Raw genomic sequence first — 113,723 nt, 5'->3', positions numbered from 1 at the left:
GCCGTGGTCAAACGTCAGCCAGTTAAACGGGACGTCGGGGAACTGCTCGATCAGATGCACCATGCTGTTGCCCACTTCGCAGATCAGCACGCCGTCGTCATTCAGGTACTGCGGCGCGCAGGCCAAGATGCGGCGCACCAGCTTCAGGCCGTCGCGGCCCGCCGCCAGCCCCAGCACCGGCTCGGCGTGGAACTCCTGCGGCAGGTCGTTCATATCCTCTTCATCCACATAGGGAGGATTGGTGACAATCAGATCGTAGCGCAGGGCCGGCAGTTCGCGAAACAGATCGGAACGCAGCGGAGTGACCCGTTCGTCGAGTCCATACGCCTGGATATTGTGCTCGGCCACCGCCAGAACGTCGGCGGAAATATCCACCGCATCCACTTCCGCCTCCGGAAAGGCAAAGGCGCTGGCAATGGCGATACAGCCGCTGCCGGTGCACATATCCAGGATATGGCCGGGCGGATGCGGCAGCAGGTCGCGGTAGCGATCGTCGATAAGCTCGCCGATGGGCGAACGGGGGATCAGCACCCGTTCATCCACATAGAATTCCAGGCCGCAAAACCAGGCTTTGTTGGTAAGGTAAGGCACCGGGATACGTTCATTTATCCGGCGCACCACCCGCTCCACGATGCGGTAGCGCTCGCTGGACGTCAGCCGCGACCCATACATGTCCTTCGGCAGGTCCAGCGGCAGGAACAGGCTGGGCAATACCAGCTGCAACGCCTCGTCCCAGGGATTGTCGGTGCCGTGACCGTAGAAAATCTGCGCGGCGTTAAAACGGCTGACCGTCCAGCGCAGCAGATCCTGAATACTGTGCAGTTCGGCGACGGCCTCATCCACAAAAATTTTGTCCAATTATTTCACCCCAGGGCATGATGCGGTTCTAAGGACATAGTTTGCCATGAAGCGCACGACAAAGCAGCAGGCATCGCCCCGTCATGTCGCGTGATGGCCGACATTTTTTACCGCTGGGGGAAAATGGCGCCGGAAATGGAAAATTTCGCCGGAAAATGACAAGACGGGGTAAACTTGCATAAAAGCAGCAAACGCAGAGCAGGGAATGAAAAAAAGATACCAACTGGCCGATGAAGAACGCCATCTGTTCCGGGAATCCATCGCCGGTACGCGCCCGTTGCGCCAAGATACCGTCAAGCCCCCCAAGCCGCGCCGCAGCAGGGCCGTCCTGCCCGCCCGGCGCTTGATGCAGGAACAGGTGGACGCCAGTTTTTATTTTTCCGATGAGTTCCAGCCGTTGCTGGACAGTGAAGGGCCGGCGCGTTATGTACGCCCGGACGCCAGTCCCTATGAGGTGAAAAAACTGCGGCGCGGGGATTATACCCCCGAGCTGTTCCTCGACCTGCACGGGCTGACCCAGGCGCAGGCTAAAGAGGAACTGGGGGCGTTGATTGCCGCCTGCCGGCGGGAACATGTGCACTGCGCCTGCGTCATGCACGGCCACGGTAAACATATCCTGAAACAGCAAACGCCGTTATGGCTGGCCCAGCACCCCGATGTGCTGGGCTTCCACCAGGCGCCGAAAAACTTCGGCGGCGACGCGGCGCTGCTGGTCCTGATTGAACTTAGCGCATAACGCGCCTTAGACTTTCACCAGCAATTGCGCCGGGCTGACCTGCCACTCCAGTTTGCCCTGGCCGCTTTCGCCCTCCAGGGTGACGCAGGCCACCGCCGAGGTGGCGAACATCGGCGCCTGCTCGTCGGGGCATAAATCAGCGACCAGGTAGCCCACCAGCGGCAGATGGGAAACGATCAGCACCGATCCCAGGCCTTCATTCGCCAGCGCCTGCAGATAACAACACACCAGGTCGACGTCGCCGCCCGGCGTGAGTTCGGGCAGGCTTTCCTCGCCGTCCGGCAACACCAGTTCGTCACGCAGCACGTCCAGCGTTTGCCGGGCGCGCAGATAAGGACTGACCAACACACGATCGGTATCGAGGATCCTGGTACTTAACCAACATGCCATCAGGCGTGATTCATCACGACCGCGAACTGTCAGAGGCCTTTCCGCATCACTGGCCGCTTCGAGCTGAGCGTCGCCGTGCCGCATAATTAAAACTTGCATAGTGCACCGTTGTTGTTTGACAAAAACGCGAAAGATAAACGCAACGACCGGGCCTTTGCGCTCGAAATCGCGTAAATAAAACGCTGCTTTTTACATCAATACCCGCCATGGAGTCAACACATGGACGTTAATTGATCCTCCGCCAGGCTTTTCCATAGGGGAAAAACCCGCAGCAGACTGAGGCTATTAGCGTATGACAACTATTACCGGTAAAGGTGCAGGCTAAGTAACATATTTACGAATATCCCCCGGAGAGTGGCCGGAACCGGTAAATCAGCAAGCGGCCACGGGCCAATCCGCTCATAAGCTTAATATTGGCATGATGGCACGAAAAATAAAGCGTAGCGCCAGGGATCACGACGTCTGGAACGACGCCGCGGGCGCCGGCCCACGGTAAAGTAAGCTATAATTGCGCGCCCGGGCGCGATAACGACAAGGACGGAAAGGGTTACGGCGCCGGTATAATCTTGCCCATGGGTCATCAAACGCAGGCCCGGTCACGGGCCTGTCATGAGCGGATTAACGCAAACCGAGCTGGAAAATCAGCGTTTCAGCCTGGCAGCTGAAGGTAAAATCAGCGTTTAGCTCAACGCCGCCCTTAACGGGTTCGATGCGGCTGCTGATGTCGCAGGGATCGGATTCCACCGCGCGCGCTTTTTCCGTCAGCATCGCCAGCATGGCTTCCGCTTCCTGGCGCTGTTCAAACACCTTGCTGAACGACGCCGTGCAGTCTTCGTTATCAATGATAGTGCCGACATCGACACAGCAACAGGCGGCGGTTTCTTCAGCACTGCATTTGTTAATAGAGTGAGTCATTGCAATCTTCTCCACAGGATTTACCTGTTTGACAATAATAAGCCGTTCAAAAGTATCTACGGCTTATCATACTCCTGTACACCCAACGTTGATAGGGCCGGCTCCGCCGGCTATTGCGAATCGATATCCTTCAGATCGCCCTGTATCGCCTGGGCGTTGGGGTTTTCCTGTGGTTTCAGCCGGCCGCCGCTGGCCAGGAAATCATGCCGCTGGAAATAGGCGGCGCGCACCAGCGCATAAGGATCGGCGGAATTGCGCAACAGGCTGTCGGAGTCCAGCAGCTGCGCGCGGGTTTCCACGCCTTCGAATACCCATTTACCGGCGGACATCCACCAGGTGAGATAACTTAACACCGGATAGAAGTTGTCCACCGCCCCGCCCAGATCCTCGCGCGGGGTAAAGCTGCCGTAACCCGGCAGCACTACATAAGGACCGTAGCCGACGCCATAGGTGCCAAGGGTACTGCCGAACCGGCGCGGTTGTTCCTTAGCCAGCTTGGGATTGGCCATGGACGCCACGTCGATCAGGCCGCCCATCCCCAACAGGGTATTGAGGAAAAAACGGTTGAAGTGGATCATGGCTTCATAGGGCTTGCCGATGGCGAAATAGTTGACCATGGAGGCCGGTTCTTCAAGGTTGCTCAGAAAATTACCCAGGCCGTTGCGCGCGGGCTTGGGCACGTAATCGCGCCAGGCCACCGCCACAGGACGCACCACGTACGGATCCAGGACATTGTAGTTAAAATCAAACATCGTACGGTTAAACCCTTCCAGAGGGTCCGAACGCTGCTGTGAAGACGGATCGGTTTTATCGCTGGCGCATCCCAGAAGCAATACGCTGGCCAGCGCCAAACCTGACAGGCGGTAATTCATCATTCAACTCCATTTATTATTGTTATGCCGGCCGCTAGGGCATGTGTTGATCTATGCGCACGGCGATCCGGCCGGTGCCGCTGAAATCCTGCAACGCGCTCTCGCCAAACCAGTCGCCGGGCCTGGCGTCGGCGCCACCGTCACGGGCAATCCTCACCCGTACCTTTACCTGTCGCTGGGCGGAAAGCAAACGCTCCGGCAACATGGCATTGCTGTCATCCAGCGTTAACGATAACGGAAAGCGGCTCAATGGCAAAGTTTTAACCGCAACCGGTACCGGACTTTTTCCGTCGGTGACCGAAATAAACAGCGTTCCTTGTGCCGGCGGTTTATCGTCCAGGGCCGGCGCCAAAGTAACATCCACGGTAAGTTTCGCCGTCTCCTGGCCTGACAACGCGCGCGCCTGGTTAATCACGCGCCTGATGGCGTCGCCATGGACATCGCCCGCGGGCAGCAGGGTCAATACCTGGCGCCACAGGCTTATCGCCTGCGCGTAGTCGCCTTGTTGATACAGGCCGACCGCCAGCAGGTTAAGCGCCGTGATGTTGCCTGGCTGCCGTTTGAGCAGCGCGCGCAGCAGGCTGTCGCCTTCCTGGTTGTCGCCCGCGTCGGCGGACCGGGTCAATACCCCGGCGTAATCGAGCGTAATCGCGTCATCGTCCGGGGCCAGACGATGGGCGCGTTCAAACGCCTGGGTGGCCATGGCCGCATCATTCATTACCACGCCGATGCGCCCGAGGATCAGCCAATCCTGGGTCTGTTGCGGATGTTCGCGCAGCGAGGCGCGCAGCCCGACCGCAAACCGCGCCAGCTCCTGCGCCGACAGCTGGCTGGCATGCGGGTCCATAATGCGCGCCCGCAGCGCCGGCATCTCCGCCACCGTCTGCTGCCAGCGCCATACCTGGAACGCGCCGCCGGTCCAGGCGTAAAACGCCAGGGTAACCAGCACCAGAGCCGCCGCGCCCGGGATCAGGACCCACGCGCCCAGCGGCGGTCTGGCCGGCGCCGGCGCCACGGGGATATCCGACAACAGGTTTTGCTGCAGCTCCTCAATATGCAGGGTGCGCTCAGCCACCACGCCCTGCGCCTCATCCTGGGCCAGTTCATCCAGCCGGTGCGTAAAAAACGCCTGGTTCAGGCTGTCGCGGGTTATCGCGCCGCCTTGCCGGCGGTAGCGCAGCGCCGGCAGCACAAACAGCGCGCAGGCCAGCGTCAGCAGTAGGGTAAAGGTCATGCCGGCTATTATCATGGCTGTTCCCGATTGGTTTTTTCCAGCAACCGCGCCAGACGCTGCCGTTCCTCGCTGGATAGCGGACTGCGCCCGCCACGCCGCGACGCGCGCAGCACCACGGTCAAACCGCCGGCGATCACCACCGCGAGCGGCCCGAGCCACAAAAAAATCGTCAGTGGATTAAGGGGCGGCACATAAGTCACGAAATTACCGTAGCGCGCCACCATGTAAGCGATGATCTGCTCCTTGCTCCTGCCCTGCATCATCAGCTGATAGACCTTGGCGCGCATATCGGCGGCAATAATCGCATTGGAGTCGGCGATACTGTTGTTCTGGCACTTCGGGCAGCGCAGTTGCTGGGTCAGTTCCCGGTATTGCTGCTCCTGCGCCACACTGTTGAACTGCCGGGTATCTATCGCCGCGCCGGCGCTAAAACCCAGGCAAAGGCACAGCAACAGCATAATGCATTTTATCGCCATGCTCATGTCCCCTTGGCGTATTGCTGGTACAAGGGCAGCACCTCGCGCCGCCAGACGTCGGCATTCAGATCGCCCGCGTGGCGATAGCGTATTATCCCCCGGCCGTCGATGAGAAATGTTTCCGGCGCGCCATAGACGCCCAGGTCCAGCCCCAGCATGCCGTCGCCGTCGTACAGGCTCAGCGTGTAGGGATTGCCCAGCGTATTCAGCCAGTTAACCGCTTTGAGGCGATCGTCTTTGTAATTCAGGCCCACCACCCTGACGCCCTGGGCCGCCAGGGTATTGAGGAACTGGTGCTCGGCCCGGCAGGTGGGACACCAGGTGGCCCAGACGTTAAGCAGCATCGGCCGTCCGTCGCGCAGTACCGAGCGATCGTAGGTTCTGGCGGGATCGTCAAGGGACGCCAGCCGGAAATCCGGCACCGGCTTGCCGATCAGCGCCGATTCCAGCAGCGTGGGATCATCGCCATGGGCATTGCGTGACAATTGCACGATAAATGCGGCGGCCAGCAGCAGGAACAGCACCAGCGGAATATACAGCAGCTTTTTTTTCATAGTGGCACCCGACGTGCGGCCCGGCGGGCTTTTTTGTCGGCCCGGTAACGGGGGTCGGCCAGGCAGCACAGGCCGCCGGCCACCATAAACAGACCGCCCAGCCATATCCAGCGGACAAAGGGTTTATAATAGAGCCTGACCGCCCAGGCGCCGTCATCCATCTCCTCGCCCAGCGCGGCATATAAGTCGCGGGTCAACCCACCGCTGATGGCCGCCTCGGTCATCACCGTGCGGCTGACGCTGTAAAAGCGCTTTTCCGCCCGGAGCATGGCTTCCGGGTGGTTATGGCGCGTCACGTCAAACACCGCCGCGGCGCCGGTATAATTAGGACCGCGCAAATCCTCCACGGCGCGGAAGACGAAGTGATACGCCTTGATGTCCACGCTGTCGCCGGTTTTCATGCGCACATCGCGCTCCAGGCTATAGTTCTGGCTGAAGGTGATGCCGATAACCGTCACCGCCACGCCAAGATGGCCGAGCACCATGCCCCAATGGCTACGGGTAAGATGGGCCAGCCCGCGGATAAAGCGGTGGCGATGGGTGGCGCGCTCGTGCACCTCCATCAGCGTCAGGATAATCACCCACAGCGACATCATCAGACCCACCACCGTCATGGCCTCGATCTCATCGCCCATCAGCCGGGGCAGCAGGATGGAAAGCGCCAGCGTGGCCGCCATGGCCAGCGCCAGGCGTTTAATCAGCGTTTTCGCCTCGTCCCGGCGCCAGCGGATTAACGGCCCGATACCGAGCAACAGGGCAAACGGCGCCATCAGCCAGGTAAACATACTGTTGAAAAAAGGCTCGCCGATGGAGATGCTGCCCATGCCAAGCTGTTTATGGATAAGCGGCAGCAACGTGCCGAGCAACACCACCAGCATCGCGGCCATCAGCAGCACGTTGTTGCCCAGCAGGAAGGTCTCGCGGGAGAAAACCTCGTGCTGCGCGCGGCTCCTTACCTTGCCGCCCTTGATGGCGTATAGCAGCAGCGAACCGCCGATCACCAGAATCAGGAACGCCAGGATAAACATGCCGCGCGCCGGGTCCGAGGCAAACGAATGCACCGACACCAATACCCCGGAACGCACCAGGAAGGTCCCCAGCAGGCACAGGGAAAAGGCGGCGATGGCCAGCAGCACCGTCCAGGATTTGAAGGTGCCGCGTTTTTCGGTCACCGCCAGAGAGTGCAGCAGCGCCGTACCGGCAAGCCAGGGCATAAACGAGGCGTTTTCCACCGGATCCCAAAACCACCAGCCGCCCCAGCCCAGTTCATAATAGGCCCAGGCGGACCCCAGCACGATGCCCAGCGTCAGGAAAATCCAGGCCGCCTGGGTCCAGGGACGGGACCAGCGGGCCCAGGCGGTATCCAGCCGGCCGGCAATCAGCGAGGCGATGGCGAACGAGAACGCCACCGAGAAACCCACATACCCCATATACAGCAGCGGCGGATGAAAAATCAGGCCGATATCCTGTAGCACCGGGTTTAAATCATGCCCGTCGATGGGAATATCCGGCAGGGTGCGCGCAAACGGGTTGGACGTGAGCAAAATAAACGCCAGAAATCCGCTGTTGATCATGCCCATCACCGACAGAACCCGGGCGACGGCCTCATCCGGCATGCTGCGGCTGAACAGCGCCACCGCCAGCGTCCAGCAACTGAGCAACAGCACCCACAGCAGCAGCGATCCCTCATGGGCGCCCCAGGTGGCGGCGACCCGGTAATACACCGGCAGCGCGGTATTGGAATTATTCACGACATAAGCCACGGAAAAATCATTGACCACGAACGCATAGACCAGACAGGCAAAGGCGCCGGCGATGGACGCAAACACACCGTAGGACAACGGCCTGGCCACCGCCATCAGCCTGGCGTCCTGCCGCGAGGCGCCCCAGAGCGGATACACCGCCAGCAACAGCGCCAGGCCGATAGCCAGGCACAGCAGGAAATTACCGAGTTCCGGCATCATGGCTGTTCCTTAGACGGCGCGGCCTGGGCCGTATCCTGCCCGGGGTAGGGTATTTCGCCGCGCGCCAGGCGTTGCGTCCGGTCCTGGGGTTGGCCAGTCATGCCGGCCTGCACTGCGCCTTCGGCCATGGCGCGTTGACCGGCGGGCCGAGAATGGGTTTTCATCGCATCCTTCACTTCGGGCGGGGTATAGTTTTCATCATGTTTGGCCAGGACTTCACGCGCCTGGACCAGATTGCCCGCGCCCAGCACGCCCTGCGCCACCACGCCCTGCCCTTCGCGAAACAGATCCGGCAAAATGCCGTCATAGGTGACCGGTACGGAGCCGACGGCGTCATAGATCCTGAAGGTGACCTTCAGGGTATGGGCATCGCGCTTTACCGATCCCGGCATGACCATGCCGCCGATGCGCAGGCGCTGCCCGATATGCGGCAACTCCTGCCGCTCGCCCTTGCCCTCGAGGATCTCGCGCGGCGTATAAAACAAATCGATATTGGAACTGAGCGCGTAGAGCACCAGCGTGACTATCAGCGCGGCGCCCATCAGCATCACGACGGCCAGGTAAAGACGGCTTTTACGGCGCGGCGTCATCGGGCATCCCCCCGACGCGCGGACGGATCGGCCGGCGCGCCGCCACGGCGCATACGCAGGGCGCGCGCCTGCTGCCTGCGGATAGCGTCGAGCAGCTGTTGCCGCCGCCACAGGGTATGGGCTATCAATCCGGCCAGCGACGCCAGGGTAACCGCTACCGCCAGCCAGACGTAGAAACCATAGCCGCCCATGGCGAAAAACGCCGTCCAGGAGGTGAAAGCCGGGCTCACGATCGCCGCGCCTTATCAGCCAGAGCCACCGCCCACGGGCGATGGCGGTCCTGTTGCAATATCAGGTTGCGTAAACGCATCAGCGTTAGGGTGGCGAAAAACAGCAGATAACCGAAGATCGCCCAGCGCAGCGGAGTGCGCATGCTGGGATCAATGCTTTGTTGCATATTGGTCGAGCCTTGATGCAGGGTATTCCACCACTGCACAGAGTAATGAATAATCGGGATATTGACCACGCCCACCAGGATCAGGATGCCGGCGGCGCGCCCGGCCAGGCGCCGATCTTCAAACGCGTTGTACAGCGCCATAACGCCGAGGTAGAGAAACAGCAATACCAGCTCCGAGGTCAGCCGGGCGTCCCATACCCACCAGGTACCCCACATGGGTTTGCCCCAGGCGGAGCCGGTAACCAGCGCGATAAAGGTAAACGCCGCCCCCACCGGCGCCATGGCCGCCGCCGCCAAATCGGCCATCTTCATCTGCCAGACCAGGCCGATAAACGCGGCAACGGCCATCGCGGCATAGATACCCATGGACCACATGGCGGCGGGCAAATGGATATACATGATGCGGACACTATCGCCCTGCTGATAGTCCGGCGGGGCGAAACCGAATCCCCAGCCCCAGCCGAGCAACAGCGTCGCCGCGCTCGCCAGCGCCAGAACCGGTATCAGCCGGCCGCACAGCTGGTACAGCCGCTCCGGCTTCGCCCACAAATGTAGTGTCTTCCACATTATTGTTTTGCTCACAGTAAAAATACATAACACGGCCTGCTCTTGCCGACAGTCCGCAGGTTATTGCAGGCTCACGCGCAGCGCGGCGGCGGCGGCGAAAGGCGCCAGCAGCGCGCTTCCCGCCAGCAGGGCGCCGAGGATCGCCAGATAGCCGTCAAAGGGTAGCCCCTGCGCGGCGTTATCCAGCGCGGCGGTGGCAAATATCAGTACCGGTATAAATAATGGCAGCAACAGCAGGCTTAGCAGCACCCCGCCTTTACGCAATCCCAGGGTCAGGGCGGCGCCGATAGCGCCGATCAGGCTCAGGGTGGGCGTTCCCAGTAATAACGACAGCGCCATTGCCTGCCAGGTGTGGCGGTCCAGCGCCAGGAACAGGGCCACCAGCGGCGATAGCAACAGCAGCGGCAACCCGGTGACCAGCCAATGCGCGCAGATCTTGCCCATCACCACCAGCGGCAGCGGCAGCGGCGACAGCAGCAACTGCTCAAGCGTGCCGTCATGAAAATCATCGCGGAACAACCGCTCCAGCGACAGCAGGCAAGCCAGCAAAGCCGCCACCCAGATGACGCCCGGCGCGATCCGCCGCAACAACTGCGGTTCCGGCCCCACCCCCAGCGGGAATAACGTAATCACGATCAGGAAAAACCACAGCGGATTCACGATATCAGCGCGGTTGCGCAAGGCCAGCCGCAGCTCGCGGCGCACAATCAGCCAGAACATGGCGCCGCCTCCCCCTGCCGTGCGGCCAGGGCCATTTTGCGCACCCGCGCATGCGTGTCCGGCAGCGCCTGATGGGTGGTCAGCAGCACGCTGCCCCGCGCGTCGGCGTGCGCGGCAAACAACGACATCAGCTGCGCCACGCCTTGTTGATCGATGGCGGTCAGCGGTTCATCCAGGATCCACAGCGCTGCGGGGCTCAGCCACAGACGGGCCAGCGCGATACGGCGCTGCTGGCCCGCGGACAGCCCCGCCGCGGGCAGGTCCTCGTATCCCGACAATCCCACATGCTCCAACGCCCGCCACAGGTCCGCCTCATTGCGTCCGCCGCCGCCCAGCGCCTGGAAGAATGCCAGATTTTCCAGCGGCGTCAGGGACAGATTAATCCCGGATAGATGGCCGATAAAAAGCATCTCGCGGTGATACAACCCGCGCTCGCGGCGAATCGGTTGCTGCCGCCAGCTGACCTGGCCCTCGTCCGGCTGCGCCAGCCCGGCCAGGATCCGCAGTAAAGAGGTTTTACCGGCGCCGTTGGCGCCCTCGACCTGGACAATATCCCCGGGGGAAATGCGGAAGCTCAATCCGGAAAACAACACGCGATCATCACGAATACAGGACAGGTTGTTTGCTTCCAGCATCAGAAACCCAATTCATCATTAATTGTATGGCGATCATAGCATAGGCGACTATCGCAGCGCTGTTCATCGCCATTGCATTCTTTTTCGGTCCAGGAAGGATTGTATTAGATCAATAAAACGCAACAAATACCAGCAAAGTTAAAATTTTGTTACGTATTGCCCCCGGCTGGTGACAATTCTACCGGCGACTCCGCCGACCCGGCGGACTTCTTTTAGCGCCGCCGGAACAAAATACCGCTACGCTTATTGATTAATAGCGAATGTATTAATAACCCGACGGATACGGATGAGGAATGCGGATGAGCGAGACCAACAAACATGATGATCCCGGCGTCGCCGTGGAGAGTGACGAGCATGACGCCAATACCGATATCGAGGTGAAAGAACAGAATCTTCCTTCGCGCGCCGCCGCCATACATGAAATGATCCGCGAAGAGGGTGAAAAGGAGCTGGAACGCGACGGCCAGGCGCTGCTGTGGTCGGCGGTGGCCGCCGGCCTGTCGATGGGCGCGTCGCTGATGGCCAAGGGTATCCTGCATGCCCATCTGCCCGAGGGCGCCGCGGGCTTTTTGCTGGAAAACCTGGGCTATACCCTGGGTTTTATTATTGTCATTATGTCGCGCCAGCAGCTGTTCACCGAGAACACCCTGACCGCGGTGCTGCCGATTATGCAAAAGCCCACCGGCCATAATATCCTGATCCTGCTGCGATTGTGGGGCGTGGTGCTGCTGGGCAATCTTGCCGGCACCGCGGTGGTGGCGTTTGCCTTTCTCCATATGCCGATTTTTAATCCGGCCACGCGCGAGGCCTTTGTCGCCCTATCGCAGGCGATCATGGTCAATCCTCCCGGCGATATGTTCGCCAACGGCATTATTGCCGGCTGGATTATCGCCTCCATGGTCTGGATGATGCCTTCCGCGGGCAATGCCAAAATCCTGGTGATTATCCTGATGACCTATCTGGTGGGGATTGGCGATCTTACCCATATTGTCGTGGGTTCGGTGGAAGTGTTCTACCTGGTCTTTAACGGCGATATCCCCTGGCATCACTTTATCTATCCGTTCGCCCTGCCCACCCTTGCCGGCAATATCGTCGGCGGCACCTTTATCTTTGCCCTGCTCAGCCATGCGCAGATCCGCAACGACCTCAGCCGCCAGCGCAAGGAAGCGCTGAAAAAAGACGCCGCCCGCGACGGGCAACGGAAAGACCGCCGCCAGAAGGTGGATACCGGTGAGGAGTAGCACGGCAGGGCCTGGCGGCGGAGGCCCTGACTGCCGCGCCGCGCGCGGGCAAACGGATTTTTTTGCCCGCGTTTGTCGAAGGAATGAGCAAACGCGCCGTTAAGTGCTTATTTTCGGTGCATAATCGGGTATAATCATGCCCGCTACAGGGTCCTCGTAGTTAAACGGATATAACAAGCCCCTCCTAAGGGCTAGTTACAGGTTCGATTCCTGTCGGGGACACCAACACCGCTTAAATCCGCATAATTCCAGCTAAACAAATCCCGTCTCGATTCGCGTCACGTCTGCATGCGAACTAAACCCACCTGAAACTCAAGCAAAGAGTCGATCTTCTTCGCCGCGATAAGCCGGTTTCACCCTGATGCTCCGCAAGACGACGGCTTTATTATCGTTACGGCGGCCAGTAAAAGGGCTGGTATATATCCACGACCGCCATCCCTTAGCGATGACGCGGGAGGTACGCCTCTAATGGCTATCGCCCAAGACAACGCTGGGAAACGCCGAAGAAGCTGGCGCACGATTTCACCATACCGGCTGAAAATTTTCTTTCAACCCTGTCAGTCAAGCTATCGGCAATACTCACAACGACAAAGTAGGGATTATCAAATAGACCGATAATCATGAGCTGTAACCGCCGATTCATTTCATGAATTTGTATTCCCCCATTGTTCTACTTCCGTAATGCGAATAACTTGTAATTATTACCCCACAGATAATTTTTTATTCACCCTAGAAAAATTTTACTATCTGCACACCATTTATCTTTCTGTGACCCTCATTGTGATTAATTTAAGTTTTTAAGCAAACAATGCATTCGAAGAGCGTGCAAGCTATTAAGCATCGAAAGTAATAATTCACAAATCAATACTGGGTAAAAGTATGGAAGAAATACTCACTGTTTATGCCAATCCACCAGCAATAACAAAAAATTGTATAGATATTCCTTTTGACCGTTCAAAACCGTTCAGTAGTATATTATGTGGAGTTTATAACGCCTCTGATGCTGTTTTCCAAGAAATAAATGCCAATTTATCACATATAGAAAACGTTGTGCCTATTCATAAAAATGCCAGAGAACAAATTGAACAGGCACAAAAGAATATTATCGAGGCAAAACTGGCACACTTAAAATTAATGGCTACCGAATCAACCAAGCTGGACGCGCATCAGCAACAAGTGAAAAAATTGATTGAAGATCAAAAAATTTCTTTAAATCACAGGAACGCCGACTTGGAGATAGTGAGGAATTTACAGACAAACCTACATAACAAAATGCAAGTTTCTCTAACAAAACAACGAGAAATTTCTAACTCTATTGTTGCAACAAGCGTACAAAGCACACAGGCACAATTCCGTACACAGATGGAAAAAAGTATGGCATCTATGCAACTCGCTGGTGACTTGCTTGGAAAATCTAGAGCTTTTCAGCAAGCAAAGAAAATAGCGGAAAAACAAAGGCAAGAAGATGAGCACCGGTTGCAGGAATTAGCTAGAGAAAATGAAAAACTTCAAATGCAACTGCTTGAATTGCAGAAAAATGAACAAGAAATACAAAGATATTCTTACAGGCGTAATTTTGAACTAGAAATAATCAAATCACAATACAATTCTGCGGAAACCCATCAACAGGCCGTTAAGAGTCGCCACGAGGAAGCGGCAGAGCGTTATAAATTATATGATAAAGAAATTCATAGCATTAAAAATTTGGTTAATATATTCGGAGTTAAAATTGACTCACATTCTTCAGTTGCGCAAAAAGATATTGAAATAAAAAACAACATCATCACTCTTAAAGAAAAAGCACAGCAAGTTGAACAATGGCTTAAAGAAGTCCATGCAAGGCTTGCATTACAACAAAGCCACCCATCTATGATAAATCATCATTTTGATCATTGCATTAACGACCTAAATAACTCAGATCTTGAACCCGAGCCAAAAGAACGCCTGATTAAAAAATGGGACGAGTTGCGCCATACGGAACTAAACAACAAGAAAATAATAATATCAGGCTCAGAACTTGAATTAAGCAATATAACTCATATCCATAATCAAATTAATGAATGCATTGTATATTTCAAAGAAAAAGAAGAACAGTTGAAAAGATATGTTGCCAAGCGCGATTTCGATCTAAAAATAATAAAATCACAATACGAATCAGAAGAAATCCATCATCGAGCCGTTAAGAATCGCCACGAGGAAGCGGCAGAGCGCAACAAATTATATAATAATGAAATTGATAGCATCAAAAATTTGATTGATATATTCAGAGTTAAAATTTACTCTCATTTATCAGTTACGCAAAAAGATATTGAAATTAAAAACAACATCTTCACTCTTAAAGAAAAAGCACAAAAAGTTGAACAATGGCTCAATGAAACTCATGCGAGACTTGCATTACAACAAAGCCATCTATCAATGATAAATCATCATTTTGATCATTGCATTAACGACGTTAATAACTCAGATCTTGAGCCGGAGCCAAAAGAACGCTTGATTAAAAAATGGGATCAGTTGCGTCACACTGAGCTAAATAATAAAAAAATAATAATTTCACGCTCAGAACTTGAATTAATAAATATAACTAATATCAATAGTAAAATTGATGAATACATTGCATATTCCAAAGAAAAATCAGCCAAAGTTGACTCATTGATTAATAAACTTAGCTTTTTGAACACTAAGCAACAAACCCTGAAGAAAAATGAAGTTACCAATTGTGAGACATTGGTATGTGACCTGGGCACGCAGGCTAAATGGGCATCGATTGAGGCAAGTCAGACGGTCGCATTTGCCGGTGGAATGGCCGCGGGTATCCCCGCTGAGCTGAACGACACCGTAAATGGAATAATCCAAGCCGGAATGCATTACTCTGAAACGTATGCCGCACTTAAAGCGCTCGTTAATAGTGGCGACGTACTTGGTAACGTATCCGAGGCGATGAAGGATAAATGGGTAGCTCATCTTGATGAAATGGTTGCTGCCCAAGAAAGAGGTGGTGTTGCTGGATATTTTGAGGCAGGCGTTGAAGGAGGTAAGCTTGTCACTGATGTGGCATCGCTGGGGGCTGTCGGAGTTGGCGCAGTAAAAGTAGGGAAAGTTGCAGTACAGGCCGGGGTTTTAGCGGGGGCTAAAATAGCCTCTAAGGCCGAATCTTGGATAGCACGCACATTAGCTAGGTACCCTACTGTTAAGCTTGCCGATACCGGAATTAAATGGGGATATCCTATTGATAAGCAGGGATTGCCGTGGGAAAAATTTTTAGAACCAAATTTCACAAAAGGTTCCAAATTAACGAAAAATTTCCAAGCATTTGATTTCTACGACCCCGCGACTAGAACAGCTATCAGTGCAAAGACTATGAATACTTTAACGACAGCTAAAATAGCAAAACCACAAAAAATATTCGGAGACTTAAAAAAATATGTTGATGATGCAGCTAATTTTAAAGAATATAAGCTTGGAAAAGATTTTCTTTCAGATTCCATGATAAAAGAAAAAGAATTGAGATTAGCCGTTCCCGCCACAACAAATGAATCCCAATGGTTGCAAATCGAGCGTGTCATAGCGTATGGTGAAAGTAAAAGCGTTAAAGTATTGGTGACAAGGGTGGAATAATGACTTTCATACAAAATGTTGATTATTGGGCAAGTGCATCTTGCAATGAAAAATTTATATGCCTCGAGACGCTTTCAGGCTTAGGGCGTGTTCGACAAGATTTTACTGTTCCTTCCATTTTCCTTTCATTGAGTTCTAGTGAAGAAACAGTAGGTGAAAGTACATTAATAGCTTTATCTAAAAGTCGCACATTGAAATTAGATGAGTATGCCGTTTTTTTCAACCACCAAGACATGGACAAGGAATATAACTTATGGGTAGCCAAAACAATTGAAAAATTCGAATTCGCGTCCCGAAAAGCATTATTCAAAAACATGAAAAGCTGTTCATTACATTGCATAAATGGAATGATAACAATCAGACCTAGCCGTCACGTAAAGCTAGAGGCATGGAGTGGAGATGGCATAACAGAGTCTGACTACGTCCGTACCCCCGCCGATAGCTCACCCGCTGAAATCGGCGCCGCCCTGCGTTTAGCCTTCAGCCGCTGTATTGGCTGACAAACAGCCTCGGCTTATGCCGGGGCTTTTATTTGGCTTTAACAACCGGCAAGTCTTTATACTGCGTCGTGTAGCGCGGTGAAAGCAATGCGCGCTTCATCCTCCAGGCTTGCTGTATTCCCTGCCCCGCAAACCATACTTTCCCTATACCAGAGTGGTTTATCCCGTCCAAGACCTTCATAAGCGCCTCGCTGTTAACCCGCGGCCTATGCTCATCGAATAGCACCAGTTGAGCCACCCCCAGACCATAAAAATCCCCCAACATAACGCCTGCTTTCTGATAGCGCATTCCTGGCAAGCCGTCATTGTTACTCAGGACGATGACGGGTTTACCTTTCAGATCTGGACGAAATACCGTTTCGCAGGATGCGTAAAACGAGTTCACATCCGCCAGGGCAAACATGGTCAGGGTGCCGAGTGAATGAGAAACGTCACTACGCCGAATATCTCGACGTTGTCCTCTAAACGGATTGGGATGGCCTGATAAGCCGTATTCATAGGCAGCAGGTGCGGTGTAGGGGTGAGCTGCAATTGTTTGACAGTAAACTCACCGTCAACCGCCGCAATAACAATCTGTCCATGCTGTGCTGTGAGCGCGCTGTCTACAATGAGCATGTCGCCCTCGTTGATAAACCCCTCGATCATCGAGTCACCGATCACCTGACGAAATAGGTAGCGGCTGGATGGCTCACACATAACTGATTTAAATCTATATGGTTTTCAATATAGTCTTGGGCTGGGCTGGGCTGGGCTGGGGAAGCCAGCGGGCACCCGCCCCAAAAAAAGAGGGGGGGGTATTACTTCGGCAAGTTCAACGGCCCAATAAAAATCATGTTCGCATACTCAAATGGATCATTACTGTTGTTTTGTACAGTATAAGCATGATGCCAGTGGATTGTGAAGGGCGGGTGAGGCGGTAAATCGTAGGGTGTTGAGCGGTGGGGAGCTTTAGTTTAACCACCGCGTTAGGATCACATATGAGACTGGTTAAATGATTGAGTCGCCGAAATTAATTGATTCTCTGGTTAAAAATCTCTTGGGAAGATAACGATTGTAACGGTGTTTTTCACAGAATTCCCTTAGTTCACCAATATCTGTTACGCGAGCTTTGATATATATCCGCTGCATATAATTATTGAATGTATTCAATGAAAGATTCAACCTTTCGGCAGCCTCCTTTGATTTTAATCCTTGCAGTCGATAAAACATTATCTCACACTCTCGCTCAGTAAATGTGTCGTCCGGTTTATTTAGAAGCAAAGACCCTGGCATATGACCTTTAACGTAGTCATTTAAGGAATATACCGTTAACTCTATATTATATCCAAACATACCAACACACTCATGATTATCATTATAAAAAGGCATCTTCCTAAATATATAGGGGTAGTCAACCGCATGAGGATGCAGTTCTAACGTTGAAAATTGTTCCTGAGTTTTTATAACCCTCTTGTATTGGTTATCAAATTCATCTACTACGCCATCTACTGCGAAAAGGTTATTGTCAATTTCACAATCATACTTACCAATAATATCCGCGGGTGATTTAGCGCCAAGCAAATCAGCGGCAGCCTGATTACAGTAAATTAATCTTGCAGACAAATCTCTTATGCCATAAGGGGTTTTTAGCTGATCAAAAGCATATCGCATTGAGTTCGGTATATTGATTTCTGGAACGATACTACTCTTACATTTATCATTATTCATTATAACTTACTCCTATTGATGATATTTAAATGACTTTATCACCGCAGGAGGTTAACAACTACTGTCTTAAAGTGTAGAGTAAAAACTAACTTTAATAATATTGATATTTAATAATTAGGTAAAGTGCGTGGGTGCTTCCAAAGGGCCAGGGAAGGCCGACCTAAGCCAAGACTCTTATCATTTTGATATTGAAAATGTGTTTATGGTTTTCAGATTTTGGAAAGGGGGGCGCCACAACTAGGGCAACCCCGTTTTTTTTGCGGTGCATACGTTATAGAGGCAGGTCAACAATCATCCTAAAAACCACTATAATTTAGGGATGAACACTATAAAAAAAATCGGCTATATCTTTTTTCGTTATTACCCTATCAAGATATGTACCACCTTCAGTCACAGTTGAATAAATCTGACTCCAGACATTCTCGTTTCCTGCTAAGGCTGCATATCTTGCTGTAGATAAAAATTCATATTTACCAGTTATTCCTTCACCGCCAAGCGTACAGATGAACGCAACCTTTCCGTACCTCTCTCTAAAGCGAAGATCAAAACTAACAGCAATCTCTTGCCCTCTTACTGTGCCTCCTGTGACTTCATTCATTACATTTAGACATTCGTCAACTATCGCTTGTGTTATAAATTGCTGCTGACTATAACCAAAATCCGTTGCCCTAAGAAAAAATAATTTTAACAAATCAATATTTGCGTTTTCAAATGCATATGCAACTGTAGCCTCACTATCATAATAACCTTTTACCCAAAAATCTTCAACTCGGCCAATATATTCTTCTATTTTGTAGACACTTGTTGGCATAATATGGACTGCCCCTGGGATCGTGGACATTCCTGGCCTATGGCTTTGGTCTGATGTTCAATAAGTTACGTCAGTTCGGACAGAGCTGGAATGCAAAACGGGTTTACCGAATATTTCGATTGTTGAAGTTAAACCTCAGGCGTAAGGGGAAAAAAGGATTGCCCAACCGTCATCCCCAGCCTTTGGTTATTCCGCATAAAATGAACTACTGCTGGTCAGTAGATTTTATGAGTGATGCCTTGATAGATGGGCGAAGGTTCCGCCTGTTCAATGTGGTCGATGATTTTAATCGGGAAGCACTGGCAATCGAAGTTGATTTAAATATACCGGCTCATCGTGTCGTCCGTATCCTGGACCGACTCAGCAGCGAGAGAGGTTATCCGGCTTATATTCGAAGGGACAACGGACCAGAACTTACTGCTGTTGCCTTGGCTGAATGGGCAGAGGATAACGGTGTCATGCTAGATTTTATTCAGCCTGGTAGGCCAATGCAAAACGGATTTATCGAGCGGTTCAACAAAACCCTGCGAACAGAAATACTTGATATGTATCTGTTCCGGACGCTATCCGAAGTGCGGTTTTTAATAGAGGGCTGGCGTACAGAATATAACGAGGAGCGTCCACAAAGCTCACTCGGCGATATGCCGCCAGTTATTTACGCAAGGCAAAAACTGGTCGGAGATCCTCATTGCAGTGGTACTAAAAACCGGAGGGACTACAGGTTCATCACGTCGGATTGGCGATTTTGGGTGGGGCAGAATTCGGGGTGGGGTCAGTATGAAAGGCTGAACTTGCGAAACGGACATGGCCGGAAAATCGTATGACACTGAGCGGAAGGGAGATTTACATTCACCCCCGCCCAGAACTGACCAAAGCAAAGATCAGATTATTGAATCGCTGAAATTAATTGCTTCATGAGTTAGAAATCTCTTGGGGAGATAACGATGGTAATTATGTTTCTCGCAAAAATCCCTTAACTCCCCGATCTCTGTTACATGCACTTTATTGTAAATCTTCTGCATATAGTTATTAAATGTATTTAATGAAAGATTTAACCTAGCAGCAGCCTCTTTTGACTTCAAACCTTGCAAGCGATAAAACATTATTTCGCACTCGCGCTCAGTGAAAGTGTCATCCGGCTTATTCAATAATAGTGATCCCGGCATATGCCCTTTTACATAGTCGTTAAGTGTATATACTGTAAGTTGTGTATTATAACCAAGCATACCTATGCATTCGTGCTTATCATTAAAATAAGGGATTTTATGAAATATGAATGGAAAATCCACAGCATGAGGATGTAGCTCCAACGTAGAAAAAGGAGTCTGCGTCTCAAATATACGTTTATATTGTTTGGCAAAATTCTCTATTGATTCCTCGGTATCTAATATAGCGCAATCGAATTCACTGTCGAATTTACCAATGATTTCATTAGGCGACTTTTTGTCTGCGAGTAGAGCAAGCGGCTGATTGCAATAAACCAGCCTGGAGGACAAATCTCTTATCGCTATGGGACTTTTTAATTGGTCAAAAACGTAACGCATGGTGTTTGTAATATTAACTTCAGGAACCACAGTACACTTGCATATGTCATTACTCATAATTACCCCCGGTCATTGATGATATTTAAAAACTGTATCATCGCAAGGAGTGACTAACTACTGGCCTAAAGTACAGCGTAATAAAATAACATCCTTAATTTTACGGCTTAAGGTTTTTAATTAACGAATTTTTTCGCTTTAATAAAAAAATAACTAGCCTTGCATTTCAAATAAACAATTATTGATGAGAGAAGTAATTGTTAATAGTGTGAGCCCCGCAGTGCTTTGGCCCATTATGGCCCATTTTTATTAATGATATTATGGAAGCATTAAATTTCGGATTACTGAAAGGATTAATGACGGGAAAATGGTCGGTTTAGTTTTACGGCACAATTTAAATTATTGTCGGGCTGCCACAGTTCTGTCTCTTCTATCCCGTCTATACTTAAGATCTCTCTGCAATATAGATGACGACCATGTGCGGCCGATTTGCTGAATTTAATACCAGAGAACACTATCTCGATTTCCTGCGAAGTGATGTTGCGTTTTCGGGCGCATTGGATGGCGAGCCGATAGGCCGCTACAACGTTGCTCCAGGCAGTCGCGTTCTGCTGCTGAACCAGCGCGACGATACGCTGCATCTGGATCCCGTTATCTGGGGTTATCAGCCCGCCTGGGCCAAAGAAGCAGGCCGCCCTCCCCTGATTAATGCCCGGTTAGAAACTGCCGCCGCCAGCCGCATGTTTAAGCCGCTATGGCACCATGGCCGCGCGCTGGTGATGGCCGACGGTTGGTATGATATGAGTGGAAGAAAGACCCGGACCATACAAAAGTTAAACAACCCTATTTTATCTATCATAAAAATAAGAAGCCGGTATACCTGGCCGCAATAGGCAGATTCCATCCCGATGCCCTGGACGCGCCGGAAGATGATGGTTTTGTAATCGTGACGGCGGCCAGTGATAAGGGGTTGGTGGATATCCATGACCGGCGGCCGCTGATCATGACGCGAAAGGCGTCATTAGAATGGATATCGCCGGATACGACGTCGGGGCGCGCCGAGGAGCTGGCCCATGATTGCGCCATGCCGGTGGGGGAGTTTGCGTTTCATCCTGTCAGCAAGACTGTGGGGAATATTCACAATAACAACAGTTCGCTAATTGCAAAAATTGATAATTCGCACTTATAGTCCTCGCGCCGGCGAGGACTATACAGGGATGCCGCCGGGTACCGTGGGTGCCGCACAAACGGTCATATCAGCCGCCAGGACGGCACGCCACGGCATTTTCAGCGCAGCGCATCCACGGCGACTTTATAGCGGGCCTGCCTATCGGCCAAGCCGTTGACGCCGCCGTTAATCCGTCTAGTCAGCCCCACCATATCGCCAATATCGGCAAAAGCGTTACATTTATTGGCCTGCCAAAACCATCCGGCCGAACGTGCGGCATTGATATCCGCTAAGAGCAAATCAGGGTCGGCAAGCAGATCTAAATCGAGCGCTTTACCGCAGGCGGCATAATTAGCATAAAAGGTCACCTGTTTTAAACCTCGCCCGCGATATAACCAGCCGTCTTCCGGTCGCGTATTTCCGTATCTGCCGCCATAAACAATATTGGCTATTTTCTGCTGCCTGTCGATAGGCAGGGTTCTTTCAGAAGGTTGGCGGCCCAACGCCTCGCGCTGTGCCGGCGTTAAGCGATTGCCGAATATCTTGAGTCCGTTTATCGAATAATTAAACGATTCCACTACTGTGGTAAATCCACCTGATTCCGTACCGATTTGCGCAATAAAAGCTGCCTGGCGCAGCGGCGTATTAATACTGAATTCAGCCATAATAGCCGCCATATGCGGAAACCAGCGTGCGGCTAACCCGGCGCTGATATTAGCCGCCTGTTGGAATTGCTCGAGTGTCATATGCTTTGGCCCTTAACCGCCTGGTTTTCCTCCAACCCTTACACAAGGTAAGCCGTCCACGCTGCTAAAGGTTGCCGGCCCGGCGGTGCTGGCCCTTAACCCTGGCGCGTCCCGCCGCAGGGCTGCGCTTGATGAACAATCGTCAGGGCCATCAGTATCATGAACATGCCGGCCTAGTAGGGGAGCTTGATCGATTCCGCGGGTGGGCAATCCGGGCAATTCGGGAAGGAGATCGCCTTTAGCGCCCAACGCTGGGTCTGACGGGGCTTAACCATGTTTACCTCACCCGGTCGCTATCTGCGTGACCGCGATGCCAGGTGTGTCCATCATGGGCGGGCAGCGGCCGGGGCGGAGATAAAAGAGCAGCAAGCCATTTTTGCGCTAGAATAATCAGGTAAGCGCGCATTTCCGCTGGTGGGATGTGCTATCACATAATGGAAACATTTTAAAAGGCATGGCATTAACATGAAGAAATTCATCATCGCAATGATGACTGTAGTATTAGCCCTACCCTTTGCCCCCCTTACGTATGCCCATGCCGGGGATGAATATCATCCTAAAACAGTGCAGAAATATCACCGTCACCACCGTGTGGCAAAGCATCATGGCAAAAAGCAGATCTATCGCAAGGCCGAGCCACAGGTGGGACATAACAGATGATGGGGAGTAAATAAGCTTTAACAGCAACAGCGTGGCGAAACCGGGTCGTATTGCGTTGAGATAGGCTGATGGCGTTGATCCGGCAGGACCCGCCATAAAATAGCGGCTTTTTTCATACCACTTAAAAGTGATTACACTTTGACATTATACTAATTAATATAATATTTTGCTGGTATATTTCCTGGGTGTTGTAGGCTTGTTATTATCTTATTGCAGGGGTTATTGTTTTAATTATTGGCTAATGCGCTATTATCAGAGGCAATCAATGAGGATATTGCCGCCGGAACCTGCCCGCCGGCATAGGAAACAGGAAGCCACGCTGATGGGCAGCGCGCCAGCGCTTATTATTTAAACGACAATAACATCAATAAGTTATACTACGATATCACCGCGCCGTTAAGCCACGGGCTATTAATCGTTGTTAACCTTTTCTTCGTCGCCGTTGACTTCAACATACTGCGAGACTGAGATCAACCGGACAAAATGCGCCAATAATAAATCCACATCCGTTTGCAGAATCTCCTCGCTGGCGCCGGAAGCCGATAAAATGGCTTTTTCTATGTTGGTCGCCATAACCGATGAGCTACCCTGCCCGACAGTCAGCACCAGCGCGGCCAGGAGCAGGGACTGGGCTTCAACCTGGGCAGTCAGCTCTTTTGCCGCCGCATCCGCTTTGGCCATTTTTTTCAATATATCAATGACAAGGTTTCTCATAGTTTCCTACCTGGACGAAATCGCGGCCAACAGGTTGCCACGGCACTAAACATAGCCTGCTTATATTACTCTTATTGTGAGTAGGATAACATCTTCTGAACTGTAAGTATTGTGCGCGATGACCGCCACCATGGCGCCCACGCCAGTTGTAGTCCCATTGACGCGTATAGGGCGCTGTTGTGCAGGGATTAATTCATTAGAAATATTTATCAATCAACACAACATTATCCCCACCCACGAAGCAAAACGCCGTATGCGGGGACGAATGCCGTGTTGCCGGACCGGAAGAGAAGACGTTCCCCCTCCGCCGGGCCGGGTAGCCGTTCCCTAGTCCGTGATGGCCTTGGCGCCGGCGGTTTTCAGCACGCCATCGGCGCGGAACATGGCCTTGATGCCGCGTACCGCCTGCCGGATACGATCCTGGTTCTCAATCAGCGCGAAACGTACATGGGTATCGCCGTAGTCGCCGAACCCAATGCCCGGCGATACGCAGACCTTAGCGTCCGACAGCAGTTTTTTCGCGAACTCCAGGGAACCGAGATGGGCATAGTGCTCCGGGATCCTGGCCCAGACATACATGGACGCCTTTGGGGTATCCACCATCCATCCCGCCTCGTGCAGGCCGCGCACCAGGACATTGCGGCGCTGGTGATATTGTTCGACGATATCCAGTACGCATTGCTGGTCGCCTTCCAGCGCGGCGATGGCGGCCACCTGCAGGGGGGTAAACGTACCGTAGTCATGGTAACTTTTGATACGCGCCAGGGCGTTGACCAGTTCCGGATTACCCACCATAAACCCGATGCGCCAGCCGGCCATGTTATAGCTTTTCGACAGGGTGAAAAATTCCACCGCAATGTCCTTGGCGCCTGGCACCTGCATGATCGACGGCGCTTTCCATCCATCATAAACAATATCGGCATAGGCGAGATCGTGTACCACCAGCACGCCGTACTGCTGGGCCAGGGCCACCACCCGTTCAAAGAAGTCCAGCTCGACGCATTGCGCCGTGGGATTGGACGGGAAGCCGAGAATCATCATTTTCGGCGTGGGAATGCTTTCGCGAATGGCGCGCTCAAGCTCGCGGAAAAAGTCCACCCCCGCCACCAGCGGCACCGAGCGCACCTGGGCGCCGGCTATCACCGCGCCGTAGATATGTATCGGATAGCTGGGATTCGGCACCAGTACGGTATCGCCATGATCGAGCGTCGCCAGCATCAAATGGGCCAGGCCCTCTTTGGAACCGATGGTGACGATGGCCTCGCTGTCTGGATTGATCTCGACGCCGTAGCGATCGGCATACCAGCCCGAGATCGCGCGCCGCAGCCGGGGAATACCGCGGGAGGTGGAATATCCATGGGTATCCTCCCGTTTGGCGACGGTACAAAGCTTTTCCACGATGTGCGGCGGCGTGGGCCCGTCGGGATTACCCATGCTGAAATCAATAATATCCTCTCCGCGCCGGCGCGCGGCCATTTTCAACTCGGCGGTGATATTAAATACATAGGGGGGGAGACGATCGATGCGTGTAAAACGCCGTGGCAAACCGGATGCGGCCATAATATCCTCGTTGTACGTTAGCGCCCGGACCATCCGAGCGACGCCGGCCCATGCGTGGGCCTGTCCATGAAGCTATCCTATATTCGGCATGATTTCAATATCAACGGCAGACATCGCGGCGGACAAGATAAAAAGAGGAAATATGAAATTTTATTTATCGATTATTCCCCTTTATTGCGGTAGCCGTTGGCCTAAAAACCGTGCGGCAGGCGTTTTATGCCGGTAAATGAAATCCCCTTATGTTTACTCAGACTTCCCCGTTTTACGGCACTTCTCGCGTCATGGCGGCCGAAGCCGCCGCGATCCCCGACGGCGGCCGCGGCGGCAAATCTGGAATCTCAGGCGTCCATTGCTTATAGTAACGGCTAAAGGTTGGTCATTTACCGGGATGTCGTGGTGAAAGAAATGTTCGAAATGCTGCTGGCGGTCTATGAACGGGCGGCATTAATGTTGATTTGCCTGTTTTTGTTGACGCGCGTCCGCCAGTTCCGCCAGTTATTGCAAAAAGAACAGCACACCCGCCAGGAATTGCTGGCGGTCACCGCCATTTTTTCCCTGTTTGCCATTTTCAGCACCTATTCCGGCATCCATGTGGAAGGCTCGCTGATTAACGTGCGGATTATCGCGGTCATGTCCGGCGGTATTTTATTCGGGCCCTGGGTAGGCATCGCCACCGGGATTATCGCCGGCGTGCACCGTTATCTGATCGATATCGACGGCCCGACCTCGGTGCCTTGCCTTATCAGCAGCGTGGTGGCGGGTTTTGTCTCGGGCTGGATCAAGCTTAGGGTGATAAAAGAGCGCCGCTGGGGCATCGGCATCCTGGGCGGCATGCTGTGCGAGTGCCTGACCATGCTGCTGGTCATTCTCTGGGCGCAGCCGATGTCCCTGGGGCTGGATATCGTGTCCAAAATTGCGCTGCCGATGATCCTCGGCGGGGTCAGCATCGGCATGATCGTGCTGCTGGTGCAGGGGGTCGAGGATGAAAAAGAGGTGATCGCCGCCCGGCAAGCCAAGCTGGCGCTGGATATCGCCAATAAGACCCTGCCCTACTTTCGCCATATCAACAGCGAATCCCTCACCACCATTTGCGATATCATCCGCGCCGATATCAAGGCCGACGCCGTGGCCATCACCAATGAACATCATATCCTGGCTTATGTCGGGGTCGGGGCCGAATTGTACAATATCGGCCATGAGATCATCAGCGATATGACCAGGGAAAGTATTCAAAGCGGCAACATCACCATCAAGAACAATGACGAGGCGGACCGTACGCCGCAAATCCATTCGCTTATCATTATCCCGTTATGGGAAAAAGGCGTGGTCACCGGCACCCTGAAGATCTATTACTGCCACGCCCATCAGATCACCAATTCACTCAAAGTGATGGCCATCGGCCTGTCGCAGATTATTTCGACGCAGATCGAGGTGTCGCGCATCGAACAGCTGAGGGAAATGGCCGACCAGGCGGAACTGCGCGCGTTACAAAGCAAAATTAATCCGCATTTCCTGTTTAATGCGCTTAACGCCATTTCCTCGTCGATCCGCATCAATCCGGATACCGCCCGGCAGCTGATTACCAATCTTTCCCGTTACCTGCGGTACAATCTGGAATTAAACGGCGCGCAAATCGATATCAAAAAAGAGCTTTATCAGATCCAGGATTATATCGCCATCGAGCAGGCGCGTTTCGGCAGCAAGCTGAGCGTTATTTTTGATATCGATGAAGAGTTGTCGTTCCCCCTGCCCAGCCTGCTCATCCAGCCGCTGGTGGAAAACGCTATTGTGCACGGCATCCAGCCTTGCCGCGGTAAAGGCGTGGTGGTGATTTCCGTGCGGGAGGATACCGGCGGACGTATCCGTATTGCGGTAAAAGACACCGGCGGTGGCATCAGCGCAGAAGTCATCGAGCAGGTTAAACGCAATGAACTGCCGGCCGGGAAAATCGGCCTGCTGAATGTTCATCACCGGGTATTGCTGTTATATGGCGAAGGGCTGCATATCCGCCGTCTTGAACCGGGCACCGAGATCTGGTTTTACATTACCCCCCAGCCCCACAAGCTGGCGGCATAACGTCCATGGAGGACATGTTTAACCGCGAGGCACCATGAAAGCCATAATTGTCGAAGACGAATTCCTCGCCCAGGAAGAATTACGCTACCTTATCCATAAGCACAGCGGCCTGACTATCGAGGCCACGTTCGACGATGGACTGGATGTCCTGCGCTACCTGCAGCATCATGAGGTGGATGTGATTTTTCTCGATATCAATATCCCCTCCCTGGACGGCGTGTTGCTGGCGCAGAATATCAGTAAATTCAGCCATAAGCCGGAAATAGTCTTTATTACCGCCTATAAAGAGCATGCGGTGGAGGCGTTTGAGCTGGAAGCCTTTGACTATATCCTGAAGCCTTATCAGGAATCGCGCATCATCACCATGCTGCAAAAGCTGGAGGCGCAGCATCAGGCCGCCCCGGCGCCGGCTGCGGGGGCGGCGCCGGGACGGCGGAATCAACACGCCATTAATTTGATCAAAGACGAGCGCATTATCGTTACCGATATCAGCAATATCTATTATGCGGCGGCGCAGGAAAAGGTGACCCTGGTCTATACGCGGCGCGAGGAATTTGTCATGCCGATGGCCATCACGGAATTCTGCGGCCGGTTGCCGGAGGAGTTTTTTTTCCGTTGCCATCGGTCGTATGTGGTGAACCTGGGAAAAATTCGTGAGATTGTGCCCTGGTTTAATAATACCTATCTGCTACGCCTGAGCGATCTGGATTTTGAAGTGCCGGTCAGCCGCAGCAAGGTCAGGGCTTTCCGGCAATTGATGCGGCTGTAGCCGGGGTTTGGCTGCAGAACCGTGCCCACGGGCATGCAGGGCAAGAGGGTAAAGGCGCCGGAATAAGCCGCCCTGTCGGCAACAGCCGGCGTGTAGTCAAATCACGCCGAAACCTGGAGTTGAAGACCCATCAGCTGGCGCATATGCGCGCCGGCGCCGAGCAGGCCCGGTTGTTCGTGCCTGATCAGAAACACCGGGATATCGCGTACGTAATCGTTAAAGCGGCCTTTATCCTCGAACGCCGCGCGAAAACCGGAGGCGCGGAAAAATTCCAGGAAGCGCGGCACCAGGCCGCCGGCGATATAAACGCCGCCAAACGTGCCCATGTTCAGCGCCAGATTGCCGCCAAAACGCCCCATCAGCACGCAGAACAGCGACAGCGCGCGCCGGCAATCGTCATTGCTCCCGTCGACGGCCTGTTCCGTGACCTGTTGCGGCTCCAGTGAATCCGGAACGCGGCCATCGATGGTGACGAGGCTGCGGTACAAATTAACCAGCCCGGGGCCGGATAATACGCGTTCGGCCGACACATGGCCGAACTCGCCGCGCAGCACCGCCAGGACATCGGCTTCCTCTTTGCTGTTAGGCGCGAAGTCGACATGGCCGCCTTCGCCCGGCAGGCTTATCCAACGCTGGTCCAGATGCAACAGATGGCACACGCCAAGGCCGGTGCCGGCGCCGTACACGGCAATCGGCCCCTGGGCCTGCGCCTGCGTGCCGCCAAACTGCACCACATCGCCGGCGGCGAGCATCGGCACCGCCATCGAGACGGCGGTAAAATCATTGATGACCTCCAGGCGCGCCAATCCCAGGCTGTCCTTCATGGCCTTGATGGAAAATGCCCAGGTGCTGTTGGTCATGTCCACCCAGTCATCGGTTATCGGACAGGCGATAGCGATACAGGCCTCCGTGGCCTCGACCTTTTGCGCGGTCAGGTAGTGACGGATCACCGCTTCAAGGGTGGCGTAATCTTTACCGGAATAGGTGTGGATATGGGAAATCGCGCCATTGTCCATATCGCATAACGCCAGCCGGGCATTGGTTCCCCCAACGTCACCGACCAGGGCATATTTTGTCATTATGTAAGGCTCCGCTAACTCTTCTACTTGCCGTCGGAGGGTTACCGGCAGCAAACATAAACAATTTATTAATATAATAATAATACCAGTTATATTGGCCAATGCTATAAATTGAGTTTGCTTTCGGATTCGCCTTTATCCCAGGGCAAAGGCCACCGCGGCGGCGGCGTGGAGGGTGGTGGTGTCGAACAGCGGCACCGTTGCGTCGTCTTCGCCGATCAGCAGGCCGATTTCGGTGCAGCCGAGGATCAGTCCCTCGATGCCCTGGCTCTCCAGCGAAGCAATAATGCGCCGGAAGGTGTGGCGCGATTCATCGCGGATCTTGCCCAGGCATAACTCCTCGAAAATGATGTTATGAATCGCGTCCATTTCCGCAGCGCCCGGAACGGTGATTTCGATGCCGTGCGGATGCTCGAACCGCCGGCGATAAAAATCCTGCTGCATGGTAAAGCGGGTGCCCAATAGCCCGACCCGCCGCAGGCCACGGGCATTGATTTCCCGGGCGGTGGCATCGGCGATATGCAACAGCGGCAGTGGACAGGCCCATTCAATGGTGTCCGCCACCTTATGCATGGTGTTAGTGCAAAGGACGATGGCCTCGGCACCGGCTTTTTGCAGCAATACCGCCTTGGCCGCCAGCAGATCGCCCGCCCGTTGCCAATCACCCTCGGCCTGCATGCGGGCGATTTGGGCGAAATCGACGCTGTACAGCACCAGATCCGCCGAATGCAACCCGCCCAATGCGCCGCTAATGCCTTGGTTAATCAAGCGGTAATAAGGTAAAGTGGATTCCCAGCTCATGCCGCCTAAAAGCCCTAGTGTTTTCACTGTGTGATCCTCGTGCGTCTTCGACCGGGTCAATGCCGCGGCACCCGTAGCGCTTGTATTGTTTGTCAGGGAAGGGTTATTTTTAACTGAGTTTGATGATAAAACGGTGCTTGCCCATCACACCCGCGACAAGCTCGCGCACGTTTGTTTGTCAGTAGTCTGAGTTATTTTTAATGGAATTTATCGCTTAACTGATGCAAAGCGCAATATATTATCCGACCAGGATAATCCACCGTTGCCGGTAAGCCTATGCCGTCGCTTGCCCGGCGAATTAAGCGGTAACCGATTCCTACCGTGATAGTAATGATAAAAGGATACTTTATGGTTTATCTGGCCAATCCAACGCGTTACGACGATATGTTATATCGTCGCTGCGGTAATAGCGGTCTTCAACTGCCGGCGGTGTCGCTCGGCCTGTGGCATAATTTCGGCGACGTCACGTTGCTGGAAAACAGCCGCGCCATGGTGCGCCGCGCCTTTGACTTAGGCATTACCCATTTTGACCTGGCCAATAACTACGGGCCGCCCCCGGGATCCGCCGAAGCCAATTTCGGCCGGTTGCTGCGCGAGGATTTGCTCCCCTACCGTGACGAGCTGATTATTTCCACCAAGGCGGGCTATACCATGTGGCCCGGGCCTTACGGCGACTGGGGCTCGAAAAAATACCTGGTGTCCAGCCTGGATCAGAGCCTGCGCCGTCTGGGCCTGGACTACGTGGATATCTTTTATCATCATCGTCCGGACCCCGCTACGCCGCTTGCCGAAACCATGAGCGCGCTGGATCTGCTGGTACGCCAGGGCAAGGCGCTCTACATCGGCCTGTCCAACTACCCCGCCGCGCTCGCCAGGCAGGCGTTGGCGCTATTAAACGACCTCGGCACCCCCTGCGTGATTCATCAACCCAAATATTCCATGTTTGAACGGTGGGTGGAACCGGAACTGCTTGATGTGCTGGCTGAGAACGGCGTGGGGTCGATAGCCTTTTCGCCGCTGGCCGGCGGTCAGCTGACGGACCGCTACCTGAACGGCATACCACAGGATTCGCGGGCGGCCAGACCGGGTCTGACCCTGACGCCGGAACAGCTTACCGCGCAGAAAATGGATAAGGTACGGCGCCTGAACGATATTGCCCTGGAACGCGGCCAGAAGCTGGCGCAAATGTCTCTGGCCTGGGTGCTGCGCGGCGATCGGGTAACGTCGGTGCTGATTGGCGCCAGCAAAACCTCGCAGATAGACGACGCGGTGGGGATGCTGGCCAATCGCGAATTCAGCGCCGACGAATTGGCGCGTATCGAAGCGATACTGGCATAAGGCCGCGCCGGCCCGCAATTTCCGCCCGGTATTGGCGGGCCCGGCGTGCCACGGAGCCTCGGTCGGGCGCATAAACCGCGCCCGACCAACCCCATAGACACGCATTGCCCTTAACGCGCCGGGTGCGGCCCCCGCGGTAGGGTGGCGTATCGGATAGCCGGAGAAGATAAAGTCCGGTTACAGGCCGAACGCGGTGCCCACCATCAAATAGCCATTCAGCGTTACCACCACCGCCACGATAACCCACCCCAACGTCTGGATCAGACGCGAATTCACCATGTCGCCCATCAGGACGCGGTTGCCGGTAAAGGTCAGCAGCGGCACCAGCGCCAGCGCAATGCCGAAGCTGAGCAGGACCTGGCTTAATACCAGGATACGGGTCGGGTCCAGCCCCATCATGATAACCACAAAGGACGGCAGCATCGTGACCACCCGCCTTACCAGCAGCGGTATGTGAAAGCGCACAAATCCCTGCATCACCACCTGCCCGGCCATGGTGCCCACCACGGTGGAGGACAGGCCCGCCGCCACCAGGCTTAAACCGAATACCGTCGCCGCCGTATGGTTCAGCAGCGGCGCCAAGGTCAGGTAGGCCTCATCCAGATCGGCGATGCCGGTATGCCCGCTGAAGTGAAATGCCGCCGCCGCGGTGGCCATCATGGCCAGATTGACAAAACCGGCGGTGGTCATGGCGATGGCCACATCCAGTTTAGTCGAGGAGTAGCGTTGGGCGCGGTTGCCGTGCAGTCCGTTTTGCGTCAAGGAAGAATGCAGGTAAATCACATGCGGCATAATGGTGGCGCCCAGCACCCCGGCGGCCAGGAAAACCGCGTCGCCGTTCGGCAGGCTGGGCAGCAGCATGCCTTTACCCAGTTCCGCCATATTCGGTTGCGAAAAAAACAGCTCCGCGATATAGGCGGCGGCGACAAACAGCAGCAGCCCGCCAATGACCAATTCCAGTGGTTTTTGACCCCGCTGTTGCAACATGAGGATCAAGAATGTGGCGATGCCGGTAATGATTGCGCCTTGCAGCAGCGAGCAGCCCAGCAGCATTTTAAAACCGATGGCCGCGCCGACGAATTCCGCCAAATCGGTGGCCATGGCAATGATTTCAGCTTGTATCCAGTAGGCCCACACCGCCGGGCGCGGGAAGCGATCGCGGATATGCTCCGCCAGGTTCTTGCCGGTGGCGATACCCAGCTTTGCCGACAACAGCTGGATGAGCATGGCCATAAAGTTGGCCCACACCACCACCCAGAGCAATCGGTACCCGAAGCTGGCGCCCGCCTGGATATTGGTGGCGAAATTACCGGGGTCGATATAGCCAATCGCCGCGATAAACGCCGGGCCAAGCAATGAGAGCTTTACCTTGCGTGATGCGCGATTGACACCGTCCGCAGTTCGGCTATTCAGCATATCAGTGACCCTTATGATCCATCGAATTAGCTTCATCCTATCCAAACGATAATAATTATCAAGCGCATTTAGGACGTTTCGGGTTATCTCTGCGATAGATGACGATGATGATGAGCATAAAGGGGGCAAAACCCAGCCTAATGACAGTTTCATCCCTAATTGGACCGGCTTAGAAGCGCCAATGGGTTACTAGATTACATTAGCACACTATTAACATAATTGGATATAAATTTAACTTTTTTCGCGACTTATCTGTGACCGCCTCGCTATCCTCATCTTCTGCTAGAGGATTTTTATATATTTGCAACTTATAACTCGTTTTTAGTTCGACCGTTACATAGAATGAGCGGCAAATTATTGCCTGCCTCATAACTGGAGCAACTATGTCCCGGATTTTTCATTTTGTCCTCGCTCTTGCCGTAGTGGCAATCCTGGCGTTATTGGTCAGCCACGATCGTAAAAAAATCAGGCTGCGCTTTATTGTTCAACTATTAGTCATTGAAGTCCTGCTTGCTTATTTTTTCCTCAACTCGCAGATTGGATTGGGTTTTGTGCAGGGATTCTCGGCGCTGTTTGATAAGTTGCTAGGATTTGCCGCCGAAGGGACAGGGTTTGTTTTCGGTAATATGAATAAACAGGGCCTGGCATTCTTTTTCCTGAATGTGTTATGTCCGATTGTATTTATCTCGGCCCTGATAGGTATTTTACAGCATATCCGGGTGCTCCCTTTTATTATCCGCATCATCGGTACCCTGCTGTCGAAAATTAACGGTATGGGCAAGCTGGAGTCGTTTAACGCCGTCAGTTCGCTGATCCTGGGGCAATCGGAAAACTTCATCGCCTATAAGGATATCCTGGGCAAGATGTCCGAACGCCGGATGTACACCATGGCGGCCACGGCGATGTCGACGGTATCGATGTCCATCGTCGGCGCCTATATGACCATGCTGGAACCGCGCTATGTGGTGGCCGCTCTGGTATTGAATATGTTCAGCACCTTTATTGTGCTGTCATTGATCAATCCCTACCAGGTCGGCAAGGAAGAAGAGCTGCAGATGAGTAATCTGCATGAAGGACAGAGCTTTTTCGAAATGCTGGGTGAATATATCCTGGCGGGCTTCCGGGTGGCCATTATCGTCGCGGCCATGCTGATTGGCTTCATTGCCATTATCGCCGCCATAAACGCCTTGTTCAGCCTGGTGTTCGGCATCAGCTTCCAGGGCATACTGGGGTATATATTTTATCCCTTTGCCCGGGTCATCGGCATCCAGGGCGACGAGGCGCTGCGGGTCGGCAGCATCATGGCCACCAAGCTGGTCTCCAATGAGTTTGTCGCCATGATGGATTTGCAAAAGGTTGCCGGCCAACTGTCCGCGCATTCCGTCGGCATCCTGTCGGTATTCCTGGTGTCGTTTGCCAACTTTTCATCCATCGGCATCGTGGCCGGCGCGATTAAAGGCCTGAACGAACACCAGGGCAACGTGGTATCCCGCTTCGGCCTGAAGCTGGTGTACGGCTCGACGCTGGTCAGCCTGCTGTCCGCCGCCATCACCGGTTTGGTAATTTAAACCGCCGTCCATCTTGCCGTCATAACGACGGTGCGGTTGGGGCCGGGGAAACCCGGCCTTTTTTATAGGATTGACGCGATAAATCGAGGCGGCGCCAGGCATGCACGCACAAGATATAAAAACAAAAAACCGGCCAGAAGCCGGTTTTTTTAATTTGGTGGAGCTAAGCGGGATCGAACCGCTGACCTCTTGCATGCCATGCAAGCGCTCTCCCAGCTGAGCTATAGCCCCAACGTACTTCCTGGGTAACACGAACACCGTCGTAACACATCATCATATCAGGCCAATCGAGGTGATTGGTGGAGCTAAGCGGGATCGAACCGCTGACCTCTTGCATGCCATGCAAGCGCTCTCCCAGCTGAGCTATAGCCCCGTACCCGACACATCATGTCTGGTGGACGGGGCGCATGATATGAAACCCGGCAAACAGTGTCAACGGCTAATTGAAATTAACGCATCAAACGCTGAAAAAGCCGTCAAATCCTCGATAACGAACGGTTTATCCGGCGCGCTGGGCGATATAGTCCAGCGCCTTATCGATACGGGCCAACGAACGTGACTGTCCGACGGCATGGACGGTGACATCCAGCGCCGGCGACTGGCCCGCGCCGGTGACCGCCACGCGCAGCGGCATCCCTACCTTGCCCATGCCCACGTTGAGCTCCGCCGCCGTCTCCTCGATAGCGTTATGCACGTGTTCAGGCGACCACGACGTCAGGGCGGCCAGTTTGGCGCGCGCCAGCACCAACGGCTCGCGGGCCACCAGGCGCAGATGTTTTTTGGCCGCGTCGGCGTCGAACTGCTCGAAATCCTCATAGAAATAATGGCATGAGGCCGCCATTTCTTTCAGGGTCTTGCAGCGATCGCCGAGTAATGTCACCAGCTCCGCCAGTTGCGGCCCATTGCGGGTATCAATGCCCGCTTGTTCCATATGCCATACCAGGTGGGTGGCGACGTATTCCGGCGGCAGATGATTAATGTAGTGGTGATTAAGCCACAGCAGCTTTTCGGTATTAAAGGCGCTGGCCGATTTGCTAATATCGTCCAGGGTAAACAGCTGCTTCATTTCTTCGATGGAGAAAATTTCCTGATCACCATGGGACCAGCCCAGGCGCACCAGGTAATTCAGCAGGGCCTCAGGCAGGAAACCGTCGTCGCGGTACTGCATTACGCCCACCGCGCCGTGGCGTTTGGACAGCTTCTTGCCGTCGTCGCCCAGGATCATCGAGACGTGGGCATATTCAGGCACCGGCGCGCCCAGCGCCTTGAGAATATTGATCTGGCGCGGCGTGTTGTTGATATGATCCTCACCGCGGATAACATGGGTGATTGCCATATCCCAGTCGTCAATCACCACGCAGAAATTATAGGTGGGCGAGCCGTCGGTACGGCGGATAATCAGGTCGTCAAGCTCTTGGTTGCTAAATTCAATCGGGCCGCGAATCTTATCATTAAAGATAACCGAGCCGTCCTGGGGATTGGCGAAACGCACCACGCAAGGCTCGGCATCGTCATGCTGTTCATGGCTGTGGCGGCAGCGGCCGTCGTAACGCGGTTTCTCGCCGTTGGCCATTTGCTGCTCGCGCAGGGCTTCCAGGCGCTCCCTGGAGCAATAGCATTTATAGGCGGTGCCCTGCACCAGCATGTCGTCGATCACCGCGTTATAACGGTCGAAACGTTTGGTCTGGTAGTAGGGACCTTCGTCCCAATCCAGGTTCAGCCAGTTCATCCCGTCCATAATGGCGTTGATAGCTTCCTGGGTGGAGCGCTCAAGATCGGTATCCTCGATACGCAGCACGAACTCCCCGCCCTGGCTACGGGCAAACAGCCATGAATATAAAGCGGTACGGGCGCCGCCGACATGAAGATAGCCGGTGGGGCTGGGCGCAAAACGGGTTTTAATTTTCATCAGGAACACTGCCTTATTACGCATGGCTGACAGTCGGGAGCAATACTCCCGGCCGGTTATAAAAAGTGGACAATATTCTACCACTCCAGCCCGATTCCTCAACGCTGTTCCACTTTTGCTGCTCCTTTTGCAGAGATTAAAGGCGCAAACCCGTTCATCTTGACTAATTTTACGACGAACACACTTTTTACTTTCAAAAATCGTTGACTCACTTGGCAGTATCCCTATAATGCGACTCCACACGGCGGGGTGATTAGCTCAGCTGGGAGAGCATCTCCCTTACAAGGAGAGGGTCGGCGGTTCGATCCCGTCATCACCCACCACTTAATTTTCTAAGTGGCTCCGCTGTGAGAAATAGAAGTAATACGCGGTAAGAAGTGGGTGATTAGCTCAGCTGGGAGAGCATCTCCCTTACAAGGAGAGGGTCGGCGGTTCGATCCCGTCATCACCCACCACTTCTTAAGTCGGTATTGTTTTGATGTTCGTTTACAGAAATGGGTGATTAGCTCAGCTGGGAGAGCATCTCCCTTACAAGGAGAGGGTCGGCGGTTCGATCCCGTCATCACCCACCATTTCTGTCCTTTTAAGTGGGTCGTTAGCTCAGTTGGTAGAGCAGTTGACTTTTAATCAATTGGTCGCAGGTTCGAATCCTGCACGACCCACCACTTTCAAGAATACCCCCCAATCTTCAAACCAAGCCAATACTACAATATTTCGCGCGTCGTGCGGATTTGAACCTGCGCAGGTTCGGGTCGAGCGCAGCGAGACAGCGTTGCCGCCAGGCGACGACCCGAAGGGCGAGGCCAGCGGCCGAGTCATCCTGCACGACCCACCACTTTCAAGAATACCCCCCAAACTTCAAACCAAGCCAATACCTCAATATTTCGCGTGTCGTGCGGATTTGAACCTGCGCAGGTTCGAGTCGAGCGTAGCGAGACAGCGTTGCCGCCAGGCAACGACCCGAAGGGCGAGGCCGGAGGCCGAGTCATCCTGCACGACCCACCACTTTCAAGAATACCCCTCAAACTTCAAACCAAGCCAATACCTCAATATTTCGCGCGTCGTGCGGATTTGAACCTGCGCAGGTTCGAGTCGAGCGCAGCGAGACAGCGTTGCCGCCAGGCGACGACCCGAAGGGCGAGGCCAGCGGCCGAGTCATCCTGCACGACCCAACAGCTTTCGTTCCGGGGTGACACTGGCCCGATAACTTCAGCTATACCGCCGCGGTTTTGCTGCGTAAAAAATCGAGCACGGCTCTGGTTGCTGCGCTGATGTGCTTATCACGGTAATAGTAGGCCCAGAAGCCCTGATAGACAGGACACCACTCCTGCAACAAAGGCACCAGCTTCCCGCTATCAATCTCTTCCTGTAAATGGTGCTCGACCCACATGGCAATACCCAGACCCTCTGTTGCGGCCCGTACCGCTTCACGCCGATCATTGATGGTCAGTGGCCCCTGTACTGCAAGGGTGATTTTCTCGCTGCCTTTACTGAACTCCCAGTTATAAGGCGAGGCATCAGGCTGCTGCCGCCAGTTAATACATCGATGGCGAGCCAGGTCTCTGGGGTGTTCTGGTGTTCCATTGGCCGCAAGGTAATCGGGGGAAGCCACCGGAATTTGTCGTAGTGCAGGGCCAACCGGAAAGGCGACCGTTTCCGGGTGTATGTATTCACCTAAGCGAAAACCAATGTCATATCCCTCACTGACGATGTCGATCCAGGCATCGTCCAGACGAACTTCCAGAGTGATTTCCGGGTATGAGGTATGAAATGTCGCAAGACGAGGGGCGATCAGATCTTTCCAGGCAACGCGCGGCATAACGAGCCTGACATTCCCGACCGGGTGTTCACGTTGCCAGGATAGTTCCCGGGTTGCGGCTTCAATTTCCTGAAACGCCAGGCTCAGGCGTGCCAACAGTTGTGCCCCCTGATCGGTTGTGGACACACTTCGAGTGGTACGATGAAAAAGCTGGACCCCGGTCCGCTCCTCCAGGCGACGAATGATCTGGCTCATCGCTGAAGGGCTAATCTCCAGCAGACGAGCCCCGCCATTAAAGCTACCGGCTGTCGCAACAGCGATGAACGCTTCGTAGTCTTTAAATAGAGTCGATTTCATAGAGGTGTAAATTATATATCCTAACTGACATAGTTAATTGAAAATAACGGCGATTATCATTTTATTTATAATATGTATGCTTGTCGACACACTAGACACACTAATAGGAGAACCTTGATGCCTGACAAGCGATATTCCACCCTGCGTAAGCAACTGGATGATGGCGTGGCCACTGTCACGTTTGACAATCCTCCCCTCAATCTCGTCACCCCTGAAGTGATCGGGGAACTGACACTACTGCTTGAGGAATTGCGAACGGATGATAGGGTACGCACCATTGTGTTCGACAGTGCTGACCCCGATTTTTTTATCGGACATGCGGATCTCAACCTCTTTCTCGGCCCCCGTGATCGGGTGCCGCCGAAAGGCAACACACTCAACCCACTGCAAACCCTTCTGGAAACACTGCGAACGCTGCCTAAGGCCACTATCGCTATGCTTGACGGGCGTGCAGTCGGGATTGGGCCGGAGTTTCTTACCTCCTGTGATATGGCTTTTGCCTCTGATCGCTCGGTCCTGATGCAATTCGAGGTGGCTATGGGCGTGCTGCCTGGTGCAACGGGCTCACAGCGCCTGCCACGCCTACTGGGACGTATGCGGGCACTTGAAGTGATTCTGGGATGCGATGAAATCGCCGCTGATGTGGCTGAACGTTATGGCTTTATCAACCGTGCGATGCCAGTGGCCGAGCTCAAACCCTTTGTGAAGAGGCTAGCCCACCGGATTGCAACTTTCCCGGCGCAGGCTATCGCACTCACCAAAGTGGCGGTGGATGCTGCCGATCATCTGCCGATCCATCTCGGCCTGCTCGAAGAGAGTCATACCCTTAATCAGACGCTGGTGAGTGGCGAAGCTCAACGCCGGATGAAATCGTTTCTCGCTATGGGAGCGCAGACGGTGGAGTTTGAGAAAAACGACTTCGCCAGTTCGCTCGACAAGCTGCAATCTTCCTAATCGGAAAGGAGATATCACATGATCCACTTAACACCCAGGGCAGCGATGCAAAAGCTGGTCGATGATATTTCGAGTGATAACTGGCACGAACTGCACATGCTGTATGCACCTGACGCAGTTGTCCGCCATCCCATCGCACGTGATGAGCGCTCGTTGCTGCAAGGACGTAAAGGCCTAAAACAGCATTTTGAACGTTTTTTCGCCACAGGAGTGAAATTGCGTGCGACACCGATTCATTTCATTGATACCACGGACCCCGAACTGGTGATCGGTTCCTTCACCTACCACGGTGAAAAGGGTTTTGGGATGGAACATTTTGATCTGGAAGCGTGTTTCATCTGGCGGGTCCGTGATGGATTGATTCTTGACACGACCGATTACCTCAGCCCTCCGGTGCCGCCCCGTGACCAAACACAGGAGAAATAAACATGACACAATCCGCTATTAACCTCAGCCAGACCACCACTGAACGTCGTCAGCGAGGTGAGGAAATCATACGTCTACTGACCAATGGCGCACCGCAGCCTGCTTCACTGGATGCACTGGAACGTGACTTCCCGTTTCTTTCAAATGCCGTGAGTGCATTCGCGGTTGGTGAAATTTTCGATCGCACCGGCGTGTTGGACATTCGCACGCGTCAGATTGCGCTTTGTACGGCTTTCGCAGCGCTGGGTCTGACGGATTTTTTGAAGATTCATGCCGGTTATGCCCTCAATCACGGTGCCAGCGAAGAAGAAATTAAGGAAATCGCCAATATCGTGATTATTCCGGGTGGTTTCCCCCGGGCCATCATGGCTTCGCAGGCAATTTCAGCGTTACTTGCGGAGCGCAGAAAGGACTGACGACCAGACGCTCATGCAGAACGCACTACCATCAGGCTGTGCGTTATTTTTTGGGAAATATGTTTCCCCCGACTCATGGCTTTTGAACTTAATTGATGGATGTCATAACCATCTTCTGGCCCGGCGGTACCTTACAGTAAAACCCACTGTGGGAGGCGATATATTTTGTCATCGGGCCAGAAACAGGCTGGCATAGCTGTCGGATGTGTATACTGCTTTCAGCGAACACAGACCGAAAATTAATCTGATTAAATGTTTTTTAAACATGTACCTATCCCACAAGCGGCGCCGTCAATCGGCTCGCGGGGAACGCGAGCGGCTGGGGTGGCTAAAAAAAACTTATTAAATAGCTTGCTATTTAATATCGAGTTAACTAAATTACCTCCAGGGAACTTAGCAAGGCCGGAAAGACCCAGTTAACCTCCAAGACACCGCACCTGTGCTAACGTTTTCAGGACAGAGTTACAACCAATTAAATAGTGTGCTATATATTATTTCACTATTTAATGATGCGTGTAGCATAACCGCCACCATCGCCCCCGGCGATACCTTTTATCACACAAGGAAATTTATCATGAACAAATTAACCACCCTGTTTACCGCTTCACTGTTGACGCTCGGCATGAGCAGCGCGTTTGCCGCGGGCCAGACCTCCGCCGCCGATCGCCAGGTCCAGGCGTTCCTGAACGCGTTGAACAGCCAGGGCGGCAAACCCATGGAGCAGCTTTCGCCGCAAGATGCACGCCAGGTATTGGTTGATGCGCAAGCCAACGCCAAGCTGCCGCCGGCCGATGTCAGCGAAAAAACCATTAACGTCGACGGGAAGGATATCTCCCTGACCATCGTCAAACCTGCCGGCGCCAGCGGCACGCTGCCGGTATTTATGTTCTTCCACGGCGGCGGCTGGATCCTGGGCGACTTCCCCACCCATGAACGCCTGGTGCGTGATTTGGTCGTGGAATCCGGAGCGGCGGCGGTATTTGTAAATTACACGCCTTCCCCAGAAGCGCATTATCCGGTGGCCATCAACCAGGCCTATGACGCAACGCGCTGGGTAGCCGAACATGGAGCGGAAATCGGCGTCGACGGCTCACGTCTCGCCGTGGCCGGCAACAGCGTCGGCGGCAATATGGCGACGGTGGTGGCGCTGATGGCAAAAGAAAAAGGCGCGCCGAAAATCCGTTTCGAAGCCCTGATGTGGCCGGTGACCAACGCGAATTTCGATACTGTTTCCTATAAAACCTACGCCAACGGCCATTTCCTAACGCGTAATATGATGAAATGGTTCTGGGATGCTTATACCAAGGATGTCGCGCAGCGCAAGGATATTCACGCCTCGCCGCTGATGGCAACCCCGGCCCAGTTGAAAGGCCTGCCGCCGACGCTTATCCAAACCGCCGAGCTGGACGTACTGCGCGATGAGGGTGAAGCCTATGGCCGCAAACTGGATGCCGCCGGCGTAGACGTTACCATCACCCGTTATAACGGCATGATCCATGACTTCGGCTTGTTAAACCCGTTAAGCCAGGTGCCGGCGGTGCGTTCCCAAGTCCTGCAGGCCGCGACCGAACTGAAAACCCATCTGCAATAAGCACTCCGTTGATGACCACCCGGGAGCCTGATGGCTCCCTTTGCGTTATCCGCAGCCGGGCTGTCAGCAAAATCTTTCCCGCATAAAAGCAATATACTCATCCTCGGGCAATTCGCGCCGGGCGCGGATAAATCCCCGGCTATCGTCCCCGATCAGATAACGCAAACGATCCGACCCATCGGTGGCCGCCTCATGGATAACCTTGGCCACATCCAGCGCACTGATGGTCCTGGCCGCGCCCAGCGCGGCAAATGCCCGCTGCGTCTTGGCGATAAAAAGCGCGTAATCGGTTAATCCTTTATCCTGGGCTTGATATTCGCCCTGGCGCTCGACAAACCGGGTTTCCGTCACGCCGCCGTGCGGGATAACCAGTTTTACGCCGATGCCCACCGCCGCCAGCTCATAGGCCAGCGCTTCGCTAAACCCCTCCAGGGCAAATTTACTGGCGCAATAAAGCGAAATCATCGGCAGGGTGAACAGGCCGGCGCCGGAACTGAGATTGATAATAGTGCCGCTGCCCTGGCGGCGAAAATGCGGCAGCAGCGCCCGTGTCACCGCCATGACCCCGAAAACGTTGACGGCGAACTGCCGCTGGATCTGGGCCTCGGTCACGGCCTCAAACAGTCCGAACTGGCCGAAGCCGGCGTTATTGACCAGCGCGTCGATAGCGCCAAAGCGTTGCATGCCGGCGTCGATGGCGTCGCCGATGCTGTGCGCATCCTCCACATCCAGCCTGGTCAGCAAGATATTATCGCGCCCGGCCAGCGGGGATTCCGGCTGCGGGTGGCGTAGCGTGGCGACCACGTTCCAGCCTTGATCGGCAAAATAGCCGGCGGCGGCCAGGCCGATGCCTGAAGAGGTGCCGGTGATGAGCAGGGTTTTTGCCATGGGTGACAGACTCCGTTGGAAAGGCGTGAATGCCTGCGGCCAGCATAAATCCGTTGAAAGCATGCAACAATAGGCCTAATTTGACATGATTTGATGCAGGAAATAGCACAATGAAGAATACGGCATTGTTCGAACTGCAGGCTATAGACGCGGTGGCGTCGGCCGGCAGTTTCCGTCAGGCCGCCAGCCAGCTCGGCATTTCACCGTCGGCGCTTAGCCACCGGGTGGCGACGCTGGAAAGCCGTCTGGGGGTGCGTCTGTTTAACCGCACCACCCGCAGCGTTTCATTATCCCAGGCTGGCGAACAATTGCTAAACCGGGTGCGCCCGGCGCTCAATGAAATCGATGCGGCCATGGAGGGCGTCAACCGGTTTCGCCTGACGCCGTCCGGGCGCCTGCGGCTCAATACCGCCGAAGCGGCGGCCAGGATGATCCTGCGGCCGATCGTGCTGGAATTTTTGCGCCGTTATCCCGATATGACGGTGGAGATCGTGGCCGACGGCCGGCTGGTGGATATCGTCGCGGAGGGCTTCGACGCCGGCATCCGGCTGGCGGAAAGCGTGCCGCTGGATATGATTGCCGTGCCCTGCTCGCCGCCGCTGCGTTTTCTGGTGGTGGGCGCGCCGGCGTATTTTGCCTTATACGGCCGTGCGCAGGAGCCGGGCGAACTTGTCCGGCACCGCTGCCTGCGCAGCCTGCTGCCCAGCGGCGCGCCGCTGCATTGGCAATTTGAACGACGGGGCGAAAAGCGGGTGGTGAATGTGAGCGGCCCGCTGACGCTGGATAACCAGCCGCTGATGATCGACGCAGCCCTGGCGGGCGCCGGTCTGGCCTGGGTGAGTGAATCGGCGGCGGCGCCCTATCTGTTGTCCGGCGCGCTGTCGCCGGTACTGGAAGACTGGTGTCCGCGGTTTGCGGGGCTGCGCCTGTATTATCCGGGACACCGGCTGGTGCCGGCCGGTTTACGCATGTTTATCGATCTTATCCGTGAAGTCATGGATAGTCATGGCGACGCCCGGACGCCGCCATGAAGAATGCGCGCAATGACGTTAGTGTGCCCCGCCCCCGCCGCCCTGGGCGCTGAACGGCGGTTTCGCCAGCCAGATAACCAGGATCAGGGCAAAAAACATCCAGCCCAGCAGGGTAAAGTAGTCAATGGTGGAGAGCATATACGCCTGGCTTTCCACCAGCTTATCCAGTTGCGCCATGGCAGTCTGGCTGGCGCCCCCCAGCCCGGCGATGTACTCCTGGGTGTTGGCGCTGTAGGGCGTGATGTTTTCCGTCAACTGCGCATGGTGGAAAATTTCACGCCGTTGCCAAATCCAGGTGGTTAACGAAGAGGCAAAACTGCCGCCCAATACGCGCAGGAAGGTTGCCAGTCCCGATCCGTCGGCAATCTCCCTTGGCGACAGGCTCGAGAGCAGGATACTGGTGGTCGGCATAAAAAACAGCGCCACGCCGATCCCCATAAAGCCCTGGATCATCGCAATATGATAATAATCCACCTGGGTGGTGAAATCAGCGCGCATAAAGCAGCTGACGCCGATCACCAGGAAGGAGCCGCCCGCCAGCAGCCTGAGGTCGAACTTATGGGCATAGCGCCCCACCAACGGCGACATGAATACCGGCAGTATGCCGATCGGCGCCGCCGCCAGCCCCGCCCAAACCGGTGTGTAGCCTAATTGGGTTTGCAGCCACTGCGGCAGTAACAGATTGATGCCGAAAAAGCCCGAATACCCCAATACCAGCGCCAGGGTGCCGAATGAAAAGTTGCGGTAGCGGAACAGTCGCAGATTAACGATGGGATGTTTATCGGTAAACTCCCAAATCACCAGGGCTGTCAGCGAGATAGCGGCAATCAGCGCGCCGATGATAATAAAGTTGGACCCAAACCAGTCCAGGTCGTTTCCTTTATCCAGCACCACCTGCAGCAGGCCGACGCCCACCACCAGCAGGCCCAGGCCGATATAATCTATAGGCTGGTGCTCCTGCTCCTCCGGGCGCCCCTTTAACTGGGCGAACACCAGCATGGCGGCAAATATACCTATGGGTACGTTGATAAAGAAGATCCACGGCCAGGTGTAGTTATCGGTAATCCAGCCGCCCGCCAGCGGACCGACAATGGGCGCCACCACCGTCACCATGGCCAGCAGCGACAGCGCCATCCCCCGCTTGGCGGCGGGATAAATCGACAGCAGCAGGGTCTGCGCCATGGGATACAGCGGACCGGCGAAGAACCCCTGCAAGGCGCGGAAAATGACCAATTGCGTCATGCTTTGCGAAATACCGCACAAAAACGAGGTGATGATAAACAGCAGCACCGACGCCAGGAACAGTTTGGTCTGGCCGAAGCGCCGCGACATCCAACCGGTCAACGGCAGGGCGATGGCGTTGGAGACCGCGAACGAGGTAATAACCCAGGTCCCCTGCTCCGAGCTGACGCCCAGATTGCCGGAAATGGTCGGCAACGCCACGTTGGCAATCGTGGTATCCAGTACCTGCATAAATGTCGCCAGCGACAGTCCGATGGTGGCCAAGACCAGGCTGGGCGGACGAAACGATTGTTCACTCATGGCGACTCCGCATTAATTTTTACCCTGGCCGGCGGCCATGGCCTGCTCGCCATTTTCATGGATGATGCGGGCCACCAGCTTATCGGCTTCCACCAGTTGATGGTCGTAGACATCGGTGGCGAAACGCGGCTGCTCTTGCGGATTAACCGCCAACACGGGGCCGTCCTGGTTGTGCAGGTTCACGGTCACGTTGGTGGACAGCCCTATGCGCAGCGGGAATTTATCCAGATGATCGGGCTCCAGGCGAATGCGCACCGGTAAACGCTGGACAATCTTGATCCAGTTGCCGCTGGCGTTTTGCGCCGGCAGCAGCGAGAAGGCGCTGCCGGTGCCGACGCCCAGGCTTTCGACCTTGCCGCGATAGGCGACATCGCCGCCGTAAAGGTCGGCATCAATTTCCACGGGCTGGCCGATGCGCATTTTCACCAGCTGTGTTTCCTTGAAATTGGCGTCGATCCAGATTTGATCCAGCGGCACTACCGCCATCAGGGCGCTGCCCGGCTGCACGCGGCTGCCGACCTGCACGGAACGCTTGGCCACATAACCGCTGACCGGCGCCACCATGGTGCTGCGCACATGATCCAGATAGGCCTTGCGCAGCTGGGCGGCCGCGGCCTTCACATCGGGATGGGAACTGATGGTGGTGTCGTCCACCAGGGCAAACGTGGTGCTTAACTGCTGCTGGGCCGACGTGAGCGAGGTTTCCGCCGAGGTCAGCGCGTCGCGTGAATGCGACAGCTCTTCCTGGGATATCGCCCCGTCGCGCGCCAGGTTGGCCCGCCGCTGGTAGTCGTCCCGGGCGCGCTGCAGCTGGATCTTGCTCGCCGCCACCATGGCCTTGTAATTATCCACATTGCTGTATAATCCCCGCACCTGGCGCACGACCTTGGCCAGATTGGCCTCGGCGCTTTCCTGGTTGACGATGGTATCGCTGGGATCCAGGCGCACCAATACCTGGCCCTGGCGGACAAAGTCGCCGTCATCGGCGGCGATGGCGGTAACCGTACCCGACACCTGCGGCGTAATCTGCACCAGATTGCCGGAGACATAGGCATCATCGGTGGATTCAAAAAAACGGGCGTGCAGCCAATAATAAAGGCCAAAAGCAATAGCGGCCACAATAATTATCGCCATTAAAATCAACAACATCAGTCTGCGCTTACCCGACTTCGCCGGCGGATTGACCGGCGCGGCGTTGTTATCTGTTGGAGCGTTGGTGGAATTCTCAGCCATAAAATAGTTCTCAGTGTGCTTGATTCATGGCCACGTTTTGCGCGGCATTGGAAGAAACGGAAGAATGAAAGCCGCCGCCCAGCGCCTGCATCAGCAAGATGGCGGTGTCGGTACGATCGGCATTCAACGCGGCCAGCTGACGCTCGGCCTGGATAAGCTGTTGTTCTACGCTCAGGGCATCAAGATAGTTGCCGACGCCCGCGCTGTAGCGCTGCATGGCATTGCCCCATGAATCATTGGCGATATCCCGCGCGCGCATTTGCTGCTGGATTTGGATATCCAGTGAATTCAGGCGGGTAATGGCATCGCCAATATCCCCCAGCGCCGACACCAGCGACTGGTTGTATTGCGCCACCGCCAGATCGTAATCGGCATTGCTGCCGGCCAGATCGGCGCGACGGCGGCCGCCGTCGAAGATGGGCAGCGACAGGGCTGGTCCAATGCTGAAATAACGTTCTGGCGCGCCAAAGAACGCGTCTCCCACCAGCGATTTGGTGCCGGCGGCGGCGGTCAGGTTAATGTTGGGGTAAAAGGCGGTACGGCTGACCTTGATATCCTTGGTTGCCGCCTCGACCCGCCAGCGCGCGGCCACCAGATCCGGCCGGCGGCCGAGCAGCTCGGCCGGAAGCGTGGGCGGCAGGCTGACGACGGACGGCGCAATCAGCTTCGGCCGCGGCAGGCCGGCGGCGCGATCCGGGCCCTGCCCCAGCAATACCGCCAGACGGATGCCGGCGGCGCGCACCTGCTGCTGGGTGTCGGTCAGGCTGGCTTCGGCCGAGGCCTCGAGGCTTTCGGTCTGTTGATACTGGAATTTACTGTCCAGCCCGGCGTTAAGACGCTTGGAGGCCAGATTCAGCATGGTGCGGGTGCGCTCCAGATCTTTTTGCGCCAGATCCTGCATCGCCCAGGCCTGGCCCAGGGTGTTGTAGGCGCGCGCCACGTCCGCGGACAACGTCAGCCTGGCCGCCTGGCGATCGACCTCCGAGGCGTTGGCCCGACCGACCGCGGCTTCCCAGGCGGCACGCTGCCCGCCCCATAAATCGAAGCTGTAATCGAAGTTCGCCGACAGGGTGCGCAGCGTGGCATATCTTTTACCTTGCCCGGTAGGATCGTCCACCGCGGACATGCGTTCGCGCGTGATGCCGGCGTTAGCATCAAGCGTCGGCATGCGATCGGCCTCGGCGGCCAGGACCGTGGCGCTGGCCTGGCGCGCGCGCGCGTCCGCCACCTGCAGATCGGGGCTGGAACGCAAGGCTTGCTGGATGAGCAGGTTAAGCTGCGGGTCGCCAAGGCTGTTCCACCAGTCGGCAGCCGGCCAGCCGGCGCTGGACAGGGTATTGGCCTTCAGCGTGTTTTCACTGTGCAGGCTGGCGACATCAAGCGTCCGGCCTTCGGTATGTAAACCATTCGGCAGGGCGCACCCCGCCAGGATCAGCGAGCAGAGCAACGGTAATAAACGAATGCGCAACGGCATAGTAAAATTTACTCCTTAAATACCGGCAGGGATCGCCAGCTTCTTCAGCAGGCGATCGAATTCATTAAGTTCTGAGGGTGTCAGGGGCGCCAGTAAATCATTAAAGGACTTGAGCGCTATCTGCGGGATCTGCCGGCAAAACGCATGCCCCTGCTCGGTCAGCGCCAGATGGAATTGACGTCGATCGGTGGTGCTGCGCACCCGCATGATCATCTTTTTATTCTGCAGCCGGTCCAGCATGCGCGACATGGCGCCGCTATCAAGGGAGATGCAGCGGCATAGCTCCGCCGACGTGGTTAAACCGTCCCGGTTCATCATCAACATGACCTTGAACTGGGCGGCGGTAATCTCGTAGGGTTCCAGATAGCGTTCAAGAATACGATCCTTGCACAGGTTCAACCGGTGGATTTGCCGTCCCCAGGCATAGACCTTATCAATATCGTCAGCGGAAAAATGGTCCATAATAATCTTTGCCTAGGCAGCTATTAGGCGGGGGACTATACTGCGGCTAAAGTACGTAAACAACCGTCAGTTTTGTAACCAAATATTTACACATGGAGAAATCGGCCGGCGCGGGCTTTTCCACATGGAGAAAAGCGCACTATTTGGTAAACCGACCAGCCTCGTTGGTAAACCGGCCAGCCTCGCCGGGCCAGCAGCAGCCGCAGGATCTCAGTCGTTGCCGATCGCCAGCACCGTCAGCACATCCTCCTCCCTGACGGCATAACCGCATTCAAACAGCATGCCCACCGGCAGCGCGGGCGTCAGTTCGACCTGCAGCTCCAGGGTGATGCGGTTGCCGGCCAGGCGGACCACGCGCGCGTCGAGAAAATCGAAGTAACGCTTGACCGAGGGATACAGCGCCTTGAACAGGCTCTCCTTGGCGGAAAACGCCAGGGTCAGGGCGACGGCGAAAGGCAGTTCCAGGGTGGCGAAATACTCGCGCTCCCAGGCGCTGATGATACCGGGCCACAGTTCCAGCGCGCGGGGACCGTTAATCAGTGTTTCGATATCTACGCCCAACCCGGATACCGGACGGCCTGGGCGCCGCCAGCCTATACCGATGGCCAGCGTGCCGTGATGGGTCAGCGCGCCCTGCACGTCGTCCGGCCAGGCCGGCGCCCGGTCTTCCCCCGCCAGCAAATCGAAATGGCGATAGCCCGCATCCTCTAATACGCGTCCGGCGACGATGCGCCCCGCCAGATACTCCCCGCGCCGTTTAACGGCGGCGCCGGCGATTGACGGCGGCAGCCTGATACCCCGGGCGGCAAAATCCTCATCGTGATATAAGGCGATGTCAAAGCGACAGGACCAGGCCCGCGCCGGCGCAACCAGGGTAAGCAGATCGGCGGGGCCGAACGGCAGTCCCTGGTCCACGGATAAAATACAGGAAACAGGGTGGCTCATATCGTGAAGGTATCCTTATCGGGTCAAACGCTCAGGAAAACCGGCGCTATCCGCATAAGTATAATCACATTTTGCCCGGCAGGCGTTCGGCCTGTTTAAACAAGGGCTTAATCAGGCCGTATAAGGCCGGATTGTCGCTTTCATCCTTCAGCGCGATGCCCGATAAACGCCGCTGCCCGGCCTGTTCAAGCAGCCATGCCAGTTTAAAGGCCGCCTGGGGATAATCCAGCCCCTCGGGACGGATATTGGAGATACAGTTGCGTTCCGACTCCAGGCGCCGGATATGGGGCTCCCAGGTAAAATAGATGCCCAGGCTGTCAGGCGAGGATAAGCCGGGCCTCTCGCCAATCAGGATTGCCACCGCCCGCGCCTGCAGGCAGGCGCCGATATCATCCCCCAGGGCCACCCGCGACTGGTGTGCCAGCACCACCGGCGCCATTTTCAGCCCCAACAGCGCCAGGTAAGGCGTCAACGCGCGGATAAACGGCACCGCCTGGCGATGTACCGCCTTCGAGGACAGGCCGTCGCCGACTACCAGCAGGATATCGGCCTGTTTATCCGGATACGCGGTTAACATCTTGCGGCTGTCGTCGCCAAGACGGCGGCCCAGGTCCGGCCGGCAAAGATAGGTCTCCCGGTTTTGCGCCGCGCTGTGCACCGTAAGCGTGGTTATGCCATCCGCTTCCAGCTGTCGCGCCAGCGATTCGCTGTCAAAGGGTTGATGCACCGCGTCGCGGGCCTGGGCATGGGCCAGCCCGAAGTTGAGCAGTTCACGGGTAGGCAGGCTGGAGCCGGAACGGCCGAGCGCGATGCGCGCCGCGGTAAACTCCCGCAGGCCCTCCCAGGGGTTGGCATGGACGCTATTGCCCACCGGATATTTGCCGGCCGGCGGCGGGACAGTTTTACTCATGGCTCACTCCAGGACATGATGTTGCAGCAGGGGATGCTGGCCGCTGGTGTCGCGCAGCATCCCGTCGGCGTTGATAATCTGCATACGCTGCAGCCAGGCGGAAAACTCCGGGGCATGTTTGAGCCCGAACAGCTCGCGTACATACAGGGCGTCATGGAACGACGTGCTTTGATAATTCAGCATGATATCGTCCGCGCCCGGCACCCCGATCAAGAACGTCAGCCCGGCGGCGGCCAGCAGGGTCAGCAGCGTGTCCATATCATCCTGGTCGGCCTCGGCATGATTGGTATAGCAGACATCGCACCCCAGCGGCACGCCCAGCAGCTTGCCGCAAAAATGATCTTCCAGCCCGGCGCGGATAATCTGTTTGCCGTCATAGAGATATTCCGGTCCGATAAATCCCACCACGGTATTGATAAGCAAGGGTTTAAAGCGGCGCGCGATGGCATAGGCGCGGGCTTCGCAGGTCTGCTGATCGACGCCGTGATGGGCATTGGCCGACAGGCAACTGCCCTGCCCGGTCTCGAAGTACATCACGTTGTCGCCCAGCGTGCCCCGGTTCAGGCTCAGCGCCGCCTGCCGGGCTTCATCCAGCAGCGCGAGGTTGATGCCGAAACCGGCGTTGGCCGCCTCGGTGCCGGCTATCGACTGGAAGACCAAATCTACCGGCGCGCCGCGCTCAATCAGCTTGATGGTATTGGTGACATGGGTCAGCACGCAGGATTGGGTGGGAATGGCAAAACTGCTGATCACGTCATCGAGCATATAGTTGAGTTTTTCCAACAGCGGCAGGCTGTCGCTGGCGGGATTGATGCCGATCACCGCATCGCCGCTGCCATACAGCAAACCGTCGAGCATGCTGGCGGCGATGCCTTTGAGATCGTCGGTGGGATGATTGGGCTGCAGCCGGACGCTCATATGGCCCGGCAGGCCGATGGTATTGCGAAAGCGGGTGATCACCCGGCATTTTTTCGCCACCAGGATCAGATCCTGGTTACGCATGATTTTGCTTACCGCCGCGGCCATTTCCGGCATGATGCCCGCGGCGACCTGGGTCAGGCGGGCGCTGTCGGTGCGCTCGGACAGCAGCCAGTCGCGGAAATCGCCCACCGTCAGGTGGGCGATGGGAGCAAAGGCCGCCGCGTCGTGACCGTCGATAATCAGGCGCGTGACCTCATCCGTTTCATAAGGAATAAGCGGCTGCTGCAAAAATACCGTCAGCGGCACATCCGCCAGCGCAATGCGCGCCGCCATACGCTCCTCGGCGCTGCCGGCGGCCACTCCGGCCAGGTAATCGCCGGAACGCGCCGGCGATGCCTTGGCCATCAGTTCGCGCAAATCGGCAAAACGGTAGCTGCGATGACTTAGCGTGGCGTGAAACATCAACCCTCCGGGATCAGTCCGATAACGTCAGCTGCGGATCCGGCGCCGCCGCGTCGCGGGCATAACGCGTCAGGCGGAAATAGGCATAACCCAATAACATCATTATGGCGAAAATCATAAACAGCATTTGATTGTAATAGATCATCGCCACCAGGCAGATGACCGCCATCACCAGCGCCAGCGCCGGGGCAAACGGATACAGCGGCGCGCGGAACGGGCGGATAAGCCGGGGTTCAAGGCGGCGCAGTTTAAACAGCGACGCCATGGAGATGATATACATTACAATAGCACCGAATACCGACATGGTAACGATGTTGGCGGTTAACGGCTGGCCGCCGATGATAATCAGGGAATCGGAAAAAATCGCCGCGATGCCCACCACGCCGCCGGCAACGATCGCCAGATGCGGCGTGCGAAAACGCCGGTTGATCCTGGAGAGCGGTTTCGGCAGGTAGCCGGCGCGCGCCAGGGCGAAAATCTGGCGCGAGTATCCCATGATAATACCGTGGAACGACGCAATCAGCCCGAACAGTCCCAGCCAGACCAGCATATGCAGCCAGCCGCTGCTGCCGCCGACGATAATCTTCATCGCCTGCGGCAGCGGGTCGTTGATATTGGCCAGTTTGGTCCAGTCGCCCACCCCGCCGGCAAACACCATCACGCCGAGCGCCAGCGCCGTTAAGGTCAGGATGCCGCCGATAAAGGCGCGGGGAATGGTGCGCTGGGGATCCTTGGCCTCTTCGGCCGCCATGGAGGCGCCTTCAATGGCGAGGAAAAACCAGATGGCAAACGGAATGGCGGCAAAAATACCGGAAAACGCGCCGACGCTGAAGTGTTCCGCGCCGGCCCAGCCGCCGCGGGTAAAGTTGGCCAGGTCGAAGCCCGGCGCCACCACGCCCATAAACACCAACAGCTCAAATATCGCCAGCAGGGTGACCAGTAGCTCGAACGTGGCGGCGATACTGACGCCGAGAATATTCAGCGTCATAAACACCAGATAGGCGGCCAGGGCCACCCAGCGCGGTTCCAGCGCCGGAAACTGCACGTTAAGATAGGCGCCGATGGCCATGGCGATGGCCGGCGGGGCAAAGACAAATTCCACCAGGGTGGCGAAACCGGCAATAAAACCGCCGGTGGGACCGAACGCGCGATGGGCGTAGGCGAAGGGACCGCCCGCATGGGGTATGGAGGTGGTCAGTTCGGTGAAGCTGAAGATAAAGGCGCAATACATGGCCGCCACCGCCACCGCGGTGACCAGGAAGCCCAGCGTGCCCGCCTGGGCCCAGCCGTAGCTCCAGCCGAAATACTCGCCGGAAATCACCAGGCCCACGGCGATGCCCCACAAATGGAAACTCCCCAGCGTACGCTTCAAAACCGGTGCCACTTTTGTGCTTTGCATAATGGTGTCCTAGGCTATGTAAGTATTTGTAAAGGTGCAAAGGTCATACCACATCAGCGGAGCACGGTGAATTGAGGCCAATATGCTGATAAAACAGCCGAATCGTTGATTAAAGCGCCGGCCGGGAGGCATAAACACGGGCGCCATGATGCTTTTTGGTGCAGATAAAGGGGGAATTCACCGCCGTCTGACGCGTGCCGGTGCAGGGAGCATGCGCATGTCCGCCCCCTGCCCTCGGGCTAGAGCTTATCGGTATCCTCAAGCGCGAAACGTCCCAGCGGATTCTGGTAAAAATCCTTGATATTCTTGCGGCTGACGTTGCGATAGGGGCTGTAATATAAATCGATCCAGTTCACGTCCGCCTTGGCCATTTTTTGCAGGTCGATATACATCTGCTGCCGCTTGCCGGCATTCATTTCCACCCGCGCCGCGGCCACCAGATCCTTGACCTTATCGTTATGATAGCGGGTCATGTAATTCATATTGGCGTCATGGCCCAGCACAAAGGTGGTTTTCTGATCCGGATCGAGGATATCGTTGGTCCAGTACATCACCGAAATATCATATTCGCCCGCCACCAGCATATCCCAGCTCTGGCTTGGGTCGACCTTTTGCAGGTTCACCGTTACCCCGGCCTTGGCCAGTTGCTGTTGCAGCAGAATGGCGATCTGCTCGTCCACCTCATCCCCGGCGTTGACGACATAATTCAGCTTCAGATCCGACGCGCCGGCGGCCTTAAGCATCTGCCTGGCTTTCTCGGGATCGTAGGGACGCTGCAGGTTGTCCGCATAATGAAACAGCGCGCCCTCGGGAATATAAGAGTTGGCGACATGGCCGAAACCGAAGGTCACGGTATCGACAATGGCTTTTTTATCAATGGCGAAATCCAGCGCCTGGCGCACCTCGACCTTGGCCAACGCGCCATGCTCGTGGTTAATCAGCAAATGATCCTCGCGGGTGGATCGATCCAGATGCACGTCCAGGTTGGGGTCTTTTTGCAATGACGCGATGCGGGAAAACGGCACCGATAGCGCCGCGTCCAGCTCACCCGCCTGCACTTTCAGCATGCGTGTGTTGTCGTCCGGCAGCGTCAGCCATTCCACGCCGTCCAGCTTGACGCGATCCGCCTGCCAGAAATAGGGGTTCTTCACCAGCACCACCTTTTCGCCACGGGTCCAGGACTTGACGCTAAAGGCGCCCGAGCCCACCGGTTTTTCGGCAAACGCCTCCTCGCCCATGGCTTTCACCACTTTTTCCGGCAGCACCGACACATTCGGCAGCGCCAGCTGCGAGAGGAACGGCGCGGACGGCGTTTTCAACGTTACCACCAGGGTGTGGGGGCCGGTGGCTTCGGCTTTATCGATGACGCTGTAGGAGTCGCGCCATAAGGACCCTTCATTATCGCGGATGCGCAGCAGGCTGAACACCGCATCCTGTGCGGTCACCGGCGACCCGTCGGAGAATTTGGCATCGCGCATCTTAAAGGTATAGACCTTGCCGTCGGGGGAGATTTCCCAGCTTTCCGCCAGCCCCGGCTCCAGGCGCGTGCCGTTTTTATCCACCCGCACCAGCACGTCGAATACATTGGAAAACACCCAGTTATCGGCGTTTTGCGCCGACTTAATCGGATCGAAGGTCGTGGAATCCTCGCGCCGGCCAATGCTCAATACCCCGGCGGCTTCGGCGATTTGGCCGACCGCGCTGAGCGCCAGAAAGACCGCGGCGGCGGCAACGTTAAAATGCTTACGCTTCATGGTTAACATACCTCATTGAAAAGGAAAGTCGGCTTCGCCGGTATTTCTGTCGAGCACACAGGCAAAAGCATGGTCGGCAACATGCCGGGTATCAGGGGTGGAACCGGTACGGCAAGCGGGTCGGGCATAACGGCAGCGGGGATGAAAGGCGCACCCCGGCGGAATGGCAATCGGGCTGGGCGGTTCGCCGGCCAGCGGCTCGGCGGGCAACGGCAGATCGGGGTTGATTTCCGGAATGGCCGCCACCAGCGCCGCGGTATACGGATGGCGCGGCAAATGGAATACCGATTCCACCGGGCCTTCCTCGACAATACGTCCCAGGTACATTACGGCCACCCGATCGCACAGGCGGCGGACAATGGCCAGATCGTGGGCGATAAACAGTATCGCCAGCCCCATGCGCTCACGCAGATCCATCAGCAGATTGATAATCTGCCCCTGGATGGAGACATCCAGCGCGGCAACGCATTCATCCGCCACCATCAGCCGCGGCTCCAGCGCCAGAGCGCGGGCGATGCCGGCCCGCTGGCACTGCCCGCCGCTCAGGGCGCCCGGCCGCTTATCCGCCTGCGCCGGCTGCAGCCCCACCAGCGTCAGCAGTTCGGCCACCCGGGCGGTTATCGCCCCCGGCGGCACTTTGCGATGCACGCGCAGCACTTCGGCGATGGCGGCGCCGATGGTCTGGCGGGGATTGAGCGATGAAAACGGGTCCTGGAAAATCATCGCCGTCTGCCGGCGCAGGCGGGCGATATCGCTCGTCAGGCCGTGGGTTACGTCGCGGCCGTCGAAACGTACGCTGCCGCCGGTGCTTTTCTCCAATTGCAGGATGGCGCGGCCGAGCGTGCTTTTACCGCTGCCGGACTCGCCCACCAGTCCCAGGGTTTCACCGGGGTGGATACGCAGCGATACGCCGTTCACCGCCTGAACCCGCGGCCGGTTCCAGCGCAGCGGATTGCCGCCGGACAGGGGAAACGACACCCGCAGCTCATCGACTTCCAATAATGGATAGGCGTTGGTGATCATGATCCCTCCCGGTGGGTTAACGCATGCAGAGGATAAAAACAGGCCGCGCCGTGGGCCGGATCGCCGCGCGCGGCCAGCAGCGGCGGTTGCACGGACGGGCATGCCTCGCCGGCGCGCGGACAGCGGGTATGGAACCGGCAGCCCGGCGCAAAGCCATCCGCCGACGGCGGCTGGCCGGCGATGGTCTTTAAACGGCCGCCGCCGCCTTCGCTCACGGGCTGGCAATCGATCAATCCCTGGGTATAAGGATGCAGCGGCTGCGCCAGTACCCGGCGTTTGTCGCCGACCTCGCACAATCGGCCGGCATACATCACCGCGATCCGATCGCAGGTTTGCGCCACCACGCCCAGATCGTGGGTGATCATAATAATGGCCAGGCCCAGCCGGTCGCGCAGATCCATTAATAAACGCAGGATTTGCACCTGTACCGTCACATCCAGCGCGGTGGTCGGCTCATCGGCAATCAGGATTTTGGGTTCGCAGGCCAGCGCCACGGCGATCATCGCCCGCTGGCGCATGCCGCCGGAGAACTCATGCGGGTAATGATCCACCCGCCGTTCGGGATCGGGGATGCCCACCCGGCGCAGCAGGCCGACGGCCGCCGCACGCGCCTCCCGCCGCCCGGCGCCGAAATGGGCGCGGCGGCTTTCGGCGATCTGCCCGCCGACGGTCATCACCGGGTTAAGATGGCTGGCGGGATTCTGGAAAATCATGCCCAATTGATGGCCGCGCACCCGGGTCATCTGGCGGGGATCGAGGGTCATGATATCGGTCTCGCCCAGCCACGCCTCGCCGCCGCCCATGGTTAATCCTTCCCCAGGCAGCAGCCGCATCAGCGCCCGGCAGGTGACGGTTTTGCCTGAACCGCTTTCGCCCACCAGGCCGAGCATTTCGCCCGCCGCCAGGGTAAAGGAAACATCCTCCACCAGGGCGGTGCCCTGGCGGTTGTTGACGGTCAGGTGATTGACCCGCAGTACCGGCGCGCTCATGGCCGTGCCCCCAGTTTATCGCCCAGGCCATCGGCCAGCAGGCTGAAGCCCATCGCCAGCAGCACGATGGCCAGTCCCGGAAAAGTCGTGATCCACCAGGCGGTGGTGATGAAGCTCTGCCCTTCGGCAATCATCACCCCCCACTCCGCCGTCGGCGGCTGTACGCCGAGGCCGAGATAGCTCACCGCCGCGCCGTTCAGCAACACCAGCACGCAGTCCGACATGGAAAACACGATGGAGCCGGTCAGGGCATTGGGCAATAAATGGGCGAACAGAATGCGTCCGTGGCTAAACCCCAGGCTGCGCGCCGCCAGCATAAAGTCGCTATGCTTGAGGATCAGGACCTGCGAACGCACCAGCCGGGCGTAGGAAACCCAGCCCACCAGCGCCATGGCGATATAAAAGCTGCCCAGCCCCGGTCCGATAATGGCGATAATCGACAGCATCAGCACCAGGAAGGGAAATGCCAGCACAATGTCGATGCAGCGCATGATAAAGGCGTCGACGGGACCGCCGAGATAACCGGACAACGCCCCGACGATGGTGCCGATGGTAAACGGAAACACCACGCCCAGCAGGCAGATCTGCAAATCGACGCGCGCCCCCCAGAGGATCCTGGAGAAAATATCGCGGCCGAAGTTATCGGTGCCGAACGGGTGCGGCAGGCCTGGCGCCAGCAGGCGCGCATCCGCATTCTGGTAAAGGGGATCGAAGGGCGCGAGCCAGGGGGCGAGCGCCGCCAGCACACACCACATCAGCAGGATACCCATGCCCGCGCGCAGCGCCGCTCGCCGGGGTAGCCAGCGCACGGAAAAATGGCGGACGGCCTGGACGGGCATCATAATGTGACCCTCGGGTCCAGGGCCACGGTCAGCAGATCGGCCAGCAGGTTGACCAGCACCGTCGCCAGGGCAAACACCATTACCACGCCCTGCACCACCATATAGTCGCGGCTGAATATCGCCTTGACCAACAGCTGGCCCATGCCGGGGATGGCAAAGACGCTTTCAATCACCACCGTACTGCCGATAAGCCAGCCGATATTCACCGCCAGCAGGTTGACCGTAGGCACCAGCGAGTTAGGCATGACATGACGCCAGAAGATACGTCCCTCCTCCTGCCCGCGCGCCCTGGCGGCGGTGACGTAATCCGCCTTCAGCTCCGCCAGCAGGCTGGCGCGCAGGTTACGCGTCAGCACCGCCGACAGCGCCAACGCCACCGTCAGGCAGGGCAGCACCAGGTGATGCAGCCTTGCGCTCCACGCGTCGCCATAACCGGAGACAGGAAACCAGCCCAGGGTGACGCTGAACAGCAGGATCAGCATAATGCCCAGCCAGAACGCCGGAAAACCCAGTCCGGCGGTGGAAAGCAGCCGGATAACCTGGTCGGCGGCGCTCCCCCGCCGGCGGGCGGCGACGGCGGCCAGCGGCACGGTGAGCAGCAGCGCCAGCAGCACGCTGCCCGCGACCAGGCACAGCGTGGGCTCAATGCGGGTCATAATCAGTTTCAGGGTATCGACGCGATAGACAATGGAGCGTCCCAGCTCGCCGTGCAGCAGGTTAGTGAGAAAATAGCCGTACTGTACCCATAATGGCTGATCCAACGCATACTGGGCGCGAATACGCGCGATCGCCGCCGGGGTGCTGCGCACCCCCAGCAGAATGCGCGCCGGATCGCCCGGGATGGCGCGCACCAGCATAAAGGTGATGATGCTGATGCCCAGCAATACCGGCACCAGTTGCAGCGGACGGAACAGGACAAAGCGATAACGGTGCATTCTCCCTACCCCCTGCCGCGTTGATGGGGTATATCCGCCGCGGTATTTTCCAGCATCAGGCGTTTGATTGCACCTAGATGGTGCAATACCACCTCGATGCCCAGCCAGCCGCCCCAGGAATGACCGAGCAGATGCACCCGATCCAGTCCCATGGCCCGGCGTACGGTGTCCACTTCACGCACATAGCGCGCCATGGTCCATAATCCGGGCAGATCCGGCCGATCGGACCGGCCGGTGCCCAATTGATCAAACGCCACCACCCGGTAGCCGTGGTTGCTGAGGCAGGGTTGCGCTTCGCGCAGGTAGTCGCAGGGCAGCCCCGGGCCGCCGTTCAGGCACAGCGCTGTCTCGTCGCCCGCGCCGAACTCGTAGGCCGTCACCCGATAACCGTCGACCTCAATATCCACTTGCCGGTCAGGCCTGATCTCACTCCACATATCTCCCCCGGTGCTTGCCGGCGGCCCGCGCCACGCCGCCATGATGATGTCTTTACGCTACGCATAAGCCGCGGCGCTGAACAGTTAGTAAAAATGCTAGGTTTCGCCTCCGGTCCCCGGGCGGCGTGGCATCCAAATTGCATGCCATCCGGTAGCCGACAACAAGCGTCGCGAGCGCCGGAAGCGATACGGGAATGGCTTTGCAGGATCCATGCCCTGGCGCCATGGAGACTGGAAGAGATAAGGGGGGCCGATGAGCATTGTGGTAACCGATGCATTGCCGACGCCGCAGGCCGGCTGCAGTCTTGACGACGCCTTTTTATACCTGTACCGGCAAAGCGCCCGGCTGGGCATGGAGGCGCTGATTTATGATTACACGCCGGTGCCGCGCTCGCTGGAAGGCGAACTCATTACGCCGTCGGTGCTGCGCATGAGCAATGTGCCGGAGGATATGCGGCAGCTATGGACCGAAAGCGGCTACTACCAGGTGGATCCAGTGCAGTTGTACGCCCTGAAAAGCTGCGCGCCTTTCGTTTGGTCTTATCAGCGCCCGGATACGACCTTGCTGCGCGATATCATCGGTGAGCGACATCAGCCTGTAACGCACTATATGCGCGACAACAATATGCCCTGCGGCGCCACGGTGCCCCTGCACCTGCCGCAGGGGGGATTCGCCACCCTGACCGGCATCGTCAGCGGCGGCGGCCGGGAGCGCGATCTGACCCAGACTCTGGCGGAGCTGGGCCTGCTGGCCCATACCTTTCAGGAGCGTGTTTATCCGCTATTCGACCGCCAGATGCTGACCTGCCAGTATGTGCGCCTCAGCAAACGCGAACGGGAGTGCCTGAGCTGGTCGGCCGAGGGGCTGACCGCCAAGGAGATCGCCCGCAAGCTGTCGCGCTCGATTGCCACCGTGACGCTGCATTTGAACTCCGCGGCACGCAAGCTGGGGGCCAGCAACCGGGTCCAGGCCGTGGTGCGGGCGATGCATTACCGCCTGCTCGACAGCTGAGCCGGCGCAATACCTAGCATTTTCTCTAGCTATCCGCCGCCGGGCGCGCTGTTTTACCCTAGGTTATCCTTAACCGACAGGTAAACCGTCATGTACAGCATTACCGAAGGCTACGCGCCGTTTCAGCAATACCAAACCTGGTACCGCATCTGCGGCGATCTCCATAATGGCAAGACACCCCTGGTGGTGGTCCACGGCGGCCCGGGCTGCACCCATGATTATGTCGACGCGTTCCGCGATATCGCCGCCAGCGGCCGGGCGGTCATCCATTACGATCAGCTCGGCAATGGCCGTTCCACCCATTTACCGGACCAGGGAGCCGACTTCTGGCGGGTATCGCTGTTCCTGGCGGAGCTGGATAACCTGCTGGCGCATCTGGGCATCGGCAACAACTATGCCTTGCTCGGCCAGTCGTGGGGCGGGATGCTGACGGCGGAGCACGCCGTATTGCGCCCGGAAGGTCTCAAGGCAATCGTCATCGCCAATTCGCCGGCGTCGATGGCGCTATGGCTACAGGCGGCGGCCAGGCTGCGCGCCCAGTTACCGGCCCCGGTACAGCGCTGTCTGGTGGAGCACGAAACCGCGGGCACCCTGGACAGCGAGGCGTATCGCCAGGCCACCCGGGTATTTTACCAGCGGCACGTCTGCCGGCTTACGCCCTGGCCGGAAGAAGTCACGCGCACCTTCGCCGCCATGGACGCCGACCCGACGGTGTACCATGCCATGAACGGTCCGACGGAATTCCACGTTATCGGCACCATGAAAAACTGGGACATTATTGACCGGTTGGCGCGGATACAGGTGCCGGCGCTGCTGATATCGGGCCGCTACGACGAGGCGGCGCCGGAGGTGGTGCAGCCCTTCAAGGATCATATCGCCGGCGCCGAATGGGTGATATTCGAGCAATCAAGCCATATGCCGCACGTAGAGGAGCGCGCGGCCTGCATGCAGGTAGTGGGGAACTTCCTGGACCGTCAGTTGGAAACCCGGGAGAGCGTCGCCGGCCGTTAACCGCCGCGGCGACGTTGCCGGCGGCGATGTGTTGGCGCGGCCCGGCAACCGCGGCCGTGCGGTCATCAGGCCAGCCCGGCCAGTTTTTTTACCTGGCCGACGAACGCATCGCGCTTCACTTCCTCGAATAGCCGGGCGCGCAGCCGCGGCGCAGGGCTGGCATTCACGTTCTCGAACAGCGCCACCCGTCCGGCCAGCGCCCCGGTGGTCATATCCCAGATAAAATTCATCAAGCGTTCTTTTTCCATGGCGCTGGCGCCGTGGCCGGCCAATAACTCCCGCAGCGCGTGACCGATATCGGGATTGTCGAAGGCCGCCTTGCCAAAACGCATCACCAGCCCCTGCCCGCACATCTCCTGCAGGATATGGACAATGTGCGGATAGTGCCGGATGGAATACAGGCGGCCGGCGGTCAGCATGCCGGCATCGGGCGCCATTACGCCGCCCTCGGTAAGACGCGCCTGCGCTTCGGCGGCATAGATAAAGGCGCGCAGGGTTTGGGCATATTCAATCAGCTCCCCCAGCATGGCCTGCACGGCGGGAATGCGGCCGGTGCCCAGCACATCCAGCACCAGCTGCCCGGCGCCGACAAACAGCTCGGCCTTTACCGCCAGCCGTGTCAGCACATGCCAGTGGGCAAAAACGCATACCGGGCCGTAATACCGCATCGCGTCGGGATCGCCAAGATTAAAGATACGTTCGGCGGGCACAAAAACGTTATCGAAAATAATAAACTGGTCGGCTTCTTCCCCCAGCCCGGCGATGGGGTGGTCAAACGGATCGGCGCCGGGATGGGAGACCATTTCCCGCGAAATCAATTTGATTCCCTCGGCGTTAACCGGGATCGCCCCCCAGATGCAGGCTTCCGGCGGCGTTTCCTGGTGACTCCCCAGATTGGTGAAAAAAATCTCGTTGGCCTGGGCGGCGACGGAGCCGACGGTTTTGGCCCCGGAGACGCGAATCCCGCCCCGCTCGATACTTTTTACCCGCAGCAGCGACTCCCAGCCCGCCTTGGGCGACGATCGGTCGGCCTGCGGACCCGCCAGGCTTTCCGCGGCGGTCAGGTTATTATCGCGGCCATAGGCCAGGTAGCGTTCGATATTTTCGGCAAAATCAGGACGGCAGCCGTCCAGGGCGGACCGCTTGGCTTTAAAGACAGGCAGCAGGGCATAGAGTCCCACGACGATGGCGGGCGCCAGATCGGGCGGGCGACCGAAGGTGCCGCCGGTCTTGAGCGAGGTGTATTCAATCATTTTGCGCCGCTCGCGCAGATCATCGCAGGTCCGGGGAATTTGCCAGGCGCGGCTGACCACCGTCCCGCTGGCGGGATCGACGCAGGTGGTGGCGTCGGCATGCTCCGCGCTGAACTGGTCGTCGAACATCGACGCCAGCACATTGACCCCCGCCGCCAGCGCGGGGTCGTCCATCACGCTGCCAAGCCTGTTGCCGTTAACCCACAGCCGCCGTCCATCCTCCAGGGATGCCTTGAACTCGGCGCCGGTCTTAAGCCGGTGCGGCTTACCCTTTGCCAACACGGATGTCATAGTGATTCCCCTTCCCTTGGGTCAAAAACGCAACGCCCCGGCTTTACGCGCGCCGGGCGCTATTTTTACCTATCCCGGCCCGGTCTTTATGGCCTGCCGCTATCCACCGTACCCGGCCGGTTAAGCTAAGCACGGGCTAAAGCAATATTCAAACGTTATGTCTTGCCGGGATAAGAAGGGTTTAAGAAACCGCCCGGGCTACAAACCGCTGGGCGCGACGCGGCACTGGATGGGATCCGCGCCGCCGGCGCAGTCGAGCGTAAGGGAGCGCGGGCTTTCGCCCCGGTGCGTCGACAAGGCCACCTCGTAGCGGGTTTGCCAGGATCGCCCCTGCTCGCCGCACCAGAAGCGTTGAACGGGCAACCGATCCTGATGGTCATTGAGGATAATCACCTCGCCGCTGGCGATATTCTTCCACAGCCCGGTGGATAGCGTCGCGCCGGGGGCAACGGCGCCCAACGGGACCGAATACCAGTGGGCGGTGGTCGCTTCGCAATCCAGGGGACGATGGCCGGTGTTATTCACCACCACCAGAAAAGGGGTTAATCCCCGCGTACCGCGTTGATAATTTGTTGATTCCCCGGCGTAGATTGCGGTGGTGAAAAAAAACAAACAGGGCAATACTAGCCCCTTTAGTGTCATAAAGTGCTCCAGTAAACAGGTCCTATCCGTTAGGAATGCATCAGAAAAGATTTTATTAGCCGTATTGTCAACAATAAAATGTATCGAGGACAGAAGATGATGGGTAAAGGTTGGTTAAAATACGCGGCTGCGATGTCGGTGCTGTCGGTGCTCTGTTCAGCGGCCTATGCCGCTGATATTAAAACTATCGCCATAGTCACCCCCGAACCCGGCACTGATTTCGGCTGGAACCAACAGGGCATCAGCGCCGCCAGGGCGGCCGGTGCCAAAGAGGGCGTCAAGGTCATGGTGGCGGAGAACCTCGGCTACGGCGATATCCGCCCCACGCTGCGCGACCTGACGGAAGATGGGGCGCAGCTTATCATCGCCCACGCCAGCGGTTATAACCAGTCAGGGCCGGAAATCGGCGCGCAGGCCAATGTGCCGGTGGCCATCACCGACAGCCCGTCGTCGTTAAAAGCCGGCAAAGTGGCCGATTATACGGTAAGCGGCCAGGAAGGGGCCTACCTGGCCGGCGCGCTGGCGGCGAAAATGACGCGCAGCGGCACCATCGGTATCGTGGTTTCCGGCGAACCGCCGGCCTGGAACGCGCAGTCCTCGGCTTTTATCCGCGGCGCCAGGGCGGCCAGGAGCGATATTAAAATCCGTTACGCGGTGATCGGCCCGGCGGCGTACAGCGATGCCGCGGGCGGTAAACGCGTGGCGGCCTCCGTTATCGCCGCCGGCGCGGATATTATCTTCGGCCAGGGCAACGGCTCGAGCTTCGGCATGCTGCAGGCGGTGGAAACCACCCCGGCGCCGGACGGCGGCAAAGTCTATTTTATCGACGTCATCGGCGACAAATCCCCCATTGATAAAGGCAACCTGCTCAGTTCCGTCCTGTGGAACCTGACGCCGGTCTACACCGCCATGATCGAGGATCTCAAGCAGGATAAATTCGGCTCCCACAACTACAAGACTTCGCTGGCGGACGGCTCGATCAGTCTGCTGAAAACCGCCCATATCCCGGACGATATCTGGCAGAGCGTCAACGCGGTGCGCGACGACATCATCAGCGGTAAAATCACCGTGCCGGCGGATTACGACGCTAAATCGCTGCACGCCCTGCTGGCCGCCGGCGGTAAATAGTCCGGCGGCAAACGCCCCGGCCGGGGCGCGCCCGTCGCGCTCCGCTTAACGTTATCGAGATCATGATGAGCCAGAATCTGCCTTCATCGGCCTGCCCGGTCGTGACCGTCTGCCAGGTCACCAAGCGGTATCCCGGCATTATCGCCAATGACCAGGTTGACCTGGCGCTGTGGCCCGGCGAGGTTCATGTGCTGCTGGGGGAAAACGGCGCCGGGAAATCCACCCTGGTCGCCATGCTTTCCGGGCTGCAGCAACCTGACGAGGGGCATATCGCGGTGGGGGGCCGGGTCGAATCGCTGTCCTCCCCCCGTCGCGCCCGCGCGCTGGGCATCGGCACCGTGTTCCAGCATGCCATGATGGTGCCGGCATTAAGCGTGGTGGATAATATCGCCCTCGGCGATCCCTGGTGGCGGCGTCCCGCGCGCCGCCATTATGCGGATCGGGTTAATGCCATCGCCCGGGATATCGGCGTCAGGGTCAACCCGTTCGCCCTGGCGGGATCGCTCTCACTCGGTGAGCTGCAGCAGGCGGAAATCGTTCGTACCCTGTTGCGCGGCAGCCGTGTGCTGATCCTTGACGAAGCCACCGCCATGCTGACGCCCGACAACGCGCACGAACTGGGGCGGTTGATGCGCCGGCTGGTGGCGCAGGGCCTGGCGGTGGTCTTCATCACCCATAAGCTTAACGAGGCGCTGGCCTGGGGCGATCGCATCTCGGTGCTGCGCCGCGGCCGTAAAGCCGGCGAGATAGGGCCTGAACGGCTCAAATCCCTTACCGCCCCGCAGACGACCCAGGAAGTGGTCGAAATGATGTTCGGCATTCCCGGCCAGGCCGCCGCGACGCCCGCGGCAGCCGCGGCAGCCGCGGCGCCGGCGCCGAAAACAGCCGGTAAGCCAGTGCTCGAGGCGCAGGGGTTGGCGGTAGAGGATCCGCTGGTGCCGATCGCCGGCATCGATCTGATGGTTCGCGCCGGTGAAATCGTCGGCATCGCCGGCATCGACGGCAACGGGCAAAAACAGCTGGCCGAGGCGCTGGCCGGCCAGCGCCCGGTGGCCGGCGGGCAAATCTGCCTGGACGGCGAGCGGATAGACCATGAAAACATCGGCCAGCGGCGCCGGCGCGGTCTGCGCTACGTCACCGACGACAGGCTGGGCGAAGGTACCGTCGCCACCTTTCCGGTCTCGATTAACCTGCTGCTCAAGCAGATAGGCGACACGCCCTTCTGGCGGCGGGGCATCGTGCAGCCGGCGGCTATTGCACGGCACGCGCTCAGGCAAATCCTGGAATACGATATCCGTACCCCGGCGGTCGATACGCCGGTTGGCAAGCTGTCCGGCGGCAATATCCAAAAGACGCTGCTGGCGCGCGAACTTAGCGGCCAGGCCCGGGTGGTCATCTTCGCCAAGCCGACCCATGGGCTCGACCTGCAAAACACGCAATCGATCCGCGGGAGGATACGCCGCGCGGCCGGTGCGGGCATGGCGGTATTGCTGATATCAACGGATTTGGAGGAACTGCTGGAACTGGCGGACCGGATCGCAGTGATGGCGCAGGGCGGAATAATCGGCATGGTGGAGAATAATCCGGCGGCCCGGGGCCGCATCGGCGAGCTGATGAGCGGAGCCATGACATGAGCGGTCGCTCCGGTCCTGCCTGGGGGCGACGGCTGTCGCCGGCCCGGCTTAAATCCGCCCTGGCACGCGCCGGGCTGTCCGTGGCGCCGGTGGTTATCGCCCTGGTGATCACCGGCGCCCTATTGCGGATCATGGGGGTCAATCCCCTGGATTATTACGGTTTTATTCTGCAAAAGGGGCTGATGACGCCCTCGGGCCTGCAGGCGACGCTGACCCGCATGGGGCCGCTGTTGCTTATTGCCGCCAGTTTGATGGTGGCGTTTCGCGCCGGTCTGTGGAACCTGGGCGGCGACGGCCAGTTTTTACTGGGCGCGGTTATCGCCTCGGCGGTGGCGGCCCCGCTGAATCAGCTCGGGGCGCCGTCGTGGCTGACGCTACTGGCGGCAATGGCGGCCGGTACGTTGATGGGCGGCGCATGGGCGATTCTGCCGGCCATCTTAAAGGCCTGGCAGCATATTAACGAAATCATTACCACGATGATGATGTCCTTTTTAGGCATTTCGCTGGCCAATGTGCTGGTCAAGCTGGTGTTCGCCGATCCCGCCACCACCGTGCCGGAAACCCGTACCCTTCCTTATGCGCAGCGGCTGCCGCCGCTGTTCGGCACCCATACCTCAAGCGGGTTGCTGATTGGCCTGTTTGCCGTGATCGCGGTGCATTGGCTCATGAACCGCACCGCCTTCGGGCTGCGGTTGCGCACCGTCGGCGCCAATCCGCGCGCGGCGCTCCATGCCGGCCTGCCGGTCGGGACGCTGACCATCGCGGTACTCGCCCTGTCCGCCGCGCTGGCGGGCCTGGCCGGCGCGGTGGAGGTTATCGGCATCGAAGGCAACGTGCGCGCCGACTGGAACCCGGCCTATAGCCTGCTGGTGGTGCCGCTGGTGTTTCTGGCCCGCTTCAACGGGTTCGCCACCATCGCCTTTGTCTTTATTTTTTCGGTGCTGTCCATCGGCAGCGAAAGCGCGGCCCGGCGGATGGGCGTTCCCAACCATTTTACCCTGGTCACGGTAGCCGTGCTGCTTATCGTGCTCGGCCTGACGGAAATGGTCGCGCAGCGGCGGCGCGGCCGTGCCGGCGGGCAATAAGGCAAATTATATGGATTTACTGACGCAAGGTTTTCTCTCGTCCCTGCTGCTGGGGGCGATTATCGCCGGAGTACCGTTGTTGTTGACCGGCCTGGGCGAACAGTTATCGGAAAAGGCCGGCGTTTTGAATATCGGACTGGAGGGCATGATGCTCACCGGCGCCTACCTGGGTTTTTATACCGCCTGGCAGACCCAGTCCATGGGCATGGGGCTATTGGGCGGCGCTGCCGGCGGCATACTCATCGCCCTGCTGATGGCCGTGCTGTGCGTGTGGCTGCGCCTTAATCAGATCGTCATCGGTATCGCGCTGACGCTCGGCGCCCAAGGCGCCACCGCGCTGTTGCACTACCTGCAATTCAGCCGCACCTACCCCCGCCTGGGCGGAATCGACAGCGTGGCGCTGCCGCTGCTGTCCGGCATACCCTTTATCGGGCGCATCTTGTTCAACCAGCCGCTGGTTGTCTATCTGGCGGTGGGGTGCGTGGCGCTGTTTGCCGCGGTCTATCGCCATACCAACCTTGGCCTGTATCTGCAGGCCGCCGGCGACAAGCCCGCCGCCCTCGACGCCGCCGGGGTAAGCGTTTTGTGGACACGCACGCTGGCGGTACTGGTGACGGGCGCGCTGGCGGGGCTTGGCGGCGCCTTTATGTCGCAGGTCGGCGCCGGTATTTTTGTGCCCTTCATGACCCAGGGCAACGGCTTTATCGGCATTGTGCTGGCGATGCTGGCGCGCGGCAGGCCGCTGTGGGTACTGGGGGGAGCATTGCTGTTCGGCGCCTGCCTGTCGTTGACCACCGCCCTGCAAGTGCTGGGGGTGGATATGCCCACCGATGTGATCCAGATGCTGCCGTTTATGGCGGTGATGGTGGTGCTGGTCGCATTCGGCCGGCGCGCCAGCTTGCCCTACGCCCTGGGAACGGCCTATATCCGGGGTGAACGCTAAGGGCGTTAAATCTACTTATAAAGATATGAAAACCTTCCCACTGAATGGGTCTGTCGATAAATTGATAGAGCACTAAATAATGAGCAAAAATCATAGTACTTCACCAAGTGCTGCCAACGCTTAAAAAGCGTTAAAAATTAAGCAGGTGTAAAAGGAGAGTGGACTTTCCAGGGTCGCTCGCGGACTCTCTAAAATCAATCTTGGCAGAATGCTTGAGCGATCCCTGTCAACCATTACAAAATGGGAAAATGGATGCCATTCTCTTGATGTTGAGGTTTTAGATAATCTTTCTAAGGAGGTGATCATAATATCGTTACACTTTTGCTTGACCGTGCATCCCTCCGGAAAATGGGCTTACCATTTTCATAACGTGGTGCACTTTGTTCAGCAACTACCACATTGAACTGCCGCTGTGATCTCTGGTTATTGTATCAAGCTAGGGTCACGAATGCATAGCGTTGGCGCTGCCCTTCACCAGCCCGGCAGCGGGAAGCCAACGTCTCACCGTTGAAGCATGTAAACGACAACCTGTTATCTCATTGATTTTGATTGCCAATAACTTTGTGCTCCAGCGTGAGCGCTGATAGCCAAAATCTCCCGGCGAGTGTTTAACAAGCTAACTCAATAGTGCGCAGATATACTCAAACGGCCAGCGTCGCCCACGTCCCGGGGCTATGGTTTTAGACCTTCCGGGCCATAAAGCGTGAACTAATTAATCCAACGCGCCAGCGACGACAGGATAAATATTATGGCTATGTATATTTTGAATTAAATATTTTCTAATATCACCTCCATCATTCTCGGACAAGTCATCGGTGGATATGTTCATTGGTGAAAATTAATGTGACAAACACTCAATATCACATAAGCTTGCTATTAATTTCTGGAGAACACGCCTAATTGAATGATTGCACTAATCGTACCTTAAAGAAATTTGAAACATGCATCATTAATATGAACCTGTTTATAGGGTGAAAGAGAAAGGTGAGGTAGTAGGCAGAAGGGCATTAAAGGATCATTAAAATGTATTTAGTCATAATCCAACATATAATGTTCAACAGATGTGATAATGAGAAGATGTGTGCAATTATTATTCAATCAACGCGGGAAAATAATTTATTACTAGTTAATGCTTGTTGCATTGGCTAATATTAACTTATGGTGCTGAAAAATTGGAGCACCCTCTAATTTATCTGGCCTAAGGTAAATAATATTAAGTTGTGTAAAAAATTTTAAGACGATCACAGGAGAACCCATGCAAACTACGTTAACATTCAACTCACCGAGCTCAATAAACACTAAGCCCTCATATGGATGTCGTAGGTTTTACGATGACGCTTCCTTCTTGCCAAATCCCCTACAAGGTTTAAAAAAAGCGGGAAATTTTGCTGTTAATACAAAGCTGATTTTTGACGAAAAAGCAGTGGGAAATCTAAAATTTTGCGAATTATTTACGAATAAAGTATTATTAAACACTCTTACAACTCCCTTTAAATATAATCAATCAAACCATGTAGTGTCTCCTAAAAATAATAGAACTAATGATTACATATCATTTATAATGAACAAGAAATTCATTAGCCTTGACAATTTATCTGAGTCTTTAATCGATGTAATTAATTCTCGCTATGCTGAGACATTAACTACGGAAGGTGAATGTGTTGAATTTAACCACTGCCGCGCCTTTTTCGATGTTAAGTATGATAAGATTCGTTTTGCATTCAAAAATGGTGCAGTTGTGAATCTCTCAGTTAATGCTGAAGGTAAGGTTTATGGGTTTTACGGTTACTCACATGACTTAATTAAGATTATTGCGGCTGGGATTATAAGAACTGGATTCGCGGAGAAATTGGTCGTTGTCTTAGAGAAAATTGAAGTTGATAAGACAGCAGCTTTAGCAAATGTAGTGACGTCTGATGATAAATTAAAACTCCTTAACGGCATATTAAAAAAAACTCGGTATTTTTTCAAGGGTAGCCGTTTCAAGTCGAGTAATAAGATAAAGACCAACGATGATATAAAAGTTCGCTGGGATGAACACATCGAAACGATAAGACTCTTAGGATTATGCCGTGAATATCCTAATACTGGATTTCTTGAAGAATATATCAAATTTTCAGTCGACCATCAAGTTGGGAATTGCGGCGAAATGGCAAGAATAACTTATGCCTTTTGTGAAAGTTATCATTTATGTCCAGAGTTTATTAGTTTTGAAAAAAATAAATATTCTAATCACGTAGCATGTGGTGTTAAAATAAACAATGAATATTACATACTCGATCCTTGGGCTAATATAATATGTAAAGAAATAAATTTTATATCAGCTCTGATGAATAAAATTGCCGCATGGAACAAAAGTGGTAAATTTATTTTAAACGGGGAAGCTGGAACTATTCACATGAGTCAAAATAGTATAACGCCTGTTGACCTATTGATAACACCAGAAGATATTTCTAAATTCAAGTTAGTACGCAAAATGAAATTAAACCTGGGGCGTCAAGTTGTTGGCTCCGCCTTCATAAATTATCTAGAAGATAAATTGAAAAATAAAGGGTTTGATAAAAAAGCAGCGGGTTAAAAATTTCTTAATTGTAAAGCATTATTCAACGCATTGATTATAAAGCTTAATGCGTAGTTTTACGTAACCCTACATCCCTTAGCAATAATGAGGAATTTTGAAGCCGCTCGACGGTAAGAAGTGCCTAAGATGTACTGAACCCCAAAATTTGACACTGCCGCTGTTTTCAACATGAGCCGGGTATTCTACCTGGTTCATTCACCTAAATAGGTGATCCTCATACCACGACACTTTTGCTTGACCGTGCCTCCCTTCGGAAAATGGGCTTCCCGTTTTCATAACCGGTGGAGTATGTCGGCGCGAGGTCGGCGTAAATGAGAACTGCTGGATGATATAAAAAGACCGGAACCAGACCGTTTATTGCCGCGGCGCCTCAATCGCCTTTGGAATCAGTAAATTTCACTAAAAATACTTTGATTGAAATGTATCAGAATCAGCTATGCTGAGCTTTAGTGCGAAAATACACCTTAAAAATAGCCTTGGCGCAGCTCAGGTGTCAACAATACACAAATGTTATAAATATAGTCCCCAAATAATTACTCTAACTTAAGGCATATTTTGTATTCTCGACGATATTAATTCATTTTTTTTGCTTAAGCGGCTTGATAAGCCCCTCAAGCCCCTCGATTTTAATGGCGAGCGTAATCGACATCAGTTCCCCCAGCCGGCCCTGGGGGAATTCACCTTTACGGGCAAACCACAGCAGATAAGGCTCGGGCAGATCGATAAGCGCCCGCCCCTGATATTTGCCGAACGGCATTTCGGTATTGGCGATGGCCACCAGATCTTCTTTCTCCATGATTGACTCCTCTTGGGCCGGGATCGGTGTCACTCGCCCAGCAGGCGCATCATTTCCGCCTCATCTATTACCGGAATATTGAGCTGCTGCGCCTTAGTCAGCTTGGAGCCGGCCGCCTCGCCCGCAATCACCAGATTGGTCTTGGCCGACACGCTGCCGCTGACCTTGGCGCCCAGGGCCACCAGGCGATCCTTGGCCTCGTCGCGGGAAAGCCCGGTTAACGAGCCGGTCAGCACGATGGTCTTGCCGGCGAACGGGTTGTTGTCTTCGGCGGGCGCAGCCTCCGGCTCCGGCCAGTGGATGCCGATGGCGGGGCTGACCAGCTCGGCGATAACATCCAGGTTGTGCTGCTCGTCAAAAAAGTTGCGCACATGGGCGGCCACCACTTTACCAATATCCTGCACGCTCACCAGCGCGTCAATATCGGCGGCGTACAGCGCATCCAGGGTTTTGAATTCCGCCGCCAGGTTGGCGGCGGTGGCCTCCCCCACTTCGCGAATGCCCAGGGCATACAGAAATCGCGCGAATGTGGTTTGTTTGGCGGTCTCCAGGGCCGTCAGCAGATTTTGCGCCGACTTCGGCCCCATGCGATCAAGACGGGCCAGGATGTCCTTATTCAGGCGGAACAGATCGGCGGGCGTCTTGACCAGCTCGCGCTCGACCAGCTGATCGATGATTTTATCGCCCATGCCGTCCACATCCAGCGCCCGGCGCGACACAAAATGCTTCAGCGCCTCTTTGCGCTGGGCGCCGCAGACCAGGCCGGCGGTACAGCGTACCACGGCTTCGCCTTCCACCCGCTCGACGTCGGAGCCGCACACCGGGCAATGGGTGGGAAAGACGATCGGCCGGGCATCGCCGGGGCGTCGCTCCAGCACCACACCCACCACCTGGGGGATAACGTCGCCGGCGCGGCGGATAATCACCGTATCGCCGATTTTCAGCCCCAGGCGCTCGATTTCATCGGCATTGTGCAAGGTGGCGTTGCTGACCATGGCGCCCGACACCAGCACCGGCTCCAGACGCGCCACCGGCGTTACCGCCCCGGTACGGCCCACCTGGAACTCGACGTCCCGCACCCGCGTCATCTGCTCCTGCGCCGGAAATTTATAGGCGATGGCCCAGCGCGGCGCGCGGGCGACAAAACCCAGCCGCTGCTGCAGCGCCAGGGAATCGACCTTGATCACCACGCCGTCGATATCAAAGCCCAGGCTGGCGCGCTGTTCCTGGACATGGCGATAGAATTCCAGCACCTGTTCGGCGCCGGTACACAACCTAATACGGTTGCTGACCGGCACGCCCCAGGATTTAAACAGCTGCAAGCGTTGCCAATGGCTGGCGGGCAGCTCGCCGCCTTCCAGCAGGCCGACGCCGTAAGCGAAAAAGGTCAGCGGCCGTTTGGCGGTGATGGCCGGATCCAATTGACGCAGCGAGCCGGCGGCGGCGTTGCGCGGATTGGCGAACACTTTGCCGCCCTCGCGTTTGGCGTCGTCGTTCAGCCGCTGGAAACCGGCCTCGGACATAAACACTTCGCCGCGGATTTCCAGCCGTTGGGGATGGGGTCCGTCGCCGTCCTGTAGCCGCAGGGGGATGGTGCGGATGGTGCGCACGTTGGCGGTGATGTCTTCGCCGGTGGTGCCGTCGCCGCGGGTGGCGGCGCGTGCCAGCCGGCCGTCTTCATACAGCAGGCTGACCGCCAGGCCGTCGAGCTTCAGCTCGCAGCAGAACACCAGGTCGTCGTCGCTTCTCAGGCGATCGCGCACCCGCTTGTCAAACGCCAGAAAACCGTCTTCGTCAAACACGTTATCCAGCGACAGCATCGGCACTTCATGGCGAATCTGGTGAAAGACGGTCAGCGGCGCGCCGCCGACGCGCTGGGTGGGGGAATCCGCGGTAAGCAGTTCAGGATGCTGCGCTTCCAGCTCGCGCAGCTGCGCCATCAGCCGATCGTATTCGGCATCCGGCACCTGCGGCTCATCCATCACATGATAAAAATATTCATAACGGCGCAGCAGGGCGCGCAGGGCGTCTATTTGTTGATTGATTGGTTCCATTGCTCACCATCAGCGAAAAACCCCCCGCAAGCGGGGGGCGTGAAAATCAGGCGCAACAGCCGTTGGCGTCAGGCGCTGGCGTTAACATCAAGCACGTCGCGAATGCGCGCCTTGTAGATATCCAGCTTCTGGGGCGTTAACATCCGGCGTTCATCATCCAGCACCACGCCGCCGCAATCGTCCGCGATACGCTGCGCCGATTGCAGCATCAGTTTGAAATTCTGATGCGCGTCGCCATAGGAGGGTACCATCATAAACATGGAGACGCCCGGGGTGGTGAAGGCCGCCATTTCCTCGGGATCAAAGGATCCGGGTTTGACCATGTTCGCCAGGCTGAACAGCACCGGGCCGCTGCCCGCGGGATTCAGGTGACGATGGAAGATATTCATTTCGCCAAACTGGAAGCCGGCCTGCAGCACGCTTTGCAGCAGTTCCTCGCCACCGATGACGGTGCCGTTGTGGGCCGCGACGTGCAGGACCAGTACAGTCTCCCGGCGCTTGGCCGGCTGGGGGTCGGCGTCCCTTGGCGCGTCGCCGCGCGTTTCCTCACGGGGGCGGGACGGCGCGGGAGCCGCGGGCGGCTCGTCCGGCAGCACGGCCTGCTGGCGTTTTTTGAAAAATGAGGTCTTCATCCGCGGCGCCGGAGCGGGCGGCGCGAGCTCGTCTTCCGCTTCTTCCGCCTCGCTGTCGGCGTCGACATCATCGAGCAGGGGATCGAAGTTATTGCGCCCCGGGGTTGCGGACTTATTGCCGAAACCCGGTTCCTGCTGCGAACGCGGTCCACGCGCATGTCCTCCCGGGACGCGAATCTCGGGTTCCTGCGTGTCATAGCGCCCAAACGCGGGCTCGTCGTCGGCACGGACCTTGGTTACCCTGACTTCGCCCACACCTTCATCACGCTCTTCCAGCGGAGGCTCGTCCTGATCCTGTCGGTCTTGTTTCAGTCGTTTAACCGGGCGATCGCGGAAAACCGATGAGCGTTCTTTACGGCTGGTCCACAGGCCGTGCAAGAGCAACGCTATGATAGCGATCGCACCAACAACGATTAATATCAGACGCAAATCCTGCATCATTGCCATCTCAGTTGTTCTAATTCATTGCCACGGCGGCAAACATTTACTCTGTTAACTCTATTTGCCTGCGTAGACAAGTGCAAGTCCGCGCGGTACTTTCTGACAATAAAGATAGCATCAGCACAGTTTTTTGCTGTTTTTTCAACCAAAAGTGCTAAAACGACAAAATACTGACGTAGCCGATGCGTCCGTTTTCCTTTTTCTCCGTATAAAAAATGGTCGAAAAAAATGTTTAACGATACAAAATCCCGCAGCGGTTGCCATTATTTTGTCCGCGGCTGGCATTTAATCATGCTGCCGGGCATCAAACGCTACGTTGTACTGCCGCTTATCATGAATATCGTGCTGCTCGGCGGCGCGTTCTGGTGGCTGTACACACGTCTGAATATCTGGATCCCCAGGCTGATGGAACATATCCCCGCCTGGATGCAATGGCTGGGCTATTTGTTATGGCCGCTGTGCGTCCTGGCGGTGCTGCTGATATTCAGCTATTTTTTCAGCACCGTCGCCAACTGGATTGCCGCGCCGTTCTGCGGTTTGCTCGCCGAACAGCTGGAAGCGCGTCTCACCGGTCATACCCTGCCCGACAGCGGGGTCATGGCCATGGTCCGGGATACGCCGCGCATCCTGCACCGCGAATGGCTTAAACTGGCGTACTACTTGCCGCGGGCTCTGGCGCTGCTGCTGTTGCACCTGATACCGGCCTTCGGCCAGACCGTGGCGCCGGTGCTGTGGTTTTTGTTCGGCGCCTGGATGATGGCCATCCAGTACAGCGATTATCCCTTCGATAATCACAAAGTGCCTTTTATCGCCATGCGCCGCGCATTGGCGCGACACAAAGCCCAGAACCTGCAGTTCGGTGCCCTGGTCTATATTTGTACCGTAATCCCCTTGCTTAATCTGGTGATTATGCCGGTGGCGGTATGCGGCGCCACGGCGATGTGGGTCGACAGGTATCGTACCGATTTCGCGGCGCCGGTGCCTATGAGGTAATGGCCCGCCCCCCGGCGGTACGTTCTTAAAACTTATGTCTTAATAACATATCGATATACTATTCTTTTACTTCCGTCGGCCATGCGAAAGGGTATGCTTTGGTTATCATTCCCCTAATTTGCACTTACAGTAAAGGACCGGCCATGAGCAATATTTACGAAGACAATTCCTACACCATCGGCCATACGCCCCTTGTCCGCTTAAACCGCATCGGCAATGGTCGTATTCTGGCGAAAGTGGAATCCCGTAATCCGAGCTTCAGCGTGAAATGCCGCATCGGCGCCAATATGATTTGGGACGCGGAAAAACGCGGCGTGCTCAAACCCGGCGTTGAACTGGTGGAACCCACCAGCGGCAACACCGGCATCGCCCTGGCCTATGTCGCGGCGGCGCGGGGCTATAAGCTGACCCTGACCATGCCGGAAACCATGAGCACCGAACGCCGTAAGCTGCTCAAGGCGTTGGGCGCCAGCCTGGTGCTCACCGAAGGGCCGAAAGGCATGAAGGGCGCCATCGCCAAGGCGGAAGAGATCGTGGCCACCGATCCCAAGCGTTACCTGATGCTGCAACAGTTCAGCAATCCGGCCAACCCGGCCATCCATGAACAGACCACCGGCCCGGAAATCTGGGAAGATACCGATGGCGATGTCGACGTCTTCATCGCCGGCGTCGGCACCGGCGGCACCCTGACCGGGGTGAGCCGTTATCTGAAAAAGACCAAGGGAAAAGCGGTTATTTCGGTGGCGGTTGAACCCACGGACTCGCCGGTGATCACCCAGGCGCTGGCCGGTGAAGAAATCAAGCCCGGCCCACATAAAATTCAGGGCATCGGCGCCGGTTTTATCCCGGAAAACCTGGATTTGAGCCTGATTGACCGCGTGGTGAAGATCACCAACGACGAGGCCATCGCCACCGCCCGCCGCCTGATGGAAGAAGAAGGCATTCTCGCCGGCATTTCCTCCGGCGCCGCGGTTGCCGCCGCGCTGAAATTACAGGAAGACGCGGCCTTCGCCGACAAGACCATTGTCGTGGTACTGCCCTCTTCCGGCGAGCGTTATCTCAGCACCGCGCTGTTTGCCGATGTGTTTACCGAAAAAGAGTTGCAGCAGTAAAATCCATCGTCGCTTATGTGCGCTTCTACCCCAAAAAGCACCCTGCCGGGTGCTTTTTTGTGGAGTAGATCAAATTTTTGCCCCCTGCATAATTGATTTTGTTGGCTCTGTCTTGTATTTAAGCAGACAATTATTTCGATGTATGAAATTAATCAGGCTATTAATTGTTCTGCTAGCTGAATCGATTAACGCCCTATGGATTTTGGCGCAAAAGCGGCATAATGGTAAATGGCACAACGGCGTATCACAGCTTTCATAAGCGTTAGCCAGAAATGCTTTTATACCGTTTTTTGCTCGCATACATCTTTGTCTTTGTAACATACTCAGGCACTAACCATATAGGCTAAAGTCCATGTTTTAAGCTAAACTTTAGCCCCACAACACTGATATCATCTAATAAGTTGGGGAAACATAATGTTCCAGCAAGAAGTCACGATTACCGCACCTAATGGTCTGCATACCCGCCCTGCCGCTCAGTTTGTCAAGGAAGCCAAAGGCTTCGTTTCCGATATCACCGTAAGCTCCAACGGTAAAAGCGCCAGCGCAAAAAGCCTGTTCAAACTGCAAACGCTGGGCCTGACCCAGGGTACCGTGGTCGCCATTATCGCCGAAGGGGAAGACGAGCAAAAAGCTGTGGAACATCTGGTTAAACTGATGGCAGAGCTTGAGTAATCCAGGCCCGTTTTTTTACGTTAACGCGAGTCACGAGTGAGTAAGGTAGGGTTATGATTTCAGGCATTTTAGCATCACCGGGCATCGCCTTTGGTAAAGCGCTCTTACTAAAGGAAGATGACATCGTCATCAACCGGAAAAAGATTTCTGCCAACCAGGTTGAGCAGGAAATCGAGCGTTTTCTGGCTGGACGTACCAAAGCATCCGCGCAGCTGGAAGCGATCAAAACCAAAGCTGGCGAAACCTTCGGTGAAGAAAAGGAAGCAATCTTCGAAGGCCATATCATGTTATTGGAAGACGAAGAGCTTGAGCAGGATATCATAGCCCTTATCAAAGAAGACCTGGCGACGGCGGACGCCGCCGTTTACAACGTTATCGAGACCCAGGCCAAGGCGCTGGAAGAGCTTGACGACGAATATCTGAAGGAACGCGCCACTGACGTGCGCGATATCGGCAAGCGGCTGCTGCGCAACATTCTCGGCATGCCCATCATCGATTTAAGCGCCATCGCCGAAGAAGTGGTGCTGGTGGCAACCGATCTGACGCCCTCAGAGACGGCGCAGCTCAATCTTGACAAGGTGCTGGGGTTTGTCACCGATCTGGGCGGGCGCACCTCCCATACGTCCATTATGGCCCGTTCCCTGGAACTGCCGGCCATCGTGGGCACCGGCAACGTCACTAAAAGCGTGGTTAATGGCGATTATCTGATTCTTGATGCCGTCAACAACCAGGTGTATGTCAATCCGACGCCGCAGCAAATCGAAGAACTCAAGGCGCTGCACAGCCAGTACGTGCTGGAAAAGACCGAGCTGGCCAAGCTGAAGGACCTGCCGGCCATTACCCTTGACGGCCATCAGGTCGAAGTGTGCGCCAATATCGGCACGGTGCGCGACGTCGCGGGCGCCGAGCGCAACGGCGCCGAAGGCGTGGGCCTGTATCGCACCGAGTTCCTGTTTATGGATCGCGACTCCCTGCCGACCGAGGAAGAACAGTTCCAGGCCTATAAAGCCGTGGCGGAATCCCTCAGCACCGGTTCCATTATCGTGCGCACCATGGATATCGGCGGCGATAAAGATTTGCCTTATATGAACCTGCCGAAAGAAGACAATCCGTTCCTGGGCTGGCGCGCCATCCGCATCGGCCTGGATCGCAAGGAAATGCTGCACGCGCAGCTGCGCGCCATTCTGCGGGCGTCGTCCTTCGGCAAGCTGCGCATCATGTACCCGATGATTATCTCGGTGGAAGAAGTGCGCGAACTGAAGGTGGAGCTGGACCTGCTGAAAGCCCAGTTGCGCGAGGAAGGGAAATCCTTCGACGAGTCTATCGAAGTGGGCGTGATGGTGGAAACACCGGCCGCCGCGACCATTGCCCATCATCTGGCGAAAGAAGTTGATTTCTTTAGTATTGGGACAAACGATTTAACTCAGTATACTCTGGCGGTGGATCGCGGTAACGAGTTAATTTCGCATCTCTACAACCCCATGTCACCGGCGGTGTTGACGCTGATTAAACAGGTTATTGACGCATCTCACGCGGAAGGTAAATGGACTGGTATGTGTGGCGAGCTGGCAGGTGATGAACGTGCTACACTACTGTTATTAGGGATGGGACTGGATGAATTCAGCATGAGTGCTATCTCTATCCCGCGCATCAAGAAAATTATTCGTAATACGAATTTTGGCGATGCAAAGGCGTTAGCAGAGGAAGCTTTAGCTCAACCGACCGCGGACGAGTTGATGAATCTGATAAACAAATTCATTGAAGAAAAAACGCTCTGCTGATTTCACGACGCTGACCCGCTATAAATGCTTAGGAGAAGATCATGGGTTTGTTCGATAAACTGAAATCTCTGGTTTCCGATGATAAGAAAGACATGGGAAGCATAGAAATAGTTGCACCCCTTTCAGGTGAAATTGTTAACATTGAAGATGTGCCTGATGTCGTTTTTGCCGAAAAGATCGTGGGCGACGGCATTGCCATTAAACCCAGCGGTAACAAAATGGTGGCACCGGTTGACGGCACCATTGGGAAAATTTTTGAAACCAACCATGCTTTTTCCATCGAATCCGATAGCGGGATCGAGCTTTTTGTCCATTTCGGCATCGATACCGTCGAGCTGAAGGGCGAGGGCTTTAAGCGTATCGCACAGGAAGGTCAGCGCGTCAAGAAAGGCGACGTCGTGATTGAGTTTGATCTGCCGTTATTGGAAGAGAAAGCCAAATCCACCTTGACTCCGGTCGTGATCTCCAATATGGATGAGATCAAGGAACTGATTAAGCTGACCGGCAGTGTTGTTGTAGGCGAAACACCCATTATTCGTATAAAGAAATAATACCAGGCAACCCAGTCCCAGCCAGGATGTGTTATCGTCCGGCGCAAACGGCACCCCAGCGGGTGCCGTTTCTCTTTGCTGAACCCGGTGTTGCCATGATTTGCCTTTAACACGTCTGTATTGCGGCCGGTGATCATGGGGTTCGTCGCGCCATGGGACTGAGGTGGTCTTTAGGTTCTGTGCAAGTGAATGTCGCTGCGGCGAGGGTTATGCCGCTGCGGTAAGGTTTATGCCGCTGCGGTAAGGTTTATGTTGCTGCGGCGTGGGTTTCGCTTGCCGTGCGTGCGGTGGATATATGCAATGCCGGGCGCCGGCAAGCGACAAAGAGGCCGTACCGCGACGGCCTCCTTGACCTCCGCGCGCCCGGCAGGTCGCGCGTCGCTGCGCGATGCCTTCCGCCGCCCATGTCCCCGTTATGCACCGGCCCGGTTAGCGCTCCCGGCGCAACCGGGCCTTTCGCCGCTCCCGGCGGCTCATGCCGGGGCCACTGGCGCCGTCAGCGCGCTTTATGCCGGTCCACATGTCGCTGTTCGCCTGCAGCCTATGAAGCGATCGCGACGCTGTTGCCTGGGATAGGGTCTGGCGTCGGCAGACGATTGACCGTTATAGATGCAGTTGGTAGAGCAAAAGACAGGTCATACAGGCATGCTCTTAGCAGTCATGCAGTCATGCAGTCATGCAGTTAGGCAGTTAGGCAGTTAGGCAGTTAGGCAGTTAGGCAGTAAAGTGTTTATCATTCAACTTTAAGCTTTAACAGTAAGCATTACACTTTCGGCCATCAGCGGGTAGACTCTGGGCCAAAATGGATACTGATATTTTTCCCGGTAAGTGCATGCCGCAAGAAACCCAAAAACGCTATTTTACTCACAGGCGATGGTGTTGACGTGGTGCCGGCATAGAGTGCGCCGGCGGCGCGCATCACGGCTGGATGAGCCGCCGGGAGCGGCGAAAGCCCGGATTGCGCCGGGAGCGCATATCGGGCGGTCCAAAAGCCGGGATGGGTGATGCCGGGCACCGCGCAGCGGCGCACGATCTGCCGGACGCGCGGAGGTCAAGGAGGCCGTCGCGGTACGGCCTCTTTGTCGCTTGCCGGCGCCCGGCAATACCTATGAACACCTCACGCACGGCAAGCGAAACCCACGCCACGGCAACATAAACCGCCCCGCAAACCACAAACGAAACCCTCGCCGCGGCAACATAAACCGCCCAGCAAACCACAAACGAAACCCTCGCCGCGGCAACATAAACCGCCCCGCAAACCACAAACGAAACCCTCGCCGCGGCAACATAAACCTCACCCGCAAGCGTCAGCGAAACCCTCACTACGGCAACATAAACCTCACCCGCAATCCTGTCGAGCAGTTGACTAAAAAACTGGCCCGACGCTACGCCATCTGCACCCTTAAGCACGCGCAGGGTTCAGGCCCAGTGAGGAATACGAATACGGATGACCAGGCCGCCGCTGGCGCCGTTAAACGCTTCCACCTGCCCGCCGTGCGCCAGCACCGCCTTGCGGGCGATCGCCAGGCCCAGACCGTAGCCCTTGCCGTTCAAGGGCGAATTGACGCGCACGAAGGGATCGAAAATACTCGAGAGCTTGCTCTCCTCCACGCCCGGCCCCTGATCGGCAACGGTAATGTCCAGTTGAGTCTCCACCCGGGACAGCGTCACGCTGACACGTTGCCCGTGGGTGGAAAAACGCACGGCGTTGCGCACGATATTTTCCACCGCGCGCCGCATCATTTCCGCATTGCCTTTCACGGTATAGTCTTCCGGCTGGGCGGCGCTCAGCGCGATTTCCACCCCGGGCACCTGCGCCTCGTAGCGTGCGTCGTTGACCACCGCCTCCACCAGCCCGTACAGATCAAAATAGTCTTCGCCGGCAGACCCCTGGTGCTCGGCGCGGGTGAGCGCCAGCAGCTCGCCAATCATCCGGTCCAGACGGCCCGCCTCATGTTCGATGCGATCCAGGGATGCGGAAACATTATTCGGATTCTGGTGCGCCAGGCCGATGGCCAGCTGCAGGCGCGCCAGCGGCGAGCGCAGCTCATGGGAAACGTCGTGCAGCAACGCCTCGCGATCGCTGACCAGCACCTGCAACCGTTCGGCCATGGCGTCGAAATCCTTGGCCACGTCGGTAATTTCGTCGTGGCGCCGACGCATCACCGGCAGCAGGCGCACGCTTAAATCGCCGCGGGATACCCGTTCAAACGCCCTGCGCAGCATCAGCATCGGCCGGGTCAGGTTCCAGGCCAGCAGCATGCTGAACAGCAGCCCGCCCGTCAGGCCCAGCCAGAACAACGGGCTTGGCATATGCAAAATGCTGCCGCGGCGTCCCTGGTGCGCGTCATGGCGCAGCCCGAGAAGATCGTAACTGAGCAGGTAATGCCGTCCGTCGGCGGCGGTAACCCGCCGGCTGATGATGTCGGGCGGTCCGAAGCGGGTGGTATCGTCCGCGACCGGATCGGCGACGTCGGCGACAAAGGAGAAGAACTGCCGATCGGTGCTCGTCCATGCCGCGCGCAGGGCCTCGAACGCCGGTGTCCCGCCGCTGGCCAGTACGGACGCGGCGGAGTCAAGCTGCAGGTTGGCGATACGGCGGGCGATATTTTCCTCGGGCGGCTCGTGATGGCTGCCGTAGAGGGAGAAAACCACCCAGAGCAGTTGGGTAATCAACAGGAAAATCAGCCAGAATCCCAGCAGTATCTTCCAGAACAAACGACCCCGGTTGGCCATTAGCGAATCCGGTAACCGATGCTGCGCACGGTTTCAATGCTCAGATTACTGCCGGGCAAAACGGATAATTTCTGGCGAATATTGCTGATATGGACATCGACGCTGCGATCGTAGGCCTCGCGGCGACGGCCCAATCCCTTTTCCGACAGGTCGTCCTTCGAAACCACGCGATCCGGCGTGCGCATCAGCAGTTCCAGTAAATTAAACTCCGAGGCGGTCAGGTCAAAGGCCACCCCCTGCCACTGGCTGGAGCGGGTAGCGGGATTGAGCGTCAGTTCGCCATAGCGTACCGCCCCCGATTCCGGCGGTTCACTGCGCTGCTCGTCAAACCGGCGCATCACGGCGCGCAGCCGCGCCACCAGTTCGCGTGGATAACAGGGTTTGGGCATATAGTCGTCGGCGCCCATTTCCAGCCCGATCACCCGGTCGATATTATCGCCTTTGGCGGTAAGCATGATAATCGGGATACGGCTGCTTTTGCGCACCTGGCGCAGCACATCGGTACCGCTCATATCCGGCAGCATGATATCCAGCACCATGGCGGTATAGTCGCCGGACAACGCGCCGATGACGCCTTCCTTTCCGGTCAGGGCCAACGACGTGGTAAATCCTTCAGCGGACAGGTATTCACTGAGCATCTTGCCCAGTTCCTGATCGTCGTCAACCAGCAAAATCTTCATGTTTTTCTCCATAACAGCGGCATCTCTCTTCATCAGGCCTAAGCATGGCATAAAACCGCGCCGGGCAGGCGAATTATCCCCTTATGCAGACCGCTAATCAGGTAAGTCGTTCAGACCGCGTCAAACACGCCGGTGGAAAGATATCGGTCGCCGCGATCGCAGATAATCGCCACGACCAGACTGCCAGGCGCCTCGCGGGCAATGCGCAGCGCGCCGGCCACCGCGCCGCCGGAGCTGACGCCGCAGAAAATGCCCTCCTCGCGCGCCAGCTGACGCATGGTATCCTCGGCTTCCCGCTGGTGGATATCCATGATCACATCAACCACCTCCGGGCGGAATATGCCTGGCAGATAGGCCTGTGGCCAGCGGCGTATGCCGGGGATAGCGCTGCCTTCGGCGGGCTGCAGCCCGATAACGCGCACGCCGCCGTTCTGGTTTTTCAGGTACTGGCCGACGCCGGTGATGGTGCCGGTGGTGCCCATGGCCGAGACAAAGTGGGTGATGCCGCCCGCGGTTTGCCGCCAGATTTCCGGGCCGGTGGTGGAAAAGTGGGCATAGGTATTATCAGGATTATTAAACTGATCGAGCACCTTGCCCTCGCCTGAGCGCGCCATAGCCTGCGCCCGATCGCGCGCGCCTTCCATCCCCTCCTCCCGGCTCACCAGCACCAGCTCGGCGCCATAGGCACGCATCGCCGCCTGCCGCTCCATGCTCATGTTCTCCGGCATCAGCAGCCGCAGCCGGTAGCCCTTCATGGCGGCGATCATCGCCAGCGCAATGCCGGTATTGCCGCTGGTGGCTTCGATAAGCCTATCGCCCGGCGCGATTTCGCCACGCCGCTCCGCCTGGGCTATCATCGCCAGCGCCGCGCGATCCTTGACCGAGCCGGCCGGGTTATTGCCTTCCAGCTTAACCCGGATCTCGCTGCCGGTCCCCGCCCCCATACGGCTTAATGTTACCAACGGGGTATTGCCTATGCATTGTTCAAGGGTTGTCACGTCGCTATTCCAATAATAAAACAGGCGGCCGCCGGGCCGCCTGTTGCGAGAAGGGGTAAGGTAAAGAACTTATCAAGCGCTTTCAGCGAAAGCAACGGGTTGCAACGCCTTATCGCCCACATACAGGCGGGCGTTCTGCGCCCCGAGGTAATACCGCTCGCCGCGCCGCGGCGGCGTCACGCCCGCGCCGGGCAATACCACGCTCAGGGGCTCCTGGTGCCAGCCGACGGGCTGGACCAGCAGTTGCCAATAATGCCCCCGCGGGCTGATATCAATGACCTGCACCGGCAGCGGGCAACGATCGCTGGGCTGATCGCCGATCTCCATTTCCCAGGGACGCAGGAACAGATCCACGTGGCCCTGGTGGATGGGCGCATAGTACAGCGGCCAATGATACTGACCGATATACAGCTGCGATCCGCGGATTTCGCCATCCAGCCGGTTTACCTCGCCCATGAACTCCAGCACAAAACGGGTGGCCGGCTCGCGCCAGACGTCCTGCGGCGTGCCGACCTGCTCAATATTGCCCTGGCTCATCACCACCACGCGGTCGGCCACTTCCATGGCTTCTTCCTGGTCGTGGGTAACAAACACGCTGGTGAATTTCAGCTCTTCATGCAGCTGGCGCAGCCAGCGGCGCAGTTCTTTGCGCACCTGAGCATCCAGCGCGCCGAAGGGCTCGTCGAGCAGCAGGATTTCAGGTTCCACCGCCAGGGCGCGCGCCAGCGCCACCCGCTGTTTCTGTCCGCCGGAAAGCTGCGAGGGAAAGCGGTTGGCCAGGTGGCCAAGCTGCACCATCTCCAGCAGTTGCGCCACCTTCTGCTTGATGGCGGCGGCGGAGGGACGCGCGCGCCTGGGCAATACCGTCAGGCCGAAGGCGATATTGTCGGCCACGGTCATATGGCGAAACAGCGCATAGTGCTGGAACACGAAACCGACATGGCGATCGCGCGCATGACGCTGGCTGACATCCTGCCCGCCAAAACGCAGATGGCCGCTGTTATGGTGTTCAAGACCGGCGATAATGCGCAGCAGGGTGGTCTTGCCGGAACCGGACGGCCCCAGTAGCGCCACCATCTCGCCGGTGGGAATATCAAGGGAGATATTGTTCAGCACCTTGGTGCTGTCGAAATATTTGCTGATATTGTCGATTTCGATACTCATCACTGCTCCCCCTGCCGAAGATGCGCCTGCTGGCGCGCCAGGCGCCACTGCAAACCGCTCTTCAGGAATAATGTAACGATAGCCATCAGCGTCAGCAGCGCGGCGGCGGTAAAGGCGCCCACGGTGTTGTAATCCTGATGCAACAATTCAACCTGCAACGGTAAGGTATAGGTCTCGCCGCGAATCGAGCCGGAAACCACCGACACCGCGCCGAATTCGCCGATGGTGCGCGCATTGGTGAGGATGACGCCGTACAATAACGCCCAGCGGATATTGGGCAACGTCACCCGGCGGAACATCTGCCAGCCGGAGGCGCCGAGCAAAATCGCCGCCTCATCCTCGTCGCTGCCCTGGCTTAGCATCACCGGCACCAGCTCGCGCACCACGAACGGACACGTGACAAACACCGTGACCAGCACCATGCCCGGCCAGGCAAACATCAGCTGGATATTATGGGTGTCCAGCCAGCCGGCCAGCGGGCCGTTGGATCCGTAGAACAGCAGATACAGCAGGCCGGCCACAACCGGCGATACCGCAAACGGCACATCCATCAGCGTCAGCAGTAGCTGCCGGCCGCGGAAGTTAAACCGGGTTACCAGCCAGGCCATCAGCGTACCGAACACCACGTTGACCGGCACGGCGATCAGCGCCACCAGCACCGTCAGCCAGATGGCGTGCAGCATGTCCGAATCGTTCAGGTTGCGCCAAACCGGCGCCAGGCCTTCCGCCAGCGCGGTGACGAAAATGTAGCCCATAGGGATAACCAAAAACAGCAGGGAAATCACCATGCCGGTGCCGATTAACAGCCATTTCAGCCAGTCGGTTCGCACGCGTTCCGCGCCGTTAAAGGCGGAGATATCAGCCATCAGTGACCTCCCAGGCGCCTGCCGAAGCGCGATTGCAAGACGTTAATGGCGAACAGCAGCAGCAGCGACGCCGCCAGGATCACCGAGGCGATGGCGCTGGCGGCGGGATAATCGAACTCCTGCAGCCGGATAAAAATCATCAGCGAGGTGACCTCGGTTTTCCAGGCGATATTGCCGGCGATAAAAATCACCGCGCCGAACTCGCCCAGGCTGCGGGTAAACGACAGCGCGGCGCCGGCCAGCAGCGCCGGGGCCACCTCCGGCAATACCACCCGGCGAAACGACTGCCAGCGGCTGGCGCCCAGAGTTTGCGCCGCTTCTTCATATTCCGGACCCAGTTCCTCAAGCACTGGCTGCACCGTGCGCACCACGAACGGAATGCTGGTAAAGGCCATCGCCACGGTAATGCCCAGCCAGGTATAGGATACCTTGATGCCGAAGTGCGCCAGCCAGGCGCCGTAGAAGCCGGTGGTGGAAAACAGCGTCGCCAGGGTCAGGCCCGCCACCGCCGTGGGCAGGGCAAAGGGCAAATCCATCAATCCGTCCAGCAGCCGGCGGCCGGGAAAATCATAGCGCGTCAGGATCCAGGCCATCAGCATGCCGAACGCGGCGTTAAACAGCGAGGCGACGCCCGCCGACAGCAGCGTGACCTTATAGGCCGCCAGCAGCTGCGGGCTGGTGATCACCTCCCAATACTGCTGCCAGCTCATCTGCGCGAGCTGCATCACCAGCGCGCTCAGCGGCAATAATAAAATCAGGCAGACAAACAGCAGACTGCTGCCCAGGCTCAAGCCGAAACCGGGCAGCACGCGTTTGCTTTGCAGGGCCAACATCAACGATGTCCCGCCGCGATTAATTTATCCAGCTCGCCGCCATTGCCGAAATGGGCGGTCATAACCTGCGGCCAGCCGCCGAACTGGTCCTCGACCCGAAACAGCGTGATTGCCGGAAATTTATCCTTTGCCGCCGTCATGATGGCGTCATTATTGACCCGGTAATAGAAGTTGGCGATGACCTGCTGCGCCGCCGGGCTGTAAAGGTAATTCAGGTAGGCTTTCGCCGCCTCGAGGGTGCCGTTTTTCTCGACGTTTTTATCCACCCAGGCCACCGGGAATTCCGCCAGGATATTCACCGCGGGCACGATAACCTCATAGTTGTCGGCGCCGTACTGGTTACGGATATTATTCACCTCCGATTCAAAGGAGATCAGCACGTCTCCCTGGCCCCGTTCGGCAAAGGTGGTGGTGGCGCCGCGGCCGCCGGTGTCGAAAACCTCGACATTGGCGATGAATTTCTGCATCCAGGCGCGGGTCTTCGCCTCGTCGCCCCCGTCCGCAAGGCTGGCGGCGCCCCAGGCGCCCAGATAGGTATAACGCCCGTTGCCGGAGGTTTTCGGGTTGGGGAACACCAGCTTCACGTCGTCGCGCACCAGATCGTTCCAGCCATGGATATTTTTGGGATTGCCCTTGCGTACCAGGAACGCCATGGTGGAATAAAACGGCGAGCTGTTGTTGGGCAGCCGGCTTTGCCAATCCGCCGGGATTAAATCGCCGCGGTCGTGCAGGATCTGCACGTCGGTGACCTGGTTGTAGGTGACCACGTCCGCTTTCAGGCCCTGCAAAATCGCCAGCGCCTGTTTGGAGGAGCCGGCGTGGGATTGTTTAATGGTCAGCGTGTCGCCGGGATGCTGCGTTTGCCACTGCTGCTCGAACGCCGGGTTCAGGGCCGCAAACAGCTCGCGCGACACATCATAGGAGCTGTTCAGCAATTCAGTCGAGTGCGCCGGACCGCAAGCCAGCAATACCGCCGCGATGCAACCTTTGACTGCACGGCTTGAAATCAGCGTTTGATTCATTCTTTACCTTTGGTTCATGCGTTATAAAACCTGCCTTATGGTGATACAGTTTATTTATAACAGCCCTATAACCTGTAACGGTTTTTTATACCTTTTTCTGCTTTAAGAGCATGAAAAGCTATAAGCACCCTCATGGTGCGTAAAACGCCGCCCGACGGCGGCCGTTAAGGCTGGGAACCAGGGTAAAAAAACGCCGGCTGCGGCGGTGAGCCGCGCCGGCATCTCATGCGCGCCGCCGGCGGGAAACGGCTTAACCGGCGCTGTTGGCGTGCCAGACTATTTTGCTGACCCGCCAGCTTTTTAACGTGTCGTCCGCCGGCATCAGCTCATCCGGACCATGCCAGGTGCCGGAAAAAACATAGCTCACATGGCGGCTCTGCGGCGCGGCGCACACCACCTGATCCTCGCCTGCGCCGCGCGCGCAGGCGCCGAAGGCTTTGTCGTACAGACTGCTGAAGGGCGTGCCGATTTTTACGCCCCAGGCGCTGGCGATGTCGCTGTCCGTCACTTCCACGCGTTCAACCTTCCCCGCCTGCGGACCGTAAAACGTCATTTTTACCCGATCGTCTTTTAACGCCTGATAAAAGGCGACGATACCGCCGCTGCGCGTCTCCATGCCGCCGCGCAAACGATAATTGCCGTTCAGCGCCTTATCCAGCGCCTCATGTTCCAGCGGCGTGGCGGCGGTAACATTACCGACGCCGGTATCGCCGACAGTGGCGCTGCTGCCGAACCAGTTAAACGGCGACAGGCTGGACCAGGAGAAATTGGACAGGGTCGAACAGCCCGCCAACAAAATGGGAAGCCCGATAATCAACGGGCGCAACTGCTTCATGTAAACTCCTTAACAAAGATTCCGGCAAGCGTTTGCGGTATTGGATACCGCAAGCGACGTAAAGTGCCATTTATCGGATTTTTTGACAAACCCCGTTTCTAACACGGGAACATTCCGGCGGATAACGAATTATAGGGTGCGTTAATGTCTGTTTACCGGCCCCGTAATGACGGCGGGCTCGCAAATCAAGCGCCATGTGCCATGCTTAGGTTTTCATTGTATAAATAAATAATCGGGATTCTACCCTGCCCATTCCACCGGTTACGGCGGCATGGGCCGATTTAAAAGGAGAACTATTGATGATGAAAAAAGCGACAATTGCCGCGCTTATCCTATTATGCAGCCTGCCGGCACTGGCGCAAAACGGCGGTTTTCACGGCGACGAGCCGCCCCCGCCCCCCGACAAACAGCAAAGCGGCTTCAGAGGCTCCGCCGATGCCAAGCAGGTCACCATAAAGCAGGCCAAGGGGATGAAAGACAATGCCTGGGTCACCCTGCAGGGCAATATCGAGAAAAAGCTTGGCGGGGATAAATACCTGTTTCGCGACCATACCGGCAGTATCGAGGTGGAAATCGATAATGATAAATGGAACGGGCAGGATGTCTCTCCCAAGGATTTACTGGTCATCAGCGGTAAGCTGGATAAGGACCGCCACGGCGTGAACGTGGACGTGGAACATCTCCTGAAGCAATAAGCCGGCCGGGGCCGGCACGACCACCGGCCCTTCCCCCGCCGCGCTAGTACTCCTGATCCTCGATCAGCCGCTTGCCCAGGGTCACGCTCTCGATAAGTTCGTATTCCAGCTTTTCATACATGCCGATCACCGCCTCGTTGTCTTCGCGCACCATCAGATGGATCTTCGGACAACCGCGCGCGATAAGCTTTTTCTCCAGACGGCTTATCAGCGCGTTGGCAATGCCCCGGCCGCGGTAATCGGGGTGTACGCCAAGATAATAGGCCGAGCCGCGATGGCCGTCGTACCCGCCCATAATCGAGCCGACCACTTCCCCCGCCACCTCGGCCACCATAAACAGGTCGGCGCCGCACTGCATTTTGCGCTCGATATCCATTTCCGGATCGTTCCAGGGACGCAGCAAATCGCAACGTTCCCAAAGCGTAATCACTTCCTCGAAATCGTCTTGACGAAATACACGGATTTCCATAGCTGACCGCCGTAATCTCAAGCAAATAAACCTAATAGCCTGATTATCGCGTTATTTACCCTGAAGGCAAATAACATCGTCGCCGGGAGCGCTATTTCTTGCTTATTAACCTGATAACGGTTTTTCCCGCGCGCCGGCAGGTAATAGATGGACATAGTTCCGCCATCGATCGCGGGAGATTCTTATGTTATACCCTAACATTTGCCGCCAACCCTCAGCATCCGGTCTGTTTTAGCTATGGTCATGAAAAAAGTCATACCCTCCGCCCCCCTGAATATTCTGCAATCCCGCCGCCAAATGCTGCTGTCGTGCCTGGCGCTGGCCTCGTTGACCGCCCGGCCGGGCTTTGCCGCCGGCGCGCTGCTGCCCGCAAGCCCGGGCGCGCCCAGGCCCGCCGGCGGTCCGCACTGCGTGATGATTGATCCCGGCCATGGCGGCATCGATCCCGGCGCCATTGGCCATCAGGGCGCCAAGGAGAAGCATGTGGTGCTGGCGATTGCCAACAAGGTGCGCGACAACCTGGCGCGGCACGGCCATATCCAGACCCGGCTGACCCGCGAGCAGGACGAATTTATTCCCTTGTTCCGGCGGGTCGAGCTGGCCCATGAGCACCGGGCGGATCTGTTTGTTTCCATCCACGCCGACGGGTTTACCAGCCCGGACGCCGCCGGCGCGTCGGTATTCGCCCTGTCCAATCGCGGCGCCAGCAGCGCCATGGCCGGATATCTGTCGCAAAAGGAAAACGCCGCCGATGACGTGGCGGGAGGCAAATACCGGCAGCAGGATAATTATCTGCAGCAGGTGTTGTTTGATCTGGTGCAGACCGATACGATTAAAAACAGCCTGACGCTGGGCCGCCACCTGCTTAACCATATCCGGCCGGTGCATCAGCTGCACAGCCAGCATACCGAGCAGGCGGCGTTCGCGGTGCTGAAATCCGCCTCGATCCCGTCGGTGCTGGTGGAAACCTCCTTTATCACCAACCATCGGGAGGAGCAGTTGCTGGAAACCGCGGCGTTTCAGGATCGTATCGCCTCGGCCATCAGCAGCGGCATCGTGGACTTTTTCGCCTATTTCGACGCCCATGAGCGGCATGCGGGCGGCGCCACCCGCCCCTAAGGGGCGTTGCGGCGGTTGGTCACGGCAGCCGGCGAGGTTATACTGCATGGCCTATATCTCCGCGCGGCCTTAACCCCGCGCGCAATCAACCAGGGCTTGCGACATGACTTCACCTGATATTGGACATATCAAAGGCTTCCTGCTGGATCTGCAGGACAGAATCTGCCATGCCCTAGCCGCGGAAGACGGCGGCGCCTTCAGGGAAGACCTGTGGACGCGCGACGAGGGCGGCGGCGGGCGCACCCGGGTCCTGCGCCAGGGCCGGGTATTTGAACAGGCGGGAGTCAATTTTTCCCACGTGGAGGGCGCGCGCCTGCCCGCCTCCGCGAGCGCGCACCGGCCCGAACTGGCCGGGCGGAGCTTTCAGGCACTGGGCGTGTCGCTGGTGGTCCATCCGCACAACCCCTACGTTCCCACAAGCCATGCCAACGTGCGTTTTTTTATCGCCGAAAAACCCGGCGCCGATCCGGTGTGGTGGTTTGGCGGCGGCTTCGATCTCACGCCGTTTTATGGTTTCCAGGAAGATGCGGTGCACTGGCACCAGACCGCCCATGACCTCTGCCGTCCGTTTGGCGACGATGTGTATTCCCGCTACAAAAGCTGGTGTGACGACTACTTCTTCCTGAAACACCGCAACGAGGCGCGCGGCATCGGCGGGCTGTTTTTCGATGATCTCAACACGCCGGATTTCGAGCGGGCCTATGCCTTTACCCGTGCGGTGGGCGAAGGCTACCTGGACGCCTACCTGCCGATAGTCCGCCGGCGCAAGGTTTTGCCGTGGGGAGAGCGGGAACGCCAGTTTCAGCTCTATCGCCGCGGGCGCTACGTCGAGTTCAACCTGGTCTGGGATCGCGGTACGCAGTTCGGGCTGCATTCGGGCGGGCGCACGGAATCCATTCTGATGTCGCTGCCGCCGCAGGTGCGGTGGGAATATGATTATCAACCGCAGCCGGACAGCCCGGAGGCGGCGCTGTACCGCGACTTTCTGCCGGTGCGCGACTGGCTGTCCCAAGGAGAACGTTAATGGCGATATGGGTTGACGCCGATGCCTGCCCCAAGGTCATCAAGGAGATTTTATTCCGCGCCGCGCAACGTTTGTCGGTCATGGTGACGCTGGTGGCCAACCAGACCCTGGCGGTGCCGCCCTCGCCCTTTATCCGCACCCTGCGCGTCGGCGCCGGCTTTGACGTGGCGGATAATGAAATCGTCCGCCGCGTCGGCCCGGGCGATCTGGTGATCACCGCCGATATTCCCCTGGCGGCGGAAGTGCTGGAAAAAGACGCGGTGGCGCTCAACCCGCGCGGCGAGATGTACCGGCCCGAGACGATTCGCGAACGGCTGACCATGCGGGATTTTATGGATACCCTGCGCTCCAGCGGCATCCAGACCGGCGGGCCGCCGCCGCTCAGCCAGCGCGAACGCCAGGAATTCGCCCGCGAGCTGGATAAGTGGCTGCAGCAGGCCAAAGGCTGACGACGCCGCGGTTTCACCCGGCACACGGCGGCGCCGGCGGCGGACGGGCCGCCGCTTTTTATTCGGCGCCCGGGCCCCGCTTGCCGCGGGGCCGCCATCGTTTTTGTCCATTATAATAATCAGAAAAAGCGCATTTCATTCTGCGTCTTGTTGAGGCAGTGTTATCCTTAGGTTAACTGTAACTTAGATCAGATGTATTATTTTCTTCATGGAGTTGAGAAATGAATCAGTTAGAAGCGCTAAAGCAATTCACTACCGTCGTGGCCGACAGCGGCGACATCGAATCGATTCGTCATTATACCCCGCAGGATGCCACCACTAATCCATCGCTGATCCTTAAGGCCGCCAGCCTGACCGCCTACCAGCCGCTGTTTGAAGACGCGCTGGCCTATGCCCGCAAGCAGGGCGGCACCCGGGAAACGCAGATCATCAATGCCAGCGATAAACTGGCGGTGAATATTGGCGTCGAAATACTGAAAAGCGTCCCGGGCCGCGTCTCCACCGAAGTGGATGCCCGCCTGTCGTTCGATCGCGGTATGTGCGTGGCCAAGGCGCGCAAACTGGTCGGCCTTTACCAGGATCAGGGCATTGATAAATCCCGTATCCTGATCAAACTGGCCTCCACCTGGGAAGGCATCAAGGCGGCGGAGGAATTGGAACGGGAAGGCATCAACTGTAACCTGACCCTGCTGTTTTCGTTCGCCCAGGCCCGTGCCTGCGCCGAAGCCGGCGTATACCTGATTTCGCCGTTCGTCGGGCGCATCTATGACTGGTATAACCAGCGTAAACCGATGGAACCGTACGATGTGGAACAGGATCCGGGCGTTAAGTCGGTGCGCGCTATCTATGATTATTATAAAGAACATCGCTACCAGACGGTGATCATGGGCGCAAGCTTCCGCAAGACGGAACAGATCCTGGCGTTAGCCGGCTGCGATCGCCTGACCATTTCCCCGGCCTTGCTGGAAGAGTTGCATAACAGCGAAGAACCGGTAGAGCGCAAGCTCTCTCCTTCCACTGAAGGTTTTCACCAGCCCGCCCCGTTGTCCGAACCCGAATTCCGTTGGGAACACAACCAGGATCCGATGGCCGTTGATAAACTGGCTGAAGGCATTCGTCAGTTTGCGGTGGACCAACAGAGCCTGGAAGACCTCCTGGCGGCCAAACTGTAATCTTTGGAGCATTCAATGACCTCTCGTAAAGTGCTTGCCAATGCCATCCGCGCCTTAAGCATGGATGCGGTTCAAAAAGCCAACTCCGGCCATCCCGGCGCCCCGATGGGCATGGCGGATATCGCCGAAGTGTTGTGGCGCGATTATCTGAACCATAATCCGTCCAATCCGAAATGGATGGATCGCGACCGGTTTATCCTTTCCAACGGCCACGGCTCGATGCTGCTCTACAGCCTGCTGCACCTGACTGGCTACAACCTTCCCATCGAAGAGTTGAAAAACTTCCGTCAACTGCATTCCAAAACACCGGGCCACCCTGAATACGGTTATACCGACGGCGTGGAAACCACCACCGGCCCATTGGGCCAGGGCCTCGCCAACGCGGTGGGCATCGCCATCGCCGAACGCACCCTGGCGGCGCAGTTTAACCGTCCGGGCCATGAGATCGTCGATCATCATACCTATGTCTTTTTAGGCGACGGCTGCATGATGGAAGGCATTTCCCACGAGGTCTCCTCCCTGGCCGGCACCATGAAGCTCGGCAAGCTGGTGGCGTTCTACGACGATAACGGCATATCCATCGACGGGCATGTGGAGGGCTGGTTTAACGACGATACCGCCAAGCGGTTTGAAGCCTACGGCTGGCACGTGGTGCGCGGTGTTGACGGTCACGACAGCGATGCGGTGAAAGCGGCGATTGAAGAAGCGCGCGCGGTGACCGATAAGCCGTCGCTGCTGATGTGCAAGACGGTAATCGCCTTCGGCTCGCCGAATAAAGCCGGCACCCATGGGGCGCACGGCGCGCCGCTGGGCGCCGACGAAGTCGCCGCCACGCGTAAGGCCATCGGCTGGAACGAGCCGCCGTTTGTCATCCCGCAAGAGGTGTATGACGGGTGGGACGCCAAACAGGCCGGCGCGGCCAAAGAGTCCGCCTGGAACGAAAAATTCGCCGCCTATGAAAAAGCCTTCCCGGAGCTGGCGGCGGAATTCAAGCGCCGTACCCAGGGCCATTTGCCCGCCGACTGGCAGGCGCAGAGCAAGGCGTATATCGAAAAACTGCAGGCCAACCCGGCCAGTATCGCCAGCCGTAAAGCCTCGCAAAACGCCCTGGAGGCTTTTGGCCCGCTGCTGCCGGAACTGTTGGGCGGCTCCGCCGACCTGGCGCCGAGCAACCTGACCCTTTGGTCGAAATCGGTGTCCATCGCCGATGACGCCGCGGGCAACTATATTCATTACGGCGTGCGCGAGTTCGGCATGACCGCTATCGGCAACGGTATCGCGCATCACGGCGGCTTTGTGCCTTATACCGCCACTTTCCTGATGTTCGTGGAATATGCCCGCAACGCGGTGCGTATGGCGGCGCTGATGAAGGCGCGGCAGATCATGGTGTATACCCATGATTCCATCGGCCTGGGCGAGGACGGCCCGACCCATCAGCCGGTGGAGCAGTTGGCGAGCCTGCGGCTGACGCCGAACATGAGCAACTGGCGGCCGTGCGACCAGGTGGAAACCGCCGTGGCCTGGCAGCAGGCGCTTGAGCGTCATGACGGACCTACCGCGCTTATCCTCTCGCGCCAGAACCTGGCGCAGCAGGATCGCAGCGCGCAGCAATTGGCCGATATCGCCCGCGGCGGTTACGTCCTGAAAGACAGCGAGGGTACGCCTGAGCTTATTATTATCGCCACCGGCTCGGAAGTGTCGCTGGCGGTGGCGGCGTGGGAGAAACTGAGCGGCGAGGGCCGTAAGGTGCGGGTGGTGTCGCTGCCGTCCACCGACGTGTTTGATAAGCAGGATGAGGCGTACCGTGAAGCGGTGCTGCCCCATGGGGTGCAGGCGCGCCTGGCGATTGAAGCCGGCATTGCCGATTATTGGTATAAATATGTCGGCCTGAACGGCGCCATTGTCGGCATGACCACCTTTGGTGAATCGGCTCCGGCCGAGGAACTGTTTAAGGTGTTCGGTTTTACGGTCGAGAATGTGCTGGAAAAAGCGCGCGGCTTGTTAAAGTAGTCTTGGGCGCTCAGTCGGGCGGCAACACCACGCCCGAGTCGACCCCATCGGCACGCTCTGCCTTGAACAGGTTTACCTGCGGATTTCATTCTCCGTGACTACCCTGCTTCTGAAACCAGCCGGCATTTGCCGGCTGGTTTTTTTTATGCCGGGAAGCGGCGGAAACGGTACTCAGGCCGCGGCGCCTTTTTGTTCCTGGGCGATATGCGCCGCCCATAAGCCGGCAACCCATTTTACGCCTTTGGCCGTGAAGCGGGTCTGGGAAAAGGCGTGGCGGTTTTCCCCGGTGCCACGGTACAGTTCAAAGCGCCCCGCCTCCAGGTGCTGCTGGTGCGGCGTGAGCACGCCGGACAGGCGGTACATGATTTGGCGTTCCAGCAGGAACTGGCGGAAATCCGGCTCTTTGGCTTTCAGTAATTTGCAGACCTGGCGAAACCCCAGGGCGCCGTCGACCACCACGTAGCGATCGAAAAAATCCGCTTTGGGCGCGATAGCGGCAAGGCGGTTTTCCAGCGCCTGGCGGCGTTCATATTCCTGGGCCCAGGCGCGCGCCGCCACCGCCGGGTTGGTAAAGTCCGGCAGGTCGTGCTGCATTTCCCGTTCATGCCAGCGATCGAGCACCGCCGGGGTGTAGCCCGGCGACAGCCGCGCAATGACCGTAAGCGAGTCGCGCTTGTTCAGCTGATATTCCTGGGAGGTTCCGTCCGGGCGTTGATAATCCGTCGCGCGCACAGGCTGGCTTAGGCGCCGGGAGGCGTCCAGGCTGTTGATCAGGCGTTTCACTTCACCGTGGGAGATGCCGGTCAGACCGGCCAGTTCACGGCTGCTCATCGAGACCGTTTGATGAAGGGTTTCAAAACCCGCTGCGGATATCATCATAGCTTTCCCCACGTCTTTATCAGTACGGCAAACAGGCAGTGCGGGCATATCGCCGAACAGAGCCCATTATGGTTCACCACCGGACCGGAGCCTTTGCCGGGAGACAGGCTCCCTGTCGGTAGTGTAATAAATATACAGCATAGCTGTGTATTTATCCAGTACTTTATTAACGCGATTCGTTACAGCCGCCGATTACCCAGCCGTCCGCCGCCGCCTGGGCGTTATGCCTTCAGCCAGCCCCGGATGTGCGCCTGCTGCAACAACATAATGGTCTTGCCGTCCTGGATGCGGCCGTCCTGCACCATCGCCATGGCCTCAGGGTACGGCAGCTCCAGCACTTCGATATCCTCATCATCAATACCGCCGCCGCTGTTGTCGCGCTGCGCATCGTCATATTCGGCGGCAAAAAAATGCAGGATTTCCGTAACGCCGCCCGGCGACATATAGGCCGAAAAGAGTTTCTCCACCGTTCCCACCGCATAGCCGGTTTCCTCAATGGCTTCGCGCCGGATGCACTCCTCCGGCGAGTCATCGTCCAGCAGGCCGGCGCAGGCTTCCAGCAGCATGCCGGTGGCGTTGCCGTTAACGTAGGTAGGCATACGGAACTGGCGTATCAACACCACGCTGTTTTTGGCGCGGTTATACAGCAGGATGACGGCGCCGTTGCCGCGGTCGTAGACTTCGCGCATCTGGCGTACCGGCGTGCCGTCTTTTCTTTGCAGTTCGAAAACAAATCTCCGCAATACAAACCAATGGTCCGATAACAACTTATTTTCGATAATTTTGATCATAAACGCCATGACGCCCTCTATAATCCGACTAAAGACCTGGAACTGTGATCTTGATCATAACGCAAACCGGCGCCGGAGCGAGAGCGATTCCGGGCAAACCGCGATAAAGGATACGGTGGGAACAGGCTTGGCGCCGCGCGCGACCGGCGTGGAAAACGGCGGCGTGCGCCCCGGATACAACGACACTAGTACTTCTTTACACGATCTCCTTTTTTTCTCCACGTTTTCTTCGGTCCCGGCGCGTAAAGTACCATGGCGGCGAGCAATGTCACTTTCGCCGTACGATAACAGGACACTCGCCCCGGGGTTTTATTGAATGGCTAATTTTTTTATCGATCGCCCGATTTTCGCCTGGGTACTGGCAATTATCGTTGCCTTGACCGGCACCATGGCTATATTTACGCTGCCCATTGAGCAATATCCCAAATTAACGCCGCCCACGGTGCGTATTACCTCCAAGTATCCCGGCGCTTCCGCTAAAACGGTGGAGAATGCCGTTACCCAGATTATCGAACAAAACATGACCGGCCTGGATAATCTGCTGTATATGGCCTCGCAAAGCAGCAATACCGGCCAGGCCACCACCACCCTGACTTTCGAGGCGGGGACCGACCCCAACGAAGCGATGCAGGAAGTGCAGAACCAACTGCAGGTGGCGATGAAACGATTGCCGCAGGCGGTGCAGACCCAGGGCGTGACCGTCACCAAGACCGGCGACAGCAACCTGATGATGGTGGCCTTTGTGTCCACCGACGGTTCGATGGATAAATCCGATATCGCGGATTATATGGTGAGCAACCTGCAAGAACCGCTCAGCCGGGTCAGCGGGGTCGGCAGCATCGATGCCTACGGGTCGCAATACTCGATGCGCATCTGGCTTAATCCTGATGCCCTGGTCAATTACCAGTTAACCACCGCCGACGTGGTCACGGCCATCGAGGCGCAAAACAGCCAGGTGGCGGTCGGCCAGCTGGGCGGCACGCCGGCGGTGAACGGGCAGGCGCTTAACGCCACCATTAACGCCCAGTCGCAGTTGCAGACGCCGGAGCAGTTTCGCGCCATTACCCTGCGGGTCAACAGCGACGGCTCGGCGGTGACGCTCGGCCAGGTGGCGACCATCGAGCTGGGTTCGGAAAGCTACGATTACCTGACCCGCTATAACGGCATGGCCGCGGCGGGCATGGGTATCAAGCTGGCCTCCGGGGCCAATGAGCTCGATACCAACCGGCTGGTAAAACAAAAGCTGGCGGAGCTGGCGCCCTTTTTCCCCCATGGCCTGAAGGCCGAAATCGCCTATGAAACGGCGCCGTTTGTCACCGCCTCCATCGAGGACGTGGTGAAAACCCTGCTGGAAGCCATTGTGCTGGTGTTCCTGGTCATGTACCTGTTCCTGCAGAATTTCCGCGCCACCCTGATCCCGACCATCGCCGTGCCGGTGGTGCTGCTCGGCACCTTTGCGGTGCTCTCTGCCAGCGGGTTCAGCATCAATACCCTGACCATGTTCGCCATGGTGCTGGCGATAGGGCTGCTGGTGGACGACGCCATCGTGGTGGTGGAAAACGTCGAGCGGGTGATGAGCACCGAGGGCCTGTCGCCGCGCGACGCCACGCGCAAATCCATGAGCCAGATCCAGGGCGCGCTGGTGGGCATCGCCCTGGTACTGTCGGCGGTGTTTGTGCCGATGGCGTTTTTTGGCGGCACCACCGGCGCCATCTATCGTCAGTTTTCGGTCACCATCGTCGCCGCGATGGTGCTGTCGGTGCTGGTGGCCATGATATTGACCCCGGCGCTGTGCGCCACCCTGCTTAAACCGCTGCCGGCAAATCATCAGCACGCGCGGCGCGGTTTTTTCGGCTGGTTTAACCGTGTATTTGACCGGGGGGCGGAACGTTACCAGCAGGGGGTCACGCGCATTTTGCAACGCACGGCGCGCTGGCTGCTGCTGTACGGCCTGCTGCTGGCCGGCATGGCGTTTCTGTTCTTGCACCTGCCCACGTCGTTCTTGCCCGAGGAAGACCGGGGGGTGTTTATGGGACAGGTGACGCTTCCCACCAATGCGACCCAGGAACAAACGCTGAAGGTGGTCGCCAAGGTGGAAAACTACTTCCTGACCCATGAAAAAGATAATGTGCTGTCGGTATTCTCCACCATCGGCGCCGGTCCCGGCGGCAACGGGCAAAATGTCGCCAGGATGTTTATCCGCCTGAAGAACTGGGATGACCGCGCGAGCGCCGATCGCACCGCATCAGCCATTATCGCGCGCGCCACCAAGGAGTTCAGCCATATTTCCGAGGCGCGGGTGCTGGCCAATAATCCGCCGGCCATCTCCGGCCTGGGCAACGCCGCCGGTTTCGATTTGATGCTGGAAGACAAGGCGGGCCAGGGCCATGACACATTGATGAAGGCGCGCGACCAGCTGCTGTCACAGGCGGCCGCTTCGCCTGAGCTGTCGCGCGTGCGGCATAACGGTCTGGACGACAGTCCGCAGTTGCAGATCGACATCGATCAGCGCAAGGCGCAGGCCCTGGGCGTGAGCGTTGACGATATTAACGATACGCTGCAGACCGCCTGGGGTTCCAACTACGTCAACGACTTTATCGATCGCGGCCGCGTCAAGCGGGTCTATGTGCAAGCGGCGGCCAAATACCGCATGCTACCCGACGACGTGTATCGCTGGTATGTGCGTAACGGCAGCGGCACCATGGTGCCCTTCTCCGCGTTCGCCACCTCGCATTGGGAATACGGCTCGCCGCGGCTGGAACGCTATAACGGCGTTCCGTCGGTGGAAATTGTCGGCGAAGCCGCGGCCGGCGTGAGCAACGGCACGGCGATGGACCTGATGGAGAAGCTGGTGGCGGGACTACCCAACGGCATGGGGCTGGAATGGACCGCGATGTCGTATCAGGAACGGCTCTCGGGTTCCCAGGCGCCGGCGCTGTACGCTATCTCGCTGCTGGTGGTATTCCTGAGCCTGGCGGCGCTGTATGAAAGCTGGTCGATACCTTTTTCGGTGATGCTGGTGGTGCCGCTGGGCGTGGTGGGCGCGCTGCTGGCAACCTGGATGCGCGGGCTGGAAAACGATGTGTATTTCCAGGTCGGCCTGCTGACGGTTATCGGCCTCTCGGCGAAAAACGCCATTCTGATCGTAGAGTTCGCCAATGAGCTGAACCAGCGCGGCCAGGGAGTGATCGAGGCCACCCTGCACGCCTCGCGCATGCGGTTAAGGCCCATCCTGATGACCTCGCTGGCGTTTATCTTCGGGGTGCTGCCGATGGCCATCAGCCGGGGAGCGGGGTCCGCCAGCCAGCACGCGGTCGGTACCGGCGTTATCGGCGGCATGATCTCGGCCACGATACTGGCGATCTTTTTTATCCCGCTGTTTTTTGTGCTGATCCGCCAGCGCTTCCCGACCAAAGATCATCCGGACGCCAATATCCAGTTATTGCCGGATAACGCGGACGTAACGCCCGGCGACGGCCCAACCCGGCTTTAAACCGATAATCCGCTAAAACGACAAAGGCCACCTTGATGAGAGGTGGCCGTTTATTCGTACGATGATTTCCAAGCTGGTTAGCGTTAAAAAGGAACAACGCCTTTTTTCAGCTTGCCACTACTTGCGCAGCATTGCTTCGATGAAATCTTTCCAAGTGACTAACTCTGTATCAATCATACCCTGCCTCTCTTTTTTGTACGGCGATTATACAAAGTCTCTTTAGAAAATAAAAGAGGGCTACGGATGTATTAATTTTAATTGCCCGTAGAGATCACATAATATATTAGCCTCAGGGGGCTAATGCCCTGTTTTGATGCACGACTCTCCGGCAATGACCGGTTTTTTCCCCGCAATGGTTAATGTTTAGATCAAAAATGTGACAATTCAGCCGCAATGATTGCAATTTGCTAAAAATTGCAATTAATTGCTGATTTTAAACAACAAATCTTTAATCATCATCGCAATATCCGCATTTGAACAGGCAAAACCAGGCATTTGCCCTACGCTTTCTTCATAAGTTCTTTTTATGGTTTGGCGCCCATGGACCAGGTAATGATAAAAAAACATATTCACCCTGAATGCTTAAAAGCGTGTGTCAGGGAGTCGAACGCAACCCTTTATAAGCGCAGCAAGAAATCCTTTATTGCCTTCATTGTCTTGGCGCTGCTTTTTAATAAACAGCACTATGGCCCGGCAGAAAAAACGCAACCCCGGTAAAGCGATACATGGGCGTAAAATAATAAATCGATGCATAAGTTAAATTATTGGCACATTATGTTATCACTTGGGTTAATAATAGGGTTTTTAGCGCGGTAAAAAAGACAGTATTGCCCGTCGGCCATAACGATAAGCAATGATTGCCCCGCCGTCTGGATCCTCCGGCCATTTTCCCGCATTATTGGCGCAACAATGTTTTTTTACAGGTAACGCTTTGCCATGGCAGACCCGGATGTTGCATTTACGCTCTACGGTATCAAAAACTGCGATACGATAAAAAAGGCCCGCCGCTGGCTTGACGAGCGGCAGGTGGCTTACCGGTTCCACGACTATCGCGTCGATGGCGTCGACCGCGGATTAGTGCAGGGTTTCGCGGACGGCGTGGGCTGGCAGGCGCTGCTTAATACCCGCGGCACCACCTGGCGCAAGCTAAGCGACGCCGAGCGGCAGGCGGCCGAAGGGGCCGTGGGGGCGCTGGCGCTGATGGTCGGCCAGCCGGCCGTCATCAAGCGGCCGGTGCTGCAGTCCCCTGACGGCAGGCTTATGGTGGGTTTCGACGCCGAAGGCTACCAACTCTTCATCACCCACAAGGAGGCCTGACATGTCTTGTCCGGTACTGGAGCTGGCGCAGCAGTTAATCAAACGCCCGTCCCTCAGCCCCGACGACGCCGGCTGCCAGGCGCTGCTGGTTGACCGCCTGCGGGCGGCCGGGTTTACCATCGAGCCGATGAACTTTGGTGCCACGCACAATTTTTGGGCCTGGCGCGGCGAGGGCAGAACCCTGGCGTTTGCCGGCCATACCGACGTGGTGCCGGCGGGCGATGCTCTCGGCTGGGATAATCCGCCGTTCGAGCCGGCCCTGCGCGACGGCATGCTTTTCGGCCGCGGCGCCGCCGATATGAAAGGTTCGCTGGCCGCCATGATCGTCGCCGCCGAGCGTTTCGTCGCCCAGCATCCACAGCATCGGGGACGGCTGGCATTCCTTATCACTTCGGATGAGGAGGCCACCGGCGCCGACGGTACGGTAAAAGTGGTGGAAGCGTTGATGGCGCGCGATGAGCGGCTGGATTATTGCCTGGTGGGTGAACCGTCGAGCCATCTGCGCGTCGGCGATATCGTGAAAAACGGCCGGCGCGGTTCGCTTACCGCCACGCTTACCGTGCTCGGCACCCAGGGGCATGTGGCTTACCCGCATCTGGCGGATAATCCGGTGCACCGCGCCATGGCGGCGCTCAATGAGCTGGTGACGATCGTCTGGGACGAAGGCAATGCGTTTTTCCCCCCCACCACCATGCAAATCGCTAATATCCACGCCGGTACCGGCAGCAATAATGTGATTCCGGGCGAATTGCTGGTGCAGTTCAACTTCCGCTTCAGCACCGAACTGACCGATACCCTGATCCGGTCCCGGGTGGAGGCCCTGCTGGAGCGTCACGGGCTGCGCTACCATATCGACTGGTGGTTATCGGGCCAGCCGTTTCTCACGCCGCCCGGAGAGCTGGTGGCGGCGGTCATCAACGCGGTCAGGCATTACCAGGACCTGACGCCGCGCCTGGAAACCACCGGCGGCACCTCGGATGGGCGTTTTATCGCCCGCATGGGCGCGCAGGTGGTGGAACTGGGGCCGGTGAACGCCACTATCCATAAAGTGAACGAATGCGTCAGCGCCGCCGACCTGCAATTGCTAAGCCGGATGTATCAGCGCATCATGGAGCAACTGATCCCATGATGACGCCGGACATGTTGACCGGCCAGACCGACCGGCACCTGGCGCCGCTGTGCGATCGCCATCGCCTGCAGCCCGAGGCGGTCACCGCCTTTCAAGACCTGCGGCAGGCTGCGCGCCAGGCGGGTTTCAATCTGCAGCCGGCCAGCAGTTTTCGTGATTTTGACCGCCAATTGGCTATCTGGAATGGCAAGTTTCGCGGCGAGCGGCCATTATTAGATAACCACAGCCGGCCGCTGGACAGTCAAAGCCTGACGGTGGCCGAGCGCTGCCACGCCATCCTGCGCTGGTCGGCGCTGCCGGGCGCCAGCCGCCATCACTGGGGCAGCGATCTGGATGTGTACGATCCGGACTTATTGCCCGCCGGCGCGACGCTGCAGTTGGAACCCTGGGAGTATCTGCCGGGCGGCTATCTTGCCCCGCTGGCCGACTGGCTGGGCGAATGGATGGCCGGATACGGTTTTTACCGCCCCTACGCCCATGACCGCGGCGGCGTGGCCGCGGAACCCTGGCACCTGAGCTATCGTCCCCTGGCGCAGGAGGCGGAGCGGCTGCTAACGCCGCAATTACTGCTGGCATCATGGAAAGACCGCGATGTGGCAGGCGCATCCTGGCTGACGCCTCGATTGCCGGCCCTGTTTCGCCGTTATATTGGAAATGTGGATAAGGAGTAAGGATATGCATTGGCTGGCGGACTACTGGTGGATTATTTTAATTATCCTGGCGGGTATGCTGATAAGCGGCATTAAAGAGTTGCGCCGCGTAGATGTGAAACGCTACCTGAAAGACAAGCCCGAGTTGCCGCCGCACCGCGACAACAACGCAAAATGGGACGACGACGACTGGCCGAAAAAGAAACCATAACGGTTTGGGATAACGGCAGGTTCCGTCGCGTGAAGAGGCGACGGGTCTTGCTGCGTCACGCCCCTTGAAGGTGCCCGCCGGGCGCGCTCCAGTCACGCCAGCGGCGGCAAGTGTCGCTACTGATATCTTCCAGCGCCCGCGCGGTCTCCTCCCGCCAGCGTGTTATCACCGCCTTTTTACCGCTTAATCCCGTTTGCTCCACGATAGCGTTGACGTCAAGCCGTTGCTCCAGCCATAACCGCAACGCCGCCAGCGGCAAGTCCGACCGGCGTAGCAACCGGCTAAGCGACATGCGGCAGGCCTCCGGCGTTCGCCGGGCAAACGCGAACCCGGCCAGGTTGCGCCAGTCGTCATCATCCAGCTCGTCGGCGGCCGGCCGTGCGCAACCGTGTCCGCCGCCGGCGCCGGCGGCATGGAAGGCGTCTGCGTGGATAACACCATCACGCGTTAACAGCGCCGCGCCCTGCGCCGCCAGCCGATGACCGGCGGAACTGAGCGGATAGAGCGCCATGGCGCTGTAGCACCCGCTGCTGGCCTCCCGATGGGTGCCGATGTGCACCAGATGAAATCCCACCGCCTGCCAGAACCGCCACAGCTCGGCGGTCAGCCCGAAGCTGACCGAGACAAAATCCAATGGCGCGGCCCCGGCCACCATGCACGCTACCAGCTGCCGTCCCCACCCCCGGCGGCGCCCGGCCGCGGTCACCGCAATGCGGCTGATGCGGCGCGATCGCAGGCAGGGCGCCGTCCACAGGCCGCCGTGCGCCGCCAGCGATTGGGCGACCAGGCTGCCCGCCGGGCGCCTTCTTCCCGCCCAGACCTCATGGGCCAGCGCCGGCGGCAAACCGCCCTCCGCCACCGACCAGAGCGCGCCGGTTAAGCGATCGCCCGACCGGGCGGCAATAAAATACTGCCCCGGCGCATCCATTAACCGGCGTAAATCCAGCGGGGTGGTACGGTAATGGGCGCTGGCCAACAACTGGTAGAACGCCTGTAATTCCCGGGGATGGGACAACCAGTGTTCCCGGGCGGGACGGATCAGCGCCGGGGCGGCGTCAGGGGGCGCGGCGTCCCGCTCCGCCGGCTCGGCGAACAGCAGCGCCGCGCCCAGCCAGCGCTCCAGCGGGTCGTCTTTGGCCCAGCGCAGGGGGTGTTCCAGGGTAAGGTGATGCCATCTCGGCAGCGTTGCGCAGAACTTAAGCAGAAAACCCCGTCCGGTGCCTTCGTAGCCCTGCACGGTGGTGGTCAATAATACCCGGGGGAAATAACCCAGCAGTTCCCGTAGCAGCGGCATGGGAATGGCGGCGGCTTCATCCACCAGCAGCCAGTCCGCCGCCGGATGATGGCGGCACTGCAGCAGCAGGGCGTCGGGCGCGAAAAAGCGGACACGGTGACCGGCATGCCGCTCCAGGACCTCGGCCGTGGCTTTGGCGGGCGCCGTCGCCCAGCAGTGTCCTTCGCTGCGCGCCGCCAGCATCCCGGCCAGGGTCGATTTGCCGCGTCCGCGCGGCGCGGTCAGGACAAAAATACCGGTTTTAGCCGCCTGCAGCCGGGACAATACTGCCCGCTGTTCATCGGTAGGCCCCGGTGCCGGCGGCCGCCAGCGTGGGAGCGCCGGCTGCGGCGTAAAAATAGCGTCCTGCGGCTGGTGCTGGCGCAGCAGCGCCACGCCGGGGTCGGCCAACAGGCTTTGCCGGAAATGCGCCACAAAATGGGGGGTTGCAATGGGTATGGGACGTTCGCTCCAGCGCAGGGAATCGATATCGGGACGCGTTGGCCAGGATGCCCATTCGGGCACCAGCAGCACCAGCCAACTGCCGGCCCGCAGCGTGCCGGCCAGCGCCGCCAGCGCGTCGACCGCCAGGCCGTGGCGCGCGTCAAACACCGCGTGCCTGAATTCACGCCCCAACAGCGTCCTGAATGCGGCGGGCGAGCAGCAAAGCGGCCAGTCCTCCGGCGGCGCGCCAATCCAGGGCCAGTCCCCGGGCAACCGGCCGCGCAGCATCTGCGCCTGCGCGAGGCTCCATTCGGCGTCGCCGCTTACCACCAGCAAACGGCGCACGCCGGCGCGCCGCATTCGGGCCGTCGCCGCGCGCCAGGGGTCCGTCACGCCGGGAGCCGCCCTGTCCATGTCAGGTTTTGCCAATCAACAGCGACAGTATGCCCGCGGCAATCAGCGGCCCGACCGGCACGCCGCGAAACAGCGCCACGCCCATCACCGTTCCCACCAGCAACCCGGCCACCACCGAAGGCTGGTGGGCCATGAGGGACACGCCCCGCCCCCCCAGCCAGGACACCGCCACGCCGATAAGGATTGCCAGCAGTGATTTCCAATGCAGAAAGGAGTGCATGACGCTGCCGGCGGAAATGGTGCCGCTGGCGATGGGCGCCATGACGCCGATGGTCAGGATAATGATGCCCAGCGTCAGCCCCTGTTTTTCCACCCAGGGGAAAAAATGGCTCAGCGGGGTAATGCGGATAATCAGTAATACCAGGATCGCCACCGTAACGGTGTTGTTGTGGCTGATAATGCCCAGCGCCGCCAGCGCCAGCAAAATCAGCAGCGTAGGATCCAGAAATGTCATGGTGTAGTCCCTGCTGAGTCCTTTAGCGACCGGCAAAGGTATCGCATTGATTCATATCGCCGGTGTCAAAACCGCGTTTAAACCAGGTATAACGCTGCTGCGACGTGCCGTGGGTAAAGCTGTCCGGCACCACCCTGCCCTGTCCGCGCTGCTGCAGGCGGTCGTCGCCGATCGCCGTGGCCGCGTTCAGCGCCTCCTGCAGATCGCCGGTCTCGAGGATCTGCTGTTTTTGCATGGCGTTGCCCCACACGCCGGCATAACAATCCGCCTGCAGCTCCATTTTTACCGAAAGCTGGTTGATCTGTTGCTGCGTGGCGCCCTGCTGCATTTGCCTGACCTTTTGCTCGGTGCCCAGCAGATGCTGGACATGATGCCCCACTTCATGGGCAATCACATATCCTTGGGCAAAATCGCCGCCGGCCCCGAGTTTATTTTTCATTTCATCATAAAACGACAGATCGATATAGACCGTGCTGTCGGCGGGACAATAAAAGGGCCCCATCACCGACTGGCCGGTGCCGCAACCGGTTTGCGTGGCGCCGCGGTACATGACGAGCTTAGGCGGCGCATAGGTGTTGCCGGTGCGCTGGAAAATCTCTTTCCAGGTATCTTCGGTGGTGGCCAGCATCACCGAGGTAAATTTGGCCGCCTCGTCGTCATTGGGACTGGCGCGCTGCGGTGACGACTGCTGCACGGACTGGCCGCCGCCGGTAAGCAAAGGCGTCAAATCGATGCCGTAATAACCGGCCACCACCACCACGATCAGCACCACCACGCCCGTCTTGCCGCGCAGCGGGATGCGCATGCCGCCACCGCCGCCGGAAGATGAATTACGCCTGTCTTCAACATTATCGCTTTCGCGACGTCCTTGCCAACGCATACGCTTACCTACGGCTGTTTAGTTATACCGTGGAGGATAGCACAAAATGCCGTTTTGGACGGCGCCGTCCGCAGGCGCGCGCGGGAAAAACGGCATGACGCGGCATGCCTGTCGCCTCGGTCGGCAGGCCGCGGCGACGGCAGGGAAACGATTGCGTCGTTAGTCCAGCGTTACGCCGATACGGTGGGCAACTTCCTCGTAGGCTTCGATAACCCCGCCCAGGCTCTGGCGAAAACGGTCTTTATCCATCTTATTGAGGGTGGCTTTGTCCCACAGGCGGCTGCCGTCCGGCGAAAATTCATCCCCCAGCACCACCTCGCCATTAAACAGGCCGAACTCAAGTTTGAAATCCACCAGGATCAGGCCGGCATCGTCAAATATTTTACTCAGCACGTCATTGGCCCGGTAGGTCAGTTCTTTCATGCGCGCCAGATGCGGTGCGCTGGCCCAGCCGAAGGTCTCGCAGTAGGACTCGTTGATCATCGGGTCGTGTTTGGCGTCGTTCTTCAAAAACATATCGAACAACGGCGGATTGAGCACCAGCCCTTCCTCTATCCCCAAGCGTTTCACCAGGGAGCCCGCCGCACGGTTGCGCACGACGCACTCGACCGGCACCATGGCGAGTTTTTTCACCAGCACTTCGGTATCCGAAAGCAGACGCACGATTTGCGTCGGGATCCCGGCTTCGGCGAGTTTGGTCATGATAAAATAGTTGAATTTATTGTTAACCATGCCTTTGCGCTCGAACTGCTCAATGCGCTGACCGTCTAACGCTGACGTATCGTTGCGGAATTCCAGAATCAGCAAATCCGGATCGGCGGTGGTATAGACCGTTTTCGCCTTTCCGCGATACAACTCAGCTAACTTTTGCATCTTTTTTACTCCAGTGGCAGATAACGCAGACTAAAAATAAAAAAGGGCGTAGGCCCTCTGTTTGCTAACAAACCGCTGCCCGCGGGTAGAAGTTCATCAAGCCGCCGTCAATACGTCCATGCCGGCTCGGGCGCGCCATCCCTGGCGCGCTACCTTTATTCACCTTGCCCATCCTGGCGCTACAAACGCCTACGAAGGTTGGCCAGCAAATACAACGGGGCGTTAGCCCCTGATATTACCTACTCGATGTCTTACTGAACGCCGCCTGGAACACCGCCACCAGCGCGTCGTTTTGCGCCTGGGCGAGGGTATGGCCCTTCGGATCGGTAAACTGCAAGGTGCTGCGGTTGCCGAGATCGCCGACCTGCAGCTTGTAGTCGCCGTTAAGAAGATCCGGATCCTTGACGCCCAGGTCGTCCCAGGTGCCGCTGCCCGGCGCATCATAGGTCACGGAAATAGTGCCCAGCGGACGGCTGGTATCCTTGACCTTCATCCCGATTTTTTCAAGCGCCGCCGGCAGGTGTTGCCATACCACGGCATAAGGGGAACGCACCACCAGCAACGGCAGGCCGGAATCGTCGGCGCCGCTGATAACGCTCAGATCCGCCGTCTGGCCCGAGGCGATTTTACTTGCCTGGTCGCTGTCGAGCTGTTCAATCCCCTGCGCCACGCTGTTCAGCATGGCGACGGTATAGCGCTGTACGATAGCCGGGGCGCTGACCGGATTGCCCTGCTGCTCAAGCCCTAAGGATTTAACCATCAGCGAGGTTTGGTAGCCCTCGGTGCGCAGGCTGACCTGGTAACGGCCGCGGTATTGCACGTCCTCGTCGGCCCGCGTCCACTGCACCCAATCGGTATTGAGCGTCTGGCTGCCGTCCTGGCGGGAGGCGATGGTGTAACCTTTGCTTTGCACCACAGCGACCACCTTGGACCAAAGGTCGCGGGTTTGCGCGCTGTTTTCAAGCTGGATGACCGCGGTATCGCCCGTATATTGCGAGCGGGAACCATCAAGCAAAGCCAAAGGCTGCGCCGGAGGACGAATATCCAGTCCCTTGCCCACGTTCCCGCGGGCGTTCGCGACGGGCACTTCGTAATCCCCGGTCTGCACCGGCAGGATCATCCCTGATGGACTGTTGAGCGGGCGCAGCGCCGGCGCTTTCAGGTATTCTTCGTTGCCGTTGACCTGCCGTTTGTAACGTTGATCGCTGGAACAGGCCGCAAGCAGCATGAACAACGACGCGCCCACCACTTTTGCCACCATCGACTTTTGCAATAAATAAGCCATCAATTCTCCCTAACAGAGTTATAGCAAACCGGCATCCGTTAAAGCTTGCTCAACAACACGGCTATCATTCTCGGTCAGCGGCGTCATCGGCAAACGTAACGTATCGGTTGCCATTAATCCCAATGCTTTACAGGCCCATTTAACGGGAATTGGGTTGGATTCAATAAATAATTTCTGATGTAGCGGCATCAGGCGTTGGTTCAGGCGGCGCGCTTCGGCAAAATTGCCCTGCAGCGCCAGAGCGCAAAGCTCCGCCATTTCCCGCGCGGCGATATTGGCCGTGACGGAAATCACGCCTTTGCCGCCCAGTTGCATGAAGTCCAGACCCGTGGAATCGTCGCCGCTCAACAGGATAAAGTCCTCATCAACCAGCTCTTGGATCTGGCTGACGCGGTTTAAGTTCCCCGTCGCTTCCTTAACAGCCACGATATTCTTGATTTTCGATAAACGCCCGATGGTCGGCGGCAGCATATCGCACCCGGTACGCGCCGGCACATTATACAGGATTTGCGGCAGATCGGTGTGTTCGGCAATCGCCTTGAAGTGCTGGAACAACCCTTCCTGGGTCGGTTTATTGTAATAAGGCGTCACCGTCAGGCATCCGACCACGCCGCTATCGTTAAAGCGCTGCGTCAGGCTGACCGCCTCGGCGGTGGAATTGGCGCCGGTGCCGGCGATAACCGGAATGCGCCCGTCGCTTAACTCCAGGGTGCGCATCACCACTTCGCCGTGTTCGTCATGGCTCAGCGTCGCCGATTCCCCTGTCGTCCCGACGGAGACGATAGCCGACGTCCCGCTGGCCACATGATAATCGATTAATTTTTTTAGACTTACCCAATCGACGGCACCCTTGTCATCCATTGGTGTAACCAGCGCAACTATGCTGCCAATAAAGCTTCCCGTAAACATTGACCATCCCCTCCACAAACAGGTTATTCATGGTACTTTTGTCACCTATCCAAAAGCAAGCAAACATCGGCCATGTAAGCCCTTGGCAGCAGGTTTTTTTTAGGGTTACCATGTAAATCACATCAGCCATGACAGGAAGCACCATTTTGCCACAGTCACAACAACACTATCTGGTCATTACTGCGCTTGGCACCGACCGTCCCGGTATCGTCAATACCATTACCCGTCACGTCAGCAGCTGTGGATGCAATATTGAAGATAGCCGTCTTGCCATGCTGGGTGAAGAGTTTACGCTTATCATGCTGTTGTCGGGCAGTTGGAATGCGATTACCCTGATCGAATCCACCCTGCCGCTCAAGGGCGCCGAGCTGGACCTGCTGATTGTCATGAAACGCACCAACGCCGGCGAGCAGCAGGCGACGCCGAATACCGTCTGGGTCAAGGTCGATGTGCAGGACTCGCCGCATTTAATCGAGCGTTTTACCGATCTGTTCGACAGCCAGCACATGAATATCGCGGAGCTGGCCTCCAAGACCCAGCCGGCGCGGGGCGACGCGCCGCCGCGCCTGAATATCCAGATTACCGCGCACGGTCCCTCCGGCTGGCCGGTGGAACAGATCGAAGATAGGTTTCATCAGCTCTGTACAGAACTGAATGCGCAAGGCAGTATTAGCATTGTGAATCATCCACAGAATCAAGAGAAAGATGGAGTATGTTAATGATGCCACTGAAAGCCGGAGATACCGCACCGAAATTTAGTTTGCCCGATCAGGACGGCGAACAGGTCAGTCTGACCGACTTCCAGGGACAAAAAGTGTTGGTCTACTTTTATCCCAAAGCCATGACGCCCGGTTGTACCGTCCAGGCATGCGGACTGCGCGACAATATGGACCAGCTGAAAAAAGCGGGTGTGGAAGTGCTGGGCATCAGCACCGACAAACCGGAGAAACTCTCGCGCTTCGCCGAAAAAGAGCTGCTGAATTTCACCTTATTGTCCGATGCGGATCATCAGGTGGCCGAGGAATTCGGCGTCTGGGGCGAAAAATCGTTTATGGGCAAAACCTACGACGGCATCCATCGCATCAGTTTCCTGGTGGGACTGGACGGCAGGATTGAAAAAGTCTTCGACGACTTCAAGACCAGCGACCACCATGACATCGTGCTGGCTTATCTGCAGGAGGCGTAGCCCCGCCGGGTCCGCTGTGCCCGTACACCGGGCGCGCCAGCGGTGAGAACACTTTCCGGCCCTGGCTGTCCAAGTGATATCACCCAGGTTAAGGTTGGATAGTTTATGTACACATGGATGAAAAAAAGTCTTGTCGCCGGCCTGTTGACCGCCATGGTCGCGGGCGGGCAGCCCGTGCTGGCCGACGAATTGCAGGACCAGCTGCCGGATATGGGCACCACCGCCGGCAGCACGCTCAGCATCGACCAGGAAATGCAGATGGGGGATTTTTATGTCCGCCAGATGCGGGGCGGCGCGCCGCTGATTAACGATCCCCTCCTCAACGCCTACATCAATCATCTGGGCGGCGTGCTGGTGGCGCATGCCAATTCGGTGCGTACGCCATTCCATTTTTTCCTGATCCACAGCGATGAGCTGAACGCCTTCGCCTTTTTCGGCGGCAATGTGGTGATGCATTCCGCCCTGTTCTACTATACCGCCAATGAAAGCGAGCTGGCCTCGGTGCTGGCCCATGAACTTTCCCATGTCACCCAGCGCCATCTGGCGCGGGCGATGGAAGACCAGAAGCGCAACGCTCCCCTGACCTGGGCCGGCGCCCTGGGGTCGATATTACTGACCATGGCCAATCCGCAAATGGGCATGGCGGCCCTGAGCGGCACCATCGCCGGCACCCAGCAGGGCATGATCAGCTTCACCCAGGCGAACGAACAGGAAGCGGATCGTATCGGCATCCAGGTGCTGCAACGATCCGGGTTTGATCCCCAGGCCATGCCGGACTTTCTGCAAAAGCTTTCCGATCGGGTGCGCTACTCCACCGCGCCGCCTGAAATGCTGCTCACCCATCCCCTGCCGATGAGCCGCCTGTCGGACATCCGCAACCGGGCGAACCAGATGAAGCATCTGGTCATCGATTCGTCGCAGGATTTTTATCTGGCCAAGGCGCGTATCCTCGGCATGTACGGCTCGGGCGGCATCGTGCTGGACGACGATCTGATCGCCGCCTGGAAAAAAGGCAACGCGCGCCAGCAGCTTGCCGCCGAGTACGGCCAGGCCATCCTGTTCTACCAGGCGAAAAAATACGACGACGCCCGCAGGGCGCTGCAACCCCTGCTGGCCAAACAGCCGGCCAATATCTGGTTCGTGGATTTGATGACCGATATCGATCTGGCGCAACAGCAGGCTCCCCGGGCCATTACCCGCCTGGAGGCGCTGGTGAAGGTCCAGGACAACAACGCGAATCCGGTGCTGTTGCTTAACCTGGCGAACGCCTATGTGGAGGGGAAACGTTTTGCCGATGCCAGCCGTTTGCTTAACCGCTACACCTTTAATCATCCCGACGACACCAACGGCTGGGACCTGCTGGCGCAGGCCAACGCCGGCCAGGGACTGCGCGATCAGGAACTGGCGGCGCGCGCCGAAAGCCTGGCGCTGAACGGCGAGCTGGATCAGGCGGTGCGGGCGTTAAGCAGCGCCAGCTCGCAGGTTAAGCTCGGCAGCCTGCAGCAGGCGCGCTATGACGCGCGCATCGACCAGCTGCGCCAGATGCAAAAACGCTTTAAACCCTTCCAGAAGTCATAAGCATTGCGCCGGGCCGGGCACGGTGCGTTGCTTATCCGGCGCGCGGCCGTTACAGATTAAGGATATCTTTGACGAAGGGAATGGTCAGCTTGCGCTGTGCGCGAATGGAGGCGTGATCGAGCTGATCGAGCGTATGCGACAGCGTGCGCATATCCCGCTCCAGCCGTTTGAGCAAAAAACGGCTGACATCTTCCGGCAGCTCAAAACCGCGCAGCCGGGCCCGCAGCTGCAGCGCGGCCCCTTTTTCCTCATCGGAGAGGGCCTGCAGGCGGTAAATCTGCCCCCAGTCCAGGCGCGAGGCCAGATCGGGCAAATTCAGGTTCAGCTGGCGCGGCGGACAGTTGCCGCTGATGATAAGCCGGGTGCGGCCCGTTTCCTGGATGCGGTTGTACAGGT

The 113,723-nt window shown here is 57.3% G+C and carries 101 protein-coding genes, 7 tRNA genes, 3 other RNA genes and 8 pseudogenes (2 of these 119 cut by a window edge); 50 read left to right on the top strand and 69 right to left on the bottom strand.

Annotated elements, in window-relative coordinates; genetic code table 11:
- Positions 1-858 carry the 5' portion of a 50S ribosomal protein L3 N(5)-glutamine methyltransferase gene (gene prmB / locus ACL2XF_RS02445; protein WP_413727931.1) on the bottom strand. The gene continues 75 nt to the left of window position 1, outside the view, so 858 of the gene's 933 nt are visible here — the first part of the coding sequence; it begins with the start codon at positions 856-858; the stop codon falls past the left edge of the window.
- A 205-nt stretch (positions 859-1,063) separates the two neighbouring features.
- On the opposite strand from prmB, the gene smrB reads away from it, so the two are divergent.
- On the top strand, positions 1,064-1,594 hold the full coding sequence (gene smrB, locus ACL2XF_RS02440) for an endonuclease SmrB (RefSeq protein ID WP_410014172.1): 531 nt from the start codon (positions 1,064-1,066) through the stop codon (positions 1,592-1,594).
- Positions 1,595-1,600: 6 nt separating this feature from the next.
- Here smrB and sixA read toward each other — a convergent pair whose 3' ends face one another.
- The 12 genes and pseudogenes from sixA to ccmA all read right to left on the bottom strand — a co-directional run bounded on the left by sixA (position 1,601) and on the right by ccmA (position 10,908).
- On the bottom strand, positions 1,601-2,083 hold the full coding sequence (sixA, locus tag ACL2XF_RS02435) for a phosphohistidine phosphatase SixA (RefSeq protein WP_410014171.1): 483 nt from the start codon (positions 2,081-2,083) through the stop codon (positions 1,601-1,603).
- 519 nt (positions 2,084-2,602) lie between these two features.
- On the bottom strand, positions 2,603-2,899 hold the full coding sequence (locus ACL2XF_RS02430) for a YfcZ/YiiS family protein (RefSeq protein WP_410014170.1): 297 nt from the start codon (positions 2,897-2,899) through the stop codon (positions 2,603-2,605).
- Between the two features lie 110 nt (positions 2,900-3,009).
- Positions 3,010-3,771, bottom strand: coding sequence for a phospholipid-binding lipoprotein MlaA (gene mlaA / locus ACL2XF_RS02425; protein WP_410016760.1), 762 nt, complete (start codon positions 3,769-3,771; stop codon positions 3,010-3,012).
- Positions 3,772-3,805: 34 nt separating this feature from the next.
- Entirely contained in the window at positions 3,806-5,020 is a 1,215-nt protein-coding gene (gene ccmI / locus ACL2XF_RS02420; protein ID WP_413727930.1) for a c-type cytochrome biogenesis protein CcmI, read from the bottom strand.
- Positions 5,017-5,475, bottom strand: coding sequence for a cytochrome c-type biogenesis protein (locus ACL2XF_RS02415; RefSeq protein ID WP_410016759.1), 459 nt, complete (start codon positions 5,473-5,475; stop codon positions 5,017-5,019). Before ACL2XF_RS02415 ends, ccmI begins: the two co-directional genes overlap by 4 nt.
- A gap of 8 nt (positions 5,476-5,483) precedes the next feature.
- On the bottom strand, positions 5,484-6,035 hold the full coding sequence (locus ACL2XF_RS02410; protein WP_410014168.1) for a DsbE family thiol:disulfide interchange protein: 552 nt from the start codon (positions 6,033-6,035) through the stop codon (positions 5,484-5,486).
- Positions 6,032-7,999: a heme lyase CcmF/NrfE family subunit gene (locus tag ACL2XF_RS02405; RefSeq protein WP_410014167.1), complete on the bottom strand. Its 1,968-nt coding sequence runs from the start codon at positions 7,997-7,999 to the stop codon at positions 6,032-6,034. The genes ACL2XF_RS02410 and ACL2XF_RS02405 overlap by 4 nt, the downstream gene beginning before the upstream one ends.
- 140 nt (positions 8,000-8,139) lie before the next feature.
- Positions 8,140-8,589: pseudogene (gene ccmE / locus ACL2XF_RS02400) on the bottom strand (cytochrome c maturation protein CcmE); the annotation flags it as partial.
- Positions 8,586-8,819: a heme exporter protein CcmD gene (gene ccmD / locus ACL2XF_RS02395; protein ID WP_410014166.1), complete on the bottom strand. Its 234-nt coding sequence runs from the start codon at positions 8,817-8,819 to the stop codon at positions 8,586-8,588. The gene ccmD and the pseudogene ccmE, both read right to left, overlap by 4 nt.
- A complete protein-coding gene (locus ACL2XF_RS02390; RefSeq protein ID WP_413727929.1) occupies positions 8,816-9,553 on the bottom strand; it encodes a heme ABC transporter permease in 738 nt (245 codons plus the stop codon). Before ACL2XF_RS02390 ends, ccmD begins: the two co-directional genes overlap by 4 nt.
- A 60-nt stretch (positions 9,554-9,613) precedes the next feature.
- On the bottom strand, positions 9,614-10,273 hold the full coding sequence (gene ccmB, locus ACL2XF_RS02385; RefSeq protein WP_413727928.1) for a heme exporter protein CcmB: 660 nt from the start codon (positions 10,271-10,273) through the stop codon (positions 9,614-9,616).
- Positions 10,261-10,908, bottom strand: coding sequence for a cytochrome c biogenesis heme-transporting ATPase CcmA (ccmA, locus tag ACL2XF_RS02380; protein WP_413727927.1), 648 nt, complete (start codon positions 10,906-10,908; stop codon positions 10,261-10,263). The genes ccmB and ccmA overlap by 13 nt, the downstream gene beginning before the upstream one ends.
- Positions 10,909-11,207: 299 nt before the next feature.
- Between ccmA and ACL2XF_RS02375 the strand changes: the two genes are divergently transcribed.
- From ACL2XF_RS02375 to ACL2XF_RS02360, 4 genes are all read left to right on the top strand, one after another.
- On the top strand, positions 11,208-12,149 hold the full coding sequence (locus ACL2XF_RS02375) for a formate/nitrite transporter family protein (protein WP_413723347.1): 942 nt from the start codon (positions 11,208-11,210) through the stop codon (positions 12,147-12,149).
- Positions 12,150-12,299: 150 nt separating this feature from the next.
- Positions 12,300-12,374: transfer RNA gene (locus ACL2XF_RS02370), tRNA-Arg, on the top strand.
- 654 nt (positions 12,375-13,028) lie between these two features.
- A complete protein-coding gene (locus ACL2XF_RS02365; protein WP_413727926.1) occupies positions 13,029-15,764 on the top strand; it encodes a hypothetical protein in 2,736 nt (911 codons plus the stop codon).
- Complete coding sequence (locus ACL2XF_RS02360; protein ID WP_413727925.1) at positions 15,764-16,264, top strand: contact-dependent growth inhibition system immunity protein; 501 nt, start codon at positions 15,764-15,766, stop codon at positions 16,262-16,264. Before ACL2XF_RS02365 ends, ACL2XF_RS02360 begins: the two co-directional genes overlap by 1 nt.
- A gap of 28 nt (positions 16,265-16,292) precedes the next feature.
- Here the strand turns inward: ACL2XF_RS02360 and ACL2XF_RS02355 are convergent.
- From ACL2XF_RS02355 to ACL2XF_RS02335, 5 genes and pseudogenes are all read right to left on the bottom strand, one after another.
- Positions 16,293-16,562 (bottom strand): annotated as a pseudogene (locus ACL2XF_RS02355) (DUF4113 domain-containing protein); the annotation flags it as partial.
- A 15-nt stretch (positions 16,563-16,577) separates the two neighbouring features.
- Positions 16,578-16,667: pseudogene (locus ACL2XF_RS02350) on the bottom strand (hypothetical protein); the annotation flags it as partial.
- A 2-nt stretch (positions 16,668-16,669) separates the two neighbouring features.
- Positions 16,670-17,062 (bottom strand): annotated as a pseudogene (umuD, locus tag ACL2XF_RS02345) (translesion error-prone DNA polymerase V autoproteolytic subunit).
- 189 nt (positions 17,063-17,251) lie between these two features.
- Complete coding sequence (locus ACL2XF_RS02340) at positions 17,252-17,971, bottom strand: PAS domain-containing protein (RefSeq protein WP_413727924.1); 720 nt, start codon at positions 17,969-17,971, stop codon at positions 17,252-17,254.
- A 313-nt stretch (positions 17,972-18,284) separates the two neighbouring features.
- On the bottom strand, positions 18,285-18,782 hold the full coding sequence (locus tag ACL2XF_RS02335; protein WP_413727923.1) for a hypothetical protein: 498 nt from the start codon (positions 18,780-18,782) through the stop codon (positions 18,285-18,287).
- 35 nt (positions 18,783-18,817) lie between these two features.
- On the opposite strand from ACL2XF_RS02335, the pseudogene ACL2XF_RS02330 reads away from it, so the two are divergent.
- Positions 18,818-19,485, top strand: a pseudogene (locus tag ACL2XF_RS02330) (IS3 family transposase); the annotation flags it as partial.
- A 178-nt stretch (positions 19,486-19,663) separates the two neighbouring features.
- Here the strand turns inward: ACL2XF_RS02330 and ACL2XF_RS02325 are convergent.
- Positions 19,664-20,383, bottom strand: a complete 720-nt coding sequence (locus ACL2XF_RS02325) for a LuxR C-terminal-related transcriptional regulator (RefSeq protein ID WP_413723352.1) — start codon at positions 20,381-20,383, stop codon at positions 19,664-19,666.
- Between the two features lie 416 nt (positions 20,384-20,799).
- On the opposite strand from ACL2XF_RS02325, the pseudogene ACL2XF_RS02320 reads away from it, so the two are divergent.
- A pseudogene (locus tag ACL2XF_RS02320) lies at positions 20,800-21,512 on the top strand (SOS response-associated peptidase family protein).
- 98 nt (positions 21,513-21,610) lie between these two features.
- Here the strand turns inward: ACL2XF_RS02320 and ACL2XF_RS02315 are convergent.
- Positions 21,611-22,237: a glycoside hydrolase family 19 protein gene (locus tag ACL2XF_RS02315; RefSeq protein WP_413727922.1), complete on the bottom strand. Its 627-nt coding sequence runs from the start codon at positions 22,235-22,237 to the stop codon at positions 21,611-21,613.
- 465 nt (positions 22,238-22,702) lie between these two features.
- Between ACL2XF_RS02315 and ACL2XF_RS02310 the strand changes: the two genes are divergently transcribed.
- Positions 22,703-22,897, top strand: coding sequence for a hypothetical protein (locus ACL2XF_RS02310; RefSeq protein WP_413727921.1), 195 nt, complete (start codon positions 22,703-22,705; stop codon positions 22,895-22,897).
- A gap of 411 nt (positions 22,898-23,308) precedes the next feature.
- On the opposite strand, the gene iraP is transcribed toward ACL2XF_RS02310, so the two are convergent.
- Complete coding sequence (gene iraP, locus ACL2XF_RS02305) at positions 23,309-23,611, bottom strand: anti-adapter protein IraP (protein WP_413723355.1); 303 nt, start codon at positions 23,609-23,611, stop codon at positions 23,309-23,311.
- 327 nt (positions 23,612-23,938) lie between these two features.
- Positions 23,939-25,171, bottom strand: coding sequence for an alanine transaminase (gene alaC / locus ACL2XF_RS02300; protein ID WP_410014150.1), 1,233 nt, complete (start codon positions 25,169-25,171; stop codon positions 23,939-23,941).
- A gap of 396 nt (positions 25,172-25,567) precedes the next feature.
- On the opposite strand from alaC, the gene ACL2XF_RS02295 reads away from it, so the two are divergent.
- Both ACL2XF_RS02295 and ACL2XF_RS02290 read left to right on the top strand, forming a co-directional pair.
- Complete coding sequence (locus tag ACL2XF_RS02295; RefSeq protein ID WP_413727920.1) at positions 25,568-27,247, top strand: LytS/YhcK type 5TM receptor domain-containing protein; 1,680 nt, start codon at positions 25,568-25,570, stop codon at positions 27,245-27,247.
- A 34-nt stretch (positions 27,248-27,281) separates the two neighbouring features.
- Positions 27,282-28,016 carry a LytR/AlgR family response regulator transcription factor gene (locus tag ACL2XF_RS02290; protein ID WP_410014148.1) on the top strand — a complete coding sequence of 245 codons (735 nt, stop codon included), beginning with the start codon at positions 27,282-27,284 and terminating at the stop codon, positions 28,014-28,016.
- Between the two features lie 101 nt (positions 28,017-28,117).
- Here the strand turns inward: ACL2XF_RS02290 and glk are convergent, their stop codons facing one another.
- Both glk and ACL2XF_RS02280 read right to left on the bottom strand, forming a co-directional pair.
- A complete protein-coding gene (gene glk, locus ACL2XF_RS02285) occupies positions 28,118-29,095 on the bottom strand; it encodes a glucokinase (protein ID WP_410014147.1) in 978 nt (325 codons plus the stop codon).
- A 135-nt stretch (positions 29,096-29,230) separates the two neighbouring features.
- Positions 29,231-29,923 (bottom strand): aspartate/glutamate racemase family protein, encoded by a 693-nt coding sequence (locus ACL2XF_RS02280; protein ID WP_410014146.1) that lies wholly within the window; start codon positions 29,921-29,923, stop codon positions 29,231-29,233.
- Between the two features lie 321 nt (positions 29,924-30,244).
- On the opposite strand from ACL2XF_RS02280, the gene mgrA reads away from it, so the two are divergent.
- Positions 30,245-31,234 carry an L-glyceraldehyde 3-phosphate reductase gene (gene mgrA / locus ACL2XF_RS02275; protein ID WP_413727919.1) on the top strand — a complete coding sequence of 330 codons (990 nt, stop codon included), beginning with the start codon at positions 30,245-30,247 and terminating at the stop codon, positions 31,232-31,234.
- A 177-nt stretch (positions 31,235-31,411) separates the two neighbouring features.
- Here mgrA and ACL2XF_RS02270 read toward each other — a convergent pair whose 3' ends face one another.
- Positions 31,412-32,650, bottom strand: coding sequence for an Nramp family divalent metal transporter (locus tag ACL2XF_RS02270; protein ID WP_413727918.1), 1,239 nt, complete (start codon positions 32,648-32,650; stop codon positions 31,412-31,414).
- Positions 32,651-33,033: 383 nt separating this feature from the next.
- On the opposite strand from ACL2XF_RS02270, the gene ACL2XF_RS02265 reads away from it, so the two are divergent.
- Positions 33,034-34,218, top strand: a complete 1,185-nt coding sequence (locus ACL2XF_RS02265) for a NupC/NupG family nucleoside CNT transporter (RefSeq protein WP_410014143.1) — start codon at positions 33,034-33,036, stop codon at positions 34,216-34,218.
- Positions 34,219-34,373: 155 nt separating this feature from the next.
- Here the strand turns inward: ACL2XF_RS02265 and ACL2XF_RS02260 are convergent.
- The 3 genes from ACL2XF_RS02260 to gltX form a co-directional block, all read right to left on the bottom strand.
- Positions 34,374-34,449 (bottom strand) — tRNA-Ala (locus ACL2XF_RS02260).
- Between the two features lie 66 nt (positions 34,450-34,515).
- A tRNA-Ala gene (locus tag ACL2XF_RS02255) sits at positions 34,516-34,591 on the bottom strand.
- A 126-nt stretch (positions 34,592-34,717) separates the two neighbouring features.
- Positions 34,718-36,127 (bottom strand): glutamate--tRNA ligase, encoded by a 1,410-nt coding sequence (gene gltX / locus ACL2XF_RS02250; protein WP_413727917.1) that lies wholly within the window; start codon positions 36,125-36,127, stop codon positions 34,718-34,720.
- A gap of 247 nt (positions 36,128-36,374) precedes the next feature.
- On the opposite strand from gltX, the gene ACL2XF_RS02245 reads away from it, so the two are divergent.
- The 7 genes from ACL2XF_RS02245 to ACL2XF_RS02215 all read left to right on the top strand — a co-directional run bounded on the left by ACL2XF_RS02245 (position 36,375) and on the right by ACL2XF_RS02215 (position 37,302).
- Positions 36,375-36,450 (top strand) — tRNA-Val (locus tag ACL2XF_RS02245).
- A gap of 56 nt (positions 36,451-36,506) precedes the next feature.
- Positions 36,507-36,582, top strand: a tRNA-Val gene (locus ACL2XF_RS02240).
- Positions 36,583-36,623: 41 nt separating this feature from the next.
- A tRNA-Val gene (locus ACL2XF_RS02235) sits at positions 36,624-36,699 on the top strand.
- 17 nt (positions 36,700-36,716) lie between these two features.
- Positions 36,717-36,792, top strand: a tRNA-Lys gene (locus ACL2XF_RS02230).
- Positions 36,793-36,836: 44 nt separating this feature from the next.
- Positions 36,837-36,962, top strand: a non-coding RNA gene (locus tag ACL2XF_RS02225) — RtT sRNA.
- A gap of 44 nt (positions 36,963-37,006) precedes the next feature.
- Positions 37,007-37,132: non-coding RNA, RtT sRNA (locus ACL2XF_RS02220), on the top strand.
- Between the two features lie 44 nt (positions 37,133-37,176).
- A non-coding RNA gene (locus ACL2XF_RS02215) (RtT sRNA) lies at positions 37,177-37,302 on the top strand.
- A 38-nt stretch (positions 37,303-37,340) separates the two neighbouring features.
- Here ACL2XF_RS02215 and ACL2XF_RS02210 read toward each other — a convergent pair.
- Complete coding sequence (locus tag ACL2XF_RS02210; protein WP_413727915.1) at positions 37,341-38,243, bottom strand: LysR substrate-binding domain-containing protein; 903 nt, start codon at positions 38,241-38,243, stop codon at positions 37,341-37,343.
- Positions 38,244-38,360: 117 nt separating this feature from the next.
- Here ACL2XF_RS02210 and ACL2XF_RS02205 point away from each other — a divergent pair, with 117 nt between their 5' ends.
- The 4 genes from ACL2XF_RS02205 to ACL2XF_RS02190 all read left to right on the top strand — a co-directional run bounded on the left by ACL2XF_RS02205 (position 38,361) and on the right by ACL2XF_RS02190 (position 41,630).
- Positions 38,361-39,197 (top strand): enoyl-CoA hydratase/isomerase family protein, encoded by an 837-nt coding sequence (locus ACL2XF_RS02205; protein WP_413723364.1) that lies wholly within the window; start codon positions 38,361-38,363, stop codon positions 39,195-39,197.
- 18 nt (positions 39,198-39,215) lie between these two features.
- Entirely contained in the window at positions 39,216-39,623 is a 408-nt protein-coding gene (locus ACL2XF_RS02200) for a nuclear transport factor 2 family protein (RefSeq protein WP_413723365.1), read from the top strand.
- Positions 39,624-39,625: 2 nt separating this feature from the next.
- Positions 39,626-40,039: a carboxymuconolactone decarboxylase family protein gene (locus tag ACL2XF_RS02195; protein ID WP_413727914.1), complete on the top strand. Its 414-nt coding sequence runs from the start codon at positions 39,626-39,628 to the stop codon at positions 40,037-40,039.
- A gap of 622 nt (positions 40,040-40,661) precedes the next feature.
- On the top strand, positions 40,662-41,630 hold the full coding sequence (locus tag ACL2XF_RS02190) for an alpha/beta hydrolase (RefSeq protein WP_413728753.1): 969 nt from the start codon (positions 40,662-40,664) through the stop codon (positions 41,628-41,630).
- A gap of 63 nt (positions 41,631-41,693) precedes the next feature.
- Here ACL2XF_RS02190 and ACL2XF_RS02185 read toward each other — a convergent pair whose 3' ends face one another.
- Positions 41,694-42,518 carry an SDR family oxidoreductase gene (locus ACL2XF_RS02185; protein WP_410014141.1) on the bottom strand — a complete coding sequence of 275 codons (825 nt, stop codon included), beginning with the start codon at positions 42,516-42,518 and terminating at the stop codon, positions 41,694-41,696.
- Between the two features lie 110 nt (positions 42,519-42,628).
- On the opposite strand from ACL2XF_RS02185, the gene ACL2XF_RS02180 reads away from it, so the two are divergent.
- The gene (locus ACL2XF_RS02180; protein WP_410014140.1) at positions 42,629-43,549 is read left to right on the top strand and encodes a LysR family transcriptional regulator; all 921 of its coding nucleotides are present in this window, start codon (positions 42,629-42,631) and stop codon (positions 43,547-43,549) included.
- A gap of 18 nt (positions 43,550-43,567) precedes the next feature.
- On the opposite strand, the gene ACL2XF_RS02175 is transcribed toward ACL2XF_RS02180, so the two are convergent.
- The 14 genes and pseudogenes from ACL2XF_RS02175 to ACL2XF_RS02110 all read right to left on the bottom strand — a co-directional run.
- Positions 43,568-45,091, bottom strand: a complete 1,524-nt coding sequence (locus tag ACL2XF_RS02175) for a DHA2 family efflux MFS transporter permease subunit (protein WP_410014139.1) — start codon at positions 45,089-45,091, stop codon at positions 43,568-43,570.
- Positions 45,092-45,103: 12 nt separating this feature from the next.
- Positions 45,104-46,324 carry an efflux RND transporter periplasmic adaptor subunit gene (locus tag ACL2XF_RS02170; RefSeq protein ID WP_410014138.1) on the bottom strand — a complete coding sequence of 407 codons (1,221 nt, stop codon included), beginning with the start codon at positions 46,322-46,324 and terminating at the stop codon, positions 45,104-45,106.
- 10 nt (positions 46,325-46,334) lie between these two features.
- Positions 46,335-47,798 (bottom strand): efflux transporter outer membrane subunit, encoded by a 1,464-nt coding sequence (locus tag ACL2XF_RS02165; RefSeq protein WP_413723369.1) that lies wholly within the window; start codon positions 47,796-47,798, stop codon positions 46,335-46,337.
- A gap of 15 nt (positions 47,799-47,813) precedes the next feature.
- Entirely contained in the window at positions 47,814-48,260 is a 447-nt protein-coding gene (locus tag ACL2XF_RS02160; RefSeq protein WP_410014136.1) for a MarR family winged helix-turn-helix transcriptional regulator, read from the bottom strand.
- Positions 48,261-48,470: 210 nt separating this feature from the next.
- Positions 48,471-49,205: a 4'-phosphopantetheinyl transferase gene (locus ACL2XF_RS02155; RefSeq protein ID WP_410014135.1), complete on the bottom strand. Its 735-nt coding sequence runs from the start codon at positions 49,203-49,205 to the stop codon at positions 48,471-48,473.
- A gap of 64 nt (positions 49,206-49,269) precedes the next feature.
- Positions 49,270-50,076, bottom strand: a complete 807-nt coding sequence (eutC, locus tag ACL2XF_RS02150) for an ethanolamine ammonia-lyase subunit EutC (RefSeq protein WP_410016757.1) — start codon at positions 50,074-50,076, stop codon at positions 49,270-49,272.
- A gap of 42 nt (positions 50,077-50,118) precedes the next feature.
- A complete protein-coding gene (locus ACL2XF_RS02145) occupies positions 50,119-51,498 on the bottom strand; it encodes an ethanolamine ammonia-lyase subunit EutB (protein WP_410014134.1) in 1,380 nt (459 codons plus the stop codon).
- A gap of 13 nt (positions 51,499-51,511) precedes the next feature.
- The gene (gene eat / locus ACL2XF_RS02140) at positions 51,512-52,897 is read right to left on the bottom strand and encodes an ethanolamine permease (RefSeq protein WP_410014133.1); all 1,386 of its coding nucleotides are present in this window, start codon (positions 52,895-52,897) and stop codon (positions 51,512-51,514) included.
- Between the two features lie 239 nt (positions 52,898-53,136).
- Entirely contained in the window at positions 53,137-54,651 is a 1,515-nt protein-coding gene (locus ACL2XF_RS02135; RefSeq protein WP_410014132.1) for an ABC transporter substrate-binding protein, read from the bottom strand.
- Between the two features lie 12 nt (positions 54,652-54,663).
- Positions 54,664-55,674 (bottom strand): ABC transporter ATP-binding protein, encoded by a 1,011-nt coding sequence (locus ACL2XF_RS02130; RefSeq protein ID WP_410014131.1) that lies wholly within the window; start codon positions 55,672-55,674, stop codon positions 54,664-54,666.
- Positions 55,671-56,663, bottom strand: a complete 993-nt coding sequence (locus ACL2XF_RS02125) for an ABC transporter ATP-binding protein (RefSeq protein WP_413727913.1) — start codon at positions 56,661-56,663, stop codon at positions 55,671-55,673. The genes ACL2XF_RS02130 and ACL2XF_RS02125 overlap by 4 nt, the downstream gene beginning before the upstream one ends.
- Positions 56,660-57,505: an ABC transporter permease gene (locus ACL2XF_RS02120; protein ID WP_410014129.1), complete on the bottom strand. Its 846-nt coding sequence runs from the start codon at positions 57,503-57,505 to the stop codon at positions 56,660-56,662. Before ACL2XF_RS02120 ends, ACL2XF_RS02125 begins: the two co-directional genes overlap by 4 nt.
- On the bottom strand, positions 57,502-58,440 hold the full coding sequence (locus ACL2XF_RS02115) for an ABC transporter permease (RefSeq protein WP_410014128.1): 939 nt from the start codon (positions 58,438-58,440) through the stop codon (positions 57,502-57,504). The genes ACL2XF_RS02120 and ACL2XF_RS02115 overlap by 4 nt, the downstream gene beginning before the upstream one ends.
- A gap of 23 nt (positions 58,441-58,463) precedes the next feature.
- Positions 58,464-58,877, bottom strand: a pseudogene (locus ACL2XF_RS02110) (alpha/beta fold hydrolase); the annotation flags it as partial.
- Between the two features lie 253 nt (positions 58,878-59,130).
- Here ACL2XF_RS02110 and ACL2XF_RS02105 point away from each other — a divergent pair.
- Both ACL2XF_RS02105 and ACL2XF_RS02100 read left to right on the top strand, forming a co-directional pair.
- Complete coding sequence (locus tag ACL2XF_RS02105) at positions 59,131-59,889, top strand: LuxR family transcriptional regulator (RefSeq protein ID WP_410014127.1); 759 nt, start codon at positions 59,131-59,133, stop codon at positions 59,887-59,889.
- 90 nt (positions 59,890-59,979) lie between these two features.
- Positions 59,980-60,900, top strand: a complete 921-nt coding sequence (locus ACL2XF_RS02100; protein ID WP_410014126.1) for a proline iminopeptidase-family hydrolase — start codon at positions 59,980-59,982, stop codon at positions 60,898-60,900.
- Between the two features lie 65 nt (positions 60,901-60,965).
- Here the strand turns inward: ACL2XF_RS02100 and ACL2XF_RS02095 are convergent, their stop codons facing one another.
- Both ACL2XF_RS02095 and ACL2XF_RS02090 read right to left on the bottom strand, forming a co-directional pair.
- Complete coding sequence (locus ACL2XF_RS02095; protein WP_413727912.1) at positions 60,966-62,444, bottom strand: 4-hydroxyphenylacetate 3-hydroxylase N-terminal domain-containing protein; 1,479 nt, start codon at positions 62,442-62,444, stop codon at positions 60,966-60,968.
- Positions 62,445-62,642: 198 nt separating this feature from the next.
- Complete coding sequence (locus ACL2XF_RS02090; RefSeq protein WP_413723374.1) at positions 62,643-63,086, bottom strand: hypothetical protein; 444 nt, start codon at positions 63,084-63,086, stop codon at positions 62,643-62,645.
- 96 nt (positions 63,087-63,182) lie between these two features.
- On the opposite strand from ACL2XF_RS02090, the gene ACL2XF_RS02085 reads away from it, so the two are divergent.
- From ACL2XF_RS02085 to ACL2XF_RS02070, 4 genes are all read left to right on the top strand, one after another.
- Positions 63,183-64,214, top strand: coding sequence for a putative B6 ABC transporter substrate-binding protein (locus ACL2XF_RS02085; RefSeq protein ID WP_413727911.1), 1,032 nt, complete (start codon positions 63,183-63,185; stop codon positions 64,212-64,214).
- A 62-nt stretch (positions 64,215-64,276) separates the two neighbouring features.
- On the top strand, positions 64,277-65,848 hold the full coding sequence (locus ACL2XF_RS02080; protein ID WP_413727910.1) for a putative B6 ABC transporter ATP-binding protein: 1,572 nt from the start codon (positions 64,277-64,279) through the stop codon (positions 65,846-65,848).
- Positions 65,845-66,933 carry a putative B6 ABC transporter permease subunit 2 gene (locus ACL2XF_RS02075; RefSeq protein ID WP_410014121.1) on the top strand — a complete coding sequence of 363 codons (1,089 nt, stop codon included), beginning with the start codon at positions 65,845-65,847 and terminating at the stop codon, positions 66,931-66,933. Before ACL2XF_RS02080 ends, ACL2XF_RS02075 begins: the two co-directional genes overlap by 4 nt.
- Positions 66,934-66,943: 10 nt before the next feature.
- The gene (locus ACL2XF_RS02070) at positions 66,944-67,876 is read left to right on the top strand and encodes a putative B6 ABC transporter permease subunit 1 (protein WP_413727909.1); all 933 of its coding nucleotides are present in this window, start codon (positions 66,944-66,946) and stop codon (positions 67,874-67,876) included.
- A gap of 438 nt (positions 67,877-68,314) precedes the next feature.
- Here ACL2XF_RS02070 and ACL2XF_RS02065 read toward each other — a convergent pair.
- Positions 68,315-68,611: pseudogene (locus ACL2XF_RS02065) on the bottom strand (helix-turn-helix domain-containing protein); the annotation flags it as partial.
- Positions 68,612-69,131: 520 nt separating this feature from the next.
- Here ACL2XF_RS02065 and ACL2XF_RS02060 point away from each other — a divergent pair.
- A complete protein-coding gene (locus tag ACL2XF_RS02060) occupies positions 69,132-70,454 on the top strand; it encodes a transglutaminase-like domain-containing protein (protein ID WP_413727908.1) in 1,323 nt (440 codons plus the stop codon).
- Positions 70,455-71,034: 580 nt separating this feature from the next.
- Here ACL2XF_RS02060 and ACL2XF_RS02055 read toward each other — a convergent pair.
- The 3 genes from ACL2XF_RS02055 to zipA form a co-directional block, all read right to left on the bottom strand.
- Positions 71,035-71,253 carry a DUF3820 family protein gene (locus tag ACL2XF_RS02055; RefSeq protein ID WP_331120350.1) on the bottom strand — a complete coding sequence of 73 codons (219 nt, stop codon included), beginning with the start codon at positions 71,251-71,253 and terminating at the stop codon, positions 71,035-71,037.
- Positions 71,254-71,282: 29 nt separating this feature from the next.
- Positions 71,283-73,307: an NAD-dependent DNA ligase LigA gene (gene ligA / locus ACL2XF_RS02050; RefSeq protein WP_413727907.1), complete on the bottom strand. Its 2,025-nt coding sequence runs from the start codon at positions 73,305-73,307 to the stop codon at positions 71,283-71,285.
- A gap of 68 nt (positions 73,308-73,375) precedes the next feature.
- A complete protein-coding gene (gene zipA, locus ACL2XF_RS02045) occupies positions 73,376-74,380 on the bottom strand; it encodes a cell division protein ZipA (protein WP_410014117.1) in 1,005 nt (334 codons plus the stop codon).
- Between the two features lie 228 nt (positions 74,381-74,608).
- Here zipA and cysZ point away from each other — a divergent pair, with 228 nt between their 5' ends.
- The 5 genes from cysZ (at position 74,609) to crr (ending at position 79,489) form a co-directional block, all read left to right on the top strand.
- Positions 74,609-75,373 (top strand): sulfate transporter CysZ, encoded by a 765-nt coding sequence (cysZ, locus tag ACL2XF_RS02040; RefSeq protein ID WP_410014116.1) that lies wholly within the window; start codon positions 74,609-74,611, stop codon positions 75,371-75,373.
- Between the two features lie 143 nt (positions 75,374-75,516).
- The gene (gene cysK / locus ACL2XF_RS02035; RefSeq protein ID WP_410014115.1) at positions 75,517-76,485 is read left to right on the top strand and encodes a cysteine synthase A; all 969 of its coding nucleotides are present in this window, start codon (positions 75,517-75,519) and stop codon (positions 76,483-76,485) included.
- 414 nt (positions 76,486-76,899) lie between these two features.
- Positions 76,900-77,157 carry a phosphocarrier protein Hpr gene (ptsH, locus tag ACL2XF_RS02030; RefSeq protein WP_162368145.1) on the top strand — a complete coding sequence of 86 codons (258 nt, stop codon included), beginning with the start codon at positions 76,900-76,902 and terminating at the stop codon, positions 77,155-77,157.
- A gap of 53 nt (positions 77,158-77,210) precedes the next feature.
- Positions 77,211-78,938, top strand: coding sequence for a phosphoenolpyruvate-protein phosphotransferase PtsI (gene ptsI / locus ACL2XF_RS02025; RefSeq protein WP_410014114.1), 1,728 nt, complete (start codon positions 77,211-77,213; stop codon positions 78,936-78,938).
- Between the two features lie 41 nt (positions 78,939-78,979).
- Positions 78,980-79,489: a PTS glucose transporter subunit IIA gene (gene crr, locus ACL2XF_RS02020; RefSeq protein WP_162368143.1), complete on the top strand. Its 510-nt coding sequence runs from the start codon at positions 78,980-78,982 to the stop codon at positions 79,487-79,489.
- Between the two features lie 1,419 nt (positions 79,490-80,908).
- Here the strand turns inward: crr and ACL2XF_RS02015 are convergent.
- The 8 genes from ACL2XF_RS02015 to ACL2XF_RS01980 all read right to left on the bottom strand — a co-directional run bounded on the left by ACL2XF_RS02015 (position 80,909) and on the right by ACL2XF_RS01980 (position 88,623).
- Positions 80,909-82,225 carry an ATP-binding protein gene (locus ACL2XF_RS02015; RefSeq protein ID WP_410014113.1) on the bottom strand — a complete coding sequence of 439 codons (1,317 nt, stop codon included), beginning with the start codon at positions 82,223-82,225 and terminating at the stop codon, positions 80,909-80,911.
- Positions 82,225-82,905: a response regulator transcription factor gene (locus ACL2XF_RS02010; RefSeq protein WP_410014112.1), complete on the bottom strand. Its 681-nt coding sequence runs from the start codon at positions 82,903-82,905 to the stop codon at positions 82,225-82,227. The genes ACL2XF_RS02015 and ACL2XF_RS02010 overlap by 1 nt, the downstream gene beginning before the upstream one ends.
- Positions 82,906-83,015: 110 nt before the next feature.
- The gene (cysM, locus tag ACL2XF_RS02005) at positions 83,016-83,903 is read right to left on the bottom strand and encodes a cysteine synthase CysM (protein ID WP_410014111.1); all 888 of its coding nucleotides are present in this window, start codon (positions 83,901-83,903) and stop codon (positions 83,016-83,018) included.
- A 72-nt stretch (positions 83,904-83,975) separates the two neighbouring features.
- Positions 83,976-85,067, bottom strand: a complete 1,092-nt coding sequence (cysA, locus tag ACL2XF_RS02000) for a sulfate/thiosulfate ABC transporter ATP-binding protein CysA (protein ID WP_413727906.1) — start codon at positions 85,065-85,067, stop codon at positions 83,976-83,978.
- Positions 85,067-85,933, bottom strand: a complete 867-nt coding sequence (gene cysW, locus ACL2XF_RS01995; protein ID WP_413727905.1) for a sulfate/thiosulfate ABC transporter permease CysW — start codon at positions 85,931-85,933, stop codon at positions 85,067-85,069. Before cysW ends, cysA begins: the two co-directional genes overlap by 1 nt.
- Complete coding sequence (gene cysT / locus ACL2XF_RS01990; RefSeq protein WP_410014108.1) at positions 85,933-86,766, bottom strand: sulfate/thiosulfate ABC transporter permease CysT; 834 nt, start codon at positions 86,764-86,766, stop codon at positions 85,933-85,935. Before cysT ends, cysW begins: the two co-directional genes overlap by 1 nt.
- Positions 86,766-87,788 (bottom strand): sulfate ABC transporter substrate-binding protein, encoded by a 1,023-nt coding sequence (locus ACL2XF_RS01985; protein ID WP_413727904.1) that lies wholly within the window; start codon positions 87,786-87,788, stop codon positions 86,766-86,768. Before ACL2XF_RS01985 ends, cysT begins: the two co-directional genes overlap by 1 nt.
- Before the next feature lie 250 nt (positions 87,789-88,038).
- The gene (locus ACL2XF_RS01980) at positions 88,039-88,623 is read right to left on the bottom strand and encodes an RpoE-regulated lipoprotein (RefSeq protein WP_410014106.1); all 585 of its coding nucleotides are present in this window, start codon (positions 88,621-88,623) and stop codon (positions 88,039-88,041) included.
- 299 nt (positions 88,624-88,922) lie between these two features.
- Between ACL2XF_RS01980 and ACL2XF_RS01975 the strand changes: the two genes are divergently transcribed.
- Complete coding sequence (locus tag ACL2XF_RS01975) at positions 88,923-89,318, top strand: YgiW/YdeI family stress tolerance OB fold protein (RefSeq protein ID WP_410014105.1); 396 nt, start codon at positions 88,923-88,925, stop codon at positions 89,316-89,318.
- A 43-nt stretch (positions 89,319-89,361) separates the two neighbouring features.
- Here the strand turns inward: ACL2XF_RS01975 and ACL2XF_RS01970 are convergent, their stop codons facing one another.
- Positions 89,362-89,787: a GNAT family acetyltransferase gene (locus tag ACL2XF_RS01970; protein ID WP_410014104.1), complete on the bottom strand. Its 426-nt coding sequence runs from the start codon at positions 89,785-89,787 to the stop codon at positions 89,362-89,364.
- 243 nt (positions 89,788-90,030) lie between these two features.
- On the opposite strand from ACL2XF_RS01970, the gene amiA reads away from it, so the two are divergent.
- From amiA to tkt, 5 genes are all read left to right on the top strand, one after another.
- The gene (gene amiA / locus ACL2XF_RS01965) at positions 90,031-90,906 is read left to right on the top strand and encodes an N-acetylmuramoyl-L-alanine amidase AmiA (RefSeq protein ID WP_410014103.1); all 876 of its coding nucleotides are present in this window, start codon (positions 90,031-90,033) and stop codon (positions 90,904-90,906) included.
- A gap of 103 nt (positions 90,907-91,009) precedes the next feature.
- The gene (gene hemF, locus ACL2XF_RS01960) at positions 91,010-91,930 is read left to right on the top strand and encodes an oxygen-dependent coproporphyrinogen oxidase (RefSeq protein WP_413727903.1); all 921 of its coding nucleotides are present in this window, start codon (positions 91,010-91,012) and stop codon (positions 91,928-91,930) included.
- Positions 91,930-92,379 (top strand): YaiI/YqxD family protein, encoded by a 450-nt coding sequence (locus tag ACL2XF_RS01955; RefSeq protein WP_413727902.1) that lies wholly within the window; start codon positions 91,930-91,932, stop codon positions 92,377-92,379. The genes hemF and ACL2XF_RS01955 overlap by 1 nt, the downstream gene beginning before the upstream one ends.
- A gap of 221 nt (positions 92,380-92,600) precedes the next feature.
- Entirely contained in the window at positions 92,601-93,551 is a 951-nt protein-coding gene (gene tal, locus ACL2XF_RS01950) for a transaldolase (RefSeq protein ID WP_410014100.1), read from the top strand.
- A gap of 15 nt (positions 93,552-93,566) precedes the next feature.
- The gene (gene tkt / locus ACL2XF_RS01945; RefSeq protein ID WP_410014099.1) at positions 93,567-95,561 is read left to right on the top strand and encodes a transketolase; all 1,995 of its coding nucleotides are present in this window, start codon (positions 93,567-93,569) and stop codon (positions 95,559-95,561) included.
- Positions 95,562-95,732: 171 nt separating this feature from the next.
- On the opposite strand, the gene ACL2XF_RS01940 is transcribed toward tkt, so the two are convergent.
- Both ACL2XF_RS01940 and nudK read right to left on the bottom strand, forming a co-directional pair.
- Positions 95,733-96,440, bottom strand: a complete 708-nt coding sequence (locus ACL2XF_RS01940; RefSeq protein ID WP_413727901.1) for a phage antirepressor KilAC domain-containing protein — start codon at positions 96,438-96,440, stop codon at positions 95,733-95,735.
- A 221-nt stretch (positions 96,441-96,661) separates the two neighbouring features.
- The gene (nudK, locus tag ACL2XF_RS01935) at positions 96,662-97,240 is read right to left on the bottom strand and encodes a GDP-mannose pyrophosphatase NudK (protein ID WP_413723390.1); all 579 of its coding nucleotides are present in this window, start codon (positions 97,238-97,240) and stop codon (positions 96,662-96,664) included.
- A gap of 307 nt (positions 97,241-97,547) precedes the next feature.
- Here nudK and acrD point away from each other — a divergent pair, with 307 nt between their 5' ends.
- Positions 97,548-100,724: a multidrug efflux RND transporter permease AcrD gene (gene acrD, locus ACL2XF_RS01930; protein WP_413723391.1), complete on the top strand. Its 3,177-nt coding sequence runs from the start codon at positions 97,548-97,550 to the stop codon at positions 100,722-100,724.
- A gap of 117 nt (positions 100,725-100,841) precedes the next feature.
- On the opposite strand, the gene ypfM is transcribed toward acrD, so the two are convergent.
- Positions 100,842-100,901, bottom strand: coding sequence for a protein YpfM (gene ypfM, locus ACL2XF_RS01925; RefSeq protein WP_410016756.1), 60 nt, complete (start codon positions 100,899-100,901; stop codon positions 100,842-100,844).
- A gap of 759 nt (positions 100,902-101,660) precedes the next feature.
- On the opposite strand from ypfM, the gene ACL2XF_RS01920 reads away from it, so the two are divergent.
- Genes ACL2XF_RS01920 through ACL2XF_RS01905 form a run of 4 tightly spaced genes read left to right on the top strand, consistent with a single transcriptional unit; the run spans position 101,661 to position 104,031 of the window.
- Positions 101,661-102,041 (top strand): ArsC family reductase, encoded by a 381-nt coding sequence (locus ACL2XF_RS01920; protein ID WP_413727900.1) that lies wholly within the window; start codon positions 101,661-101,663, stop codon positions 102,039-102,041.
- A 1-nt stretch (position 102,042) separates the two neighbouring features.
- Entirely contained in the window at positions 102,043-103,170 is a 1,128-nt protein-coding gene (dapE, locus tag ACL2XF_RS01915; RefSeq protein WP_413727899.1) for a succinyl-diaminopimelate desuccinylase, read from the top strand.
- Positions 103,167-103,841: a M15 family metallopeptidase gene (locus ACL2XF_RS01910; RefSeq protein ID WP_413727898.1), complete on the top strand. Its 675-nt coding sequence runs from the start codon at positions 103,167-103,169 to the stop codon at positions 103,839-103,841. The genes dapE and ACL2XF_RS01910 overlap by 4 nt, the downstream gene beginning before the upstream one ends.
- 4 nt (positions 103,842-103,845) lie before the next feature.
- Complete coding sequence (locus tag ACL2XF_RS01905) at positions 103,846-104,031, top strand: YpfN family protein (protein WP_413727897.1); 186 nt, start codon at positions 103,846-103,848, stop codon at positions 104,029-104,031.
- A 55-nt stretch (positions 104,032-104,086) separates the two neighbouring features.
- Here the strand turns inward: ACL2XF_RS01905 and ACL2XF_RS01900 are convergent, their stop codons facing one another.
- From ACL2XF_RS01900 to dapA, 6 genes are all read right to left on the bottom strand, one after another.
- Positions 104,087-106,108, bottom strand: coding sequence for a tRNA(Met) cytidine acetyltransferase TmcA (locus ACL2XF_RS01900; RefSeq protein ID WP_413728752.1), 2,022 nt, complete (start codon positions 106,106-106,108; stop codon positions 104,087-104,089).
- 55 nt (positions 106,109-106,163) lie between these two features.
- Complete coding sequence (locus tag ACL2XF_RS01895) at positions 106,164-106,616, bottom strand: DUF441 domain-containing protein (protein WP_331117787.1); 453 nt, start codon at positions 106,614-106,616, stop codon at positions 106,164-106,166.
- 22 nt (positions 106,617-106,638) lie between these two features.
- Positions 106,639-107,496: a neutral zinc metallopeptidase gene (locus ACL2XF_RS01890; protein ID WP_410014091.1), complete on the bottom strand. Its 858-nt coding sequence runs from the start codon at positions 107,494-107,496 to the stop codon at positions 106,639-106,641.
- Positions 107,497-107,655: 159 nt separating this feature from the next.
- A complete protein-coding gene (purC, locus tag ACL2XF_RS01885) occupies positions 107,656-108,369 on the bottom strand; it encodes a phosphoribosylaminoimidazolesuccinocarboxamide synthase (protein ID WP_410014090.1) in 714 nt (237 codons plus the stop codon).
- A 235-nt stretch (positions 108,370-108,604) separates the two neighbouring features.
- Entirely contained in the window at positions 108,605-109,654 is a 1,050-nt protein-coding gene (bamC, locus tag ACL2XF_RS01880) for an outer membrane protein assembly factor BamC (protein WP_413727896.1), read from the bottom strand.
- An 18-nt stretch (positions 109,655-109,672) separates the two neighbouring features.
- Positions 109,673-110,563, bottom strand: a complete 891-nt coding sequence (gene dapA, locus ACL2XF_RS01875; protein ID WP_410014088.1) for a 4-hydroxy-tetrahydrodipicolinate synthase — start codon at positions 110,561-110,563, stop codon at positions 109,673-109,675.
- Positions 110,564-110,691: 128 nt separating this feature from the next.
- On the opposite strand from dapA, the gene ACL2XF_RS01870 reads away from it, so the two are divergent.
- The 3 genes from ACL2XF_RS01870 (at position 110,692) to ACL2XF_RS01860 (ending at position 113,327) form a co-directional block, all read left to right on the top strand.
- Complete coding sequence (locus ACL2XF_RS01870; protein ID WP_413723395.1) at positions 110,692-111,282, top strand: glycine cleavage system transcriptional repressor; 591 nt, start codon at positions 110,692-110,694, stop codon at positions 111,280-111,282.
- The gene (gene bcp, locus ACL2XF_RS01865; RefSeq protein ID WP_413727895.1) at positions 111,282-111,749 is read left to right on the top strand and encodes a thioredoxin-dependent thiol peroxidase; all 468 of its coding nucleotides are present in this window, start codon (positions 111,282-111,284) and stop codon (positions 111,747-111,749) included. Before ACL2XF_RS01870 ends, bcp begins: the two co-directional genes overlap by 1 nt.
- 105 nt (positions 111,750-111,854) lie before the next feature.
- Entirely contained in the window at positions 111,855-113,327 is a 1,473-nt protein-coding gene (locus ACL2XF_RS01860; RefSeq protein WP_410014085.1) for a M48 family metalloprotease, read from the top strand.
- Between the two features lie 49 nt (positions 113,328-113,376).
- Here the strand turns inward: ACL2XF_RS01860 and hda are convergent, their stop codons facing one another.
- Positions 113,377-113,723: the 3' portion of a DnaA inactivator Hda gene (gene hda / locus ACL2XF_RS01855; RefSeq protein ID WP_410016754.1), read on the bottom strand. The gene runs 367 nt beyond the window's last position; 347 of the gene's 714 nt are visible here — the last part of the coding sequence; its start codon lies off the right edge, out of view; the stop codon is at positions 113,377-113,379.

Origin of the sequence: Sodalis sp. RH19, assembly GCF_047324215.1 — a bacterium.
Taxonomy (GTDB): Bacteria; Pseudomonadota; Gammaproteobacteria; order Enterobacterales; family Enterobacteriaceae; genus Acerihabitans.
This window is presented reverse-complemented; position numbering and strand designations above follow the sequence as displayed.

What these genes read in the sequence shown, in the direction of transcription:
- amiA (WP_410014103.1), top strand. Translation starts at nt 90,031, where the DNA reads ATGAAAAAAGTCATACCCTCCGCCCCCCTGAATATTCTGCAATCCCGC.
- ACL2XF_RS01955 (WP_413727902.1), top strand. Translation starts at nt 91,930, where the DNA reads ATGGCGATATGGGTTGACGCCGATGCCTGCCCCAAGGTCATCAAGGAG.
- ACL2XF_RS02405 (WP_410014167.1), bottom strand. Translation starts at nt 7,999, where the DNA reads ATGATGCCGGAACTCGGTAATTTCCTGCTGTGCCTGGCTATCGGCCTG.
- ACL2XF_RS02205 (WP_413723364.1), top strand. Translation starts at nt 38,361, where the DNA reads ATGCCTGACAAGCGATATTCCACCCTGCGTAAGCAACTGGATGATGGC.
- cysT (WP_410014108.1), bottom strand. Translation starts at nt 86,766, where the DNA reads ATGTTGGCCCTGCAAAGCAAACGCGTGCTGCCCGGTTTCGGCTTGAGC.
- alaC (WP_410014150.1), bottom strand. Translation starts at nt 25,171, where the DNA reads ATGGCCGCATCCGGTTTGCCACGGCGTTTTACACGCATCGATCGTCTC.
- ccmB (WP_413727928.1), bottom strand. Translation starts at nt 10,273, where the DNA reads ATGTTCTGGCTGATTGTGCGCCGCGAGCTGCGGCTGGCCTTGCGCAAC.
- cysW (WP_413727905.1), bottom strand. Translation starts at nt 85,933, where the DNA reads ATGGCTGATATCTCCGCCTTTAACGGCGCGGAACGCGTGCGAACCGAC.
- tkt (WP_410014099.1), top strand. Translation starts at nt 93,567, where the DNA reads ATGACCTCTCGTAAAGTGCTTGCCAATGCCATCCGCGCCTTAAGCATG.
- ACL2XF_RS01920 (WP_413727900.1), top strand. Translation starts at nt 101,661, where the DNA reads ATGGCAGACCCGGATGTTGCATTTACGCTCTACGGTATCAAAAACTGC.
- mlaA (WP_410016760.1), bottom strand. Translation starts at nt 3,771, where the DNA reads ATGAATTACCGCCTGTCAGGTTTGGCGCTGGCCAGCGTATTGCTTCTG.
- ligA (WP_413727907.1), bottom strand. Translation starts at nt 73,307, where the DNA reads ATGGAACCAATCAATCAACAAATAGACGCCCTGCGCGCCCTGCTGCGC.
- ACL2XF_RS02135 (WP_410014132.1), bottom strand. Translation starts at nt 54,651, where the DNA reads ATGAAGCGTAAGCATTTTAACGTTGCCGCCGCCGCGGTCTTTCTGGCG.
- ACL2XF_RS02085 (WP_413727911.1), top strand. Translation starts at nt 63,183, where the DNA reads ATGATGGGTAAAGGTTGGTTAAAATACGCGGCTGCGATGTCGGTGCTG.
- ACL2XF_RS02410 (WP_410014168.1), bottom strand. Translation starts at nt 6,035, where the DNA reads ATGAAAAAAAAGCTGCTGTATATTCCGCTGGTGCTGTTCCTGCTGCTG.
- ACL2XF_RS02115 (WP_410014128.1), bottom strand. Translation starts at nt 58,440, where the DNA reads ATGCACCGTTATCGCTTTGTCCTGTTCCGTCCGCTGCAACTGGTGCCG.
- ACL2XF_RS01890 (WP_410014091.1), bottom strand. Translation starts at nt 107,496, where the DNA reads ATGCGTTGGCAAGGACGTCGCGAAAGCGATAATGTTGAAGACAGGCGT.
- tal (WP_410014100.1), top strand. Translation starts at nt 92,601, where the DNA reads ATGAATCAGTTAGAAGCGCTAAAGCAATTCACTACCGTCGTGGCCGAC.
- ptsH (WP_162368145.1), top strand. Translation starts at nt 76,900, where the DNA reads ATGTTCCAGCAAGAAGTCACGATTACCGCACCTAATGGTCTGCATACC.
- ccmA (WP_413727927.1), bottom strand. Translation starts at nt 10,908, where the DNA reads ATGCTGGAAGCAAACAACCTGTCCTGTATTCGTGATGATCGCGTGTTG.
- zipA (WP_410014117.1), bottom strand. Translation starts at nt 74,380, where the DNA reads ATGATGCAGGATTTGCGTCTGATATTAATCGTTGTTGGTGCGATCGCT.
- ACL2XF_RS02070 (WP_413727909.1), top strand. Translation starts at nt 66,944, where the DNA reads ATGGATTTACTGACGCAAGGTTTTCTCTCGTCCCTGCTGCTGGGGGCG.
- smrB (WP_410014172.1), top strand. Translation starts at nt 1,064, where the DNA reads ATGAAAAAAAGATACCAACTGGCCGATGAAGAACGCCATCTGTTCCGG.
- ACL2XF_RS02015 (WP_410014113.1), bottom strand. Translation starts at nt 82,225, where the DNA reads ATGGCCAACCGGGGTCGTTTGTTCTGGAAGATACTGCTGGGATTCTGG.
- dapA (WP_410014088.1), bottom strand. Translation starts at nt 110,563, where the DNA reads ATGTTTACGGGAAGCTTTATTGGCAGCATAGTTGCGCTGGTTACACCA.
- ACL2XF_RS01900 (WP_413728752.1), bottom strand. Translation starts at nt 106,108, where the DNA reads ATGCGGCGCGCCGGCGTGCGCCGTTTGCTGGTGGTAAGCGGCGACGCC.
- ACL2XF_RS02165 (WP_413723369.1), bottom strand. Translation starts at nt 47,798, where the DNA reads ATGCCGTTGCGCATTCGTTTATTACCGTTGCTCTGCTCGCTGATCCTG.
- ACL2XF_RS02155 (WP_410014135.1), bottom strand. Translation starts at nt 49,205, where the DNA reads ATGAGCCACCCTGTTTCCTGTATTTTATCCGTGGACCAGGGACTGCCG.
- ACL2XF_RS02120 (WP_410014129.1), bottom strand. Translation starts at nt 57,505, where the DNA reads ATGATGCCCGTCCAGGCCGTCCGCCATTTTTCCGTGCGCTGGCTACCC.
- iraP (WP_413723355.1), bottom strand. Translation starts at nt 23,611, where the DNA reads ATGAGAAACCTTGTCATTGATATATTGAAAAAAATGGCCAAAGCGGAT.
- ACL2XF_RS02390 (WP_413727929.1), bottom strand. Translation starts at nt 9,553, where the DNA reads ATGTGGAAGACACTACATTTGTGGGCGAAGCCGGAGCGGCTGTACCAG.
- ACL2XF_RS01975 (WP_410014105.1), top strand. Translation starts at nt 88,923, where the DNA reads ATGATGAAAAAAGCGACAATTGCCGCGCTTATCCTATTATGCAGCCTG.
- ACL2XF_RS02335 (WP_413727923.1), bottom strand. Translation starts at nt 18,782, where the DNA reads ATGCCAACAAGTGTCTACAAAATAGAAGAATATATTGGCCGAGTTGAA.
- ACL2XF_RS02180 (WP_410014140.1), top strand. Translation starts at nt 42,629, where the DNA reads ATGAAGAATACGGCATTGTTCGAACTGCAGGCTATAGACGCGGTGGCG.
- ACL2XF_RS02080 (WP_413727910.1), top strand. Translation starts at nt 64,277, where the DNA reads ATGATGAGCCAGAATCTGCCTTCATCGGCCTGCCCGGTCGTGACCGTC.
- bcp (WP_413727895.1), top strand. Translation starts at nt 111,282, where the DNA reads ATGATGCCACTGAAAGCCGGAGATACCGCACCGAAATTTAGTTTGCCC.
- ACL2XF_RS02195 (WP_413727914.1), top strand. Translation starts at nt 39,626, where the DNA reads ATGACACAATCCGCTATTAACCTCAGCCAGACCACCACTGAACGTCGT.
- ptsI (WP_410014114.1), top strand. Translation starts at nt 77,211, where the DNA reads ATGATTTCAGGCATTTTAGCATCACCGGGCATCGCCTTTGGTAAAGCG.
- ACL2XF_RS02145 (WP_410014134.1), bottom strand. Translation starts at nt 51,498, where the DNA reads ATGTTTCACGCCACGCTAAGTCATCGCAGCTACCGTTTTGCCGATTTG.
- ACL2XF_RS02175 (WP_410014139.1), bottom strand. Translation starts at nt 45,091, where the DNA reads ATGAGTGAACAATCGTTTCGTCCGCCCAGCCTGGTCTTGGCCACCATC.
- ACL2XF_RS02270 (WP_413727918.1), bottom strand. Translation starts at nt 32,650, where the DNA reads ATGCTGAATAGCCGAACTGCGGACGGTGTCAATCGCGCATCACGCAAG.
- gltX (WP_413727917.1), bottom strand. Translation starts at nt 36,127, where the DNA reads ATGAAAATTAAAACCCGTTTTGCGCCCAGCCCCACCGGCTATCTTCAT.
- ACL2XF_RS02075 (WP_410014121.1), top strand. Translation starts at nt 65,845, where the DNA reads ATGAGCGGTCGCTCCGGTCCTGCCTGGGGGCGACGGCTGTCGCCGGCC.
- hemF (WP_413727903.1), top strand. Translation starts at nt 91,010, where the DNA reads ATGACTTCACCTGATATTGGACATATCAAAGGCTTCCTGCTGGATCTG.
- ACL2XF_RS02100 (WP_410014126.1), top strand. Translation starts at nt 59,980, where the DNA reads ATGTACAGCATTACCGAAGGCTACGCGCCGTTTCAGCAATACCAAACC.
- ACL2XF_RS02200 (WP_413723365.1), top strand. Translation starts at nt 39,216, where the DNA reads ATGATCCACTTAACACCCAGGGCAGCGATGCAAAAGCTGGTCGATGAT.
- ACL2XF_RS02365 (WP_413727926.1), top strand. Translation starts at nt 13,029, where the DNA reads ATGGAAGAAATACTCACTGTTTATGCCAATCCACCAGCAATAACAAAA.
- ACL2XF_RS02210 (WP_413727915.1), bottom strand. Translation starts at nt 38,243, where the DNA reads ATGAAATCGACTCTATTTAAAGACTACGAAGCGTTCATCGCTGTTGCG.
- ACL2XF_RS02125 (WP_413727913.1), bottom strand. Translation starts at nt 56,663, where the DNA reads ATGAGCGCGCCGGTACTGCGGGTCAATCACCTGACCGTCAACAACCGC.
- ACL2XF_RS02095 (WP_413727912.1), bottom strand. Translation starts at nt 62,444, where the DNA reads ATGACATCCGTGTTGGCAAAGGGTAAGCCGCACCGGCTTAAGACCGGC.
- ACL2XF_RS01940 (WP_413727901.1), bottom strand. Translation starts at nt 96,440, where the DNA reads ATGATGATATCCGCAGCGGGTTTTGAAACCCTTCATCAAACGGTCTCG.
- nudK (WP_413723390.1), bottom strand. Translation starts at nt 97,240, where the DNA reads ATGGCGTTTATGATCAAAATTATCGAAAATAAGTTGTTATCGGACCAT.
- ACL2XF_RS02105 (WP_410014127.1), top strand. Translation starts at nt 59,131, where the DNA reads ATGAGCATTGTGGTAACCGATGCATTGCCGACGCCGCAGGCCGGCTGC.
- cysA (WP_413727906.1), bottom strand. Translation starts at nt 85,067, where the DNA reads ATGAGTATCGAAATCGACAATATCAGCAAATATTTCGACAGCACCAAG.
- crr (WP_162368143.1), top strand. Translation starts at nt 78,980, where the DNA reads ATGGGTTTGTTCGATAAACTGAAATCTCTGGTTTCCGATGATAAGAAA.
- ACL2XF_RS02430 (WP_410014170.1), bottom strand. Translation starts at nt 2,899, where the DNA reads ATGACTCACTCTATTAACAAATGCAGTGCTGAAGAAACCGCCGCCTGT.
- bamC (WP_413727896.1), bottom strand. Translation starts at nt 109,654, where the DNA reads ATGGCTTATTTATTGCAAAAGTCGATGGTGGCAAAAGTGGTGGGCGCG.
- ACL2XF_RS02290 (WP_410014148.1), top strand. Translation starts at nt 27,282, where the DNA reads ATGAAAGCCATAATTGTCGAAGACGAATTCCTCGCCCAGGAAGAATTA.
- purC (WP_410014090.1), bottom strand. Translation starts at nt 108,369, where the DNA reads ATGCAAAAGTTAGCTGAGTTGTATCGCGGAAAGGCGAAAACGGTCTAT.
- ACL2XF_RS02060 (WP_413727908.1), top strand. Translation starts at nt 69,132, where the DNA reads ATGCAAACTACGTTAACATTCAACTCACCGAGCTCAATAAACACTAAG.
- mgrA (WP_413727919.1), top strand. Translation starts at nt 30,245, where the DNA reads ATGGTTTATCTGGCCAATCCAACGCGTTACGACGATATGTTATATCGT.
- ACL2XF_RS02325 (WP_413723352.1), bottom strand. Translation starts at nt 20,383, where the DNA reads ATGAGTAATGACATATGCAAGTGTACTGTGGTTCCTGAAGTTAATATT.
- ACL2XF_RS02055 (WP_331120350.1), bottom strand. Translation starts at nt 71,253, where the DNA reads ATGGAGAAAGAAGATCTGGTGGCCATCGCCAATACCGAAATGCCGTTC.
- ACL2XF_RS02170 (WP_410014138.1), bottom strand. Translation starts at nt 46,324, where the DNA reads ATGGCTGAGAATTCCACCAACGCTCCAACAGATAACAACGCCGCGCCG.
- ACL2XF_RS01970 (WP_410014104.1), bottom strand. Translation starts at nt 89,787, where the DNA reads ATGGAAATCCGTGTATTTCGTCAAGACGATTTCGAGGAAGTGATTACG.
- ACL2XF_RS01895 (WP_331117787.1), bottom strand. Translation starts at nt 106,616, where the DNA reads ATGACATTTCTGGATCCTACGCTGCTGATTTTGCTGGCGCTGGCGGCG.
- ACL2XF_RS02160 (WP_410014136.1), bottom strand. Translation starts at nt 48,260, where the DNA reads ATGGACCATTTTTCCGCTGACGATATTGATAAGGTCTATGCCTGGGGA.
- ACL2XF_RS02190 (WP_413728753.1), top strand. Translation starts at nt 40,662, where the DNA reads ATGAGCAGCGCGTTTGCCGCGGGCCAGACCTCCGCCGCCGATCGCCAG.
- ACL2XF_RS02090 (WP_413723374.1), bottom strand. Translation starts at nt 63,086, where the DNA reads ATGACACTAAAGGGGCTAGTATTGCCCTGTTTGTTTTTTTTCACCACC.
- ACL2XF_RS02360 (WP_413727925.1), top strand. Translation starts at nt 15,764, where the DNA reads ATGACTTTCATACAAAATGTTGATTATTGGGCAAGTGCATCTTGCAAT.
- ACL2XF_RS02130 (WP_410014131.1), bottom strand. Translation starts at nt 55,674, where the DNA reads ATGATCACCAACGCCTATCCATTATTGGAAGTCGATGAGCTGCGGGTG.
- ACL2XF_RS01905 (WP_413727897.1), top strand. Translation starts at nt 103,846, where the DNA reads ATGCATTGGCTGGCGGACTACTGGTGGATTATTTTAATTATCCTGGCG.
- dapE (WP_413727899.1), top strand. Translation starts at nt 102,043, where the DNA reads ATGTCTTGTCCGGTACTGGAGCTGGCGCAGCAGTTAATCAAACGCCCG.
- ACL2XF_RS02265 (WP_410014143.1), top strand. Translation starts at nt 33,034, where the DNA reads ATGTCCCGGATTTTTCATTTTGTCCTCGCTCTTGCCGTAGTGGCAATC.
- ACL2XF_RS01985 (WP_413727904.1), bottom strand. Translation starts at nt 87,788, where the DNA reads ATGAATCAAACGCTGATTTCAAGCCGTGCAGTCAAAGGTTGCATCGCG.
- acrD (WP_413723391.1), top strand. Translation starts at nt 97,548, where the DNA reads ATGGCTAATTTTTTTATCGATCGCCCGATTTTCGCCTGGGTACTGGCA.
- ACL2XF_RS02010 (WP_410014112.1), bottom strand. Translation starts at nt 82,905, where the DNA reads ATGAAGATTTTGCTGGTTGACGACGATCAGGAACTGGGCAAGATGCTC.
- glk (WP_410014147.1), bottom strand. Translation starts at nt 29,095, where the DNA reads ATGACAAAATATGCCCTGGTCGGTGACGTTGGGGGAACCAATGCCCGG.
- ACL2XF_RS02315 (WP_413727922.1), bottom strand. Translation starts at nt 22,237, where the DNA reads ATGACACTCGAGCAATTCCAACAGGCGGCTAATATCAGCGCCGGGTTA.
- eat (WP_410014133.1), bottom strand. Translation starts at nt 52,897, where the DNA reads ATGCAAAGCACAAAAGTGGCACCGGTTTTGAAGCGTACGCTGGGGAGT.
- cysZ (WP_410014116.1), top strand. Translation starts at nt 74,609, where the DNA reads ATGTTTAACGATACAAAATCCCGCAGCGGTTGCCATTATTTTGTCCGC.
- ACL2XF_RS01870 (WP_413723395.1), top strand. Translation starts at nt 110,692, where the DNA reads ATGACAGGAAGCACCATTTTGCCACAGTCACAACAACACTATCTGGTC.
- ccmI (WP_413727930.1), bottom strand. Translation starts at nt 5,020, where the DNA reads ATGATAATAGCCGGCATGACCTTTACCCTACTGCTGACGCTGGCCTGC.
- ACL2XF_RS02185 (WP_410014141.1), bottom strand. Translation starts at nt 42,518, where the DNA reads ATGGCAAAAACCCTGCTCATCACCGGCACCTCTTCAGGCATCGGCCTG.
- ACL2XF_RS02310 (WP_413727921.1), top strand. Translation starts at nt 22,703, where the DNA reads ATGAAGAAATTCATCATCGCAATGATGACTGTAGTATTAGCCCTACCC.
- ACL2XF_RS01860 (WP_410014085.1), top strand. Translation starts at nt 111,855, where the DNA reads ATGTACACATGGATGAAAAAAAGTCTTGTCGCCGGCCTGTTGACCGCC.
- ACL2XF_RS01910 (WP_413727898.1), top strand. Translation starts at nt 103,167, where the DNA reads ATGATGACGCCGGACATGTTGACCGGCCAGACCGACCGGCACCTGGCG.
- ACL2XF_RS02375 (WP_413723347.1), top strand. Translation starts at nt 11,208, where the DNA reads ATGAGCGAGACCAACAAACATGATGATCCCGGCGTCGCCGTGGAGAGT.
- cysK (WP_410014115.1), top strand. Translation starts at nt 75,517, where the DNA reads ATGAGCAATATTTACGAAGACAATTCCTACACCATCGGCCATACGCCC.
- ACL2XF_RS01980 (WP_410014106.1), bottom strand. Translation starts at nt 88,623, where the DNA reads ATGAAGCAGTTGCGCCCGTTGATTATCGGGCTTCCCATTTTGTTGGCG.
- sixA (WP_410014171.1), bottom strand. Translation starts at nt 2,083, where the DNA reads ATGCAAGTTTTAATTATGCGGCACGGCGACGCTCAGCTCGAAGCGGCC.
- ACL2XF_RS02340 (WP_413727924.1), bottom strand. Translation starts at nt 17,971, where the DNA reads ATGAATAATGATAAATGTAAGAGTAGTATCGTTCCAGAAATCAATATA.